109 protein-coding genes and 1 pseudogene (1 of these 110 running past the window's edge) are annotated in these 113114 nt (G+C 72.2%); 63 read left to right on the top strand and 47 right to left on the bottom strand.

Features of this window, described 5'->3' with window-relative positions; genetic code table 11:
- Both AB0M79_RS27070 and AB0M79_RS27065 read left to right on the top strand, forming a co-directional pair.
- Positions 1 to 6: the 3' portion of an ATP-dependent Clp protease ATP-binding subunit gene (locus AB0M79_RS27070; RefSeq protein WP_364218608.1), read on the top strand. It extends 2544 nt beyond the left edge of the window; the window shows 6 of its 2550 coding nt (coding positions 2545-2550); its start codon lies beyond the left edge, outside the window; it ends in the stop codon at positions 4 to 6.
- Positions 7 to 129: 123 nt separating this feature from the next.
- Positions 130 to 480, top strand: a complete 351-nt coding sequence (locus AB0M79_RS27065; RefSeq protein ID WP_364218606.1) for a DUF3140 domain-containing protein — start codon at positions 130 to 132, stop codon at positions 478 to 480.
- A 383-nt stretch (positions 481 to 863) separates the two neighbouring features.
- Here the strand turns inward: AB0M79_RS27065 and AB0M79_RS27060 are convergent, their stop codons facing one another.
- The 4 genes from AB0M79_RS27060 to AB0M79_RS27045 all read right to left on the bottom strand — a co-directional run bounded on the left by AB0M79_RS27060 (position 864) and on the right by AB0M79_RS27045 (position 5273).
- Positions 864 to 1106, bottom strand: a complete 243-nt coding sequence (locus AB0M79_RS27060) for a hypothetical protein (protein WP_357543597.1) — start codon at positions 1104 to 1106, stop codon at positions 864 to 866.
- A gap of 168 nt (positions 1107 to 1274) precedes the next feature.
- Positions 1275 to 2762, bottom strand: a complete 1488-nt coding sequence (locus AB0M79_RS27055; protein WP_364218603.1) for a S1 family peptidase — start codon at positions 2760 to 2762, stop codon at positions 1275 to 1277.
- Between the two features lie 559 nt (positions 2763 to 3321).
- Positions 3322 to 4290 (bottom strand): LysR family transcriptional regulator, encoded by a 969-nt coding sequence (locus AB0M79_RS27050; protein ID WP_357543601.1) that lies wholly within the window; start codon positions 4288 to 4290, stop codon positions 3322 to 3324.
- Positions 4291 to 4640: 350 nt separating this feature from the next.
- Positions 4641 to 5273: a hemerythrin domain-containing protein gene (locus tag AB0M79_RS27045; RefSeq protein WP_364218601.1), complete on the bottom strand. Its 633-nt coding sequence runs from the start codon at positions 5271 to 5273 to the stop codon at positions 4641 to 4643.
- Positions 5274 to 5485: 212 nt separating this feature from the next.
- On the opposite strand from AB0M79_RS27045, the gene AB0M79_RS27040 reads away from it, so the two are divergent.
- The gene (locus AB0M79_RS27040) at positions 5486 to 6802 is read left to right on the top strand and encodes a M20/M25/M40 family metallo-hydrolase (RefSeq protein WP_364218599.1); all 1317 of its coding nucleotides are present in this window, start codon (positions 5486 to 5488) and stop codon (positions 6800 to 6802) included.
- Between the two features lie 63 nt (positions 6803 to 6865).
- On the top strand, positions 6866 to 7558 hold the full coding sequence (locus tag AB0M79_RS27035) for a hypothetical protein (RefSeq protein ID WP_357543607.1): 693 nt from the start codon (positions 6866 to 6868) through the stop codon (positions 7556 to 7558).
- A gap of 23 nt (positions 7559 to 7581) precedes the next feature.
- On the opposite strand, the gene AB0M79_RS27030 is transcribed toward AB0M79_RS27035, so the two are convergent.
- A complete protein-coding gene (locus AB0M79_RS27030; protein ID WP_212819372.1) occupies positions 7582 to 7773 on the bottom strand; it encodes a DUF5703 family protein in 192 nt (63 codons plus the stop codon).
- 106 nt (positions 7774 to 7879) lie between these two features.
- Entirely contained in the window at positions 7880 to 8851 is a 972-nt protein-coding gene (locus AB0M79_RS27025) for an aldo/keto reductase (RefSeq protein ID WP_357543609.1), read from the bottom strand.
- Positions 8852 to 9050: 199 nt separating this feature from the next.
- Here AB0M79_RS27025 and AB0M79_RS27020 point away from each other — a divergent pair, with 199 nt between their 5' ends.
- The 6 genes from AB0M79_RS27020 (at position 9051) to mshC (ending at position 14839) form a co-directional block, all read left to right on the top strand.
- On the top strand, positions 9051 to 10103 hold the full coding sequence (locus AB0M79_RS27020; protein ID WP_364218596.1) for an LLM class F420-dependent oxidoreductase: 1053 nt from the start codon (positions 9051 to 9053) through the stop codon (positions 10101 to 10103).
- A 70-nt stretch (positions 10104 to 10173) separates the two neighbouring features.
- Entirely contained in the window at positions 10174 to 11007 is an 834-nt protein-coding gene (locus AB0M79_RS27015; RefSeq protein WP_364218593.1) for an undecaprenyl-diphosphate phosphatase, read from the top strand.
- A 108-nt stretch (positions 11008 to 11115) separates the two neighbouring features.
- Positions 11116 to 11853, top strand: a complete 738-nt coding sequence (locus AB0M79_RS27010) for a histidine phosphatase family protein (RefSeq protein ID WP_364218722.1) — start codon at positions 11116 to 11118, stop codon at positions 11851 to 11853.
- A 112-nt stretch (positions 11854 to 11965) separates the two neighbouring features.
- Positions 11966 to 12541: a DUF3090 domain-containing protein gene (locus AB0M79_RS27005; RefSeq protein WP_357543615.1), complete on the top strand. Its 576-nt coding sequence runs from the start codon at positions 11966 to 11968 to the stop codon at positions 12539 to 12541.
- Positions 12542 to 12550: 9 nt separating this feature from the next.
- Positions 12551 to 13534: an SCO1664 family protein gene (locus AB0M79_RS27000; RefSeq protein WP_364218590.1), complete on the top strand. Its 984-nt coding sequence runs from the start codon at positions 12551 to 12553 to the stop codon at positions 13532 to 13534.
- Positions 13535 to 13600: 66 nt separating this feature from the next.
- On the top strand, positions 13601 to 14839 hold the full coding sequence (mshC, locus tag AB0M79_RS26995; protein WP_364218588.1) for a cysteine--1-D-myo-inosityl 2-amino-2-deoxy-alpha-D-glucopyranoside ligase: 1239 nt from the start codon (positions 13601 to 13603) through the stop codon (positions 14837 to 14839).
- Positions 14840 to 14926: 87 nt separating this feature from the next.
- On the opposite strand, the gene AB0M79_RS26990 is transcribed toward mshC, so the two are convergent.
- The 3 genes from AB0M79_RS26990 to AB0M79_RS26980 all read right to left on the bottom strand — a co-directional run bounded on the left by AB0M79_RS26990 (position 14927) and on the right by AB0M79_RS26980 (position 18355).
- Positions 14927 to 15739: a GntR family transcriptional regulator gene (locus AB0M79_RS26990; protein WP_364218586.1), complete on the bottom strand. Its 813-nt coding sequence runs from the start codon at positions 15737 to 15739 to the stop codon at positions 14927 to 14929.
- A gap of 658 nt (positions 15740 to 16397) precedes the next feature.
- Positions 16398 to 17414 carry a methyltransferase gene (locus AB0M79_RS26985; RefSeq protein WP_364218584.1) on the bottom strand — a complete coding sequence of 339 codons (1017 nt, stop codon included), beginning with the start codon at positions 17412 to 17414 and terminating at the stop codon, positions 16398 to 16400.
- Positions 17415 to 17485: 71 nt separating this feature from the next.
- Complete coding sequence (locus tag AB0M79_RS26980; RefSeq protein WP_212819354.1) at positions 17486 to 18355, bottom strand: PAC2 family protein; 870 nt, start codon at positions 18353 to 18355, stop codon at positions 17486 to 17488.
- A gap of 352 nt (positions 18356 to 18707) precedes the next feature.
- Between AB0M79_RS26980 and AB0M79_RS26975 the strand changes: the two genes are divergently transcribed.
- Positions 18708 to 19385 (top strand): HAD family phosphatase, encoded by a 678-nt coding sequence (locus AB0M79_RS26975; RefSeq protein WP_364218582.1) that lies wholly within the window; start codon positions 18708 to 18710, stop codon positions 19383 to 19385.
- A 143-nt stretch (positions 19386 to 19528) separates the two neighbouring features.
- On the opposite strand, the gene AB0M79_RS26970 is transcribed toward AB0M79_RS26975, so the two are convergent.
- The 5 genes from AB0M79_RS26970 to AB0M79_RS26950 form a co-directional block, all read right to left on the bottom strand.
- The gene (locus AB0M79_RS26970; RefSeq protein ID WP_364218580.1) at positions 19529 to 22078 is read right to left on the bottom strand and encodes an FtsX-like permease family protein; all 2550 of its coding nucleotides are present in this window, start codon (positions 22076 to 22078) and stop codon (positions 19529 to 19531) included.
- Entirely contained in the window at positions 22078 to 22845 is a 768-nt protein-coding gene (locus tag AB0M79_RS26965) for an ABC transporter ATP-binding protein (protein ID WP_212819350.1), read from the bottom strand. Before AB0M79_RS26965 ends, AB0M79_RS26970 begins: the two co-directional genes overlap by 1 nt.
- 403 nt (positions 22846 to 23248) lie before the next feature.
- Complete coding sequence (locus AB0M79_RS26960) at positions 23249 to 23950, bottom strand: response regulator transcription factor (protein WP_357541454.1); 702 nt, start codon at positions 23948 to 23950, stop codon at positions 23249 to 23251.
- Positions 23951 to 24020: 70 nt separating this feature from the next.
- Positions 24021 to 25259 (bottom strand): sensor histidine kinase, encoded by a 1239-nt coding sequence (locus AB0M79_RS26955; protein WP_364218577.1) that lies wholly within the window; start codon positions 25257 to 25259, stop codon positions 24021 to 24023.
- Between the two features lie 78 nt (positions 25260 to 25337).
- Entirely contained in the window at positions 25338 to 26270 is a 933-nt protein-coding gene (locus AB0M79_RS26950; protein ID WP_364218574.1) for a RecB family exonuclease, read from the bottom strand.
- Between the two features lie 134 nt (positions 26271 to 26404).
- Between AB0M79_RS26950 and AB0M79_RS26945 the strand changes: the two genes are divergently transcribed.
- The 3 genes from AB0M79_RS26945 (at position 26405) to AB0M79_RS26935 (ending at position 29083) form a co-directional block, all read left to right on the top strand.
- A complete protein-coding gene (locus tag AB0M79_RS26945; protein WP_364218720.1) occupies positions 26405 to 27511 on the top strand; it encodes a site-2 protease family protein in 1107 nt (368 codons plus the stop codon).
- A gap of 71 nt (positions 27512 to 27582) precedes the next feature.
- On the top strand, positions 27583 to 28518 hold the full coding sequence (locus AB0M79_RS26940; protein ID WP_364218718.1) for a tRNA (adenine-N1)-methyltransferase: 936 nt from the start codon (positions 27583 to 27585) through the stop codon (positions 28516 to 28518).
- Positions 28511 to 29083 (top strand): hypothetical protein, encoded by a 573-nt coding sequence (locus AB0M79_RS26935; protein WP_357541460.1) that lies wholly within the window; start codon positions 28511 to 28513, stop codon positions 29081 to 29083. Before AB0M79_RS26940 ends, AB0M79_RS26935 begins: the two co-directional genes overlap by 8 nt.
- 92 nt (positions 29084 to 29175) lie before the next feature.
- On the opposite strand, the gene AB0M79_RS26930 is transcribed toward AB0M79_RS26935, so the two are convergent.
- The gene (locus tag AB0M79_RS26930) at positions 29176 to 29472 is read right to left on the bottom strand and encodes a ferredoxin (protein WP_357541462.1); all 297 of its coding nucleotides are present in this window, start codon (positions 29470 to 29472) and stop codon (positions 29176 to 29178) included.
- Between the two features lie 225 nt (positions 29473 to 29697).
- Here AB0M79_RS26930 and arc point away from each other — a divergent pair, with 225 nt between their 5' ends.
- Both arc and dop read left to right on the top strand, forming a co-directional pair.
- Complete coding sequence (gene arc, locus AB0M79_RS26925; protein WP_357541464.1) at positions 29698 to 31479, top strand: proteasome ATPase; 1782 nt, start codon at positions 29698 to 29700, stop codon at positions 31477 to 31479.
- A gap of 138 nt (positions 31480 to 31617) precedes the next feature.
- On the top strand, positions 31618 to 33132 hold the full coding sequence (dop, locus tag AB0M79_RS26920) for a depupylase/deamidase Dop (RefSeq protein ID WP_364218571.1): 1515 nt from the start codon (positions 31618 to 31620) through the stop codon (positions 33130 to 33132).
- A gap of 195 nt (positions 33133 to 33327) precedes the next feature.
- Here the strand turns inward: dop and AB0M79_RS26915 are convergent.
- A pseudogene (locus AB0M79_RS26915) lies at positions 33328 to 33627 on the bottom strand (ricin-type beta-trefoil lectin domain protein); the annotation flags it as partial.
- A 592-nt stretch (positions 33628 to 34219) separates the two neighbouring features.
- On the opposite strand from AB0M79_RS26915, the gene AB0M79_RS26910 reads away from it, so the two are divergent.
- The 3 genes from AB0M79_RS26910 (at position 34220) to prcA (ending at position 36390) form a co-directional block, all read left to right on the top strand.
- Positions 34220 to 34435: a ubiquitin-like protein Pup gene (locus AB0M79_RS26910; protein WP_212819336.1), complete on the top strand. Its 216-nt coding sequence runs from the start codon at positions 34220 to 34222 to the stop codon at positions 34433 to 34435.
- A gap of 220 nt (positions 34436 to 34655) precedes the next feature.
- Entirely contained in the window at positions 34656 to 35495 is an 840-nt protein-coding gene (gene prcB / locus AB0M79_RS26905) for a proteasome subunit beta (RefSeq protein WP_364218568.1), read from the top strand.
- 61 nt (positions 35496 to 35556) lie between these two features.
- The gene (gene prcA, locus AB0M79_RS26900; protein WP_364218566.1) at positions 35557 to 36390 is read left to right on the top strand and encodes a proteasome subunit alpha; all 834 of its coding nucleotides are present in this window, start codon (positions 35557 to 35559) and stop codon (positions 36388 to 36390) included.
- A 78-nt stretch (positions 36391 to 36468) separates the two neighbouring features.
- On the opposite strand, the gene AB0M79_RS26895 is transcribed toward prcA, so the two are convergent.
- Both AB0M79_RS26895 and rfbD read right to left on the bottom strand, forming a co-directional pair.
- A complete protein-coding gene (locus AB0M79_RS26895) occupies positions 36469 to 37503 on the bottom strand; it encodes a glycosyltransferase family 2 protein (RefSeq protein WP_357541482.1) in 1035 nt (344 codons plus the stop codon).
- 90 nt (positions 37504 to 37593) lie between these two features.
- Positions 37594 to 38508, bottom strand: coding sequence for a dTDP-4-dehydrorhamnose reductase (rfbD, locus tag AB0M79_RS26890; RefSeq protein WP_364218563.1), 915 nt, complete (start codon positions 38506 to 38508; stop codon positions 37594 to 37596).
- A gap of 95 nt (positions 38509 to 38603) precedes the next feature.
- Here rfbD and rfbA point away from each other — a divergent pair, with 95 nt between their 5' ends.
- The 3 genes from rfbA (at position 38604) to AB0M79_RS26875 (ending at position 41204) form a co-directional block, all read left to right on the top strand.
- Entirely contained in the window at positions 38604 to 39464 is an 861-nt protein-coding gene (rfbA, locus tag AB0M79_RS26885; protein ID WP_364218561.1) for a glucose-1-phosphate thymidylyltransferase RfbA, read from the top strand.
- 102 nt (positions 39465 to 39566) lie between these two features.
- Complete coding sequence (gene pafA / locus AB0M79_RS26880) at positions 39567 to 40925, top strand: Pup--protein ligase (RefSeq protein WP_357541488.1); 1359 nt, start codon at positions 39567 to 39569, stop codon at positions 40923 to 40925.
- An 81-nt stretch (positions 40926 to 41006) separates the two neighbouring features.
- On the top strand, positions 41007 to 41204 hold the full coding sequence (locus AB0M79_RS26875) for a hypothetical protein (protein ID WP_364218558.1): 198 nt from the start codon (positions 41007 to 41009) through the stop codon (positions 41202 to 41204).
- Positions 41205 to 41222: 18 nt separating this feature from the next.
- Here the strand turns inward: AB0M79_RS26875 and AB0M79_RS26870 are convergent, their stop codons facing one another.
- Positions 41223 to 42308, bottom strand: coding sequence for a DUF3866 family protein (locus AB0M79_RS26870; RefSeq protein ID WP_364218556.1), 1086 nt, complete (start codon positions 42306 to 42308; stop codon positions 41223 to 41225).
- Positions 42309 to 42391: 83 nt separating this feature from the next.
- Between AB0M79_RS26870 and AB0M79_RS26865 the strand changes: the two genes are divergently transcribed.
- The 6 genes from AB0M79_RS26865 (at position 42392) to AB0M79_RS26840 (ending at position 47152) form a co-directional block, all read left to right on the top strand.
- Positions 42392 to 43387, top strand: a complete 996-nt coding sequence (locus AB0M79_RS26865) for a WYL domain-containing protein (protein WP_357541494.1) — start codon at positions 42392 to 42394, stop codon at positions 43385 to 43387.
- Positions 43384 to 44442: a YafY family protein gene (locus AB0M79_RS26860; protein ID WP_364218554.1), complete on the top strand. Its 1059-nt coding sequence runs from the start codon at positions 43384 to 43386 to the stop codon at positions 44440 to 44442. The genes AB0M79_RS26865 and AB0M79_RS26860 overlap by 4 nt, the downstream gene beginning before the upstream one ends.
- Before the next feature lie 10 nt (positions 44443 to 44452).
- A complete protein-coding gene (locus AB0M79_RS26855) occupies positions 44453 to 44701 on the top strand; it encodes a hypothetical protein (RefSeq protein WP_364218552.1) in 249 nt (82 codons plus the stop codon).
- 229 nt (positions 44702 to 44930) lie between these two features.
- Entirely contained in the window at positions 44931 to 45212 is a 282-nt protein-coding gene (tatA, locus tag AB0M79_RS26850; RefSeq protein WP_357541500.1) for a Sec-independent protein translocase subunit TatA, read from the top strand.
- A 10-nt stretch (positions 45213 to 45222) separates the two neighbouring features.
- Positions 45223 to 46158, top strand: a complete 936-nt coding sequence (tatC, locus tag AB0M79_RS26845) for a twin-arginine translocase subunit TatC (RefSeq protein WP_364218549.1) — start codon at positions 45223 to 45225, stop codon at positions 46156 to 46158.
- 109 nt (positions 46159 to 46267) lie between these two features.
- On the top strand, positions 46268 to 47152 hold the full coding sequence (locus AB0M79_RS26840; protein ID WP_364218716.1) for a diacylglycerol kinase family protein: 885 nt from the start codon (positions 46268 to 46270) through the stop codon (positions 47150 to 47152).
- A 4-nt stretch (positions 47153 to 47156) separates the two neighbouring features.
- On the opposite strand, the gene AB0M79_RS26835 is transcribed toward AB0M79_RS26840, so the two are convergent.
- Together AB0M79_RS26835 and AB0M79_RS26830 are read right to left on the bottom strand one after the other, a co-directional pair.
- Positions 47157 to 49058: a glycoside hydrolase family 15 protein gene (locus AB0M79_RS26835; RefSeq protein WP_364218547.1), complete on the bottom strand. Its 1902-nt coding sequence runs from the start codon at positions 49056 to 49058 to the stop codon at positions 47157 to 47159.
- A gap of 67 nt (positions 49059 to 49125) precedes the next feature.
- Positions 49126 to 49926, bottom strand: a complete 801-nt coding sequence (locus tag AB0M79_RS26830; RefSeq protein ID WP_364218545.1) for an HAD family hydrolase — start codon at positions 49924 to 49926, stop codon at positions 49126 to 49128.
- A 60-nt stretch (positions 49927 to 49986) separates the two neighbouring features.
- Between AB0M79_RS26830 and AB0M79_RS26825 the strand changes: the two genes are divergently transcribed.
- Both AB0M79_RS26825 and AB0M79_RS26820 read left to right on the top strand, forming a co-directional pair.
- Positions 49987 to 52878 (top strand): DEAD/DEAH box helicase, encoded by a 2892-nt coding sequence (locus AB0M79_RS26825; RefSeq protein WP_364218543.1) that lies wholly within the window; start codon positions 49987 to 49989, stop codon positions 52876 to 52878.
- Between the two features lie 238 nt (positions 52879 to 53116).
- Complete coding sequence (locus AB0M79_RS26820; protein WP_364218541.1) at positions 53117 to 53905, top strand: MHYT domain-containing protein; 789 nt, start codon at positions 53117 to 53119, stop codon at positions 53903 to 53905.
- 113 nt (positions 53906 to 54018) lie between these two features.
- On the opposite strand, the gene AB0M79_RS26815 is transcribed toward AB0M79_RS26820, so the two are convergent.
- Together AB0M79_RS26815 and AB0M79_RS26810 are read right to left on the bottom strand one after the other, a co-directional pair.
- On the bottom strand, positions 54019 to 54936 hold the full coding sequence (locus AB0M79_RS26815; RefSeq protein ID WP_364218539.1) for a 5'-3' exonuclease: 918 nt from the start codon (positions 54934 to 54936) through the stop codon (positions 54019 to 54021).
- Positions 54937 to 55032: 96 nt separating this feature from the next.
- The gene (locus AB0M79_RS26810) at positions 55033 to 56010 is read right to left on the bottom strand and encodes an aldo/keto reductase (RefSeq protein ID WP_364218714.1); all 978 of its coding nucleotides are present in this window, start codon (positions 56008 to 56010) and stop codon (positions 55033 to 55035) included.
- 191 nt (positions 56011 to 56201) lie between these two features.
- On the opposite strand from AB0M79_RS26810, the gene AB0M79_RS26805 reads away from it, so the two are divergent.
- From AB0M79_RS26805 to AB0M79_RS26795, 3 genes are all read left to right on the top strand, one after another.
- Entirely contained in the window at positions 56202 to 57347 is a 1146-nt protein-coding gene (locus tag AB0M79_RS26805) for an acyl-CoA dehydrogenase family protein (protein WP_364218537.1), read from the top strand.
- 141 nt (positions 57348 to 57488) lie between these two features.
- A complete protein-coding gene (locus AB0M79_RS26800; RefSeq protein ID WP_364218535.1) occupies positions 57489 to 57887 on the top strand; it encodes a hypothetical protein in 399 nt (132 codons plus the stop codon).
- A complete protein-coding gene (locus AB0M79_RS26795; RefSeq protein WP_364218712.1) occupies positions 57887 to 58108 on the top strand; it encodes a helix-turn-helix transcriptional regulator in 222 nt (73 codons plus the stop codon). The genes AB0M79_RS26800 and AB0M79_RS26795 overlap by 1 nt, the downstream gene beginning before the upstream one ends.
- Before the next feature lie 112 nt (positions 58109 to 58220).
- Here AB0M79_RS26795 and AB0M79_RS26790 read toward each other — a convergent pair whose 3' ends face one another.
- The 5 genes from AB0M79_RS26790 to AB0M79_RS26770 all read right to left on the bottom strand — a co-directional run bounded on the left by AB0M79_RS26790 (position 58221) and on the right by AB0M79_RS26770 (position 64603).
- Complete coding sequence (locus AB0M79_RS26790; protein WP_364218533.1) at positions 58221 to 59345, bottom strand: ABC transporter ATP-binding protein; 1125 nt, start codon at positions 59343 to 59345, stop codon at positions 58221 to 58223.
- Between the two features lie 41 nt (positions 59346 to 59386).
- Positions 59387 to 60235 carry a carbohydrate ABC transporter permease gene (locus AB0M79_RS26785; RefSeq protein WP_364218531.1) on the bottom strand — a complete coding sequence of 283 codons (849 nt, stop codon included), beginning with the start codon at positions 60233 to 60235 and terminating at the stop codon, positions 59387 to 59389.
- A complete protein-coding gene (locus AB0M79_RS26780; protein WP_364218529.1) occupies positions 60232 to 61200 on the bottom strand; it encodes a sugar ABC transporter permease in 969 nt (322 codons plus the stop codon). Before AB0M79_RS26780 ends, AB0M79_RS26785 begins: the two co-directional genes overlap by 4 nt.
- Entirely contained in the window at positions 61185 to 62537 is a 1353-nt protein-coding gene (locus AB0M79_RS26775) for an ABC transporter substrate-binding protein (RefSeq protein WP_364218527.1), read from the bottom strand. The genes AB0M79_RS26780 and AB0M79_RS26775 overlap by 16 nt, the downstream gene beginning before the upstream one ends.
- Before the next feature lie 398 nt (positions 62538 to 62935).
- Positions 62936 to 64603 carry a DEAD/DEAH box helicase gene (locus tag AB0M79_RS26770; RefSeq protein WP_357541527.1) on the bottom strand — a complete coding sequence of 556 codons (1668 nt, stop codon included), beginning with the start codon at positions 64601 to 64603 and terminating at the stop codon, positions 62936 to 62938.
- A 181-nt stretch (positions 64604 to 64784) separates the two neighbouring features.
- Here AB0M79_RS26770 and AB0M79_RS26765 point away from each other — a divergent pair, with 181 nt between their 5' ends.
- A complete protein-coding gene (locus tag AB0M79_RS26765) occupies positions 64785 to 65051 on the top strand; it encodes a hypothetical protein (RefSeq protein WP_364218525.1) in 267 nt (88 codons plus the stop codon).
- Complete coding sequence (locus tag AB0M79_RS26760; RefSeq protein WP_357541531.1) at positions 65048 to 65365, top strand: type II toxin-antitoxin system PemK/MazF family toxin; 318 nt, start codon at positions 65048 to 65050, stop codon at positions 65363 to 65365. Before AB0M79_RS26765 ends, AB0M79_RS26760 begins: the two co-directional genes overlap by 4 nt.
- Positions 65366 to 65472: 107 nt before the next feature.
- Here the strand turns inward: AB0M79_RS26760 and AB0M79_RS26755 are convergent, their stop codons facing one another.
- Positions 65473 to 65847 (bottom strand): hypothetical protein, encoded by a 375-nt coding sequence (locus AB0M79_RS26755; protein WP_364218522.1) that lies wholly within the window; start codon positions 65845 to 65847, stop codon positions 65473 to 65475.
- Between the two features lie 146 nt (positions 65848 to 65993).
- On the opposite strand from AB0M79_RS26755, the gene AB0M79_RS26750 reads away from it, so the two are divergent.
- Positions 65994 to 67871, top strand: coding sequence for a transketolase (locus tag AB0M79_RS26750; protein ID WP_364218520.1), 1878 nt, complete (start codon positions 65994 to 65996; stop codon positions 67869 to 67871).
- Between the two features lie 61 nt (positions 67872 to 67932).
- On the opposite strand, the gene AB0M79_RS26745 is transcribed toward AB0M79_RS26750, so the two are convergent.
- Positions 67933 to 68163 carry a nucleoside monophosphate kinase gene (locus tag AB0M79_RS26745; RefSeq protein WP_364218518.1) on the bottom strand — a complete coding sequence of 77 codons (231 nt, stop codon included), beginning with the start codon at positions 68161 to 68163 and terminating at the stop codon, positions 67933 to 67935.
- A 404-nt stretch (positions 68164 to 68567) separates the two neighbouring features.
- Here AB0M79_RS26745 and AB0M79_RS26740 point away from each other — a divergent pair, with 404 nt between their 5' ends.
- Positions 68568 to 69851, top strand: coding sequence for a multidrug effflux MFS transporter (locus tag AB0M79_RS26740; protein ID WP_364218516.1), 1284 nt, complete (start codon positions 68568 to 68570; stop codon positions 69849 to 69851).
- Positions 69852 to 70053: 202 nt separating this feature from the next.
- On the opposite strand, the gene AB0M79_RS26735 is transcribed toward AB0M79_RS26740, so the two are convergent.
- Entirely contained in the window at positions 70054 to 70194 is a 141-nt protein-coding gene (locus AB0M79_RS26735) for a hypothetical protein (RefSeq protein WP_357541541.1), read from the bottom strand.
- Between the two features lie 328 nt (positions 70195 to 70522).
- On the opposite strand from AB0M79_RS26735, the gene AB0M79_RS26730 reads away from it, so the two are divergent.
- Entirely contained in the window at positions 70523 to 70996 is a 474-nt protein-coding gene (locus tag AB0M79_RS26730; RefSeq protein WP_364218513.1) for an anthrone oxygenase family protein, read from the top strand.
- A 15-nt stretch (positions 70997 to 71011) separates the two neighbouring features.
- On the opposite strand, the gene AB0M79_RS26725 is transcribed toward AB0M79_RS26730, so the two are convergent.
- Positions 71012 to 71764 carry a hypothetical protein gene (locus tag AB0M79_RS26725; protein WP_364218511.1) on the bottom strand — a complete coding sequence of 251 codons (753 nt, stop codon included), beginning with the start codon at positions 71762 to 71764 and terminating at the stop codon, positions 71012 to 71014.
- A 34-nt stretch (positions 71765 to 71798) separates the two neighbouring features.
- The gene (locus AB0M79_RS26720; protein ID WP_364218509.1) at positions 71799 to 72755 is read right to left on the bottom strand and encodes a YafY family protein; all 957 of its coding nucleotides are present in this window, start codon (positions 72753 to 72755) and stop codon (positions 71799 to 71801) included.
- Between the two features lie 74 nt (positions 72756 to 72829).
- Here AB0M79_RS26720 and AB0M79_RS26715 point away from each other — a divergent pair, with 74 nt between their 5' ends.
- Both AB0M79_RS26715 and AB0M79_RS26710 read left to right on the top strand, forming a co-directional pair.
- Entirely contained in the window at positions 72830 to 73858 is a 1029-nt protein-coding gene (locus tag AB0M79_RS26715; RefSeq protein WP_364218710.1) for an ATP-binding cassette domain-containing protein, read from the top strand.
- Positions 73855 to 74613: an ABC transporter permease gene (locus AB0M79_RS26710; protein ID WP_364218507.1), complete on the top strand. Its 759-nt coding sequence runs from the start codon at positions 73855 to 73857 to the stop codon at positions 74611 to 74613. Before AB0M79_RS26715 ends, AB0M79_RS26710 begins: the two co-directional genes overlap by 4 nt.
- Before the next feature lie 32 nt (positions 74614 to 74645).
- Here the strand turns inward: AB0M79_RS26710 and AB0M79_RS26705 are convergent, their stop codons facing one another.
- Positions 74646 to 75320 carry a CGNR zinc finger domain-containing protein gene (locus AB0M79_RS26705; protein WP_364218505.1) on the bottom strand — a complete coding sequence of 225 codons (675 nt, stop codon included), beginning with the start codon at positions 75318 to 75320 and terminating at the stop codon, positions 74646 to 74648.
- 84 nt (positions 75321 to 75404) lie between these two features.
- On the opposite strand from AB0M79_RS26705, the gene AB0M79_RS26700 reads away from it, so the two are divergent.
- Positions 75405 to 75986, top strand: a complete 582-nt coding sequence (locus AB0M79_RS26700) for a hypothetical protein (RefSeq protein ID WP_364218503.1) — start codon at positions 75405 to 75407, stop codon at positions 75984 to 75986.
- On the opposite strand, the gene AB0M79_RS26695 is transcribed toward AB0M79_RS26700, so the two are convergent.
- On the bottom strand, positions 75881 to 76741 hold the full coding sequence (locus AB0M79_RS26695; protein WP_364218501.1) for an SRPBCC domain-containing protein: 861 nt from the start codon (positions 76739 to 76741) through the stop codon (positions 75881 to 75883). The two genes, AB0M79_RS26700 and AB0M79_RS26695, sit on opposite strands and share 106 nt — an antisense overlap.
- Before the next feature lie 280 nt (positions 76742 to 77021).
- On the bottom strand, positions 77022 to 78047 hold the full coding sequence (locus tag AB0M79_RS26690; RefSeq protein ID WP_364218499.1) for a hypothetical protein: 1026 nt from the start codon (positions 78045 to 78047) through the stop codon (positions 77022 to 77024).
- Between the two features lie 517 nt (positions 78048 to 78564).
- Between AB0M79_RS26690 and AB0M79_RS26685 the strand changes: the two genes are divergently transcribed.
- Complete coding sequence (locus AB0M79_RS26685) at positions 78565 to 78873, top strand: hypothetical protein (protein ID WP_364218497.1); 309 nt, start codon at positions 78565 to 78567, stop codon at positions 78871 to 78873.
- Positions 78874 to 79146: 273 nt separating this feature from the next.
- Positions 79147 to 79659: a hypothetical protein gene (locus AB0M79_RS26680; protein ID WP_364218495.1), complete on the top strand. Its 513-nt coding sequence runs from the start codon at positions 79147 to 79149 to the stop codon at positions 79657 to 79659.
- A gap of 21 nt (positions 79660 to 79680) precedes the next feature.
- Here AB0M79_RS26680 and AB0M79_RS26675 read toward each other — a convergent pair whose 3' ends face one another.
- The gene (locus AB0M79_RS26675) at positions 79681 to 80022 is read right to left on the bottom strand and encodes a DUF6204 family protein (RefSeq protein ID WP_364218492.1); all 342 of its coding nucleotides are present in this window, start codon (positions 80020 to 80022) and stop codon (positions 79681 to 79683) included.
- Positions 80023 to 80273: 251 nt separating this feature from the next.
- Between AB0M79_RS26675 and AB0M79_RS26670 the strand changes: the two genes are divergently transcribed.
- Positions 80274 to 81173 carry an aminoglycoside phosphotransferase family protein gene (locus AB0M79_RS26670; protein ID WP_364218708.1) on the top strand — a complete coding sequence of 300 codons (900 nt, stop codon included), beginning with the start codon at positions 80274 to 80276 and terminating at the stop codon, positions 81171 to 81173.
- A gap of 42 nt (positions 81174 to 81215) precedes the next feature.
- Entirely contained in the window at positions 81216 to 82115 is a 900-nt protein-coding gene (locus AB0M79_RS26665; protein ID WP_364218490.1) for an ADP-ribosylglycohydrolase family protein, read from the top strand.
- Between the two features lie 59 nt (positions 82116 to 82174).
- Here the strand turns inward: AB0M79_RS26665 and AB0M79_RS26660 are convergent, their stop codons facing one another.
- Complete coding sequence (locus AB0M79_RS26660) at positions 82175 to 82642, bottom strand: MarR family winged helix-turn-helix transcriptional regulator (RefSeq protein WP_364218488.1); 468 nt, start codon at positions 82640 to 82642, stop codon at positions 82175 to 82177.
- A 136-nt stretch (positions 82643 to 82778) separates the two neighbouring features.
- Positions 82779 to 83192, bottom strand: a complete 414-nt coding sequence (locus AB0M79_RS26655; protein WP_364218486.1) for a nuclear transport factor 2 family protein — start codon at positions 83190 to 83192, stop codon at positions 82779 to 82781.
- A gap of 214 nt (positions 83193 to 83406) precedes the next feature.
- Between AB0M79_RS26655 and helR the strand changes: the two genes are divergently transcribed.
- The 5 genes from helR to AB0M79_RS26630 all read left to right on the top strand — a co-directional run bounded on the left by helR (position 83407) and on the right by AB0M79_RS26630 (position 89325).
- On the top strand, positions 83407 to 85563 hold the full coding sequence (gene helR, locus AB0M79_RS26650; protein WP_364218484.1) for an RNA polymerase recycling motor ATPase HelR: 2157 nt from the start codon (positions 83407 to 83409) through the stop codon (positions 85561 to 85563).
- A 185-nt stretch (positions 85564 to 85748) separates the two neighbouring features.
- Positions 85749 to 86801, top strand: coding sequence for an alcohol dehydrogenase catalytic domain-containing protein (locus AB0M79_RS26645; protein WP_364218482.1), 1053 nt, complete (start codon positions 85749 to 85751; stop codon positions 86799 to 86801).
- A gap of 102 nt (positions 86802 to 86903) precedes the next feature.
- Positions 86904 to 87662, top strand: coding sequence for a DeoR/GlpR family DNA-binding transcription regulator (locus AB0M79_RS26640; protein ID WP_364218480.1), 759 nt, complete (start codon positions 86904 to 86906; stop codon positions 87660 to 87662).
- Complete coding sequence (locus AB0M79_RS26635) at positions 87659 to 88897, top strand: MFS transporter (protein WP_364218478.1); 1239 nt, start codon at positions 87659 to 87661, stop codon at positions 88895 to 88897. Before AB0M79_RS26640 ends, AB0M79_RS26635 begins: the two co-directional genes overlap by 4 nt.
- Positions 88898 to 88962: 65 nt before the next feature.
- Positions 88963 to 89325, top strand: a complete 363-nt coding sequence (locus AB0M79_RS26630; protein WP_364218476.1) for a nuclear transport factor 2 family protein — start codon at positions 88963 to 88965, stop codon at positions 89323 to 89325.
- A gap of 33 nt (positions 89326 to 89358) precedes the next feature.
- Here the strand turns inward: AB0M79_RS26630 and AB0M79_RS26625 are convergent, their stop codons facing one another.
- Positions 89359 to 90393, bottom strand: a complete 1035-nt coding sequence (locus AB0M79_RS26625; RefSeq protein WP_357541585.1) for a LacI family DNA-binding transcriptional regulator — start codon at positions 90391 to 90393, stop codon at positions 89359 to 89361.
- A gap of 250 nt (positions 90394 to 90643) precedes the next feature.
- On the opposite strand from AB0M79_RS26625, the gene AB0M79_RS26620 reads away from it, so the two are divergent.
- Genes AB0M79_RS26620 through AB0M79_RS26595 form a run of 6 tightly spaced genes read left to right on the top strand, consistent with a single transcriptional unit; the run spans position 90644 to position 96430 of the window.
- Positions 90644 to 91750 (top strand): amino acid ABC transporter substrate-binding protein, encoded by a 1107-nt coding sequence (locus tag AB0M79_RS26620; RefSeq protein ID WP_364218474.1) that lies wholly within the window; start codon positions 90644 to 90646, stop codon positions 91748 to 91750.
- Between the two features lie 7 nt (positions 91751 to 91757).
- Positions 91758 to 92642 (top strand): branched-chain amino acid ABC transporter permease, encoded by an 885-nt coding sequence (locus tag AB0M79_RS26615; protein ID WP_364218472.1) that lies wholly within the window; start codon positions 91758 to 91760, stop codon positions 92640 to 92642.
- Positions 92626 to 93768, top strand: coding sequence for a branched-chain amino acid ABC transporter permease (locus tag AB0M79_RS26610; RefSeq protein WP_364218470.1), 1143 nt, complete (start codon positions 92626 to 92628; stop codon positions 93766 to 93768). The genes AB0M79_RS26615 and AB0M79_RS26610 overlap by 17 nt, the downstream gene beginning before the upstream one ends.
- Positions 93765 to 94520, top strand: a complete 756-nt coding sequence (locus AB0M79_RS26605; protein ID WP_364218468.1) for an ABC transporter ATP-binding protein — start codon at positions 93765 to 93767, stop codon at positions 94518 to 94520. Before AB0M79_RS26610 ends, AB0M79_RS26605 begins: the two co-directional genes overlap by 4 nt.
- Positions 94510 to 95292: an ABC transporter ATP-binding protein gene (locus AB0M79_RS26600; protein ID WP_364218466.1), complete on the top strand. Its 783-nt coding sequence runs from the start codon at positions 94510 to 94512 to the stop codon at positions 95290 to 95292. The genes AB0M79_RS26605 and AB0M79_RS26600 overlap by 11 nt, the downstream gene beginning before the upstream one ends.
- Positions 95285 to 96430, top strand: a complete 1146-nt coding sequence (locus AB0M79_RS26595) for a Gfo/Idh/MocA family oxidoreductase (protein WP_364218464.1) — start codon at positions 95285 to 95287, stop codon at positions 96428 to 96430. The genes AB0M79_RS26600 and AB0M79_RS26595 overlap by 8 nt, the downstream gene beginning before the upstream one ends.
- A 48-nt stretch (positions 96431 to 96478) precedes the next feature.
- On the opposite strand, the gene AB0M79_RS26590 is transcribed toward AB0M79_RS26595, so the two are convergent.
- Positions 96479 to 96706, bottom strand: coding sequence for a hypothetical protein (locus tag AB0M79_RS26590; RefSeq protein ID WP_364218462.1), 228 nt, complete (start codon positions 96704 to 96706; stop codon positions 96479 to 96481).
- 254 nt (positions 96707 to 96960) lie between these two features.
- Between AB0M79_RS26590 and AB0M79_RS26585 the strand changes: the two genes are divergently transcribed.
- Together AB0M79_RS26585 and AB0M79_RS26580 are read left to right on the top strand one after the other, a co-directional pair.
- Positions 96961 to 97626 (top strand): hypothetical protein, encoded by a 666-nt coding sequence (locus AB0M79_RS26585; RefSeq protein ID WP_364218460.1) that lies wholly within the window; start codon positions 96961 to 96963, stop codon positions 97624 to 97626.
- Positions 97627 to 97793: 167 nt separating this feature from the next.
- On the top strand, positions 97794 to 98990 hold the full coding sequence (locus AB0M79_RS26580; RefSeq protein ID WP_364218458.1) for a hypothetical protein: 1197 nt from the start codon (positions 97794 to 97796) through the stop codon (positions 98988 to 98990).
- A 72-nt stretch (positions 98991 to 99062) separates the two neighbouring features.
- Here AB0M79_RS26580 and AB0M79_RS26575 read toward each other — a convergent pair whose 3' ends face one another.
- Entirely contained in the window at positions 99063 to 101951 is a 2889-nt protein-coding gene (locus AB0M79_RS26575) for a tetratricopeptide repeat protein (RefSeq protein WP_364218456.1), read from the bottom strand.
- Positions 101952 to 102209: 258 nt separating this feature from the next.
- Between AB0M79_RS26575 and AB0M79_RS26570 the strand changes: the two genes are divergently transcribed.
- Positions 102210 to 102683, top strand: coding sequence for a hypothetical protein (locus AB0M79_RS26570; protein ID WP_364218454.1), 474 nt, complete (start codon positions 102210 to 102212; stop codon positions 102681 to 102683).
- A gap of 83 nt (positions 102684 to 102766) precedes the next feature.
- Here the strand turns inward: AB0M79_RS26570 and AB0M79_RS26565 are convergent, their stop codons facing one another.
- Both AB0M79_RS26565 and AB0M79_RS26560 read right to left on the bottom strand, forming a co-directional pair.
- On the bottom strand, positions 102767 to 103183 hold the full coding sequence (locus tag AB0M79_RS26565) for a DoxX family protein (protein WP_364218452.1): 417 nt from the start codon (positions 103181 to 103183) through the stop codon (positions 102767 to 102769).
- The gene (locus AB0M79_RS26560) at positions 103180 to 103698 is read right to left on the bottom strand and encodes a GNAT family N-acetyltransferase (RefSeq protein WP_364218450.1); all 519 of its coding nucleotides are present in this window, start codon (positions 103696 to 103698) and stop codon (positions 103180 to 103182) included. The genes AB0M79_RS26565 and AB0M79_RS26560 overlap by 4 nt, the downstream gene beginning before the upstream one ends.
- 167 nt (positions 103699 to 103865) lie before the next feature.
- Between AB0M79_RS26560 and AB0M79_RS26555 the strand changes: the two genes are divergently transcribed.
- Together AB0M79_RS26555 and AB0M79_RS26550 are read left to right on the top strand one after the other, a co-directional pair.
- Positions 103866 to 106271, top strand: a complete 2406-nt coding sequence (locus tag AB0M79_RS26555) for an esterase-like activity of phytase family protein (RefSeq protein WP_364218448.1) — start codon at positions 103866 to 103868, stop codon at positions 106269 to 106271.
- Between the two features lie 174 nt (positions 106272 to 106445).
- Entirely contained in the window at positions 106446 to 107222 is a 777-nt protein-coding gene (locus AB0M79_RS26550) for a M23 family metallopeptidase (RefSeq protein WP_364218446.1), read from the top strand.
- Positions 107223 to 107256: 34 nt separating this feature from the next.
- On the opposite strand, the gene AB0M79_RS26545 is transcribed toward AB0M79_RS26550, so the two are convergent.
- Positions 107257 to 109185, bottom strand: coding sequence for a hypothetical protein (locus AB0M79_RS26545; protein ID WP_364218444.1), 1929 nt, complete (start codon positions 109183 to 109185; stop codon positions 107257 to 107259).
- A 98-nt stretch (positions 109186 to 109283) separates the two neighbouring features.
- On the bottom strand, positions 109284 to 109667 hold the full coding sequence (locus AB0M79_RS26540; RefSeq protein WP_364218442.1) for a hypothetical protein: 384 nt from the start codon (positions 109665 to 109667) through the stop codon (positions 109284 to 109286).
- A 311-nt stretch (positions 109668 to 109978) separates the two neighbouring features.
- Between AB0M79_RS26540 and AB0M79_RS26535 the strand changes: the two genes are divergently transcribed.
- Positions 109979 to 110407 (top strand): Fur family transcriptional regulator, encoded by a 429-nt coding sequence (locus AB0M79_RS26535; RefSeq protein ID WP_357542351.1) that lies wholly within the window; start codon positions 109979 to 109981, stop codon positions 110405 to 110407.
- A gap of 22 nt (positions 110408 to 110429) precedes the next feature.
- Positions 110430 to 112706, top strand: coding sequence for a catalase/peroxidase HPI (gene katG, locus AB0M79_RS26530; protein ID WP_364218439.1), 2277 nt, complete (start codon positions 110430 to 110432; stop codon positions 112704 to 112706).
- Positions 112707 to 112875: 169 nt separating this feature from the next.
- On the opposite strand, the gene AB0M79_RS26525 is transcribed toward katG, so the two are convergent.
- A partial coding sequence (locus tag AB0M79_RS26525; protein WP_364218437.1) for a GNAT family N-acetyltransferase occupies positions 112876 to 113114 on the bottom strand: 239 nt, incomplete at its 5' end.

Below are 113114 nucleotides of genomic sequence, written 5' to 3'. Positions count from 1 at the left end.
CGCTGACCGCCGCCCCGTTCCCCGCTCCTCTCCTTTTCGGCGATCTTGCAGTTGTCTCCCCCTTCTGTTCCGGTTTGTCGGGCGACAAGCGCAAGATCGCGGGGGAGTGGGCCTGACGACAGGAGTGACATGCCCACACCGGACCGCACCGACCCGGAGGTCAACGAACTCTGGGACGAGTTCCACGCGTACGTCAACGTCGACTCCGGGCAGTTGCGGAACTGGCTGCTGGTCCGGGCCTCCGACGAGGACGGGTTCCCCGGCCCGCCCGAGCAGACGATGCCGCAGCCGGGCGGGGCGATCCTCGACATCCTCGGCCGGCGCAAGGTCGACCTGACCAACGGCGACCTCGACGTCATGCGGACGACCGTGGAGCAGATCCAGGACCTGCTCGCCGACCGGCCGGAGGAGGGCGCCGGCAACGACCAGTGGCGCCACGCCCTCCTGGACCTCGGCCACGACCCCCTACGCGCAACCTGACCCGCCCGCGCCCCGGCACGCCAAGCACACGCCGAGCGCGTCACGCCGAGCGGGCGTCGATCACGCCGAGCGCGCCGGTCACGCCGAGCGGGCGTCGATCACGCCGAGCGCGCCGGTCACGCCGAGCGGGCGTTGATCAAGGAGAAGTTGTGCGACAAATCCGTACGGGGCGGGCACGGTTCGTCCTCGATCGCGTCGCGAACGCCGAGTGGTCGACGGCGCGACCCCTGATCAAGGACAAGTTGGGCGACGAATCACCGCGAACCGGGCACGCCTTCTCCTTGATCGGCACCGCCGCCGGGGGATCGGCACCGCCGGGGGGACGCGTCGCCGCAGGACACAGGACACCCCGGACGGGGCGGCGGGGCGGGAGGTACGGAGGGTCAGGCGGATCCGAGGCTGGGCAGTTCCAGGCCGAGGGCGTCGGTGGCGGCCGTCCGTTCGGCACGGATCGCCTCTTCGCGGGCGACGAGGGTCGCGTACTCGGTGATGTGTGGCGGCTCCGGTACGGCCGGCAGCCGACGCAGGAACGCCTCCACGTCCCGGGCGGCGGCGGTGTGTGCGGCGGCCGCCCGGCGGGCGGTGGCCAGCGTGCCGGTGTCGTCGGGCGGCTCTGTCTGCGTCATGTCACGGGCCTACCCGGTCGGCGCCCGTTCGCACCCGCCGCCCCGGCTCCGTCCCGTCCAGGGCACGGCAAGATCCGCGTGATCAGGGGCCGCAGTGGTCGACACGCCGACGACACGAGCGACTTGATCCCTGATCACGCGGATCTTGGGGGTGGGGGGCGGGGGGCGTTACGGGTTGGTGAGGCCCAGGGTGTAGCTGCCGGAGCCGCTGTACGCGTGCACCCGGTAGCGGTAGTAGCCGGCGGTGCCGGAGTAGGTGACCGTCTCGTCCGGGCCGGTCGAGGTGCCGCTGGCCACGTTCAGCCAGCTGGCGCCGTTCCACTTCTGCAGGTACAGGTCGAAGTCGGTGCCGTTCGGCCCGTCCAGGCAGCCCCGGTGCTGGCCCGACGTCGACGAGTAGTAGTACGTGCCGCCCGGCTGGTAGGCGTTGCCGCCGCTGCTCAGCGAGCCGGTGTACGTGAACTCGTGGCCGCTGCACCCGGTCGGCGGGTTCGGGTTGCCGCCGGTCGACGTACGCAGGGTCAGGCCGTACGCCGACAGGATCTCGTTCAGCGGCTGGAAGTACGTCGTGCCGCCGACCGAGCAGTTGCCGGAACCGCCGGAGGTGACGCCCTGCGCCTGCTGGCCGGCGAGCCACGAGCCGCCGGAGTCGCCGGGCTCGGCGCACGCGGTGGTCCGGGTCAGGCCGCTGACCGTGCCCTCGGCGTAGTAGACGGTGGAGTTCTTGGCCTGGACGGTGCCGCACCGCCAGCCGGTCGTGGAGCCGGAGCGGCAGACCGACGCGCCGACGGCGGCCTCGGTGTTACCGGCGACGATCACGTTGCCGCCGGCGTAGTTGTTGACCCACGGCTGCGGGGTCCAGTTGGAGTTCGTCTGCACCCAGGCGTAGTCGTTGCCGGGGAACGACGAGCCACGGAACGTGCCCTGGGAGACGTTGTTGTAGCCCTGGGTGGGGGTGCCGACGGTGCCGCAGTGGCCGGCGGTGACGAAACCGCCGGTGACCGAGAAGCCGACCGAGCAGCGGCCGCCCATGTAGTAGGCGTCGCCGCCGCGTACGTCGTACAGCGTCTTCGGGGCCTCGGTCGAGGCGACGACCCGGACGGCGGCCGCGTCGACACCACTGGCCTTGACGAAGTCCGCCGCCGCGGCGGTGCCGCCGCGGGCGAGGACGACGACGGCGTTGGTGGCGACGTCGACGTACCAGCCGGCGACCGAGGTGGCGGAGGTCTTGGCGGCGCTGCCGTCCAGCTTCGCCTTGACCGCGTCGAGTTGGGCGATGCTGCGGCTGACGATCCGGGCCTCGGCGCCGGCGGCGCGGACCTTCGCGGCCTGCCTGGCGTCGGTGACGGCGACGACGAACGAGGAGGCGTCCGCGGTCAGCCAGGCGCCGCCGAACGTGCCGCCGAGCGTCTTGCGCAGGTCGGCTTCGGTACGGCTGGCCGTGGCGTCCCTGGCGAGCCGGGTGCGGGCCTGCTCGGCGGTGAGGCCGAGGTCGCGCTGCATCGCGGCGAACATCTCCGGCGAGGCGGCGTCGGCGGCCGCCGGTGCGGGGGCGGCGTCACGGTCGGGGGCGGCGGCGGCCGGCGTGCTCGTGGCGGCGAGCACGCCGACGGGCAGCAGGAGTACCGCTGCCGCCGCGGCGAGGTGTCGGTTCATCCGTTTTCTCCTTGACAGAGGAGGCGTGGGGATCCGGCGAGGCCGGGAACGCACCCGCCTCGGGGAGCGGGTATGGGGTAGGCCCGGTCGGGGTTTGCCGCGGCCCGGTCCGGCGGCCGTGGGGGTCGCGGTCGTCGCGTGTACGGCCGTCGGATGGACGGCCGTCGGGCTCGCGGCCGCCGGGCGGACGACCGCGGGGATACGGCCGTCCCGGGCGGACGGCCGTCGGGGTACGGCCGTCCCGGTGGGCGGCCGTGGGGGTGGACGGCCGCCCGGTCGATAGAATTCGATCTACGGGCACCGTCAACTTAACGGTGGTTAATCGGCGTGGGTATATATCACCTGGCTCATACCATCGCCGATCACGGAAGGGGTCCCGACCCGCGACAGGGGCGGCGCCCGGCGCCGGCGCGAGGTGGGCGAGGCGCGGCGGTGCGCCGCGAGGTGACGTGCGGCGAGACGACGTGCGGCGAGACGACGCGGACGGCGTCCGGCCGGGCCCGCGACCATGCCGGGGCGGCGCCCCCGGGCCGGGGCGCCGGTCGCCGGGCGGGACGGGTCAGGCGGCCGCCATCTGCTGTACGCCGAACGTCGGGTTCTGCCGCAACCACGTGCGGTAGAGGGTGTTGCGGTCCAGTGAATCGCTGTAGGCGTTCATGGCATGCCCGAACACCTGGTCGGCGATCCGGGCCGCGGGCGCGTCGGGGTGCCAGCCGAGCAGCAGCCGCCAGCGCAGCGGGGCGCCGGCCAGCGGCCGGACCACCAGGCCACTGACCGCCCGGTAGGTGGCCTGGCACAGGGCCACCGCCTCGCCGGCGTCGACGAGGTCGATGCAGGCCCGGATGTCGGTCTCGTAGATCTTGCGGGGGGTGAATCCGGCGCGGGCGCAGGCGGTGGCGAAGCACTCGCCGAAACAGCCGTCGCCGGGTGCGGCCACCCACTGCTCGTCGGCCAGGGCGTCGAGCGGGACCTCGGCGGCGGTGGCGAGCGGGTGGGCCTCGGGCAGCATGACGAAGATGGGGTCGATGGCGACCGCCCGCCAGGTCAGGGCGTACTCGGCGGACGGTGTCGCGTCGCCGCAGACGCCGGCCAGCACGTAGTCCAACCGTCCGCCGAGGACCATCTGCGCGAGTTCGTCGACGTACCAGGAGGCGTAGGTGCTGAGTTGGGCGTGCGGCTGGTCGGCGGCGAGCCGGTGTACGAGCCCGCCGAGGATCGGACTGTTGGCCCCGCCGAACCGGTAGCTCATGGCGGTGCCGGTGCCGGCGAGCCGGGCGGCCTCGTCCTGCAGTCCCTTCATGGCGGGCAGCAGTACCCGGGCGCGGGCGAGCACCAGTTCGCCGAGGGCGGTCGGGCGGGCGCCACGACGGTCGCGTTCGAACAGTGGCCCGCCGAGCGTCCGTTCGATGCGTTGCAGTTGTGCGGTGAGGGCCGGCTGCGCCAGCCCGAGCATGGAGGCGGCCTTCGTGACGCTGCCCGTCTCCGCGATGGCGCAGACCACCTTCAGGTGACGCAGCTCCAGGTTCATATCGTGACGGTAGGACCTTCATGGGATCGACGGGAAGACCTTCGGCCAATGAAAGATCCCCCGAACGAAAAGTGAAAAGTAACCGAACGGACACCATGGAGCATCGCAACGTGGGGTGTGGGCTACGTACGGTGATGGCCTCGCGGCGGGCCTGGTCGAAAACGTCCAGCCGGTATCGTGTGACAGTGATGAATATTTCGCGCCGGAGGGTGTAACACGGCAGCTTTTGTGGATACCGTCCGGCGCGGTCACCGCGCGTCAGTGGATCCTCCGGGGTGTCCGACGGCCACGAAAAAATTCTGTCGGATTGCCACCCGTTCGGGTGACATCCCGGCCCCCCGTGGAGCGGCCTAGGTCAGGTCCTCCGGGTACGTCGTCCGGCCACCCGCCGCGTCCCGCACCTTGTCCACCACCCCGAGCGCCGGCTCGACGACCTTGTTCCACGGCGGGGTGTGCGGGGCGCCCGGGTGCGGCCGGGTCGGCGCGGCCTCCTCGGCGATCTCGACCCGGTTGCCCAGCCTGATCAGGTCCTCCATCGTGGACACCTCGAACAGCCTGGGGAACAGCATGCTGTCGGCGGCGCGGACGTGCCGGTCGAGCCGGGCGGCCACGTCACCGGTCAGTTCCGCGAACCTCGGGTCGTCGTCGGCGGCGCCCTCCAGCGCCCGCAGCGCCTCCAGCAGTTCGACGTCGGCCGCGACCTCGCGCCCGGCGAGCTGGTCGCCGTCGCCGAACGCGGCCCGCAGCCTTGGATACAGGTACTGCTCCTCCGCCGACAGGTGCCGGCTCAGCGTGGCGGTCAGCACCTCGACCAGGTCACGCCGCCGGTGCGTCGCACCCGTGGACGACACCGTGCTGCCGGCGAGCTCGCGGCACAGCGCGGTGATCCGGTCGTGTTCCTCGGTGAGCACCTCGACGATGCTGCGGCCACCCGGGTCGTGCGCCGCGTCGTCGCCCGTGTGCGGCAGCGGCGGCAGGGTCATGCCCCCACCTCGCGTTGCTCGGTCATGCGTACCCTCCCGGGTTCGGTCGGCCGGCGGTGCCGGCCGATGACGGCCCCGCGATACCCCCGCCCGCGACCACCGAAACCCCGGCCCGGACAGCGCCCGGACCGGGGCCGGCGCGGGCGCCGACCCGACCCGCCCCCGTGATCCCGGCGGCGACGGCGGCACCCCCCGACTGGTAAGAAGAGCGCATGACCCTCCGCCATCCCGCACCGACCGACGAGGTCGTCGAGCTGTGCCGTGACCTGTTGCGCATCGACAGCACCAACACCGGCGACACCCGGACCAGCGCGGGGGAGCGGGCCGCCGCCGAGTACGTCGCCGGCAAGCTCGCCGAGGTCGGCGTCGAACCCACCATCCTGGAGACCGAACCCGGCCGGACCAACGTCGTCGCCCGGATCCCCGGCGCCGACCCCGGACGCGACGCCCTGCTCGTGCACGGCCACCTCGACGTGGTGCCGGCCGACCCCGACGAGTGGTCGGTGCACCCGTTCTCCGGCGAGGTCCACGACGGCTACGTGTGGGGTCGCGGCGCGATCGACATGAAGGACTTCGACGCGATGACGCTCGCGGTGGTCCGTGACTGGCAGCGCACCGGCGTACGCCCGCCCCGCGACATCGTGCTCGCGTTCACCGCCGACGAGGAGGCCGGCAGCGACCTCGGCGCGCACTTCCTCGTCGAGCGGCACCCGGAGCTGTTCGAGGGCTGCACCGAGGCGGTCGGCGAGGTCGGCGGCTTCTCCTACACCGTCAACGACAACCTGCGCCTCTATCTGGTCGAGACCGCCGAGAAGGGCATCGAGTGGCTGCGCCTGCACGCCCGCGGCCGGCCCGGCCACGGCTCGATGATCCACGACGACAACGCGGTGACCGCGCTGGCCGAGGCGGTGTCCCGGGTCGGCCGGCACCGTTTCCCGCTGGTGGTCACCCCGACCGTACGGGCCTTCCTGGAGGAGGTCTCGGCGGCGCTCGGCATCGAGCTGGACCCCGACGACCCGGAGACCGCGATCGCCAAGCTCGGCCCGATCGCCAACATCATCGGCGCGACGGTCCGGCACACCGCCAACCCGACCCGGCTCGAGGCCGGCTACAAGGACAACGTGATCCCCGGCCGGGCCACCGCCACCATCGACTGCCGCACCCTGCCCGGCGACGCCGACGAGTTCCTGGCCCAGTTGCGCGAGGTGATCGGCCCCGACCTGGAGATCGAGCACATCCAGCGGCAGCCGGCACTGGAGACCACGTTCGACGGTGCGCTGGTCGACGCCATGGCCGCCGCCCTGCGCGCCGAGGACCCGGGCGCGCGGGCGGTGCCGTACATGCTCTCCGGCGGCACCGACGCCAAGGCGTTCACCCGGCTCGGGATCCGTTGCTTCGGCTTCGCGCCGCTGCGCCTGCCGGCCGATCTGAACTTCTCGGCGCTCTTCCACGGCATCGACGAGCGGGTACCGGTCGACGGACTACAGTTCGGCGTGCGGGTGCTCGACCGGTTCCTGCGGGCAAGCTGATTCCGCCCACCCGCTCAAATTCCGCCCACCCGCGTAAACCCACTCGAAGGGACAGTCAACACCATGACCGACCAGTACGCGGAGCTCGACTCCGCCCTGGAACGGGTTGTCGAGGCCGCCCGGGGCCATCTCGCCGCCGTCAAGGCCGCCCAGGGGCGCATCGACGACGACAACGTCTGGCAGGCGTACGTCGCCCTCAACAACGCCTCCTACGCCTACGACGAGCTGCTGCTCGACGCGTTCGGCGAGGTGACGCCCTGGGACGTCGACCTGATCGACCCGGACGAGGTCGACGAGCGCTTCGCGGCCGGCGGGGCGGGCGGCGCCGAGGCGACCGACCCGCACCCCCGTGTCGTGTCGGTACGCCAGCGCCGCGACTACCGGGTGCCGAGCACCGCCGCCCTGCTGCGGGTCGCCGACGCGGCCCGCCGGGCCGGTACCCCCGACGACGTGGAGCCGGAGCCGGTGGAGAACGTCGGCGAGGCGGTGCTGGAGCTGCTGCAGAGCGGTGACGGTTCGCTCGCCGGGCTCGACGTGCCCGAGTTGGAGCCGCTCGACGGGGTCGTGCTGGTCAGCGAGATCGACGCGCCGCTGGACGTGGAGTCGTTCAGCGACGACGACAGCTCGCAGCTCTTCCAGGAGGGGCCCACCGACGTGCTGGTCGGCCGGCTCGACGAGCACCCGATGCTCTCCGACGAACTCGACCATGACCACGACCACCCGCACGACCACCCGGCGGCCCGGCCCGGCCGCTAGCCCGGCGCCCCGAACGGGGGATGTCAGTAGGACAGGCCCGGTTGCGACTTGTTGACCACGCGGCGACGCAGCACCACCTGCCGCGTGCCGTCCCGGAAGAGTCGCACCCGGGCCAGTTCCCAACCGGAATACTCGGCCTGGATCGCCAGCTGCGCCGCGGCGGTCACCCGGTCGACATTCGGCGGTAACCGCAGCGGCGCGTATTCGTAGTCCATGTGTTCCATCCTGCCGACCGCCGTTGCCGCTGACCAGTCCCGCGACTGTGGGCTCGGCGACGGAAAACGGCGGGCCCGCGCGCCAGCGCGGGCCCGGTCCGGACGGTCAGCCGTCGCGCTCGGGATAGCCGACCGGGACCGCCGACACGTCGTCGAGCGCCGCCGCGATCTCCACCGGCAGCGTCATCTGCTCCACCTGCAACGCGCCGAGCAGTTGGCCGACGGTCCGGGCGCCCAGGATCGGCGCCACCACCCCGGGCCGGTCGCGTACCCAGGCCAGCGCCACCTCGGCCGGCGAGACGCCGAGACCGCCGGCGGCGGTGGCCACCGCCTCGACGATGCTGGAGCAGCGCGGCTCCAGGTAGGTGGCGACGAACCGTTCCAGGTGTGCCGACGCGGCCCGCGAGTCGGCCGGCCGCCCGTGCCGGTACTTGCCGGTCAGCACCCCGCGCCCGAGCGGCGACCAGGGCAGCACGCCGAGCCCGAGTTCGGCGCAGGCGGGCAGCACCTCGCGCTCGATGCCGCGTTCGAGCAGCGAGTACTCCATCTGCGCGGCGACCACCGGCGCCCGGCCCGGGAACGCCGCCTGCCAGGTCGCGGCCCGCGCCGTCTGCCAGCCGGAGAAGTTCGACACCCCGACGTAGCGCACCCGGCCGCTGGCCACCGCGTGGTCCATCGCCGCGAGGGTCTCCTCCAGCGGCGTGTCCGGGTCGTAGCCGTGGATCTGCCACAGGTCGACGTGGTCGGTGCCGAGCCGGCGCAGCGACGCGTCGAGGGTACGCAGCAGGTGCCCCCGCGACCCGTCGCGCCGCCGCCCGGTGCCCGGCCGCAGGCCGGCCTTCGTGGCGATGAGCAGCTCGTCACGGGGCACCAGGGCGTCGAGCAGCGACCCGATCACCGACTCGGCGTCGCCGTCGCCGTAGACGTCGGCGGTGTCGACCAGATTGCCGCCAACCTCCAGATAACTCTTCAACTGGGCGGCCGCGTCGTCGGCGTCGGTGTCCCGACCCCAGGTCATGGTGCCGAGCGCGAGCCGCGAAACCGCCAGCCCGCTTCGGCCGAGCGGTCGCTGTTGCATGGTTGAACTTTATTCAGAACATCGCGTCACCAACATCCTTGCTTGCGTCGCATACCCGGCGGTACGCCACGCCCGGGACGGACCGGTGACCGGTGGGCGGTCGACCCGTCCCGGTTGCGTACTCTGATGCGACTTGTGCGCGCGGCCGGGCGTCCCGTCGGGGCGTCGCGTCGTACCGCCGCGAAACGGGGAGGATTGCGTGCGACTCGGGCTCAACCTCGGATACCAGACCGCGTGGAGCACACCCGCGCACCACCTGGCGCTGGCGCGCGAGGCCGACCGGCTCGGCTACTCGGTGGTGTGGGCGGCCGAGGCGTACGGCTCGGACTCGCCCAGCACGCTGGCCTGGCTGGCCGGGCAGACCGAACGCATCGGGCTCGGCTCGGCCGTGATGCAGATCCCGGCCCGGACCCCGGCGGCGACCGCGATGACCGCCACCACCCTCGACGCGATCTCCGGCGGCCGGTTCCACCTCGGGCTCGGCGTCTCCGGCCCGCAGGTCTCCGAGGGCTGGCACGGCGTACGGTTCGCCAAGCCGCTGGCCCGCACCCGCGAGTACGTCGACATCGTCAGGCTGGCGGTGGCCCGCAAGCAGGTCGAGTACGCCGGCGAGCACTACCGGCTGCCGCTGCCCGACGGCCCCGGCAAGGCGCTGCGGCTGGGCTTCCACCCGCCGCGCGAGCACATCCCGATCTACCTCGCCGCGGTCGGCCCGAAGAACCTCGAACTCGCCGGCGAGATCGCCGACGGCTGGCTCGCCGTCTTCTTCGCGCCCGAGTTCGCCGGCGAGCAGCTCGCCGCCGTACGCGCCGGACGGGCGACCGCCGGCACCGACCTGGCCGGGTTCGACGTGGTGCCGAGCGTGCCGCTGGTCGTCGGCGACGACGTCGACGCCTGCGCCGACCTGGTCCGCTGGTACGCCGCGCTGTACGTCGGCGGGATGGGCAGCCGGAAGCAGAACTTCTACAACGACCTCGCGGTCCGGATGGGCTACGGCGACGCGGCCCGCGAGGTGCAGGACCTCTACCTCGACCGGCGGCACCGGGACGCGGCGGCGGCCGTTCCCCGCGAGTTCATCGACCGGACGTCGCTGATCGGGCCGAAGGAGCGGATCGCCGACCGGATGCGCGAGTTCGCCGCGGCCGGGGTGACGACGCTGTCGGTGTCGCTGTTCGTCGCCGACCCGGAGGCCGGGGTCGCCACCCTGCGCACCGCCGCCGAGGCGCTGGAACTCGCCGGGGTGGGCGAATGAGCGTGCCGGTCGGGGGAATCGGTGGGCGTGGTCGCGGGTCCGTGGCCACCGAGCGGAGCGAGGGTGTGGCGTGAGCTGGCTTGAGGCGATCGTCCTGGGCATCGTCCAGGGCCTCACCGAGTTCCTGCCGGTGAGTTCGTCGGGACACCTGCGGATCACGTCGGCGATCTTCTTCGAGGAGGACGCCGGTGCCTCGTTCACCGCGGTGACCCAGCTCGGCACCGAGGCGGCGGTCCTGCTCTATTTCGCCAAGGACATCTGGCGGATCAGCCGTACCTGGGTCGTCGGCATCTGGGACAAGTCGGTACGGCCGAGCCTGGACTACCGGATGGGCTGGTACGTCATCGTCGGCTCGATCCCGATCGGCATCCTCGGGTTCCTGTTCAAGGACCAGATCCGCGGCGTGGCCCGCAACCTGTACGTGGTCGCGATCGTGCTCATCGCCTTCGCGTTCGTGCTCGCGTTCGCCGAGTACTGGGGCCGTAAGCACCGGACCCTGGAGCACTTCAAGATGCGCGACGGCGTGGTCATGGGCTTCGCCCAGGCGCTGGCGCTGATCCCGGGTGTCTCCCGGTCCGGGGCGACGCTGACCGCCGGCCTGTTCCTCAACCTGAGTCGGGAGGCGGCGGCCCGCTACTCGTTCCTGCTCGCCATCCCGGCGGTGGTGATGTCCGGGGTGTTCAGCCTGCCGGACGTCTTCGACACCAGCGGCGAGGGGCTGATCCCGTCCCCGGCGCAGATGGTGGTGGCCACCGTGCTCGCCTTCGCGGTCGGCTACGCCGCGATCGCCTGGCTGCTGCGTTTCGTCGCCCACCACACCCTGTACGTCTTCGTGCTCTACCGGGTGGCGCTGGGCAGCCTGGTGCTGGTGCTGCTGACCACCGGCACGATCTCCGCCACCTGACGGCCACCCGGGCCGGCGGCGCGCACCGGGTACGGCGATCGGCCGCACCCGGCCGCGGCACCGGCCCGGCGCCCGGCCGGCAGCGGGTCGGCCGGGCTTCTGGCTAGGCTGTCGATCGTGGCGACCCTCCTGCTCCTGCGGCACGGCCGCACCACCGCGAACGCCGACGGCGGGCTGGCCGGGCGGCTGCCGGTCGAACTCGACGAGACGGGCCGGGCCCAGGCGGTGGCGGTCGGTGAGCGGCTGCGCGGCCTGCCGTTCTCCGCCGTGGTGACCAGCCCGCTGATCCGCTGCCGGCAGACCCTCGACCTGGCGCTGCCCGGTGTGGCGGCGGTCACCGACGACGGGCTGACCGAGTGCGGCTACGGCGACTGGGAGGGGCAGCCGCTGAAGAAGCTGGCCAAGGATCCACTGTGGCCGGTCGTCCAGCAGCACCCGAGCGCGGCGGTCTTCCCCAACGGCGAGGCGATGGCGGCGATGGCGGCCCGCTCGGTCGCCGCCGTACGCGGGCTCGACGCCCGGGTCACCGCCGAGCACGGCCCGGAGGCGGTCTGGCTGGCCTGCAGCCACGGCGACGTGATCAAGTCCATCGTCGCGGACGCGCTCGGCATGCACCTCGACCTGTTCCAGCGGATCGTGGTCGATCCGGCGTCGGTGACCGTGATCCGTTACACCCCGACCCGGCCCTTCCTGCTCCGGCTCAACGACACCGGGGTGGGACTGGCCGGGCTGGTGCCGCCGAAGCGGCGCCGTGGGCGCCGGTCGCGGGCCGCCGAGTCGGACGCCGCGGTCGGCGGCGGCGCGGGCGCGGGCGGTGCCGTCACCGCCGCCGAAGGTACGTCGTGAGCTGGGCGATCACCCCCGGACCGGCCGGTCCGGACCGGGCCGGGGCGGCCCGCCGTCGCCGCCGGGCCGGTGCGCCGCGCGGCGCCCCACCGCGCCGGATAGGGTTTCAGGCATGACGCACCAGGTGCATGCCTTCGAGCCGCCGGAGCGGTTCGTCGCGGGGACCGTGGGCGAGCCGGGGGACCGCACGTTCTTCCTACAGGCTCGAGGCGGTGGCCGGCTGGTCAGCGTCGCGCTGGAGAAGGTGCAGGTTTCCCTGCTCGCCGAGAAGCTCGAAGAGCTGCTGACCGAGGCCCACCGCCGGTTCGGCGTCGAGTTGCCCGACGCCCCGGCCGGACCGTCGGACAACGAGCCGCTGGACAATCCGGTCGACGAGGAGTTCCGGGTCGGCACCCTCGGCCTGGCGTTCGACGTCGACAGCGCCACCGTGGTGATCGAGGCGATCGCCGCCGGTGAGTCGGAGGTCGGCCTCGACCTGCCCGACGACGCGGACGACGACGACATCGACGACGAACCCGACGACGACCTCGACCGGCTCCGGGTCCGGCTGAGCCCGCAGGCGGCCCGGGAGTTCATCGACCGGGCCCGGCGGGTGCTGTCGGCCGGCCGGCCGCCGTGCCCGCTGTGCGGGCAGCCGCTCGACCCGCAGGGCCACCTGTGCCCGCGGCACAACGGCTACCACCGCTGAGTTCCGGGCATGTCCGCCGAATCGACGGGTTCCGCCGAACCTGAGACCCGCGCCGCGCCGGGCGCCGAGCCGCCGGCGCTGTGCGAGCCCCGGCCGGCGGCCGACCCGGCGCCCGGTGGAACCGTCCCGTCCGGCGCCGGTGCGCAGTCCGGAGGTCCCGCGCCGGCCCGCGGCACCACCGGGGCCGGTGGCCCGGCGGTGCTCGCCGAGGCCGACGCGCTGCCGCTGCTGCGCGCCGGCGCGTTCGAGCTGGAGGGCCGGCTGGTCGACGCCTCCAACACCACCCTGCGCGGCTTCGTGACCCTCGACGGCGTCACCGCCCGGTGCGTCTACAAGCCGATCCGGGGCGAGCGGCCGCTGTGGGACTTCCCGGACGGCACCCTGGCCGGCCGCGAGGTCGCCGCCTACCTGGTCTCCCGGGCCACCGGCTGGGGCCTGGTGCCGCCGACGGTGCTGCGGGACGGCCCGCTCGGCCCGGGCGCCTGCCAGCTGTGGATCGACGAGCCGGCCGACGGCAGCCCGCCGGTCGGCTTCGTGCCCACCTTCGAGCTGCCGGCGGACTGGTTCCGGGTCGCCGCCGCCCGCGACGACGAGGGCAACGCCTACGCGCTGGCGCACGCCGACGACCCGCGGCTGGCCCGGCTCGCCGTGCTCGACGCGGTCATCAACAACGCCGACCGCAAGGGCGGGCACATCCTGGCCGGGCCGGACGGGCGGATCTACGGAGTCGACCACGGGATCTCGTTCCACGTCGAGGACAAGCTGCGTACGGTGCTGTGGGGGTGGAGCGGACGGCGGCTGCCGGCCGAGGCGGCCGAGATGCTCGACGGCCTCGCCACGGCCCTCGCCGGGCAGCTCGCCGACGACCTCGCCGAGCACCTGACAATCTCCGAGGTGGCCCGGTCGGCCGAGCGGGTACGCCGGCTGCGGGACACCGGACGGTTTCCGCCGCCGCCGCAGGACTGGCCGGCGGTGCCCTGGCCGCCGATGTGAGCATCCCGACGGCTTGATCATCCGCCCGGGAAACGGCGGGGTGTCGGGCTGGTTACGCTTGCGGTCATGGACTCTTGGACGGGGCACGAGGTGCCGCGGCTGCCGGGGCCGGCGCAGCCGCTCGCGTTGTTCGACTCGGCGCGCCGGGGGGTCTTCCCGACCCGCCCCACCGGCGCCGCCACCATGTACGTCTGCGGAATCACCCCGTACGACGCGACGCATCTCGGCCACGCCGCCACCATGATCACCTTTGACCTGGTGCAGCGGATGTGGCGCGACGCCGGCCACGAGGTCCGCTACGTGCAGAACGTCACCGACATCGACGACCCGCTGCTGGAACGCGCCACCCGCGACGGCGAGGACTGGATCGTGCTGGCGATGCGCGAGACCGCCCTGTTCCGCGAGGACATGGAGGCGCTGCGGATGATCCCGCCGGCCCACTACGTCGGCGCCGTCGAGTCGATCCCGAGGATCGTGGAGAAGGTCGCGGTCCTGCTCGCCGACGGGTCCGCCTACCGCCTCGAGGACGGCACCGGCGACATCTACTTCGACATCTCGGCCGCCCCCGAATTCGGCTACGAGTCCAACCTCTCCCGCGAGGAGATGCTCGAACTCTTCGCCGAGCGCGGCGGCGACCCCGACCGGGCCGGCAAGCGCAACCGGCTCGACCCGCTGCTGTGGCGCGGGGCCCGCCCCGACGAGCCGGCCTGGCCCGGCGACGGGCTCGGCCCCGGCCGGCCCGGATGGCACATCGAGTGCGCGGTGATCGCGCTGGGCCTGCTCGGCGACACCGTCGACGTCCAGGGCGGCGGCAACGACCTGATCTTCCCGCACCACGAGTGTTCGGCCGCGCACGCCGAGCGGCTCACCGGCCGGTCACCGTTCGCCGGCCACTACGTACACGCCGGCATGATCGGCCTGGACGGCGAGAAGATGTCGAAGTCGAAGGGCAACCTGGTCTTCGTGTCCCGGCTGCGGGCCGACCGGGTCGACCCGATGGCGCTGCGGCTGGGCCTGATCGCCGACCACTACCGCAGCGACCGGCAGTGGACCGACGACTCGCTCAAGGTCGCCGTCGAGCGGCTGGACCGGTGGCGGCGGGCCGCCGCGGCGCCGGCCGGGCCGTCCGGTGCCGAGCTGCTGGCCGCCGTACGCGCCCGGCTCGCCGACGACCTCGACACGCCGGGCGCGCTGGCCGTGGTCGACGCGTGGGCCGACGCGACGCTCGCCGGAACCGGCGCGGACCCGGCCGCCCCGGCACTGATGGCCACGACCGTGGACGCGCTGCTCGGCATCCGGCTCTGATCCACGCCCGGCCGGTGGGGCCACCCGGCCGGCCCGGGCGCGGGGAAGGCGCGGTGCGCGCCGGGTGGCGGTGCCGGCGCGGCCGGGTCAGCCGAGGACCAGGCCGGGGTCCGGATCCGGGTCGGCGGCCGGGCCGGGGATGGCGTACTGCTCGGTGAGGGTGGTCATCGGGCCCGGCCAGGTCGCCTGGGCCACCTCGATCGGCCGCCGGTTCGCGTCGTACGCGACGTGCAGCAGGTGCAGGACGGGTGTGTCGGGCCGGATCTGGAGGAGTTCGGCCTCCTCCCGGCTCGGCTGCCGGGCGGTGATCTGGTCGGTGGCCGAGGCGTACCGCCGGCCGATCTCCTCCTCGGCCTCCTGGTAGAGCGGGCGGCCGAACGCCTCCCTGCGCTCCAGTGAGGTGCCGTTGGCGTCGTCCGGCCGGAACCAGGACGCGCCGACCTCGACCGGCACGTCGTCGGTACGCACGATGTGCCGCCGGACGAGCAGTTCGGTGCCGTCGCCGACGCCGAACGCGTCGGCGACCTCGGGCGGGGCGGGGGCCCGGCCGACCTCGGTGAGCTGCTGCCGGTAGCGGGCCGCCAGGTCGGCGTGGTAGCCGCGGTGCCCGCCGTAGCGGCCCCGGGAGAGGCGGTTGAGCCGGCGCCGGGTGCCGCGGACGTACGTCCCCGAGCCGGGTTTGGTGATCAGGATGCCTTCGACCCGGAGCTGGTCGATGGCGCGCTGGACGGTCTGCTTGGCGACCCCGAACGTCTCGGCGATGGCCGGGATCGACGGTAGTCGCTCGCCGGGCGCCCAGTCGCCGCGCCTGATCTGGGCCCGCAGGTGGGCCGATATCTGCCGGTGGGGGAACTCGGCGGCGCCGGGATTGATCGACGCGGCACCCGGGTTGATCGACATGGCATCGTCCGTCCGGTCGGGAGGGGCAACTAGGTTCCTAGGATGCCCTACGGGGTGTGTGGCGTCCCACCCGACACGCCGAGCGGCGGTAGTACGTTCCTTGTCGCCCCGGTGGCGACAAACGTTCTACGTTCGCGGCCCGCACCCGGTCATTGCGCGCAGATGTGTAGGGGCATCGACGTCGGACCCCCGGCCTGTCCCAGGTGATCGTGGCAACGAGACCGATCATCGGCGGTTCTACCGGGACTGCGGCCAGCCGTTGTTGTTGATCTGGGCGGGAGAGACCTTACCCATCCCGGGTAAGGTCTCTCCCGCCCAGATCAACGTCTCCTTGTCGGGCGGGCGACCTGCGAGGGCGTACCGCGCACCGGCACGGCGGCGGGACGCCGGCGACCACCGGTCCGGGCCGACGGGACGATCCGCACCACGATGGTCCCGGGGGAGAGGCGGCCCCGGGAGGGCTGACGCTGAACTGTGGGCGGCAGACCGAAACCGGGTCGTCAATCGTGAATGCGACAGGTCAAGTATCGTCACCCGCGATTCGGCCACGGGCCGATCGTCGGCCCGGTGTGAAATGTTCGATTGACAAAATTCCAGCGTCCGGGCGGGCGCGGCCCGGCAGAGGTGCCCGCCTGGACCACCACGTGTACGGCCCCGGTCAGGGGCGCCGGCCGACGACGGCGCCGTTGGCGCCGGGGGCGTCGAAGGGGACGACGCGGATGTCGGTGAAGCCGGTCCGGGCCAGCCAGTCGCGGTATTCCGCGCCGGAGTAGTTCCGGCCGCCCTCGGTCTCCACCAGCATGTTCATGCCCATCAGGGCGGCGTCCGCCGGCCCGGTGCGGTCGTCGTTGAGCAGCAGTTCGCAAATCACCACGGCGCCGCCGGACGGCAGGGCGTCGAAGCAGCGGCCGAGGATGGCCAGGTTGGTGGCCTCGTCCCAGTCGTGCAGGATCATGCTCAGCAGGATCACGTCGTGTCCGGCGGGTAGCGGCGCGTCGGTGAGGAAGTCGCCGGCGACCGTGGTGATGTTGTCGGTCAGGCGCGCGTCGGCGATCTGGGCGTCGGCGAGGGTGCACACGTGCGGCAGGTCGAGGATGGTCGCGCGCAGCTTCGGGTGCCGGCCGCACAGTTCGATCGGGAAGGCGCCGGATCCGCCGCCGACGTCGAGCAGTGCCTGGTACGGGCTGAAGTCGTACGCCTCGGCCAGGGCCCGGGCGGTGAACCGGGACGTGGAGTACATGGCTTCCCAGAACAGTTCGAGCATGACCGGGTCGGCGGTGGTGAACAGCGACTCCTGTGCCTGCGGGTCCCAGGTGACCGGCTTGTTGTCCCGCAGTGCCTGGTCGACCCGGTGCCAGGGCAGGTAGGTCCGCTCGTTGCAGTAGCGGACCTGCCCGCCGAAGTAGTAGGGCCGCCCGACGACCAGGAACTCCTCGGCCAGTTGCGTGTTGCGGTAACCGTCGCCGGCACGTTCCAGCAGGTCGAGTGACGCGCAGGCGGTGAGCAGCAGGTCGGCGGGGCGTTCGGCGATGCCCAGCTCGTCGGCTATCTCCTGCACCGTGACGGTCCGGCCGTCCGCGAGCCGGGTGAACAGGTCGAGTTCGACCGCGGTCGCGAACGTCTTGAAACTCCAGAAACCGGTCACGAGCCGCATCAGGGGAGTCGGAGTGATCATACGGACATGTGAACACTTCGATGCGTATGGTGACGGGAACTGTCAGCTATCTGACAGTTACTCCCTGCGAATCACCACGATCCGGCCGTCGGACCGGCGGAACCACCCCGCCGACGCAGGTATTTCTCGAACTCCTGCGCGATCTCGTCGCCGGTCAGCGGCTGGATGCCCGCGTCACCGACCCGCTCCTCCAACTCGCGGACGTACTCGCCCAACTCGGCGTCCTGCTCGGCGGCGGTGCGGACCCGCTGCTCCCACTCGGCCGCCTCCTCCGCCAGGTCGGCCATCGGCACGGGCAGGTCGAGGACGTCCTCGACCCGGTGCAACAGCGCCAGCGTCGCCTTCGGGCACGGCGGGTTGTTGGCGTAGTGCGGCACGTGGACCCAGAACGTCATCGCGTCGACCTCGGCCCGGTTGCACGCGTCCTGGAGCACCCCGACGATCCCGGTCGGCCCGTCGTAGCGGGTCGGCACGAGTTGGAACCGCTCGGCCACGTCCTTGTCCGACGCGCTGCCACTGATCGGCAGTGGCCGGGTGTACGGCACGTCGGCCAGCAGCGCGCCGAGCAGCACCACCCGGTTGACCTCCAGGCTGTGGCAGACCTCGAGCACCTGCTCGCAGAACGTCCGCCAGCGCATGCTCGGCTCGATCCCGCGGATCAGCACCACGTCGCGGTCGGTGCCCTCCGGGCTGGCGACCATGAACCGGGTCGTCGGCCACTCCACGCGGGGATTCTCACCCTCGGGCCGTACGATCGTCGGGCGGCTGACCTGGAAGTCGTAGAAGTCCTCCGGGTCCAGTTCGGTCACCTGGCGCGCCTGCCACACCTGTTCGAGGTGCTCGACCGCCGCCGTCGAGGCGTCGGCGGCGTCGTTCCAGCCCTCGAAGGCCGCGATCGCCACGGGCGACCGCAGCACCGGCAGCCCATCGAACTCGCTCACGGCATCTCCTTGCTGCGTTCGATCGTCGGTCGGAGCCGGACGGTGGCCCGCTCCCGGTCCGTCACGTCCGGCCCGGTCACTGAGCGCACCTTTCGTCCCGCACAACCGTCAGCCTACGTCCCACACCGGCGCGCGGCCCGACGGCCGCGCCGTCCCGACCACCGGACCGCTGGTCCCGGCCCCTGGACGGTTGGCCGTGCCACCGGCGTCGACGCCCGGTCGGCGTCGCCCGCAGGCGTCCGACGGGCGTCGCGGCGCGGGTGAGGCCGGTCACGCCGGCCGGCGGGACCGGGCGGCCACCGGCCGGTACGGGCGACACTGGACCGCACCCGGCCCGGAGGAGAGACCCGTCGTGACCACGAAGAGCGTCGCCGCCGTCCTGTTCGACATGGACGGCACCCTCGTCGACAGCGAGAAGCTGTGGGACGCGGCGATGACCGAGCTGGCGACCGAGTACGGCGGGGTGCTGTCGCCGCAGGCCCGGATGGCGATGGTCGGCAGCGCGATGGCGACCTCGATGCGGATCCTGCACGACGACCTCGGCCAGCCCTGGCGCGACCCGGCCGAGGGGATCGCGTTCCTGCACCGGCGGGTCGCCGAACTGTTCGTCGGCGGGCTGGAGTGGCGGCCCGGCGCCCTGGCCCTCCTGCGGGCCGTACGCGCCGCCGGGATCCCGACCGCCCTGGTCACCTCCACCGCCCGGCAGTTGGTCGAGGTGGCGCTCGACACGCTGGGGCGGGACAGCTTCGACGTGGTGGTCTGCGGTGACGAGGTCGGCGCCGCCAAGCCCGACCCGGAGCCCTACGTGACCGCGGCGCGGATGCTCGGCGTGCCGGTGGACCGCTGTGTGGCGATCGAGGACTCGCCGAGCGGGGTGGCCAGCGCGCTCGCCGCCGGTGCGGCGGTGCTGGCCGTACGGGGCGAGGCGCCGCTGGACCCGGCGCTCGGCGTACGCCTGCTGGAGACGCTGACCGCGGCGGACCTGGACCTGCTGACCAGCCTGCTGACCCCGCTGGAACTGCCCAGCTGACCCCGCGCGGCCGGCCTCCGCGCGGCCGACCCCACACGGCCGGCCGCGTCGACCGGCGCCCGGCACGACGCGGGGCGGCGTCCCCCCGGAACGCCGCCCCGCCCTCCCGACCCCCGCCGTGCCTCGGGAGAGTCCGTGCCGGATCAGTCGTGGGCGATCGCGCCCAGCACGTTGATCCGGGCCGCCCGCAGGGCCGGCAGCGCGGCCGCGATCACGCCGATGACCGCTGCCAGGGCCAGGAACAGCGCCATCTGACCCCACGGCAGCACCAGGTCGGTGATGCCCTCGTCGCGCAGGGCGTACGTGACGGCCGAGCCCAGGCCGAGACCGACGACGACGCCGAGCAGCGCCCCGAAGACCGAGATGACGACGGCCTCGACGGTGACCATGCGGACCAGTTGCGGTCGGCGCAGGCCGATCGCCCGCAGCAGGCCCAGTTCCCGGGTACGTTCCAGCATGGACAGGGCGAGCGTGTTGACGATGCCGAGCACCGCGATCACGATGGCCAGCGCCAGCAGGATCTGGATCATCTGGAGGATGACGTCGAACTGGCTGGCCTGCTGCGCGATGAAGGAGCTGCGGTCGGCGACCGCCACCTCGGGGCTGTCGGCGACGAGGGCCTCCAGCGCCGGCTGGACCGATTCGACCGAGGTGCCCTCGTCGAGGCGTACGAACGCCATGATCGGCTGCGGGATCGCGAAGTCGGCCGCCGCCTCGCGGGGCAGCACGATCGAGCCGGGCAGCCGGTCCTGCGGGACGATCGCGGAGACGGTGTAGGTGTGCGGTTCGCCGCGCGACAGTTGCACGGTGATCTGGTCGCCGACCGACAGGCCGCGTTCGGTGGCGGTGGGAGTGCTGAGCACGACCTGGTCGGGGCGCAGCGTGTCCAGGGTGCCGGAGTCCGGCGTGGCGGTGTAGATGTCGCGCGCCACGGCCATGTCGGTGGCGGCGATGACCCAGGTCTGTTCGCCGTCGACCAGGGCGGCGTCGTTGTAGAGGCCCACGACGCCGGCGACCCCGGGCAGGGCGGCGGCCTGGTCGACGACCGCCGGGTCGAAGCTCGGCGGGCGGGGACCGGTCTGGATCCCCGACACGACCAGTTCGGCGTTGATGGTCTCCTCGGCCTGGGCGGAGAGGCTGGTCTTGGCCGAGTCGAGGATGACGGTGACGCCGGTGACGAGCGCGATGCCGATCATCAGGGCGGCGGCGGTGATGGCGGTCCGGCGCGGGTTGCGGCCGGAGTTGAGCCGGCCGAGCTTGCCCGGCACCGACCAGGCGAAGAGCCGGCCGAGCAGGGACACCACCGGCCGGCTGACGACCGGGGTCAGCAGGGCGACGCCGACGAACGAGGCGAGGACTCCGCCGAAGACGGCGGCCAGGGTGTTGCCGCCGGCGTTGCCGGTGAGGCCGAGCGCCAGCAGGGCGGCGCCGATGGCGGTGACGACGGCTCCGGCGACGGTGATCCGGGTCAGCGGCCGGTCCGGGGTGGCGACGTCCTGCATCGCGGCGATCGGTGGGATCCGGGCGGCCCGTAGCGCCGGGAGCAGGGCGGCGACGACGGTGATCAGGATGCCGACGGCGAAGGAGCTGATGACGGCGCTGGCCGGTACGGCGATGCTGGCCAGGGTGAGGCCGCCGATGAACTGGCCGGCGACGTACGCCAGCAGGGCGCCGACGCCGACGCCGGCGGCGAGGCCGAGGACCGACGCGATCAGACCGACGACCACGGCCTCGACCAGTACGGACCGGATGACCTGCCGGCCGCTGGCCCCGATGGCGCGCATCAGGGCGAGTTCCCGGGTCCGCTGCGCCACGATGATCGAGAAGGTGTTGAGGATCAGGAACGTGCCGACCAGCAGGGCGATGCCGGCGAAGCCGAGCAGGATCTGGTTGAAGAACGACAGACCCTCCTTGAGACCGGCGGCGCTGTCGGCGGAGAGCTGTTCGCCGGTCTTGACGTCGTAGTCGGCGCCGAGGGTGGCGGCGAGCCGGTCCCGCAGCTCCTGGGCGGTGACGCCGTCGGCGGTGGTGACGGTGATGCTGTTGTAGACGCCGGTCTCGCCGAGCATGAGCTGCTGGGCGACGGGTTCGGTGAAGAAGATCTCGTGCGCGCCGCCGATGCTGTTCCGGCCGCCGCTGTATTCGAAGACGCCGACGACGGTGAAGTCGCGGCGGGGTTCGAGGGTGAGTACGCCGACCCGGTCGCCGACGGCGACCTTGCCGGCCTCGGCGAGCCCGGCGTTGACGACGATCTCGTCGTCGGCCTGCGGGCCGCGCCCCTCGCGCAGTTTCACCAGGTCGTTCTCGCCGAGCCAGTTCTCGCCGAGCTGCGGCGGCCCGAACGAGGCGACGACCTTGCCGTTGGCGCCGATGAGGCGGGCGCCGTCGGCGGCGACGACGCCGGTGGCCCCGGCGACGCCGGATACGGCGCGGACCTGCTCGACGGTGGCGGCGGGCAGCGGCGGCGTGACGGCTTCGCCGCCGAACTCGCCGGCGGAGACCTTGGGCTTGCCGGCGACGTTGACGTCGACGCCGGCGTACGCGTCGGCGAACACCGAGTCGAATGAGCGGCCCAGGGTGTCGGTGAGCACGAACGCCCCCGACACGAACATCACGCCCAGCACCACGGCCAGGCCGGAGAGGACCAGCCGCACCTTGCGGGCGAGCAGGCTCTTCAGGGTCGCGCGCAGCATCAGCGGGCCGCCTCGACGAGCACGTCCAGGCGCTTCATGGTGTCGAGCACGGTTTCCGGGGTCGGGTCGAACAGTTCGGAGACGAGTTGTCCGTCGGCGAGGAAGACGACGCGGTCGGCGTGCGAGGCGGCGACCGGGTCGTGGGTGACCATGACGATCGTCTGGCCGTGTTCGCGTACGGAGTTGCGCAGGAAGTTGAGGACCTCCGCACCGGCGCGGGAGTCGAGGTTTCCGGTGGGTTCGTCGGCGAAGATGACCTCGGGCCGGGCGACGAGGGCGCGGGCGCAGGCGACCCGCTGCTGCTGCCCGCCGGAGAGCTGGGCGGGGCGGTGGCTGAGGCGGTCGCGCAGGCCGACGGTGTCGATCACGGTGTCGTACCAGGCCGGGTCGGGCTTGCGGCCGGCGATCGACAGCGGCAGCAGGATGTTCTCCTGGGCGCTGAGTGTCGGCAGCAGGTTGAACTGCTGGAAGATGAAGCCGATCTTGTCGCGGCGCAGCTTGGTGAGGCCGCTGTCGTTGAGGCCGGTGACCTTGGTGTCGCCGACGAAGACCTCGCCACGGGTGACGGTGTCGAGTCCGGCGAGGCAGTGCATCAGGGTCGACTTGCCTGATCCGGACGGGCCCATGATGGCGGTGAAGGCACCACGCTCGAACTCGGCGGTCACCCCGCGCAGCGCGACGACCTGGGCCTCACCGGTTCCGTACACCCTCCATACGTCGCTCGCCCGGGCTGCCACCTGGGGGCGGCGGGGGTCGGTCGGCGTCATTGCTCCTCCATCGTCACGTTCGTGTGGCGCGGCCGTCGAATGCTCTGGACCGGCCGGACCGTCGGTCCGGCCGGCAGCTTCCATCCTCGGGGCGGCCGGCGGCCGGTACGTCCGACCTGGGGCGGACCGGTCGCGGATTTCTCGGTGCGGGTCGGCCCCGAGCGGTGCTCAGGGTTGCCCCTGAGAGCCGTTGGAAACACGCTATTGCCCGCCGGCGGCGGTGCCGTCGTGCGCGCGAACGGTCCTGCGGTACGTCGGTCGTGGTGTCCGGCTACGACCCGCGGAGTACGGCGGGCGATGCCGGCTCCTCCTCGAGGTGTCCGCCGGTCGGGGTCGGGGAGGTGTCCGCCGGCCGGGGTCGGGTCGTCGTCCGCCGGCCCGGGCCAGGCCGCGCCGGACGGGGTCAGGCGCCGGGGCGGACCAGGCCCGTCTCGTACGCCATGACGACCGCCTGCACCCGGTCGCGCAGGCCGAGCTTGGTGAGTACGTGCCCGACATGTGTCTTGATCGTCGTCTCGCTGACCGTCAGCGCGCGGGCGATCTCCGCGTTGGACAGTCCGCGGGCCACGTGGATCAGGACCTCGCGTTCGCGTTCGGTCAGCACGTCAAGGCCCCGGGGCGGTGCCGCCGACGGGTCGGGCAGGGTGTCGGCGAACTGGTCGAGCAGGCGCTTGAGGATGCGGGGTGCGACGACGGCCTCGCCGGCGGCGACGGTGCGGATCGCGGTGACCAGGTCGTCGGCGGGCACGTCCTTGGCCAGGAAGCCGCTCGCCCCGGCCCGGAGGGCGCCGACGACGTACTCGTCGAGGTCGAAGGTGGTCAGGATGAGCACCCGTACGGGCAGGCGCGCGTCGACGATGGCGCGGGTCGCGGCGACGCCGTCCATCCTCGGCATCCGGATGTCCATCAGGACCACGTCGGGCAGCAGCCGGCGGGCCAGGTCGACGGCCTCGACGCCGTCGCCCGCCTCGCCGACGATGTCGAGGTCGTCCTCGGCTCCGAGCACCATCCGGAAGCCGGTACGCAGCAGCGGCTGGTCGTCGACGAGCAGGATCCGCACCGGCCGCTCGGCCGTACCGCCCGTTCCCTCGCTCCGCTCGGTCACGCGTCCACCCCGCTGCGCTCGGCGGTCGCGTGACTGCGACTGAGCCCGCCTGTTCCCTCGCTCCGCTCGGTCACGGTGCCCCCTCGCTGGTCGGTGCGCCCAGATGCTCCATCGGGATCTTCGCGTACACCCGGAAGCCGCCGCCGGGCCGGGGGCCGGTGCGTAGCGAGCCGCCGTACAGGGCGACCCGTTCGCGCATCCCGACCAGGCCGTGCCCGAGCCGGGCCGGGGTCAGCGACGGCCCGCGGCCGGTGTCGAAGACCTCGACGACGAGCCAGTCGATGCCGAAGCTCAGCCGGACCTGGGCGGTCGCGGCGCCGGCGTGCTTGAGCGTGTTGGTCAGCGCCTCCTGGACGATCCGGAAGATCGTCAACGCGACCCCGGGATCGAGCGGCGCCGGCGCCCCGTCGACCCGCAGCGCCACCGGCAGGCCGGCGTCGCGTACCTGTTCGAGCAGGGTCTCGATGCCGGCCAGGCCCGGCTGCGGGCTGAGGTCGGCGACCGGCTCGTCGGTACGCAGCACGTCGAGCAGGCGGCGCATCTCGCGCAGCGTCGTACGGCTGGTCTCCTCGATCGTGCCCAGCGCCTCGTCGGCGGTGTCCGGGTCGCGGCGCAGCATCCGTCGTGCCCCGGTGGCGAGCACGCCCATCACGCTGACGTGGTGGGCGACGACGTCGTGCAGTTCGCGGGCGATGCGCCGCCGTTCGTCGGTGACCGCCTGCTCGGCCAGTGACCGCTGGTTCTCCTCGGCGGCGCGGGCGCGTTCCTCCAGTGCCCGGTGCCGGGTCTGCCGGCCGTGCACGGTGCGGCCGACGAAGAACGCCACCAGCACGACGAGGACGTTGTTCAGTGTCAGGTAGACGCCGTTGACGTCGACCCGGTCGGGTGGCGTGACGACCAGGTTGGTCACCAGTACCGGCAGCCACAGCAGCAGGGCGGCGGCGATCGCGGGCCGCAGCCGGAACCGGGCCGCGCCGTGGTAGGTCAGCACGACCAGGCTGATGACGATGGTGAGGGCCTGGTATCCGATGGCGATCGTGGCGAGCATCGTGAGGGTGCACAGGATGATCGCCGGCCAGGCCGCGACGGTGCGCAGCGCGAGGGGTGCCGCCGACAGCACGCTCCAGGGCACCGCCAGCCACCAGCTCGTGGTGCGCAGCTCGGCCGGGCCGGTCAGCCGCAGCACCAGTTCGGCCGCGACGGCCGCGGCGGCGAACAGCAGGTCGTACGGCAGGGCCCGCCGGGCCGACCGGGATCGCCACCGGCGCGGCACCGGCGGGCCGGCGCTCGGTGCGGTGGCCGCGGTCATGACCGCGACGCTATCCGCTGGCGGGGCCGTCTCGATCGTCACCGCTGCCGAGCCGGGTCTCCTCCTCGCGGAGGATGCTCACTCGTCCGCGCCGGGCGGCAGGGCGGTGCCCGGATCGCCGGGCCGGCCGCCAACGGCGACCGGATGCTCGGGAAACGGCGGGGGAGTGCCGCCGAAGCTGGGGCAGTGCGCCTGGTGGCTGCACCAGTCGCAGAGCCGGCTCGGCTTGGGCCGGAAGTCGCGGGCGGCGGTCGCCTGCTCGATGGCCCGCCACAGGGCCAGCAGGGTCCGCTCGAAGCGGGCCAGCTCGTCGGCGTCGGGGGTGTAGTCGCAGACCTCGGTGTCCTTGAGGTAGATCAGGCGCAGCACCCGGGGCACGACCCCGCGGGTGCGCCACAGCACCAGGGCGTAGAACTTCAGCTGGAACAGCGCCCGCGCCTCGAACGCCTCGCGCGGCGCCCCGCCGGTCTTGTAGTCGACGACCCGCAGGTCGCCGGCGGGGGACACGTCGAGCCGGTCGACGTAGCCGCGGATCAGCAGCTGGTCGTCGACCACGGTCGAGATCAACGTCTCGCGTTCCGCCGGTTCCAGCCGGCGCGGGTCCTCGATCCGGAAGTAGCCGTCGAGCAGGCTGCGGGCCGAGGTCAGGAAGGCGGCCTGGCCGTCGGTGTCGTCGGGGTCGAACAGGCCGGCGAGGTCGGGTTGTTCGGCGACCAGCCGCTGCCACTGGGGTGCGACCAGGTCGCCGGCCGCCGCCGGGGTGCGCTCGTCGGCGGGCAGGTCGAACAGCCGCTCCAGGACGGCGTGCACCAGGGTGCCGCGGGCCTGGTCGGTGGTGGGGCGTTCGGGCAGCCGGTCGATGCTGCGGAACCGGAACAGCAGCGGGCAGGTCTTGAAGTCGGCCGCCCGTGACGGGGACAGTGACGGCTGCGCCGGCGGCACCGGGCCCGCCGTCGCGTCCACCGTCGTCGCTGTCGTCCCGGCCACCGCTGGCACCGTCTCCGTCGTCATGCACGAAAGGCTATTCGAGGGGTACGACGGTGGCGGGGGCCGTGTGCCGGTGTCCCCGTAGCATCGACCTGATGGAGGACAACTCGTCGCCGCAGCGGCCCGCCGAACGCCGTACCGGCCTCACGGTCGGCCGGGTGTTCGGGGTGCCGGTCCACCTCAACGCCTCCATGCTGCTGCTCGCCGTCCTGGTGACCGTGCTGTACGGCTCGTTCGTGCGGGAGCGGCTCGACCTGGCGCCGCTCGCCGGCTACGCGGTCGGGTTCGGGTTCGTCGTCTTCCTGCTGCTGTCGGTGCTGCTGCACGAGCTGGGCCACGCGCTGACCGCCCGCCGGTACGGCATCGGGGTGCGCGGGATCACCCTGGAACTGCTCGGCGGCTACACCGAGATGGAGCGTGACGCGCCCAGCCCGCGCGTCGACCTGTACGTGTCGCTGGCCGGCCCGGCGGTCTCGTTCGTGCTCGGGTTCGCCGCGGTCGGGCTCACCGTCGCCCTGCCGAACGGCACCCTGGTCCACCAGCTCGCGTTCCAGTTGGCGGTCAGCAACCTGCTGGTCGCGGTCTTCAACAGCCTGCCCGGGCTGCCGCTGGACGGCGGCCGGGCGTTGCGGGCCGCGGTGTGGGCGGCCAGCCGCGACCGGCACCTGGGCACCGAGGTCGCCGGTTGGGTCGGGCGGGCGGTCGCGCTGGCGACGGCGGCGGTCGTCGTCTGGCTGACGGCCGCCGGCGTGCTGACGACGTTCGGGCTGCTGTTCATGCTGCTGGTGGCGTTCACCCTGTGGCAGGGGGCCGGGCAGTCGATCCGGGTCGCCCGGATCAGCCGCCGGTTCGCCCTGGTCGACCTGGCCCGGCTGGCCCGGCCGGTGTTCGCCGTACCGACCGGGATGCCGCTGGCCGAGGCGCAGCGCCGGGCCGGCGAGAACGACGGGGCGGTCAAGGACGGCATGCCGGCGGCGCTCGGTGTCGCCGACTCGTCGGGGCGGCTGGTGGCGCTGGTCGACCCGGCCGCCGCCGACGCGGTGCCGGCCGAGCGTCGACCGTGGGTGTCGGTCGACACGGTGGCCCGCGGCCTGGACGGCGTACGCCGCATCCCGCTGGGGCTCGACGGGGAACGGGTCGTGCGGACCGTTCAGGCCCACCCGGCCGTGCAGTACCTCGTGACGTCAGGCGAAGATGTCGTCGGCGTACTGCACGTCGCCGATCTGGCGCGGCTCCTCGAACCGAAACGGAAGATTGTCACGTGACGCAGCACAACGCGGGCACCACCACCGAGCCTCGTGCCGTACCGGCCGCCGACGGCGGCGACGAGGCGCCGGTGCCCGCCCACCGCGGCCCGTTCCGCCCCGGCGACCGGGTGCAGCTCACCGACCCCAAGGGCCGCATGCACACGATCGTGCTGGAGCCGGGCCGGGCGTTCCACACCCACCGCGGGGCGCTGGACCACGACGCGCTGATCGGCCTGCCCGACGGCAGCGTGGTGACGTCGACCGGCGGCACCACCTACCTGGCGCTGCGGCCGCTGCTGTCGGACTACGTGCTGTCGATGCCGCGCGGCGCGCAGGTGATCTACCCCAAGGACGCCGCCCAGATCGTGGCGATGGGTGACGTCTTCCCCGGCGCCCGGGTGCTGGAGGCCGGCGCCGGTTCCGGTGCGCTGACCTGCTCGCTGCTGCGGGCGGTGGGCGCCACCGGCGAGGTCCACTCGTACGAGCTGCGCGACGACTTCGCCCAGATCGCCCGCCGCAACGTCGAGGCGTTCTTCGGCGGTCCGCATCCGGCGTGGCACCTGCACGTCGGTGACGTGGCCGGCTGCGACCAGGTCGGCTTCGACCGGATCATCCTGGACATGCTGACCCCGTGGGAGGCGCTCGACCTGGTCGAGCGGGCCCTGGTGCCCGGCGGGGTGTTCATCGGCTACGTGGCGACCACGCCGCAGATGTCGGAGCTGGTCGAGGCGTTGCGGGAGCGGGGCGGGTTCACCGAGCCGCGGGCGTGGGAGTCGCTGGTGCGCGACTGGCACGTCGACGGGCTCGCCGTCCGCCCCGACCACCGGATGATCGCGCACACCGCGTTCCTGGTCTCGTCGCGCCGGCTCGCCCCCGGGGTGACCGCGCCGCCGCGGCGGCGCAAGCCGAGCAAGGGCGCGGAGGCGTACGCGCTGCGCCGGGCCGCCGCCCGGGCCACCGCGGCGACCGAAACCGACATCGGGGAGGGAGCCCGCGACGTGAGCCGCAGCGGAACCGATGAGTAACCCGTCGTCCGGCGGCGGTGACCTGCCCGCCGTGTTTCCGGACTGGTCGCCCTACCAGGAGCTGGACTCGGCGGCGCGGGCCTACCTGCGTGACCCCGACGTGGCGATGGACGCGCTCGGCGGGGTGCTGCGGGGCGGCCGGGTGCTGTGCTTCACCCTCGAACGCTTCGTCAATGAGGTGAACGGGGTGTGGCAGGAGGTCGTGGTCTGCGACGGCAGCCGGCTGGTGCTGTGGCACGGCGAGGACGTGCCACCCGGCGACGGCCCGTCGGGGGCGATGACGTCGTCGCTGCGGGTCGTGCCGCTGTCGACGGTCACCGAGGTCGGTTGCCGGCGCCGGGTGACGCGTACCCCGGGCGGCAAGATCCAGGTCGACAGCATCGACGTGTATCTGCTGCTGCGGTCGCTGGACGAGGCGGGTGCGGGTGACGAGCACCACATCGGCCCGCGGCACGACGCGTTGCGGTTCGGCAAGACGCTCGACGACGGCGGGGCGGGGCAGATTGCCCGGCTGGAGGAGTTCGCCCGGCAGGTCGCCTCGATGGTCGGCCGGCCGCTGCTCTGAGGCGCGCCGTCGCCGGTCGCGGCCGGCCGCGGTCCTGACGGTCCCCGCGACGGCCGGCGGGCTGACGAACCCCGCGGCCCCGCCCGGCGGGGTCAGTCGGCGTCGGGGCCGGCGATCTCCACGTCGTCGCCGCGGCGCACGACGTGGATGCAGTCGCCGGGGCATTCCTTGGCCGCGTCGATGACGTCCAGGCGCAGGTGGTCCGGCACGTCGACCCGGCTGCCCGGGGCCAGCTTGAGGTCGCCGTCGCCGTCCTTGACGTAGGCCAGCCCGTCGACGTCGAACTCGAAGACCTCCGGCGCGTACTGCACGCACAGGCCGTCGCCGGTGCACAGGTCCTGGTCGACCCAGACCCGTAGCTCGTCGGTCTCCGTGCCGGTCTGCGTCACCACGTACCTCCCGCGATCCTCGGTCCGGCGGGCCCGGCCGCGGTGTCGCCGCGGATCCCGCCGGGCGGGCTCGCACGGGGCCGACGCTACCCGAACGGGCCGGCGACTCCCCACCGGACCACCCCCGGCGATCAAGCTTCAGTGACGAGGGCGTTGCGTGGGTTCGAATCGGCCGCAAACCGGTTAGGGTTATGGCAGAACGTTCGAGCCCCGGGGAGGTGGGACGTGGCACGCAGTGACGACGCGGACTCGCGCGCCGCACGGTGGGAGAAGGAGGCCAACGATCTCTCCACCCAGGTTGCGTTCCTCCAGGAGGAACTGGCCTTGGTGCGGCGTAAGTTGACCGAAAGCCCCCGACACGTCCGGCAGCTCGAGGAACGGCTCGCGGCAACGCAGGCGCAGCTGGCCCGGCTGACCGAGAACAACGAACGCCTCGTGACCACGCTCAAGGAAGCGCGGTCCCAGATCGTCACACTCAAGGAGGAGATCGACCGCCTGGCGCAGCCGCCGAGCGGTTACGGCGTCTTCCTGACCCGACATGAGGACGGCACGGTCGACGTGTTCACCGGCGGCCGCAAGCTGCGGGTGGCGGTGTCGCCGTCGCTGGAGGTCGACGAGCTGCGTCGCGGCCAGGAGGTCCTGCTCAACGACGCGCTCAACGTCGTCGACGCGTTCGGCTTCGAGCGGGTCGGTGAGGTCGTGATGCTCAAGGAGGTGTTGGACAACCCCAGCGGCGGACCGGGCGACCGGGCCCTGGTGATCTCCCACGCCGACGAGGAGCGGATCGTCCACCTCGCCGACACCCTGATCGGCTCGCCGCTGCGCGCCGGTGACTCGCTGATGGTCGAACCCCGTTCGGCGTACGCGTACGAGCGGATCCCGAAGAGCGAGGTCGAGGAGCTCGTCCTCGAGGAGGTTCCCGACGTCGACTACACCGACATCGGTGGCCTCCAGGCCCAGATCGAGCAGATCCGCGACGCGGTGGAGCTGCCGTTCCTGCACGCCGACCTGTTCCGCGAGCACCAGTTGCGACCGCCGAAGGGCATCCTGCTCTACGGCCCGCCCGGCTGCGGCAAGACGCTGATCGCCAAGGCGGTCGCCAACTCGCTGGCGAAGAAGATCGCCGAGCGGCGGGGCGAGGAGAAGCACACCAGCTTCTTCCTCAACATCAAGGGCCCCGAGCTGCTCAACAAGTACGTCGGCGAGACCGAGCGGCACATCCGGCTGATCTTCCAGCGGGCCCGGGAGAAGGCCGGCGAGGGCACCCCGGTCATCGTGTTCTTCGACGAGATGGACTCCGTCTTCCGCACCCGCGGTTCCGGTGTCTCCTCCGACGTGGAGAACACGATCGTCCCGCAGCTGCTCAGCGAGATCGACGGTGTCGAGGGCCTGGAGAACGTCATCGTCATCGGCGCCTCCAACCGGGAAGACATGATCGACCCGGCGATCCTGCGGCCCGGCCGGCTCGACGTGAAGATCAAGATCGAGCGTCCGGACGCCGAGGCGGCCAAGGACATCTTCTCGAAGTACATCCTCACCGGGCTGCCGCTGCACCCCGACGACCTGGCCGAGCACGGCCAGGACCCGCAGGCCACGGTCGGCGCGATGATCGAGTCGGTCGTGCTGCGGATGTACTCCGAGACCGAGGAGAACAAGTTCCTCGAGGTCACCTACGCCAACGGTGACAAGGAGGTCCTCTACTTCAAGGACTTCAACTCCGGCGCGATGATCCAGAACATCGTCGACCGGGGCAAGAAGATGGCGATCAAGGAGTTCCTCTCCTCGGGTCGCAAGGGGCTGCGCCTGCAGCACCTGCTCGACGCCTGCGTCGACGAGTTCCGCGAGAACGAGGACCTGCCCAACACGACCAACCCCGACGACTGGGCCCGGATCTCCGGCAAGAAGGGCGAGCGGATCGTCTACATCCGCACCCTGGTCTCCGGTGGCAAGGGCGCCGAGGCGGGCCGGTCGATCGAGACCGCCAGCAACACCGGCCAGTACCTGTAACGGAACGACGGTGACGGGGCGGCAGGGATGCCGCCCCGTCACCCGTATCCGGAGACCGCCGCGCCGCGACGTGGCCGGCGCGGTGGCACCGGCTCCGACTACGCTCGACAGTATGGGCGTGCAGAGCGGGGAGGCGGCGTGAGCGTACGGCGGATCATGGGCAGTGAGGTCGAGTACGGCATCTCGGTGCCCGGCCAGCCCGGAGCCAATCCGATGGTCACCTCGTCACAGGTGGTCAACGCCTATGGCGCGCGTCCCGAACTGAACCGGGGCGGCCGCGCGCGGTGGGACTACGAGGAGGAGTCGCCGCTGCGCGACGCCCGCGGCTTCACCTACTCCGGTTCGGCGTACGACCCGGCCGAGGCGCTCGCCGACGACGACCTGGGGCTGGCCAACGTCATCCTGACCAACGGCGCCCGGCTCTATGTCGACCACGCGCACCCGGAGTATTCGACCCCGGAGGTGACCAACCCGCTGGACCTGGTCCGGTGGGACAAGGCGGGGGAGCGGGTGATGGCCGAGGCGTCGCGGCGGGCGGCGACGATCCCGGGCACCCACCCGATCCACCTCTACAAGAACAACACCGACAACAAGGGCGCCAGCTACGGCGCCCACGAAAACTACCTGATGCGCCGGCAGACGCCGTTCGCCGACATCGTCGCCTACCTGACCCCGTTCTTCGTCACCCGACAGGTGGTCTGCGGTGCCGGCCGGGTCGGCATCGGCCAGGACGGCTCCCAGCCGGGCTTCCAGATCTCCCAGCGTGCCGACTTCTTCGAGGTCGAGGTCGGCTTGGAGACGACGTTGAAGCGGCCGATCATCAACACCCGCGACGAGCCGCACTCCGACGCCGACAAATACCGCCGGCTGCACGTGATCATCGGCGACGCCAACCTGTCGGAGATTTCGAGCTATCTGAAGTTCGGCACGACCGCGCTGGTGCTGACGATGATCGAGGAAAAGGCGATGACGCCGGACTTCGGCATCGCCGACCCGGTCAGCGAATTGCGGGCGGTCAGCCACGACCCGTCCCTGAAGCACCTGATGCGGCTGCGCGACGGCCGCCGGCTGACGGCGCTGGACCTCCAGTGGGCCTACTACGAGCGGGCCAGCGCGTTCGTCGAGGACCGCTACGGCACCGACGTCGACGAGGCGACCGCGGACGTACTGGCCCGGTGGGAGAGCGTGCTCGACCGGCTCGGCCGCGACGCGATGCTCTGCGCCGGCGAACTCGACTGGGTGGCCAAGCTGCGGCTGCTGGAGGGCTACCGGGAGCGGGAGAAACTCGCCTGGGCCTCGCACAAGCTGCAACTGGTCGACCTGCAGTATTCCGACGTACGGCCGGAGAAGGGGCTCTACCACCGGCTGGTGGCCCGCGGCTCGATGGCGACGCTGCTGTCCGACGAGGAGACCCGTTCGGCGATGGTGCAGCCGCCGGAGGACACCCGGGCCTACTTTCGGGGCCGCTGCCTGGCCCAGTACGCCTCCGAGGTGGTCGCCGCCAGCTGGGACTCGGTGATCTTCGACGTCGGCCGGGAGTCGCTGGTGCGGGTGCCGATGATGGAGCCGGAGCGGGGCACGAAGAAGCACGTCGGCGCGCTGTTTGACCGGTGCGTCAGCGCCAAGGACCTGCTCGAGGTCATCACCAACTGATCCGCCGGGCCGGCGTCGGTCCGGGCCACGCGTTACGACGGGAACTCCGGACAGTCCATGCCGACGGCAGGTCTCCCGCCGCCGGCATGGACGGGCGGCGCCGGTCGACGCGAAACTCCCGCCACACGGGTCGCCGTGTGGCGGGAGTTCGCTAGTCCTCAGGGTGCCCGCATATCTGCGGGAGTGGTGGTCGTACCACCAGTGCCACGACTGGGCAGCAGGGGAGCCGGAGGCGCAGGCCCAAACCGGTACCTTCGCGCCGTTTCCGCTCGTTGAGGTATCGGCATCCAGGCAACGGAATCCGGAGTTGCCGGTGTAGAGCTGGAGCGGGCCGTATGCGTACCAGTTCTGTGGCTCCGAGAAGGTCGGGCTGCAGCCCCAGAGCTGAACTTTCCCGCCGTTTCCGGTCGAGTTCACGTCCTGGTCCAGGCACCGTCCACTGTGTGCGTTCTGGATGACGAACCGCTGGTCCGTGTACTGGTAGACGTACCACATCTGTAGGCTGGCTCCGGGCTGACAGTTCCGTAGGGGACGGCGGTCTGCATCGGGGGTACGAGGTTGGCGGCGGCCCGCTCGGCCTCGGGAACGGGAACGAAACTCAGGCCGTTCGGCGTCGCCGCCTGGTTGATTCTGGTGGCCTCGTTCTGCGGAGCGGCCGTGGCCGGCGCCGCGATCGCTGTTGTGGCGGTGAGCACCGTCAGGATCAGTGCTGCCGTGGACCAGAATCTCCTGGGTCGAATCACGTGAAACTCATTCCGCAGAGGCAGCGATGCCAATCGATCACTGCGTCATGTGGTCATGCTATTGCGCAGCGTATTGGCAAGCGGGGGTGGTATCGCTTTGCGTCATTGTTGAATAACTGTGTGTTGGCTGCGTGCGGGTTGAATATTGGATCCTCCGGTTGATCGGCCCGCCGGCGCCGCCCCCGCCGTCCGGCCGTGGACCGTCCGGCCGCTTCGGTGGTGCCGCTGACCCCTTCGTGGCGGTCGGGTCCGGATCAGCGCAGCGCGAAACCTGGCGTGCGGTCGGGCGCCGCGGCGGCGCGGCGAGGTAGATTTTGACCAGGCGATGTTGAGGAGGCACGCACATGGCTACTCGTGACACCGGCGGTCAGTCGCAGTCCGGAAAGGCCCGTCGTGACGAAGAGGTCGACGAGGTAACGGCCGAGGCGAATCCCGAGGTCGCCGAGCGGCACGCCGAGATCACCGAAGACGTCGACGACCTGCTCGACGAGATCGACTCGGTGCTCGAGGAGAACGCCGAGGAGTTCGTCCGCGGTTACGTCCAGAAGGGCGGCCAGTAGCCGTCCGGTCCTGTTAGGACTGGTCTGTCCCGGTGGCCGGCGGTGGTACGCCGGCCGGTGGTCACCGGGACGGACGCGGCCGGCGTCGACACCGCCGGCGCGATGATCGCGTCGGCCGGACCGGCGAGATAGTCTGCTTCAACTGCACCGGCGGCCCGGGTCGTCCCGCCGACGACCGGACGGCCGTGGCCCAAAGGCGATCCAACCTGAGAGGAACCACGTGGCAGCGGGTTTTGATCCATCCGGGCGGCTTCCTGATGTGTTCACCAACGTGGGGACGTCCTCCTTCACACAGTTCCTGAGCCTGGCCGCACCCGAGCTGCTGCCGGGCCGCCGGCCGCTGCCGCCGGGCACGGCGGCCGACCTCGCCCCGCACGCGACGACGATCGTGGCCATCACCTGCGCCACCGGCGTGGTCATGGCCGGCGACCGGCGGGCCACGATGGGCCACCTGATCGCCCAGCGCGACATCGAGAAGGTCCACCCGGCCGACGCGTACTCGCTGGTCGGCATCGCCGGCACCGCCGGCATCGGCATCGAGCTGATGCGGCTGTTCCAGGTCGAGCTGGAGCACTACGAGAAGATCGAGGGCGCGATGCTGTCCCTCGACGGCAAGGCCAACCGGCTCGCCGCGATGATCCGGGGCAACCTGGGTGCCGCGATGCAGGGTCTGGCGGTGATCCCGCTCTTCGCCGGCTTCGACCTGTCGGCCGCCGACCCGGCCAAGGCCGGCCGCATCTTCAGCTTCGACGTCAGCGGTGGCCCCTACGAGGAGACCGGCTACGACGCGATCGGCTCCGGCTCGCTGTTCGCCCGCTCCGCGTTGAAGAAGCGGTTCCGGGCGGGGCTGCCCACCGGCGAGGCCGTACGGCTGGCCGTCGAAGCCCTCTACGACGCCGCCGACGACGACACCGCCACCGGTGGTCCCGACCTCACCCGGAAGATCTACCCGGTGGTGATGACCGCGACCGCCGAGGGCACCCACCGGCTCACCGACGCCGAGACGGCCACGGTCGCCGAGGCCGTCGTCGCCGGCCGGATGGAGAACCCGGGCGGCTGACGTCCGGCCGGACCGCCCGCCGTAACAACCCGTCGTCACCAGGTCGAAGGAGAGCCGCTTCGTGGCCATGCAGTTCTACGCCTCGCCCGAGCAGATCATGCGGGACCGCTCCGAGCTGGCCCGCAAGGGCATCGCCCGCGGGCGCAGCGCGGTGGTCCTCAGCTACTCCGGCGGGGTGCTCTTCGTCGCGGAGAACCTGTCCAGCGCGTTGCACAAGGTCAGTGAGATCTACGACCGGATCGGCTTCGCCGCCGTCGGCCGCTACAACGAGTTCGAGAACCTGCGCCGCGCCGGCGTGCGGATGGCCGACATCAACGGCCTCAGCTACGACCGCCGCGACGTCACCGGCCGGGCCCTGGCCAACTTCTACGCCCAGATCCTCGGCACCATCTTCACCGAGCAGTCCAAGCCGTTCGAGGTCGAACTCTGCGTCGCCGAGGTCGGGGCCACCCCGGACGACGACGAGATCTACCGGCTGACCTACGACGGGTCGGTCAACGACGAGCCGGGCCTGATGGCGATGGGTGGTCAGGCCGAGGCGATCGCGTCCGCGCTGCGCGCCGACCGGCAGGACGACATGTCGCTCGGCGACGCCGTCAAGCTCGCCGTCAAGGCGCTCGGCAGCGTCGGTGGCGAGGGCGGCGCGGTCCGGACGATCGCCGCCAACCAGCTCGAGGTGGCGGTCCTCGACCGGCGCCGCACCGGGCGTACGTTCCGGCGGATCACCGGTGCGGCGCTGACCGCGCTGCTCGACGGCGACGACGCCAAGGCGGGCGAGTCGACGGCCGACGACGGGCCGAAGCAGCCGGCGGCCGGCCCGGAGAAGCCGACCGTGTCGGCCGCGTCCGCCGATCTGGAGGGCAAGCCGGAGCCGGAACCCGACGCCGGCGAGTGACGCCGCCGTGAACCACACCGCCCGCCCGGGATCGATCCCGGGCGGGCGGTCACGTGTGGAGCGCCGGGGCGTACGGGGTCAGATCCAGCGCCGGACCAGCCGCCAGTAGGCGGACATCGCCGCGTTGAGCACCCCGACGCCGGGCGGGCTGATCAGCGGGGTGTCGAACCGGTCGGTCAGCACCCGCATCCACTCCCGGTCCGGGACGGTCCGCTCGGTCTGCAGCATCCGCCGCCGGGTCCGCAGGTGCCGGCGGTGCTGCCACAGCCAGCGGTAGCCCTTCAGCTTGTCGCGCAGCCAGCCCTCCTTGGTCGCCAGCAGGAGCATCACCAGCTCCAGGGCCAGGAACGGCCCGCCGAGCAGGAAGAGGGCGCGGCCGGACCACAGGGTGCTGACGAACATCAGCCGGTTGCGTTCCACCAGGTAGTACTTGAAGCTGTTGCGGCTGAACTCGTAGCGGTGCAGGGCGACCGCGTCCGGCACGTTGACGACCCGCAGCCCGACCCGCCAGGTGCGGATCGACAGGTCGGCGTCCTCGTGGTAGGCGAAGTAGTGGTGGTCGAAGCCGCCGAGGCGGTCCCAGTGCGCCCGGCTGGTGACCAGGCAGGCGCCCATCGCTCCGGCCGTCTCGGTCGGCTCGGACCGGGTCTCCCGCTGCCGGAAGCCGCCGATCCAGCTCACCCCGAGCACGTGCACCTCGTTGCCGCTGGAGTTGAGCAGCTCCGGCTCGTCGGCCAGCCGTACGGCGCCGGCGGCGATGCCCACGTCGGGCCGGGTGACCAGTTCCTCGACCAGCCGGGCCAGGGTGGTCGGTTCGACGATCGCGTCACCGTTGACCAGGGCGACGTAGTCGCCGGAGGAGGCCGAGACGCCGAGGTTGCAGCCGGCGGAGAAACCGAGGTTCTCGCCCTCGCCGACCACGACGACGCCGGGCAGTTCGGCCAGGACGGTCACGTCGTCGGTGGTGCAGCCGTTGTCGACCAGCACCACCTCGACGTCGACCTTGGCGGAGGCGAGCAGCGACTCGACCGACCGGCGCAGCAGCGGCTCGGCTTTCCAGGCCAGGACGATCGCACTGACCCGGGGCAGCCCGCCGGTGTCGGTGTCGGACATGTGCAGGTCTCCTGGGGGATTCGGGTGCGGAGGCCGGCGGCCGCCGGCCGGGGCGGGACCGGCGGCCGGGCCGCCGGGGTTCAACCGGATTCAGGTCGGCCAGTCGCCGGACAGCGCCTGCGTCAACTGGTCGTGCCAGTCTGGCATGGGGGACAGCCCGGCGAGTGCCCAGCGGGCGTGTCCGAGGACGCTGTACGCGGGGCGGGGCGCCGGCCGGCGGAAGTGTTCGCTGGTGGTGGGGCGGATCCGGTCCGGGTCCAGCCCGCGCAGCGCGTACGCGGCCCGGGCCAGTCCGTACCAGGTGGTCCGGCCGGACGCGGTGCCGTGGTAGACCCCGGCCGGGGCCCGGCCGGCGCGGGCGGCGTCGCCGAGCGCGACCAGGCGGCCGGCGAGCGCGTACGACCACGTCGGCTGGCCGTGCTGGTCGTCGACCACATCGAGGGTTTCCCGCTCGGCGGCCAGTCGCAGCATGGTGGCGACGAAGTTGCGCCCGTGCGCGCCGTAGAGCCACGCGGTGCGCACCACGTAGCCGGTGTCGGGAAGCAGTCGGGCGACCGCCTGCTCGCCGACGAGTTTGCCGCGCCCGTACGCGTTGACCGGCGCGGTCGGGTGGTCCTCCGGGTACGGCTCGCGGCCGTCGCCGGCGAAGACGTAGTCGGTGGACACGTGCAGCAGCCGGGCGCCGGTGGCGGCGCAGGCGGCGGCGAGGTTGGTGACGCCGGTGCCGTTGACCTCGGTCGCCTCGGCCTCCCGGGTCTCCGCGGCGTCGACGTCGGTCCACGCCGCGGCGTTGACGACCAGGTCGTGCCCGGCGACCGCGGACTTGACGGCGGCGGCGTCGGTGAGGTCGAGGTCGGCGCGGGTGGCGGCGGTGACCCGCGCGCCGGGGTGCCGGCCGAGGACGGCGAGGAGATCGTGCCCGAGCATGCCGCCCGCGCCGGTGACCAGCCAGCGGGCCGGGCCGGTGCCCGGCGTGGCGGGGCCGGCGGTGTCGAGGTCGCTCACGGGTTCGGCAGTCTACGCGACACCGGCCGGGCGGCGGTAAAGCGCGGGGGACCCGGGGGAGGGTGTCGCGGCCGTGCGGCCGGTAGGCTCCGCCGGTGCGTGGAATCCTTCTGGCCGGCGGGACCGGCTCCCGCCTGTGGCCGATCACCCGGGCCGTGTCCAAGCAGCTCATGCCGGTGTTCGACAAGCCGATGATCTACTACCCGCTGTCCACACTGATCATGGCGGGGGTCAGCGAGATCCTGGTCATCACCACTCCCGACGACCAGTCGCAGTTCCGGCGGCTGCTCGGTGACGGCAGCCAGTGGGGGTTGCGGCTGGAGTACGTCGCCCAGCCGCGACCGGAGGGCATCGCGCAGGCGTTCGTCCTCGGCGCGGACTTCATCGGCGACCGGTCGGTCGCGCTGATCCTGGGCGACAACATCTTCCACGGCGTCGGGCTCGGCCGGCAGCTCGCCGACCCGGGGGAACTCGTCGGCGGCCGGGTCTTCGCCTACCAGGTGGCCAACCCCGAGGCGTACGGCGTGGTCGACTTCGACAGCGACGGCCGGGTGCTGTCGATCGAGGAGAAGCCGGCGAAGCCGAAGTCCCGGTACGCGGTGCCCGGCCTGTACTTCTACGACAACCGGGTGGTCGAGATCGCGCGCGGCCTGACCCCGAGCGCCCGCGGCGAGCTGGAGATCACCACGGTCAACGAGACCTACCGCGAGGCCGGCGAGCTGTCGGTGACGGTCCTGGACCGGGGCACCGCCTGGCTCGACACCGGCACCTTCACCTCGCTGGTGCAGGCGGCCGAGTTCGTCCGGGTGATCGAGGAGCGTCAGGGGCTGAAGATCGGCTGCGTCGAGGAGGCCGCCTGGCGGGCCGGACTTATCGACGACGATCGTTTGCGTGAACTGGCCGAGCCGTTGACCAAGAGTGGATACGGCGACTACCTGCTGGAACTGCTGGCCTGATCGGCGGGGGCGGGACGTACCCGGGATTTTTGCCGGCGGGTCGGCGCGGCGTGCCGGTCGCGACAGTGACCATCGGCGGCTCCGGCCGGCTAATGTCTGTTCATGGAACGGCGAATCTTCGGTATCGAGACCGAGTACGGCGTCACCTGTACCTACCGCGGCCAACGGCGACTCTCCCCCGACGAGGTGGCCCGCTACCTCTTTCGCCGGGTGGTCTCCTGGGGCCGGTCGAGCAACGTCTTCCTCCGCAACGGCGCCCGCCTCTACCTCGACGTCGGCTCCCACCCCGAATACGCCACCCCGGAATGCGATTCGATCGTCGACCTGGTCGCCCACGACCGGGCCGGCGAGCGGATCCTCGAAGGGCTGCTCGTCGACGCCGAGAAGCGGCTGCACGACGAGGGCATCGCCGGCGAGATCTACCTGTTCAAGAACAACACCGACTCGGCCGGCAACTCCTACGGCTGCCACGAGAACTACCTGGTGTCGCGGCACGGGGAGTTCGGCCGGCTCGCCGACGTGCTGATTCCGTTCCTGGTCACCCGGCAGTTGATCTGCGGCGCCGGCAAGGTGCTCCAGACCCCGCGCGGCGCGGTCTACTGCCTGTCGCAGCGGGCCGAGCACATCTGGGAGGGCGTCTCGTCGGCGACCACCCGGTCCCGGCCGATCATCAACACCCGCGACGAGCCGCACGCCGACGCCGAACGCTACCGGCGGCTGCACGTGATCGTCGGCGACTCGAACATGAACGAGGTCACCACGCTGCTGAAGTTCGGCAGCGCCGACATCGTGCTCAAGATGATCGAGGCCGGTGTCGTCATGCGCGACATGTCGCTGGAGAACCCCATCCGGGCGATCCGCGAGGTGTCGCACGACATCACCGGGCGGCGCAAGGTCCGGCTGGCCTCCAACAAGGAGATCAGCGCCCTGGAGATCCAGCAGGAATACCTGGCCAAGGCGACCGAGTTCGTCGAGCGGCGCGGCGGCGACGAGACCGCCAAGCGGGTCGTCGAACTGTGGGGCCGGGTGCTGCGCGCGGTCGAGACCGGCGACCTGGACCCGGTCGCCCGCGAGATCGACTGGGTCACCAAGCTGAAGCTGCTGGAGCGCTACCAGAACAAGCACGACCTGCCGCTGTCCCATCCGCGGATCGCCCAGATGGACCTGGCCTACCACGACATCCGACGCGGGCGCGGGCTGCACGGCCTGCTGGAGCGCCGGGGTCAGGTCGACCGGGTCGTCAGCGACCTCGACGTCTTCCAGGCCAAGGAGACGCCGCCACAGACCACCCGGGCCCGGCTGCGCGGGGAGTTCATCCGGCACGCGCAGGAGAAGCGCCGCGACTTCACCGTCGACTGGGTGCACCTGAAGCTCAACGACCAGGCCCAGCGCACCGTGCTGTGCAAGGACCCGTTCCGGGCGTACGACGAGCGGGTCGAGCGGCTGATCGCCAGCATGTGACACCGGCCGGGGCCGTCCGCCCACCTTCGCGGGCGGCCCGGACCGGGCGGGTTCCGGCCGGCACGGTAGGCTCTGCTGCCTATGGCCGAGCCGGACGAGGAACGCCTTGAGGACAGCCCCGAGCGGGTTCGTCAGGGCTGGGTCAACCGTCGGCGGGAGAAGATCGCCGCCGAGATCGAGCGCAACCGGCGCGGCGACTACAAGGTGCCGACGTGGGTGCTCGCCACCATTCTCCTGCTGGTCATCGCCGCCTGGGCGGCCCTGGTCATCCTGAGCTGACCGCCCGTTCGCGGCCGCTCATCCGAGCAGCGCCGCCGCGTGCCGGCCGGCCGCCGCCGCCGCGAGGAAGTAGCCGTGGTCGGCGTCCAGGCCGCGGCCCATCGTCGACAGGCCGACCGGGCTCGCCCGCAGCGCCGCGTCCAGCCCGGCCGGATCGACCCGGACGATCCGGTGCCGGTCCCGCAGCGGTGCCAGGGCCGCCTCGACCTCACCGGCCAGATCGGCGTCGAGCCCGCCGGGCAGCACCAGGTCGGCCGGCGCCAGCGCGACCCGGCCGTACGCGGTCACGCTGTGGTGCGACAGGCCCCGGTGGCGGGGGCGCGGGTCGGCGGCCGAGATCCGCAGCGACCCGACCGGCCGCCCGCCGAGCGCGGCGACGGCGTTGACCGCCTCACCGACCGCGACGCCGGAGAAGCCCCAGCGGGTGCCGGTGCCGAGGTTGCCCGGCCCCTGCGCGACGACCGCGACGTCGGCGCGCAGCGCGTGCCGGGCGGCGAGCAGCCCGCTGTGCACGTTGGTCGCCTCCAGGTCGCCACCGAACGCCTGACCGACGGTGACGGTGCCGGCCAGCGTGCCGCGCAGCCCGTCCAGGGTGCGGGAGAACCACGCCGGTAGCGCACCGCCGTCGGTCATCACGTACGCCACCCGGACGTCGGGCCGGTCGGCGCGGATGCCGGCGACGACGGCCGGCAGCGCCGAGTGCAGGTCGGCGGTGACGACCGGCATCCCGGCCACGTCGTGGGCGTCGGCGAGGACCGCCCGGTGCGGCGACGCCTCCTCGTCGGCGCCGAGCAGGATCGGCTGCAACGGGGTGTAGCGGGCCTTGACCAGGTGGCCGGCGTCGCGGGTGGTGCCGTCCTGCGGCGGGTCGGTGGGCAACCGGTCCGGCAGCGCGACGACCAGCGCGTACCCGCCGGTGCCGAGCCCCATCACCAGGGCGCCGACGTTGAGCAGCACCCGGTCGCCGGGCGCCGGGTCGCCGACCAGTTCGGGGTAGGCGAGGGCACGCAGGGTCGCCCCGTCGGGCAGGGCGACGTCGAGTTCGGCCGCCCCGTGCCATCGCCGCCGTACGGCCACCACCGTCGCCGACCGCCACCGCACCATGCGTGCACGCTATCCGTACGGCGCGGTGGGACGCCCCGGCGGGGTGTACGCACACGCGTACGGACACTGCTAGCGTCTGGGGCGTGTCCCGGACCCGCACCGAACGCCTGGTCAACCTGGTCATCTGCCTGCTGTCGACGCGCCGGTTCCTGACCGCCGCCCAGATCGCCGCCACCGTGCCCGGCTACGAGCACGACCCCGAGGACGCCCGCGACCACGAGGCGTTCCAGCGCAAGTTCGAACGGGACAAGGCCGAACTGCGTGATCTCGGTGTGCCGCTGGAGACCGGCACCGCCAGCGCCTTCGACACCGAGCCCGGCTACCGGATCGCGCAGCGCGAGTACGCCCTGCCGGAGATCCCGCTCGAACCCGACGAGGCCGCCGCCGTCGGCATCGCCGCCCGGCTGTGGCAGCACGCCGGGCTGGCCGCCGCGGCGTCGTCCGGGCTGGCGAAGCTGCGGGCCGCCGGCATCGACGTCGACCCGCAGGCCACGCTCGGTGTCGAGCCGGTCGTCACCGTCGACCCGACGTTCGCCCCGCTGACCGCCGCCGCCCGCGACCGGCGCACGGTCACCTTCGACTACCGGATCCCGGAGAACGACGCGGCCAGCACCCGCAAGCTGCAGCCGTGGGGCGTGGTCTGCTGGCGGGGCCGGTGGTACGTGGTCGGCCACGACGTCGACCGCGACGCCACCCGTTGCTTCCGGCTGTCGCGCATCGTCGGCGCGGTCAAGGCCACCGGCCGGCCGGGCGCGTTCACGCCGCCGGCCGGGGTCGACCTGATCAGCCACGTGGCCCGCTGGTCCGGGCCGGTGGAGCGGACCGGGCGGGCCCGCGTGCTGGTGCGGCCGGGCCGGGCCGCCGGGCTGCGCCGCTGGGCACAGGAGACGGAGACCGGTCCGGCCGGCGACGTGCTCGTGCTGCCGTACGCCGACCCGGAGCGGCTTGCCGGCGCGCTGGTCGGCTACGGTGCCGACGTACGGGTCCTGGAACCGCCCGAGGTACGCGAGGCCGTTGTGCAACGACTCAAGGAGATCGCCGCCCGGCACGAGGCGGCGACGGCGGGAGCGCTTCGATGACCACCTCCTCCCCGGCCCGCCCCTCCGGGCCCCGGCCGTCGGCCGACCGGCTGGCCCGGCTGCTCAACCTGGTGCCCTACCTGCTGGCCCGGCCCGGCATCGAGGTCGCCGAGGCGGCCGCCGACCTCGGCGTCACCGAGCGGCAGCTCCGGGAGGACCTGGAACTGCTGTGGGTGTGCGGGCTGCCCGGCTACGGACCCGGCGACCTGATCGACATGGCGTTCGACGGCGACACGGTCACCATCACCTACGACGCCGGCATCGACCGCCCGCTGCGGCTCACCCCCGACGAGGCGCTGGCACTGGTGGTGGCGCTGCGGATGCTCGCCGAGACTCCTGGGATGGCCAACCGTGACGCGATCGAGCGCGCCCTGGCCAAGATCGAGAGCGCGGCCGGCGACCTCGGCGGCGCCCCGGTGGCCGTACGCATGCCCGGCGACGGCGACCGGGCCGACACGCTGCGCGGCGCGGTCGAGCGGGGCCGGGCGCTGCGGATCACCTACTACACGGCGACCCGCGACGAGACGTCCGAGCGGGTCGTCGACCCGATGCGGATGCTGATGGTCGGCGGCCACGCCTACCTCGAGGCGTGGTGCCGGCGGGCCGAGGCGGTCCGGCTGTTCCGCGCCGACCGGATCGACGCGCTGACCGAACTCGACGAACCGGCGGTGGCGCCGCCGCAGGCGCAGCCGCACGACCTCACCGCCGGGGTGTTCCAGCCGACCCCGGAACTGCCGCTGGTGACCGTACGCGTCGGTCGGGCCGGCCGGTGGATCACCGAGTACTACCCGTGCGAGCAGGTCCGGCCCGGCGACGGCGACGAGTGGCTGGTGTCGCTGCGGGTCAGCGACCTGGACTGGGCCCGCCGGTTCGTGCTCGGGCTCGGCCCGGAGGCGACCGTGGTCAGCCCGCCGGAACTGGTCGCCCAGGTCCGTGACGTGGCCCAGTCGGCGCTGGACGCCTACGCGGTGCCGTACGAGAGCGGGCCCGGGTTCGTGGTGGACGCCGCGCCGCCGGCCGTGCCGCGCCCGGCGAAGGCGGTCGCGACCCACTAGGCTGACCGGCGTGGTGAAGTGGATCGTGCTCGGGGTGGTGCTGTTCGCACTGCTCGTCCTGTTCCTGGCCGTACGGCCGCTGCTCGGCCGGCTGCCGGGGTTGCAGCGGGCGGCGCTGACGTTGCAGAGCCGGCAGGCCGAGGTCGCGTCGCTGCAGCACACCGCGGTCGACCTGCAGGACCGGATCGAGAAACTTCAGGAGAAGCTCGAGGTCACCCAGCGTCGCATGGAGGTCATCCAGGCCCGGCGCGGCAAGTGATTCCAGGCCCTCGTCGGCCCGCTCCGGGCAGCCTGCTCACTGTCCGTGCGCGACGGGACGGCCCGGCGCGCACGGTTAAGCTCGTCGACGGGTTGACGCGGCCCGAGTAGTTGGTCGAAACTTCACCGACCAGGCAGAACCGTAATAGACCTGGCGGGTGGCGACTGCCGTCTACGGACGTACGATGGGGCTCGACCAGCCGAGACCGACAGAACCAACTGGAGTTTCCATGGGCGCCCTCAAGCCGTGGCATATCGCTGTACTCGTGGTGGTGCTGATCCTGCTCTTCGGCGCCAAGCGTCTTCCCGACGCGGCCCGTTCGCTCGGTCGGTCTCTGCGGATCATGAAGGCCGAGACGAAGCAGCTCGCCGACGACGACAAGGACCTCGCCGAGAAGGCCGACGCGCAGGCCGCCCGCCAGCCGCTGCCGCCGAACGCGGCCCAGCAGCCGCCGGCCGCGCAGCAGGGACAGGTCGTGGACCCGGTGCAGCGGCACCGCGACACCATCTAGCCCCACCGCCGTGCGCCTAGCACTGCCTCGCCGCCGCGGTCCCAGCAAGTTCCAGCAGGCCGCGGACGGCTCGATGACGCTCGTCGACCACATCCGCGAGTTGCGGGACCGGCTGTTCCGCGCCTCGATCGCCATCGTGCTCGGCTTCATCGTCGGCTTCTGGCTCGCCGACCCGGTGTTCGACCTGCTCAAGGAGCCCTACTGCAACCTGCCGGGGATCACCAAGGCCGACGGCAGTTGCCCGATGACGCAGCTCGGCCCGGCCGACGGGTTCCTGCTCAAGCTGAAGATCGCGCTGTGGGTCGGCCTGATCGTGGCCGCCCCGGTGTGGCTCTACCAGTTGTGGGCGTTCATCGCGCCCGGCCTGCACCGCAACGAGCGCCGCTACGCGTACGCGTTCGCGGCGATCGCGGCGCCGCTGTTCGCGGCCGGCGCCGGACTGGCGTACTTCGTCGTCGACAAGGGCCTGGCGTTCCTGCTCGAGTCCGGTGTCACCGGGCTCGACACCCAGCTCGAGGTCACCCGCTACATCGCGTTCGTCACCAACATGATCCTGATCTTCGGGGTGGCGTTCGAGTTCCCGCTGCTGGTCCTGATGCTCAACTTCGTCGGGGTCGCCAGCGCCAAGCGGCTGCTGAGCTGGTGGCGGGTCGCGGTGTTCGTGTTCTTCCTGTTCTCCGCGATCGTCACGCCGACCCCCGACCCGTTCGGCATGACCGCCCTGGCGATCTGCCTGTGCGCGCTGTACTTCATGGCGGTCGGGGTGGCGTTCCTCAACGACAAGCGCAAGGGCCGCGGCAAGGAGATCTACGCCGGGATCGCCGACGACGAGGTGTCGCCGCTGAGCCACGACCCGGAGCCGGTCGAGGCGGGCAGCCGGGCCGAGACGGTGACCCCGGTCGAGGCGCCCAAGCCGATCCAGAGCCGCTACGACGACATGACCTGACGGACCCGCCGCCGGAGGGCGGGGCGGTACGGTGCTCGCCGTGACCGCTGACGATCAACCCTCCGGCGCCGGGCCCGCCGGTCCGCCACCGTCCGAACCCGACCGGCCGCTGGCGGTCCTGGTCAACCCCACCGCCGGACGGTCCCGGCACAGCGGGCTGCTGCCCGACATACTCGACCGGCTGGCCGCCGCCGGCCGGCCGCTGGCGGTGCTCGACGCCCGTACCCCCGAACAGGCCCTGGCCCGGTGCCACGCCGCGGTCGCCGACGGCGTCGCCGGGCTCGTCGCCGTCGGCGGCGACGGCACCGTCCACCAGGCGCTCCAGGCGGTCGCCGGCACCGGCGTGCCGTTCGGGCCGGTGCCGGCCGGCACCGGCAACGACTTCGCCGCCGACACCGGCTTTCCCACCGAGCCGCTCGCCGCCGCCGGCGCCATCGCCGCCGCCTTGCGCGCCGGCCGCGGCAGCCCTGTCGACCTGGCCCGGATGACGACCGCCGACGGCACGGTCCGCTGGTTCGGCGCGGTGCTCGCCGCCGGCTTCGACGCCGTCGTCAACGAGCGCGCCAACCGGATGCGCTGGCCGCGCGGCCCGCTGCGCTACGACATCGCGATCCTGGTCGAGCTGGCCCGGCTGCGGGCCAGGCGCTACCGGCTGGTGCTCGACGGCGCCGAACGGCACGTCGACGCGGTCCTGGTGGCGGTCGGCAACTGCGCCAGCTACGGCGGCGGGATGCGGATGTGCCCAGGCGCCGACCCGACCGACGGGCTGCTCGACGTCGTCGTGGTCGGCCCGGTTAGCCGGACCACGCTGGTCCGCGTCAAACCCCGGCTCTACAGCGGCACCCACGTCACCCACCCGATGGTGCGCACGTACCGGGCGGCGACCGTCGAACTGGCCGCCGACGGCATCGTCGGCTACGCCGACGGGGAGCGGGCCGGCCGCCTGCCGGTCACGGTGACCGCGGTCCCGGCCGCCGTACGGCTGCTGCGGTGAGGTCTCAGCCGCGCCGCCCGCCGCGTTCGGCCCAGGCGTGCAGGGCGTCGCGCTCCTGCGCGGCGTCCAGGTTGACGGCCGCCTCGATCAACGCCAGGTGGGTGAACGCCTGCGGGTAGTTGCCGAGCGCGGTGCCGTCGGCGGCGAGTTGTTCGGCGTACAGGCCGAGCGGGCCGGCGGCCCCGGCGAGCCGTTCGAAGATCTCGCGGGCGGCGTCGTGCCGGTGCGCCAGCACCAGCGCCGAGACCAGTTCGAAACAGCAGAGCAGGAACGCGCCCTCCTCGCCGGGCAGCCCGTCGTCGGCGGTGTAGCGCCGGACCAGTCCCGGGCCGATGGCCAGCCGTTCCTGGATCCGGTCGATCGTGGACAGCATCCGCGGGTCGTCGCCGGGCAGGAAGCCGACCAGCGGGATACGCAGCAGCGCGGCGTCCAGTTCGGTCGACCCGTACGCCAGGACGAAGCCGCCGACCTGCGGATCGTAGCCGCGGTCGAGGACCTGCGCGTGCAGGTCCGCGGCCTCGCGCCGCCACGCGTCGACCGGTGCCGTCGCGTCGCCGAGCAGGCCGGCGAGCCGGATGCCGCGGTCCAGGCAGACCCACGACATCACCTTGGAGTAGACGTACTGCTGGCGCGGTGCCCGGATCTCCCAGACGCCGTGGTCGGGTTCGCGCCACCGCCGGGCGATCGTCTCCACGTGCCGGCGCAGCGAACCCCACTGGTCGGCGGCGAGGTCACCGGTCAGCTCGTGGAAGGCCAGCGCCGCGTCCAGCACGTGCCCGTACGTGTCGAACTGCACCTGTTCGGCGGCGCCGTTGCCGACGCGGACCGGCCGGGAGCCGGCGTAGCCGCCGAGGTGGGTCAGGATCCGCTCGTCGTCGCTGGTCGTCTCGCCGCCGATGCCGACCAGCGGGTGCAGGGTCCCGGCCGGCGCCTGGCAGACGTCGATCAGGAAGCGCAGGTAGCGCCCGCCCTCCTCGTGGTGGCCGAGCCGGAAGAGGGCGAGCAGCAGCAGCGCGGCGTCGCGGTGCCAGGTGTAGCGGTAGTCCCAGTTGCGTACGCCGCCGATCTCCTCCGGCAGCGAGGTGGTCGGGGCGGCCAGCAGCGCCCCGGTCCGGTCGAACGACAGCCCCCGCAGCACCAGGGCGCTGTGCCGGACCAGGTCGGCGCCGTACCCGGCGTAGTCGCTGCGGGCCGACCAGTCCCGCCAGGTGCCGACGGTCTCGTCGAGCAGGCTGGCGGCATCGGCCGGGGCGGGCGGTTCGCCGTAGCCGAGCAGCAGGGTGGCCCCGTCGCCGGCGGTCAGTTCCAGGTCGGCGGTGAGGGTGGTGCCGTCGGTCCGCAGCGGCAGGTCGGTGGACAGCCACAGCGGTGTGCCCGCCGCCCGCCACCGGTCGCCGTGGCGCTGCCAGCCCGCCGGCCGGGCGCCGTGGTCGGCCCGTACGTCGAGCCGGACCCGCAACCGCACCGTGCCGCTTTCCACGCTGACGTGACGGACCAGGACGTGCCGGGCGCGGACCGGGCGGTCGGGGTGGCCGGTCGTGGCGGCGAGGAAGTCGTGTCCGACGGCGACCCCGTCCGGCGCCGTGTGCCGGGTCTGGAGCACCAGTGTGTCCGGCAGGTAGCGGCGGTCGGGGGCGTCGGCGCCGTCGACCCGCAACTCGAAGGCGCCGCCGGCCCGGCGGTCGAGCAGCCGGGCGAAGACGGCGTCGCCGTCGAACCGCGGCACGCAGAACCACTCGACCGCGCCGTCCGGCGCGACCAGCGCCGCGGTGTGGGTGTCGGACAGGAAGGCGTACGAGTCGATCGGCGGGAACGCGTCGCTCACGTCGCCTCCGGGCGTGTGGCGGGCGGCCGCCCGGTCCTCCCGTCGCGCCGGATCGCCGGCCTGTGCCGCATTATCGTCCACCGCCCCTCCTGATCTCCCGGGAAGGGGCTACCCCGGCCCGCGGCGGCGAAAACTCCTCGGGGGCGGGTCAGCGGTCGGTGACCGCCAGGTCCAGGACGGCGGCCAGGCCGTTGGCCCGTCCGGGGTCGGCGGCCGGCAGCACCAGCACCGCGCAGCCGGCCCGGACCGCCCCGGCGTCGGCCGGGGTGTCGCCGACCATGAGGACCCGCTCCGGATCGACCCGCAGCATCCCGCACGCCCGGTGGAAGATCGCCGGATCGGGTTTGCAGCGCCCGACCTCGTACGACAGCACGAAGGCGTCGACCAGGTCGGCCAGCCCCCACGCCTCGAACAGCGGCCGGACGTCGAAGCCGATGTTGCTGACCAGTGCCACCGGCACCGACGCGTCGCGCAGCGCCCGCAGGGTCGCGGCGGTGTCGGAGTACAGCAGCCAGCCGTCGGGACGCAGCAGCCGGTCGTAGAGGGCCTCGGCGAGCCCGTCCACGCCCGAGTCGACGGTGGCGGCCAGCCCGGTGTAGGCGGACCGGTGGGCGTGCTCGTAGAGGTCGCGGTCGGCCCACACCTCGGCCAGGTGGGGCGGCACCCGGTGCGGCAGCGGGCCGCCGGCCCGGCCGGCCGTCACCAGCCGGTCGGCGAGCACGGTGGCGCGGCCCCGGTCGAGTTCGACGCCGCATTCCCGCGCGCCGGCGCGTACCCAGGCGACCGGGTCCTCGACCTGGGCGAGCGTTCCGTGGAAGTCGAACAGGACGGCTTCGACCGGTCGGCGCGGGGGTGTCGCCGGGGCGGCCGTCGCGGGTCCGCTGGCGTGGCGAGGACTGGGCGGTTGGGGATGGTCCGGCACGCCGTGCACCTTACCGAGCGCGCTCACACCGGCCGTGGTCGGCGGCCCACCGCGAGTGTCGGGGCATGACGCACTAATCTTGGTGGTATGTCGAGCCCAGCCGAGCGGTATGCCGCGGCGCGCCGCCGGGCCGCACAGGCCCGCGCATATCCGGCCCTGGACGAGTTCGTTCCGGAACTCGGCTTCGACCTGGACGAGTTCCAGCGTGAGGCGTGCGAGGCGCTGGAGCGCGGCAGCGGCGTGCTGGTGTGCGCGCCGACCGGCGCCGGAAAGACCGTGGTCGGCGAGTTCGCGGTGCACCTGGCGCTGCGGGCCGGCACTGCGCGGCCGTCGGCCGTCGGCCCGGCCGGGCCGGTCGTGCCGCCGTCGGCGGTCGGGAATCTGACCGCCGGAGAGGGCGCCTCGGGCGCCGCGCCCGCCGGGCAGGCCCCACCGGGGCGGTCGGTGCCGCGCAAGTGCTTCTACACCACGCCGATCAAGGCGCTGTCGAACCAGAAGTACCACGACCTGGTCGACCGGTACGGTGCCGAGCGGGTCGGCCTGCTGACCGGCGACAACGCGATCAACGGCGACGCGCCGGTGGTGGTGATGACCACCGAGGTGCTGCGCAACATGCTCTACGCCGGCTCCAGCACGCTGGAGGGGCTGGCCTACGTGGTCATGGACGAGGTGCACTACCTCGCCGACCGGTTCCGGGGCGCGGTCTGGGAAGAGGTGATCATCCACCTGCCGGACTCGGTGACGCTGGTGTCGCTGTCGGCCACCGTCTCCAACGCCGAGGAGTTCGCCGACTGGCTGGTCACCGTACGCGGTGAGACCGAGGTCGTGGTCAGCGAGCACCGGCCGGTCCCGCTGTGGCAGCACATGCTGGTCGGGCGCCGGATGTTCGACCTGTTCCACGACGCCGACGCGGCCCGCAAGCACGACGTGCACCCGGAACTGCTGCGCTACAGCCGGGAGCAGATGCGCCGGCTGGAACTGGGCGACGGGCGTACCCACGGCCCCGGCTGGGGCCGCTCCGGGGGGCGCGGGCCGCGCTGGCGTGGCCCGCTGCGTTCCGAGGTCGTCGAGCGGCTCGACCGCGAGGGGCTGCTGCCGGCCATCCTGTTCATCTTCAGCCGGGCCGGCTGCGACGCCGCCGTGCAGCAGTGCCTGGCCGCCGGGCTGCGGCTGACCAGCCCCGACGAGCGGGCCGAGATCCGCCAGGTGGTCGAGGAGAAGATCACCGCCATCCCCGGCGAGGACCTGTCGGTGCTCGGCTACTGGGAGTGGCTCGACGGGCTGGAGCGCGGACTGGCCGCCCACCACGCCGGGATGCTGCCGGCGTTCAAGGAGGTCGTCGAGGAGCTGTTCGTCCGGGGGCTGGTCAAGGCGGTCTTCGCCACCGAGACGCTGGCCCTGGGCATCAACATGCCGGCCCGGTGCGTGGTGCTGGAACGGCTGGTCAAGTTCAACGGCGAGGCGCACGTCGAGCTGACGCCGGGGGAGTACACCCAGCTCACCGGGCGGGCCGGCCGGCGCGGCATCGACGTCGAGGGGCACGCCGTCGTCGTCTGGTCGCCGGAGGTCGACCCCCGGCACGTCGCGGGGCTGGCGTCGACGCGTACGTATCCGCTGCGGTCCAGCTTCCGGCCGTCGTACAACATGGCGGTGAACCTGGTCGGCTCGGTCGGCGCGGCGCCGGCCCGGACGCTGCTGGAGTCGTCGTTCGCGCAGTTCCAGGCCGACCGCTCGGTGGTCGGCCTGGCCCGGCAGGTGCAGCGCAACGTCGAGACGATGGAGGCGTACGGCGTCGAGACGCAGTGCGAGCACGGCGACTTCGACGAGTACTTCGCGCTGCGGGTGGCGATCGGCGACCGGGAACGGGCCCTGGCCCGGCAGGGGCAGACGCAGCGTAAGGCGGCGGCGGTCGCGTCGCTGGAGCGGTTGCGGGTCGGCGACGTGATCCGGATCCCGTCGGGGCGGCGGGCCGGGCTGGCCGTCGTGCTCGAACCGGGCACCGGTGGTTTCGGCGAGCCCCGGCCGCTGGTCCTGACGCAGGACCGGTGGGCCGGACGGGTCACCGTCGGCGACTTCACCGCCCCGGCCGAGGTGCTGACCCGGCTGCGGGTGCCCAAGCACTTCAACCACCGGTCGCCGGCCGCCCGCCGGGACCTGGCGGCGGCGATCAGCGGTACCGGCCTGGACCGGCACGCCGGACGGCGTGGCGGGCGGTCGCGGGCCAGCGGCGAGGACCACCAGCTCACCCAGTTGCGGGCGCAGTTGCGGCGGCACCCGTGCCACGCCTGCGAGGAGCGCGAGGAGCACGCCCGGTGGGCGGAGCGGCGCCGGCGGCTGGAACGCGACACCGACGAGCTGCGGCAGCGGGTGGCCGGCCGGACCGGCTCGCTGGCGCGTACGTTCGACCGGGTGGTCGGCATGCTGACCGCGCGCGGCTACCTGACCGCCGAGGGGGAGATGACCGACGCCGGCCGGATGCTGGCCCGGATCTGGACCGAGGCGGATCTGCTGGTCGCCGAGTGCCTGCGGCGCGGGGTGTGGGACGGGCTCGACCCGGCCGAGCTGGCCGCCGCGGTGTCGGTCGTGGTCTACGAGTCCCGCCGTGACTCCGACGAGCGGGCGTCGCTGCCCCGCGGGGCGGTCACCGACGCGGTCGACGCGACCCTGAAGATGTGGGCCGAACTGGAGGCCGACGAGGCGGCCCGGGGCCTGGAGGCGACCCGAGACCCGGATCTGGGGTTCGCGTGGCCCATCTACCGGTGGGCCCGGGGTGAGGCGCTGGCGAAGGTGCTGGCCAGCGGCACCAACCTGGACGGCGAGATGCCGGCCGGCGACTTCGTCCGGTGGGCGCGTCAGGTCGTCGATCTGCTCGGCCAGCTGTCGACGGCCGGCGGTGCCTCGGCCCGGGTGCGGGCCACGGCCAGGCAGTCCATTACGGCGATCAACCGCGGCATTCTCGGCTATCTGCCGACTGCCTGAACACCTCTCACATCACGCGGAGTAGCCGCCTCGGCCTCGGCCGGGGCGGCATGCCGGCTCCACCGTCCGGGGTGAAAACCGCCCTGTCGTCTCATTGTGAGGACCGCTCGTATTCCGGATTATCCCTTCTGAACTGCGGATAGTCCCGTCCGTGGGACCAAGGGGGCGAGTGGTGGGGGAAATAGATCATTTCGGGTACGGGTGGGTGACACCCGTTCTCAGCTATGTACTGTCGGTGATGGGAGCGATGCTCGGGCTGGTCTGCACGGTCCGGCTGCGGGACGCGCCCACAACCGGCCGCCGGACCTGGTGGCTGGTCCTGGCCGCCTGGGGGATCGGCGGTACGTCCATCTGGACGATGCACTTCATGGCGATGCTGGGCTTCCGGGTCTCCGGCACCCAGATCCGCTACGACATCGGGCTGACCGTGGCGAGCGCGGTCCTCGCGATCGTCTTCGTCGCGATCGGCCTGTTCATCGTCGGACTCGGCCGTCCCACGGCCGTCAAGATCGTGACCGGAGGTGTGCTGACCGGGCTGGGGGTGGCCGCGATGCACTACACCGGGATGGCGGCGATGCGGCTCAACGGCCGCATCGAATACGACCCGCTCCTCGTCGGGGTCTCGGTCGGGATCGCGATCGCCGCGGCCACGGTGGCGCTGTGGATGGCCGTACGGGTCCGCCGGCCGGCGGTGATCGTGGTGTCCGCGCTGGTCATGGGCCTGGCGGTGAACGGGATGCACTTCACCGGAATGTTCTCGATGTCGGCCCACCTGCACGGCACGCCCAGCCGGCTGGGCGGGGTGACCGCCGCGACGCTGATCGTGCCGATCGTCTTCGCCGTGATCGTGGTGGCCGTCGGGCTGGCGTACGCGCTGGTCGCCGCGTCGACCGACGAGGACCGGGCCGGCCTGGCCTTTCTCGAGGCGCAGATCGCCGACCGCGAAACGGCGGCCGCACCGGCGCCGACACCGGCGAGGACGGGGCTGCGGGTCACCGACGCCGGCCGCTTCAACCGCCCGCGCTGACCCCGGCGGCCGGCGCGGTACTCCCGGGCCGGCCGCCGTACGGTGCGGCCCCACCGACCGCCACCGGGCCGGCCGGCCATCGGCCCGAGACCGGGTGACCGGCCCGGTGGCGGTCAGCGTTCGGCGATCGCGTCGACCAGGCGCCGGCACGGGCCGGCGAGGTTCCACCGCTGCGCCGTCGCCAGCAGCCGGTCCGGGTCGACCGGCCCGCGAGGCAGGTCGGTGACCAGGTCCGGCAACGGCACGTCGAGGGCCACCCGGACCACCTTCGGTGCCACCGCCAGGTAGTCACGGGCGGCGAGCAGCTTGCCGCGCAGCCCCGGCGCGAAACCCGACGCCGGGTCGTCCAGCGCGGCGAGGATGCCGTCCAGGTCGCCGTACCGCTCGACCAGGCGGGCGGCGGTCTTCTCGCCGACGCCGGCCACCCCCGGCAGGCCGTCGCTCGGGTCGCCGCGCAGCGCGGCGAAGTCGGCGTACCCGGCCGCCGGCACGCCGTACCTGGCGCGTACGGCCGCGTCGTCGAGATCCTCCAGCTTCGCCACGCCCCGGCCGCAGTAGAGCACCCGTACGCCCCGGGCGTCGTCGACGAGCTGGATCATGTCGCGGTCGCCGGAGGCCACCTCGACCGGCCCCGGCTGGCCGGTGGCGAGCGTGCCGAGCACGTCGTCGGCCTCGTAGCCGTCGGCGCCGACGGCGGGGATGCCGATCGCCGCCAGGATGTCGAGGATCAGCGGCACCTGGGGGACCAGGGTGTCGGGGACGACCTCGCCACCGGCCGGCGCCACCCGGTGCGCCTTGTACGTCGGCAGCAGCGCCACCCGCCACGCCGGCCGCCAGTCGTGGTCGAGCGCGCACACCACCCGGTCAGGTCGCCGGGTGCGGATCAGGGTCGCCAGCATGTCCAGGAAGCCCCGGACGGCGTTGACCGGGGTGCCGTCGGCGGCCTTGGCGGCGGATTCGGGGATGCCGAAGTAGGCGCGGAAGTACAGGCTCGGCGAGTCGACCAGCAGCAGGGGGCGGGCGTCGTTCACCCGGACAGCCTGGCACAGCCGGCCCGGCCGGTCCCGCCCCGACCCGCCGCCGGCCCGCACCCCGACCCGCGACGGCGACCGGTGGCCGGCGGTGCCTCAGTGGCCGAGGACCGGGTGCGGCACGTACGGTGCCTCCAACTCCGCGCACTCCTCGTCGGTCAGGTCCACGCCGACGGCCGCCACCGCGTCGTCGATCTGGCCCGGCTTGGTCACCCCGACGATCGGCGCGGTGACCGCCGGCCGGCGCAGCAGCCAGGCCAGCGCGACCTGTGCCGGCGGCAGCCCGCGCCGGGCGGCGACCGCGGTCAGCGCGTCGACGACGGCGAAGTCGGCCTCGGCGTACAGGGCGTCGGCGAGGGTGTCGCTGCGGGCCCGGGTGGTGTGCCGGGCACCGCCCCGGGCCCGGGTGCCGGCCAGCACGCCGCGCGCCAGCGGGCTCCACGGGATGACCCCGACGCCCTGGTCGAGGCAGAGCGGCAGCATCTCCCGCTCCTCCTCCCGGTAGACCAGGTTGTAGTGCGGCTGCATCGACACGAACGGGGTCCAGCCGTGCTCGCGGGCGACCTGCTGGGCCTTGGCGAACTGCCAGGCGTACATGCTCGACGCGCCCAGGTAGCGGGCCTTGCCGGCGCGTACGACGTCGTGCAGCGCCGACATCGTCTCCTCGATCGGGGTGTCGGGGTCCCAGCGGTGGATCTGGTAGAGGTCGACGTGGTCGGTGCCGAGCCGGCGTAGCGAGTCGTCGATCGAGGCCATGATGTGCTTGCGGGACAGGCCGCGGTCGTTGGGGCCGTCACCCATCGGGTGGTAGACCTTGGTCGCCAGGACGTAGTCCTCGCGGCGGGCGAACAGGGCCCGCAGCAGCCGGCCGGTGACCTCCTCGCTCGCGCCGAGCGAGTACATGTCGGCGGTGTCGAAGAACGTCACGCCCAGCTCGACCGCCCGGCGGACCAGGGGCAGCGCGGCGTCGTACTCCAGTACCCAGTCCCGCCACGCGGACGATCCGTAGCTCATCATGCCGAGGCAGATTCGGGACACCTTCAGGCCGGTCCCGCCGAGCCGTACATAATCCATACCCACCCGGCAGAGCCTATGCGGCGGCCGGTCGGGGTCCGGGCCGGTCCCGGTGCCGGGTGGTCGTCACCAGGCCGGTATGTGACGTACCTCCCCAGCTACCCGAACGAGCGTTAAGCTTGCGGGAAGTCGGCGCCGTCCACACCCTGGACGCCGCCGGAAGCCCGACACCCCACGGAGCCTGCCGCACCATGACAGTCGACCGGATTCTGCCCACCCCCGAGGCGTACGACCTGATCGAACTCGCCACCGAACTCGCCGACCGCGAACTCGCCGGCCGCGCCGACGACTTCGAGAACCGGGGCGAGTTCCCCCGCGAGGTCCTGCGCACCCTGGGCCGCTCCGGGCTGCTCGGCCTGCCCTACCCCGAGGAGTACGGCGGCGCCGGCCAGCCGTACGAGGTCTACCTCCAGGTGCTGGAGGTGCTCGCCAGCCGCTGGGTGACGGTCGCCGAGGCGATCAGCGTGCACACCCTGTCCTGCTACCCGGTCGCCGCGTACGGCAGTGAGGAACTGCGCAAGTCGCTGCTGCCCGACATGCTCGGCGGGGAACTGCTCGGCGCGTACTGCCTGTCGGAGCCGCAGGGTGGGTCGGACGCCGCCGCGCTGACCACCCGCGCCAAGCGCGACGGAGACGACTGGGTCGTCGACGGCACCAAGGCGTGGATCACCCACGCCCACTCCGCCGACTTCTACAACATCTTCTGCCGCACCGGCGGCCCCGGCGCCGCCGGCATCTCCTGCCTGCTCGCCGACCGGGGCACCGCCGGTATCGAGCCGCTGGCGGCCGAGCGCACGATGGGCATGCGCGGCTCGCCGGTCGCGCAGATCGCCTTCGACGGCGTCCGGGTGCCCGGTGACCGGCTGGTCGGTGCCGAGGGCGGCGGCTTCACCATCGCGATGACCGCGCTGGACTCCGGGCGCCTCGGCATCGCCGCCTGCGCCGTCGGGCTGGCCCAGTCGGCCCTGGACTTCGCCACCTCGTACGCCAAGGAGCGGACCCAGTTCGGCAAGCCGATCATCGACTTCCAGGGGCTGGGCTTCATGCTCGCCGACATGGCGACCCAGGTGTCGGCGGCCCGCGCGCTGACCCTGGCCGCCGCCCGGCTGCGCGACGCCGGCCGGCCGTACTCGATCGAGGCGGCCAAGGCCAAGCTCTTCGCCACCGACATGGCGATGCGGGTCACCACCGACGCGGTCCAGGTCCTCGGCGGCTACGGCTACGTCGCCGACTACCCGGTCGAGCGCTACATGCGCGAGGCCAAGGTGCTGCAGATCGTCGAGGGCACCAACCAGATCCAGCGGGTCGTCATCTCCCGCGCCCTCGCCCGGGCCTGACCGGCCGGCACGGCGGCGGGGGCACGCCGGGTGCTCCCGCCGCCGCGTTCCACAGGCATACCTCGGGCCGGGTGTCATGACGTCGCCGTCAAGTGATAAGTGCGCTTGTCATATAGTCAAGCTGGCTGTACTTTCTCGGGTATGACGAGTCTGAGCGTGCGTGAGCGGGTCGCGGTGGTCGCCGGGACGGTGATGTTCTTCGCTGGCGCGGTGGTGGCGGGCGTGTTGCACGCGCTCGACGCGCTGCCGCCGTGGGCGGGATGGGCGCTGGTGGTCGCCGCGAACCTCGGTCTGGTGCTGCTGGTCGCGGCGACGGTGAAGGCGCTGCTGCGTGGTGACACCGAGGGCGTGGAACGTCAGGATGCCACGCGGGCGTCGATGGTCACGGTGCTGGTGATCGTGGTCGCCGGGTTCGGGTATGCGCTACTGGAGGCGTTCGTCGGGGCTCCGCGGGTGACAGCCGCGGTGCCGGCTGCGGCCGCCGCCCTGGTGTGGACCATCGCGTTCGCGTGGGGCCGGCTGGCCGGTGAGGAGGAGTGATCACGAACCGGCTTCCGGTGTTGCGCGCGGAGCGCCGCTGGAGTCAGGCCGAGCTGGCGGACCGGATCAACGTGTCGCGTCAGACGGTCGTATCACTGGAGAACGGCCGGTACGAGCCCACGTTGAAGATCGCGATGCGCTTGTCGGCGGTGTTCGGCGTTTCCATCGAGGCGATTTTCACCCCTGACCCACAGGACCTCGGGCTCGTCCGGGTCGAGTAGCGAGGTTCGCGCGGCGAGATGACGCCGTCTGTCTGACCTCCGGACCGGCACGGCCGCCGTGCTCCGGCGGGCGTGTCCGGTCGTGTCCGGCCGGGCTCCGAACCCGGAAAGGTCAGCCGGCGTCGCGGGGCGCCGGGACGGTCGCCGCGCCGGCCGGACGCAGCGCCGCGCCGGTCGCCGGGTCGTAGAAGTGCATCCGGTTCGGGTCGACGGCCAGCCAGACGGTGTCGCCGGCACCGACCCGCTGCGTCGGCGGGGTCTGCACCTTCACCTGCCGGCCGGCGAGGTCGACGGTGAGCAGGACCGCCGCACCGGTCGGCTCGACCACCTCCACCCGCGCCGCCACCCGGTCCGCCGCCGCCCCGCCCGCGACCGCCACGTTCTCGGCGCGTACGCCGACGGTGACCTCGGTGCCGGCGTGCCCGCGCAGCGTGTCCGGACCGGGCAGGCGCTGGTCGCCGAGGACCAGTTCGACCCGGTCGCCGTCGTGGTCGACGCGGGCCGGCAGGAAGTTCATCGGCGGCGCGCCGAGGAAGCCGCCGACGAACTCGTCGGCGGGCGCGTCGTAGACCTCCAGCGGCGGCCCGATCTGCGCGATCCGGCCGTCGCGCATGACGGCGACCCGGTCGCCGAGCGACAGCGCCTCGGCCTGGTCGTGGGTGACGTAGACGGTGGTGGTGCCGAGTTTGGCGACGATCCGCTTCAGTTCGGTGCGGAACTGCATGCGCAGCAGGGCGTCGAGGTTGGACAGCGGCTCGTCCATCAGCAGTACGCCGGTGTCGACGACGATGGCGCGGGCCACCGCGACCCGCTGCCGCTGCCCGCCGGACAGTTGCGCCGGGTAGCGGTCGAGGTAGTCGGTCAGGTGCAGCATCTCGGCGGCCTCGGCGACCCGCCGCTCCACCTCGGCCTTCGGGGTCTTGCGCATGGTCAGCCCGAAGGCGATGTTCTGCCGCACCCGCATGTGCGGGAAGACCGCGTACGACTGGAAGACCATCGACAGGTCGCGCTGGCGGGCGGGCAGGTCGGTGACGTCGCGCCCGCCGATGTGCACCGAGCCGGCGTCCGGGTTCTCCAGGCCGGCGATCATACGGAGCAGGGTGGTCTTGCCGCAGCCGCTCGGGCCGACCAGGACCAGGAACTCGCCGTCGCCGACGCGCAGGCTGATGTCGTCGGTCGCCCGGTTCTTCGTACCGGGGTAGGTCTTGACCAGGTTGGTCATCACGATCTCGGCCAACGCCCGTCCTCTCTAGCCTCGGCGCGGCGCCCGCGCGCCGGTCACCGGATGGTGGTGCCCCACATGTTCAGCAGGTAGCGCCGCATGAAGGCGATGAAGATCAGCGCCGGTACGACGAGCGCGAACCCGCCCGCGAACCGGAACGCCAGCGGCGAGTCGGGCAGGGTGGACAGCACCTGGGCCGGCAGCGTGCGCCGGTTGAGGGTGAGGATCGCCGCGCCGAGCACCTCGTTCCAGCTCGTGACGAAGGTGAAGATGGCGGCGGCGGCGATGCCGGGCAGCGCCTGGGGGAGGACGACGCGGGTGAAGGCCCGGGCCGGGGTGGCGCCGAAGACCATCGCCGCCTCCTCGTGTTCGGCCGGTACGGCCACGAAGATCGCCGAGGTGATCAGCACGGTGGTCGGCAGCGCCAGCGCGGTGTGCAGCAGGGCGACCCCGTACGTCGTGTCGTACAGGCCGGTGCCGAGGAAGACCCGGGCCAGCGGTACGGACAGCACCACGATCGGCAGCGCCCGGGTGAGCAGCAGGAACAGCTGGTACGGCTCCCGGCCGCGGAACGCGTAGCGGGCGACGGCGTATCCGGCGGGTACGCCGAGCGCCAGGGACAGGGCGAGGCTGATCACCCCGACCTCCATCGAGTTGACGAAGGCGCCGGTGACCCCGGTCGAGGTCAGGAACACCCGCATCGTCTCGAACGACGGGTCGGTGGGCAGCAGCGCGAGCGGGAACTCGTTGAGCGCCTCGCGGCTGGACAGGGCGGCCAGCGCCACGAGGTAGATCGGCACGCCCATGAAGAGGGTGATGGCGATGCAGGCGGCCTGCACGAGCACGGTGTCGCGACGGGCCCGCCGCCGCCGGGCGGTCACCGCCGTCCTGCCGGTGCCGGTCATCGCCGCCCCTGGATGCTCGGGTCGCGCAGCACGCGCAGGTACACCATCGCGGTGCCGATCGACACGGCGAGGATGACCAGCGCGATCGCCGCGGCGACGCGCTCGTTCTGCAGCACGACGTACCACTGGTAGGTCTCGCCGACCAGAAGCGGGAAGTTGCGGCCGGTGAGGGCCTGGGCGACGGCGAACGTCTGCAGGCCGAGGATGGTCCGCAGGATCAGCGCGACCTGGAGGCTGGGCCGCAGCTGGGGCAGGATGACGTGCCACAGCCGCTGCCAGTAGCCGGCGCCGAACACGGCGGCGGCCTCGTCGTAGTCGCGGGGGATGTTCTGCAGCCCGGCGACGACGATGACCAGCACCAGCGAGGTGGCCCGCCACAGTTCGGCGAGCAGGACCGCGACGAACATCGTGGTCGGGTTCTGGTAGGACAGCCAGGCGAAGCCGTCGCCGAGGCCGAGGTGGGCCAGCACCGAGTTGAGGTAGCCCCGGTCGGTGAGGATCGACAGCCAGATCAGGCCGGCGGCCAGGTCGCTGACCGCCAGCGGCACGCACCAGACGTAGAAGTAGAACGACGACAGCCGGGGCCGGCTGCGCAGCAGCAGCGCCATGGCCAGCGCGAACGCGAACTGCAGCGGGATCAGCACGACGATGAGCAGCGCGGTGTTGCGTACGGCCGGCCAGAAGTACGGGTCGTCGACCATCCGGCGCAGGTGGGCCAGGGTGGCGCCGTCGGTGCCGGTGAACGCCTGGCTGACGCCGACGACCACCGGCCACAGGAACAGCGCGGCCAGGAAGACCACCGACGGGGCGATGAGCAGCACCGGCACCGGGAGCCGGGGCCGACGCCGGGCGGCCCGGGCCGGGCGGTCCGGCCCGGCGGGCTTACGGTCGGGTGGTCGGGGCACCGTCGCCGGTGCGGCGCCCCCGGCGGCGCCGCCCGGGTCGCCGGTCACGCCACCCGGCACGTCTGCTCCGCGCCGACCGGGTCGGGCCGCCAGCACGGCACCTTGACCTCGTCGAGGATCGTGTTGAGCTGGGTCGCCTGCGCGTCGAGCACCTGCTGCACGCCCCGCCCGTCGAGGCAGATCTCCTTGAAGGTGTTGAGGAAGATCTGCGACACCTCGCCGTCGCGGGCGCCGATCCCGACCGGGGGCAGCGCGACGATGGTGCCCTCGGCGTCCTGCTGGCGGCGTACGGCCTCGGCCTCGAGGGCGACCGCGGGCGGCAGGTCGGCGGCGGGCGGCGCCTCGACGACCGGGAAGAAGGCGTTGCGGCGCAGCACCTCGGTCTGGACGTCGGGGGTGGTCAGCGCCTCGATGACCGACTTGGCGAGGTCCATCTCGGGTGCTCCGCGCGGGATTCCGAGGCCGGCGACGATCAGCATGTAGCCCAGGCCCTTCGGGCCGCGCGGCGCGGGCGCCATCACCCAGTCGTCGGGGCTCGCCGCCGGGGCGTTGACCAGCCGGGCCACGTGGTCCCAGGCGACCAGGACCTCGCCGCGGGCGAGCGGCTCCTGCATGTACTCGAAGTTCGTCGAGGCCGGTGCGGTCACCGACCACAGTTCCTTCATGTACTGCCAGGCGGTCACCGCGTCCGGGTTGCGGAAGGTGGTGATCTGTCCGCCGGTGAAGCTCGGCAGCAGGTAGCCCTGGTAGAAGCGGTGGGAAAGGCCCTTGGGGCCGCAGGGCAGGCCGAGTACCGGCTTGCCGCCGTTGCCCCGTCGCGCGTCGCGCATCCAGGTCAGGAACTGGTCGTACGTCAGGTTCTGCACGTCGGCGCCGGCCGGCAGCCACTCCAGCGCCCGCTTGTGTACGGCGAGCACGTACGACGCCTGCATCCACGGGATGTACATGGTGCCGGCGCCGCCGATCCGGCCGAGTTCGGCGATCTCCTCCGGGAACCGCCGGTCGGCGAGCTTGTTGGCCAGGTCGTCGAGGTTTTCCAGCCGCTGGGCGTGCGGGGCGAGGTTGCCGTGTACGCCGCCGACGAGGCTGATCTGCATGTTGCCGCTGTCGGCCTGGGTGGTCAGGGTCGAGGCGAAGACGCCGGGGTTGACCGGGTTGAACGCCACCGGGGCAGCCTTGACCCGTTCGCTGAGGATCGTCTCGAACCGCTGGCGTTCCTCGACCGGGGTGAATTCGGTGGACAGGAAGTTGACCGCGCCCTCGCCGCCGTCGGCGCCGCTGGTGGAGGCGCCGCCGCAGGCGGTCAGCAGCGGCGCGGCACCGGCGGCGAGGCCGAGTCCGAGCAGGGTACGTCGGGCGAGTCGGGCGTCGGCGAACGATCCAGGTAGAGCTGCCATCGTGCCTCCCCGTATGGGTGGCCGGCGTCGGCGCGGGTCACGCCGGGGCCGACCAGAAACGGTCGGGTTCCCTTGGTGTCACAAGTGGACATATTTGTTGGCCTATGTGTCAAGCGGAGGAAACATTTCCTCGCCGTGTCGACTGTCGGGTTACCGTCAGTAGGCGCGCGGGTACGGGTGCACACTGGCTTGTGACGACGGTCACATGATCGCTGTCGGTGCCGCACCCGTCGGGTGAACCACTTGCCACGGCCCGCCCGGCCGGGTCACCACCGGCTTCCGGCACCGCCGGAAACCGGACCGACCGGATCCCAACCGACCGCAGGCGGGCGAGGGGGCCACACCTTCGGCGGTCGGGTCCGGTTCGGCGACACCACGAGGCGGTCCGCCGCCGCCCGTCAGTGACCGGCGTCGGCGCGCTCCCGCCGTATCGTGACCTTCTTGCCCTTGACGGTCGTGCCGCGCAGCGCCGCGATCACGTCCCGCGCCGCCGACTCCGGCACCTCGACCAGCGAGAACCGGTCGGCGATCTCGATCGCGCCGATCTCGCGGCCGGACAGCCGCGACTCCCCGGCGATCGCACCTACCAGGTCCTGCGGCCGGATGCCCGCGCTGCGCCCGGCACTGACGAACAACCGGGTCATGCCCTCGGCGGGAGCCCGCCCCCGCCGGTCCTCCCGGCCACCGGGTCGGGACCGACCCCGACCCGCCGGCCGGGCCTGGACCGCGACCTCCGGAATCTCCTCCTCGTCGGCCGCCGCACCGCTGGCCTCGTGCGCCAGCTTCACCGCCGCGAGCGCCACGTCCATCACGTCGAACTCGTCGGTCAGCGACTCCACGACGACCCGGAACCGGGTCAGGTCGTCCTCCAGGATGCTCTCGTGCAGCGCCGCCCGGGTCAGCTCCAACCGCCGGGCCCGCAGGTCCGCGGTCGTCGGCACCTTCTCCATCGCGATCCGCTGCCGGGTCACCCGTTCGATGGTCCGCAGCATCCCGTGCTCGCGCGGCTCCGCCAGGGTGATCGCCACCCCCTCACGACCGGCCCGACCCACCCGGCCGATCCGGTGCACGTACGACTCCGGCGCCGACGGGACGTCGTAGTTGACCACATGGGTGAGCTGCTCGATGTCCAGGCCGCGGGCCGCGACGTCGGTGGCGACCAGCAGGTCGGCGGTGCCGTTGCGCAGCCGGGTCATCACCCGGTCGCGCTGTTCCTGGCTCATCCCGCCGTGCAGGGCCTCGGCCCGGTAGCCGCGCCCGTTGAGCGTCTCGGTCAGCTCGTCGACCTCGTCCCGCCGCCGGCAGAACACGATCGCCGCGGTCGGCGCCTCGACGTCGAGGACCCGGCCCAGCGCGGCCGGCTTGTGGGCCCGCGCCACCAGGTAGGCCGCCTGCCGCACGCGCGGCGTCTCCCCGGCCGGCGCCGGCTCGCGCCCGATCTGGATACGGACCTCGTCCCGCAGATGGCTGCGGGCCAGCGCGTCGATCCGTGGCGGCATGGTGGCCGAGAAGAGCACCGTCTGCCGCCGCTCCGGCACCTCCTGCAGGATCGCCTCGATGTCCTCGGCGAATCCCATGTCGAGCATCTCGTCGGCCTCGTCGAGCACCACCGTCCGGATGTCGGACAGGTCGAGCGTGCCGCGCCCGATGTGGTCCAGCGCCCGCCCCGGCGTGGCGACGACCACGTCCACCCCGCGTTCGAGGGCCCGCAACTGCCGTACGATCGGCTGCCCGCCGTAGATCGGCAGCACCCGCGCACCCAGCTCGCGGCCGTAGCGGTGCACCGCCTCGCAGACCTGGATGGCCAGCTCCCGGGTCGGCACCAGGACCAGCGCGTCCGGGTTGGGGCCACCGCCCTCGGCCCGCATCCGGTGCAGCAGCGGCAGCGCGAACGCCGCCGTCTTGCCGGTGCCGGTCGCCGCCTGACCCAGCAGGTCACGGCCGTCGACCAGCGGCGGGATCGCCTCCCGCTGGATCGGGGTGGGTTCCTCGTAACCGAGACCGGAGATCGCGCGCAACAGTTCCGGCCGCAGTCCCAGTTCGGCGAAGCCGGTCGCGTCGTCCATGTGTTCCCTTCCCCATTTTTGCTTTGTGGCGCGGCCACCGCACCACCGGCGGCGCCCTCCACATCCTCCCCTGCCGGCCGGCCCGCCGCTGCGGCACCCGTCGACCGCCGCCGTCGACGCCACCGCGCGTCGGCCCGGAGACCGTACCGTGCCTGGTACCACCGGGCGTACCATCGCTGGTATGGCAGAGAAGGTCACGCTCAGCCTCAACGCCGATACCCTGGCCCGCGCCCGAGTCGCCGCCCGGCACGCCGGGCTCAGCCTGTCCGCCTGGATGGACCGGGCGGCCCGGCGGGAGGCACTACGCGACGCCGCCCGCCGGCAGGACGACTGGATGGCCGCCAACCCCGGCATCCGCGAGGAACTCGACGGATTCGACCGGCTCGCCGACCGGATCGAGGCCGACCGGACCGGATCCGGCTGGACCGACCTGTCCGAGGCGGCGTGAACCGCGGCGAGATCTGGACGATCGGCAGCGGTCGCGGAGATATGCGGTACCGGGTCGTCGTACTGTCCGGAGACGCGCACAACGACCGGCCGAGCGCGGCGCCGTACTGCGCGCCGATCGTCCGCCAGCGCGGCGCGACCGAACTTCCCCCGTTCGTGGTGCCGCTCGCCGAGAGCGACCCGCTGTCCGGGGTCGTCGTCGTCAACCGCATGCGCCGGATGCCGATCGTCGCCGGCGCCGAACGGCTCGGCATGGTGACCGGCGCGAGCATGGTCCGGCTGGGCGAGGCGATGCGCGACCTGTTCGAGCTGTGAGCGGCGCACCCCGTCGGTGACAGCGCGGGGGAGCGGCGCGGGCCGGTCGTCGTGGTGGCGCCGGGATCAGCGGGCCGGCCCGCGCGGGCGCGCCCGGCGCGGCCGGATCACGGCGGGGGCGGCGTGGGCGCGGTGATCGTGCTGATGCACAGTCCCACCGGAACCCTGCTGACGGCTGTTCCGTGGCTGGTCCCGAACAATCCGGAGTAGGACAGGGTCCAGGGCGTCTGCGTGTAGCGGACGGTGAGGTTGAGAACGGTGCGCGCCGGGATCGCCAGGCTGATCTGCTCGCTGAGGGAGACGGTCTGCTCGTTGGTGTAGCTGATCTCGGATTCGACCACCCCCACGCCGCCGCTGATCGAGGCGCTGATCGTCACCTTCGAGGTCGTGGTCGTCGTCGTCCGGGTGTACTGGACCGGAGCCTGGGTGCTGTTGGCGTACGACGACACGTCGGCGCTGCTCGCCGCTGCCGAGGTCCGCAATTGATCGACGGTCGCGAGTTTATCGGTGGGCGGTCCGCCGCCACCAGACAGCCGTGTCGGGTAGTGGCGGCCCCGCCTTCCGGGTTTGTCGGCCGGCGCGGTGGGGAGTCCCGGTACTCGGCGACCGCCGGCGGTTGGAGGCGTGCATGACCACCGAAACGACCCGGATCCTGCCCGACAGCGAACTCGTCGCCCTGCGCGACCTCGCCGCCCAGCTCAGGGTCGACTCGATCCGCAGCAGCGGTGCGGCCGGCTCCGGCCACCCGACGTCCAGCCTGTCGGCGGCCGACCTGCTCGCCGTCCTGCTCGCCCGGCACCTCCGCTACGACTGGTCCGCCCCGAAGGCCCCCACCAACGATCACCTGATCTTCTCCAAGGGGCACGCCTCCCCGCTGCTGTACTCCGTCTTCAAAGCCGCCGGCGTGATCAGCGACGACGAACTCGTCGGGACGTACCGCAAGTTCGGGTCGCGGCTGCAGGGCCATCCGACCCCGGCACTGCCGTGGGTCGACGTCGCCACCGGCTCGCTGGGCCAGGGCCTGCCGGCCGGCGTCGGCATCGCGCTCGCCGGCCTGCGCCTCGACAAGCTGCCGTACCACGTCTGGGTGCTCTGCGGCGACAGCGAGACCGCCGAGGGCTCGATCTGGGAGGCGCTCGACAAGGCCGGCCACTACGGGCTGCGCAACCTGACCGCGATCGTCGACGTCAACCGGTACGGCCAGCGGGGGACCACCGAACTCGAATGGGACCTCGACACCTACCGCCGGCGCGCCGAGGCGTTCGGCTGCCGTGCGATGGTCGTCGACGGTCACGACCTGAACTCGATCGACGACGCCCTGCGCACCGCCCGTACGGCCACCGGCCCGACCGTGCTACTCGCCCGCACGATCAAGGGCCGGGGCGTACCCGACGTCGAGGACAAGCCCGGCTGGCACGGCAAGGCCCTCCCGGCCGACATCGCCGACCGCGCCGTCACCGCCCTCGGCGGCGTACGCTCGATCACCGTCGCCGCGCCGATGCCGGCCCCCGGCCAGCCCGCCGTGACCACCCCCGCCCGCGGCCCCGCCCCCGACCTGCCCCGCTACGAGCGCGGCGCCAAGGTTGCCACCCGCAAGGCGTACGGGGAGGCGCTACTGGCACTGGCCGCCCGCCCCGACGTCGTCGTCCTCGACGGCGAGGTCAGCGACTCCACCCGCACCGAGGCGTTCGCCGACGCCTTCCCGGACCGGTTCTTCGAGATCTACATCGCCGAGCAGCAACTGGTCGGCGCCGCCGTCGGCCTGCAGGTACGCGGCTACCGGCCGTTCGCCGCCACCTTCGCCGCGTTCCTGTCCCGGGCGTACGACTTCATCCGGATGGCCGGCATCTCCGGCGCCGAGATCAAGCTCGCCGGCTCCCACGCCGGCGTCGAGATCGGCGCCGACGGCCCGTCGCAGATGGCGCTGGAGGACATCGCCGCGCTGCGGGCCGTGTACGGCTCGACCGTGCTCTACCCCAGCGACGCGGTCTCCTGCGCGGCGCTCGTCGCGCAGACCGTGGACCTGCCCGGCGTCAGCTACGTGCGCACCACCCGCGGCTCCTACCCGGTCCTGTACGACAACGGCGACACCTTCCCGATCGGCGGCAGCAAGCAGCTGCGCGGCGGCCCCGGCGACCAGGTCGCGCTCATCGGTGCCGGCGTCACCGTGCACAACTGCCTGGCCGCCGCCGACCGGCTGGCCGCCGACGGCATCGCCGCCCGCGTCATCGACCTCTACTCCGTCAAGCCCATCGACCGGGACGCCCTGGTCGAGGCGGTACGGATCACCGGCGGCCGGCTCGTCGTGGTCGAGGACCACTACCCGCAGGGCGGCATCGGCGCCGCCATCCTGGAGGCGCTCGCCGACCTCGGCGAGCCGATCCGGATGAGTCACCTCGCGGTCCGCGGCCTGCCCACCTCGGGCACGACGGCCCAGCTCATGGACGCCGCCGGCATCGGCGTCGACGCAGTGACGGGAGCCGCCCGTACCCTCGCCGCCCGCTGATCCCGCGCCCGGCGCCCGTCGGGCCCGGGAGGGAACGGCGGGACCGGGCGGGCGAAACCGATCAGGCGAGCACCCTGGCCGCGATCTCCGTCGGGGCCAGCCCCAACCGTTTCGGTACGAGACGGCCGGTCCTCATCAGGCGCATGGCCTCGACCGCAGCGGGGGTGTTCGCCCGGACCCCGCTCTGAAAGGTGTCTCTGGCGGTGATCGTCGGGACACCCATATCCGCGGCGAGGACTTCGGCGACAGTTTCCCGGCCGGAGCCGGGTGGCCCGAGGATGATCAGGCGCATCGAAGCAGCCTAGCTGTCCGCGTCCCGTGCGTCCGCGCCCTCGCGATCGAGGAGAAGTCGTGCCGGAATGTCCTGACGGGGGCTCGGGTCCCAGGATTGCCCGGGGCACGTTCCATCGAGGGCACGTACTGCTGTCCGCCCCCACAGCGAAAACGGCGTATCGACAGCGAATTTGCTGTTGCCCGCGACAGCGGCACCGGCAATTGCCGGTCCGTCGAGCGTCGACCCGCTCCGCCGGCCACCTTGCCAGCCGGCACCGCCGCCCGGACGGGCGGCTGCCGTCCGTCGTCGGGATGTGAGCCGGCCCACCGTTGCGCCGGGCGGGAATGATCCACCGGGAGCCGGTCTTGGTGGACGGTGGGACGTGTTCCCACCCATTGCCGCCACCCGGACGGAAGACAGCCATGACCTCGGTCGACAGCCGTGAATCGGCGCCCCCCGCACCGGCGATGCCGGGCGACCTGATGACGCCGTGGCAGCGGGTGAAGACGGTGCTGGTGCTCGGCTCGCTGATCGCGGTGGGCCCGCTCACCATCGACATGTACCTGCCGGCGCTGCCCGCGATCACCGAAGACCTGCTCACCAACGCCGCCGCGGTCCAGCTCACCCTCACCGGCACGCTCGCCGGTGTCGCACTCGGCCAGTTGCTCATCGGCCCGCTCTCCGACGCCGTCGGCCGCCGCCGCCCGCTGCTCGCCGGCGCGGTCGTGCACGTACTCGCGTCCCTGCTCTGCGCGGTTGCGCCGAACGTCGCGGTCCTCGGCGCGCTGCGGGTGGTCCAGGGGTTGGCCGTGTCGGCCGCCGCCGTCGTCGCCATGGCCGTCGTACGGGACCTGTTCAGCGGCCTGGGGGTGGCCCGGGTGCTGTCCCGCCTGATGCTCGTCATGGGGGTCGCCCCGGTCCTCGCCCCGACCCTCGGCGGCGAGGTGCTGCGGTGGACCGACTGGCGGGGCGTGTTCGTCGCCCTGGCCGGCATCAGCGTCATCCTGCTCGCGGTGACCGCGTTCGGGCTGCCGGAGACGCTGCCGCCCGAGCGTCGCCGCCGTGGCGGGATCGCCGGCACCGCCCGGGCGTACCGCTCGTTGCTGCGCGACCGGGTCTTCGTCGGCCTGGTCCTGGTCACCGGCCTGGCGATGGCGGCCGTGTTCGCGTACGTCTCCGGGTCGTCGTTCGTCTTCCAGGAGCAGTACGGGATGAGCGAACAGGGCTTCGCCGTCGTCTTCGGCCTCGGCGCGATCGGGCTGGTCGCCGCCAGCCAGGTCAACGTGGTGCTGCTGCGCTACTTCCGGCCGGCACGGATCCTGGCCGCCTCCGTGGTGGCCGGGGCGCTGTGCGCCCTGTTCCTGCTGCTGTTCGCGGTCACCGGATTCGGTGGCCTGCCCGCCATCCTGGTGCCGCTGTGGGGTGTGCTGGCCACCGTCGCGCTGATCAACCCCAACGCGGCGGCCCTGGCGATGAGCCGGCACGGCGAGGCGGCCGGCACCGCCGCCGCGCTGCTCGGTTCCGCCCAGTTCGGTGTCGGTGCGGTCGCCGCGCCCATGGTCGGCGCGATCGGCACCGGTGGCGGCGCCATGGCGGCCGTGGTCGCCGCCAGCATGGTGCTGGCGCTGGCCGCCCTGCTGCTGATCGTCCGCCCCGCCCGCCTGGTCACCGAAGTCCCGGCCGTGGCACCGGTGGCCGCCCACTGACCGACCCGGCGGCGCTTGCCGACGGCCGCGCGACCGGCGCACCGAGCGCGGCGGTGACCGACGCCGCGAGCCGACCGAGCGCCGCCGCACAGTCTGGAGCCCGAGGACATGCGGCGAAGCCGTCATGCCCGCAGGGCGAAGACGGTGCACTTAGGCGGCGCGAAGCGGAGCGAGCCGCCCGAGCGAAGCGAGGGCCAGAAATTCAGCGCCGCTTGAAGCGGCTGGCGAGGTTGCGCAGCTTCTGCTGGTTTTCCGGCTTGGAGAGCTGCTGCTGGGCCTGGGAGGTCAGCTTCCGCCCCTGCGGGCTGGACAGGAACGTGCGGATCTTCTGGACGATCGACATCTGCTGCTCCGGTGGTCAGGTGGCCGGTCGTTAGGTGGCCATCCGTCGCAATGATGACAGTCGAAGCTGGCAGTTTGCTGCGAGTACGCGTCGCCTCACGCTCGGCCGCACCCCGGCGGGCACTCGGCCGTGCGGGACGGTGCCAGCATCACCGGCGACGGTGTGACGTGGCGGGCACGCCTGGCCCTTCCGCAATGAACGGTGTCCCGGTGTGACGGAGTTGATCTGGGCGGAAACCACCGAACGGGCGGCGGATAGGGTGGCTGGCGCCCAGATCAACGACGACAGCTTGCGGTGACACCGGCCGGGCCGGAACGGGGGAGAGGCGATGGGGGCACTGGGTACGGCCGTACTCGTGGCGGCGACCGGCACGGCCGGCCTGCTCGGCGGGCTGTTCTACGCGTACGCCTGCTCGGTCATGCCGGGGCTGCGCCGCACCGACGACCGCACCTTCGTCGAGGCCATGCGGAACATCAACGTGGCGATCCTAAACGGCTGGTTCGCGCTCAGCTTCGGCGGCGCGCCGCTGCTGGCGATCGTCGCCGTCGTCCTGTTCTGGGGCACCGGCGGGCCGACCCTGTGGTGGATCGTGGCGGCGGTCGCCTGCCACGCGGTGACGCTCGGGGTCACCGGTGCGGTCAACGTGCCGCTGAACAACCAGCTCGACGCGGTCGGCGAGCCGGCCGATCCCGGCCCGGTCCGGGCCGCGTTCGAGGCGCGGTGGGTCCGCTGGAACCTGGTGCGTACGGTCGCGTCGGTCGCCGCCTTCGGCTGCCTGCTCGGCGCGCTCCTACACGGGTAGCGCGGGCGGCGGGGCTCACCCCGGCGTCAGGAGCCAGTGGCCGTACGGGTTGTAGAAGAAGTCGTCGTCGGCGTACCGGTGGCAGGCGCGTCTGGTCAGGATCCAGCGTGGTGCGTCGGGGGCGAGCCGGAAGCCCTCGCCGCTGCGGATGTCCGGGGTCCTGACCTCGGTCAGCAGGTAGACGGCCAGGCCGTCGATCAACTCGACCCAGTCGTCGAGCCGCTCCGGATCGGCGAGCCCGTCCGCCTCGATCTCGACGTCCGGTTCGCCGAGCAGGTGCATCCCGCAGGTGTACATGCGGTCGTCGTCCGACAGCGGCCGTTTCACCCAGGCGTAGTAGAGGATCTTGGTCAGGTCGGCGAGCGACGGGGCGTCGGCGGCGAGGTCGGCCAGTTCCAGCCAGCGGTCCCGACCGTGGGTCAGGCCGCTGCTCTCGCATTTCACGGCGGTGGCGCCGGCCCGCAGCAGCGCCGCGGTGAGGGCCAGCATCCGGGCCGCGACGTGGAACGACATGTCCTTGTCGCCCATCGGTGGCGACAGGATGTAGGCGACGGAGTCGTGACCGGACACCGCCTGCCGGTCGGCGGCGGTGAAGGTGGCGTTGGTCAGGCAGGACTCGAACGACTGGAGCATCCGGGGGTCGGGCGTCGTCATGGCGAACTCCCGGTCCAGGCTGAAGCCCGGTCCGCCGACCTCGGCGACCAGTTTCTCGACCAGGTCGAGGTCCAGTCCGGTCCCGAGTACGCAGATGACCTGCCGGGGTTTCACCGCATGATTCTCGACGAACACGGCGCAACCGTAGCTAAGCCCTGCCAGCGGCCCCGATGAAGAGCCGACCGATCCGGCCCAGGTGCTCGCGGAACTCGGCCGGTTCGAGCACCTCGAATTCGGCGCCGATCGCGGCGAGCAGCAGCACCGGCCAGTCGAACTCGTCGACGTGCATGGTCAGCACGCAGCCCTCGCCGTCGGCCTCGACCTCGGCCCAGCGGCCGACGACCCGGGCCACGTGGTCGGTGCCGGCCTCGACGCGGATCCGTACCCGGTGGCGGGTCGGGATCGACGACAGGCCGGCGCGGACGAACTCGGCGGCGTCGGCCGCCGGCAGGTCGCGGGGGCGGAACCGGGCGCCGGTGGTCCGGGCCGCCGACAGGCGGTCGACCCGGAACGTACGCCAGTCGTGGCGTTCGACGTCGAACGCGACCAGGTACCAGCGCCGGCCGTACGACACGAGCCGGTGCGGCTCGACGAGCCGGGTGGTCGGGGCGCCGTCGCGGCTGGTGTAGTCGAACGCCAACCGCTCGTCGTCGCGGCACGCCTGCGCGATCAGGGTCAGGGTGGTCGCGTCGACGGTCGGACCACCGCCGGTCAGGGCCGGTTCGGTGTACGTGTGCAGTGCGTCGACCCGGCGCCGCAGCCGGGGTGGCATCACCTGCACCACCTTGGCGAGGGCCCGTACCGAGGTTTCGGCGATGCCGGCGACGGCGCCGCCGGCGGCGGTGCGCAGCCCGACCGCGATGGCGACCGCCTCCTCGTCGTCGAGAAGCAGCGGCGGCAGCGCGGCGCCGGCCTGTAGCTGGTAGCCGCCGGCGACGCCCCGGGCGGCGTCGACGGGATAGCCGAGTTCACGCAGCCGGTCGACGTCGCGGCGCAGGGTGCGTTCGCTGACCGCGAGCCGGCCGGCGAGTTCGCTGCCGGGCCAGTAGCGGTGGGTCTGCAACAGCGACAGCAGTTGCAGCATCCGGGTGCTGGTGTTCGCCATGAATCGAGGTTCCCGCGCATTGAGGTCAGGTTCTGGCCGGAATCGATTCTAGCGTGGTGGACATGACCACGAAGATGATCGAGGCGAAGGGCCTGACCAGGCACTTCACCGTGAGGAAGACGACCGTCGAAGCCGTACGCGGCATCGACCTGACGGTCGGTACCGGCGAACTGGTGGCGCTGCTCGGCCCCAACGGCGCCGGCAAGTCCACCACCCTGCGGATGCTCACCACCCTGATCCCGCCGACGTCCGGCACGGCAAGGGTCGCCGGCCACGACATCACGACCGACCCGCGCGGGGTCCGCCGCCGGATCGGGTACGTCGGCCAGGGCAACGGCGCCGGCCACAGCCAGCGCGGCCGGGACGAGCTGATCAACCAGGGCCGCTGCTACGGGCTGAGCCGGACCGACGCCCGCACCCGTGCCGCCGATCTGATCACCACCCTCGACCTGGCCGGCGTCGCCGACCGGGTCGTCTCGTCGCTGTCCGGCGGCCAGCGCCGCCGGCTGGACATCGCGATGGGGCTGATCCACGCTCCCGAGCTGCTCTTCCTCGACGAGCCGTCGACCGGGCTCGACCCGCAGAACCGGGCCAACCTCCAGGACCACATCCGCAAGCTGCGCGCCGACCACGGCACGACGGTGGTGCTGACGACGCACTACCTCGACGAGGCCGACTCGATGGCCGAACGCGTCATCGTGGTCGACAACGGCCGGGTGATCGCCGACGACACCCCGGCCCGGCTCAAGGCCGACCTGGCCGGGGACCGGGTCACCCTGGTCTGCGCCGACCCGGACGCCGCTCGGCGGGCCGCCGTACGCGCCCGCGAGGTCGCCGCCCGCGCCGGCGGTCCGGCCGGCCGGGCCGCCCTGGCCGGACCGGCGGGTGCCGCGGTCGAGCAGATCGGCGACACGGCGACGGTCCGGGTGCCGGACGGCCCCGGCCTCCTGCCCGGCCTGCTGCGGGCGCTCGCCGACGACGGCGTCGACGTGGTCCGCGCCGACGTCGCCCGGCCCACCCTCGACGACGTATTCCTCAACCTCACCGGCCGCAGCCTGCGTGAAGGCGGCATCGCCGGCACCGAACAGGAGAGCAACCGATGAACGGCAGCCTGGTCACCGACACCGTCACCGTCTTCAGCCGGGAACTGCGCCCGGTGCTGCGCAACCCGTTCTCGGCGATCTTCGGCATGGTCCAGCCGCTCGTTTTCCTCGGCCTGTTCGCCCCGCTGCTGCCGGACGCCGTCGGCGCCGGTCAGGGCTCGGCGTTGCAGTGGTTCGTGCCCGGCATCGTCGTCATGTGCTGCCTGTTCGGCACCTCGATGACCGGCTCCAACCTGCTCTTCGAGATCCAGACCGGCTCGCACGAGCGGATGCTCGTCGCGCCGCTGCGCCGGCCGGCGCTGCTCATCGGCCGGGCCCTGAAGGAGATCGTGCCGGTGCTCGTCCAGGCGCTGATCATTGTCGCGGTGACCGTGCCGTTCGGGTTCGAACTGCACCCGGCCGGCGCGCTGCTCGGCCTGCTGATCCTCGCGCTGTTCTGCGTCGGGCTCGGCGCGCTGTCGTACACGCTGGCGCTGGCGTCGAAGAACCAGGAGTGGTTGTTCTGGACGGTGCAGCAGACGCTGCTGTTTCCGTTGCTGCTGCTGGCCGGGATGCTGCTGCCGGTCGACTCCGGGCCGGGCTGGCTGGCGACGCTGTCCCGGTTCAACCCGCTGACGTACGTGGTGGACGCCGAGCGGGTCCTGTTCGCCGGTGAGATCGCCTCGGTGACGGTGCTGTGGGGCGTGCTCGCGGCGGTCGCGGTCGCCGGGCTCGGGCTGGCCGTCGGCACCCGCGCCATGCGTCGCGCCGTCTGACACTCCCGTCCGCCGGCCGGTGCCGTTCCGGGTCAGCCCGGCCGGTGCCGGCTGGCGTACGCGCGTACCTTGGCCCGGTTGCCGCAGGCGGCCATGCTGCACCAGCGGCGCCGGCCGCGCGGGTCGAGGAACAGCCAGCCGCACATCTCGCCGGGGCAGGCCCGCACCCTGGTCCGGTCCGGCGTGGACAGCAGGTCGGCACCGGCGCGGGCGGCGGCGAGGACCGGCAGGGCGGGGCCGGTGTCGGCGGGCAGCGTCCAGCGGGCGACGCCGTCCGGCCCGTTCTCCAGCACCGCGTGGCCGGCGGCCCGCCGGGCCTGCGCCGCGACGTGCCGGAACGCCGCCTCGTCGGTCGGGTCGAGCAGTACGTCGTGCAGCGCGGACCGCAGCCGCCGGGCGTCGTCGACGGCTTGACGGGCGCCGGCGGGGTCGAGATTTCCGGCGTCGCGCAGCCGGCGCACGGTGTCGGGGGAGAGGAGCCCGGCGTGGCCGGCCCACACCGCGAGCCGGTCGAAGTCGCCGAGCCAATCCTGGTCCGGCCGCTCGGGCGTCGGGGGAGCGTCGGGCGTCGGGGACTGGCCGGGTGTCGGGGGGCGGTCGGGCGTCGGGGGTGTGTCCCAGCCGGCCCAGGTGTTGCAGAAGTCCAGGGCCGGGTGCCCGCCGAGCAGGACGGGCATCGGGTAACCGTCGACCTCGACCCAGTGCACGCCGTCATTATGCCTTGACGCGCGTCGGTTAACCAGTAATCTGCCAAACACCGGTTAATTCGCATCTACTGGTTAGGCGATCGTATGGTTCTCGAACGTCGGGCCCTCGTCGGGGCTCTCGTCGTTTCCACCCTTGCCCTGGTCCCCGCCGCTCCGGCCGCCGCCGCCCCCGCGTCCGCGTCCGTCCCCGCCGTCACGGCCGCCGCGCAGGCCGCCGGCTGGACCGGCCACCGGCCCGAACCCTGGCGGCCGTGGATCCAGGAGGAGTGGACCGCGCCCGCCGGCCGGTACTGCTCCTTCCCGCTGGAGGTGCGCGTGGTCTCCCAGGACATCCGGGTCCGGGTGCTCGCCCGCCACCCCGACGGTGCCGTCAAGCGGGAGGAGTTCGCCGGGCCGCTGACGGTCGACTTCGTCAACGCCGACACCGGAGCGTCGGTACGCCGTGATGCCGGCGGCTCCGGGGCGGCCGAGTACCGGCCCGACGGCAGCTACGCGTGGTACACGATCGTCGGCCCGGCCGGCTTCGGTTTCCGGGCCGGCGACGGCCTGCCGAAGGGCTACTACATCCTTGACGGCCTGCACGTCATCTCGTTCGACGCCGACGGCACCCGCCGGCTCGCGGTCGGCATCGGCGACCGCGAGAACGTCTGCGACCCCCCCGCCTGACTCCGTAGCCGTCTTTCCCCATGTATCCCCGCGATCTTGCGCTTGTCTCCTCCCTTCGCGGCTTTTGCCCGGCGACAAGTGCAAGATCGCGGGGGAGGTGGGGGTGGGGCGGGGTGGGGCGGGGGTCGGGAGACGGCTTGGTTCAGCCAGGCCCGCCAGGCATTCTCGGCTCCCGCAGGCGGGGCGAAGAGGTGGTGGCCGGCCCGTACCGTCTCGGGGTGGGCGTGGAAGCGGTAGAGGGCGTCGGTCGTACGGATCCCGAGCATGTTGGGCGTCGCGTAGTCGGCGACGCCGTCGATCGGCGGTAGCCCGGCCGGGGCGACACGCACCGGGTCGCCCGTCGCCACGGTGTCGGGTACGCCGAGCGCCCGCCGCACCACCGCCAGCGGGCCGGCCGGGTCCGACGTCTTCGGGCTCTCTCCGTAGACGAACGTCGCGGTGCGGCCGGTGAAGTGGGTCAGGTACTGGACCAGGGTGTGCAGGTACATGTCCCAGCCGGCCGCCGACTGCGCCTCGAACTCGTCGCCCCAGTCGGGGCTGGCCAGTCCACTGTGTACGAAACGCGGCACGGTGGCGCCGCCGTCGCGGCTCTCGATGAGAAACTCCATCGCCTCGACCGAGCCGTCCTCGGCCGCCGGCCCCCGGAACGCGAAGCGGTACGGCGGCTCCCACACGGTCACCGTCGAGTCCTCGCGCTCGCCGCCGAGTTCCACCGTGACCCGGCCGCCCGCACGGGGCTCGACCTCGTACGGCATCAGCCACGAGGTGATGCCCGGACCGGGTCGCGACCGCCTCCCACACCTGCTCCGGTGTCGCGTCGAGGGGTATGTCCTGGCGGATCTCGAACTCGCGGATCATCGCGGTGCGCTCCTCGCTGGTCAGGGGTGCCGGTCGGCTCGACCTCCGCACCGACAAGAAGAGTTGTCAAGGAAGCGGACGGCAAGCCGCTCACACCGATGTCGAAGCCGCAGGAGGACGAGTTCGGGTGTCTCGTGTTCGCCTGACTGTTATGCGGGCGGGGATCGTGCTGCGGGGTCAGTGGCGAAAGAGTCGTAGTCCGGTGCGGGTCACAGTGATGCCGTGCTGGTGTGCTGCTGCGGCCACCGCGTCCGAGCGGGTCGAGCCGCCCGGCTCGGCGATGTGTCGTACGCCGAACCGGGCGGCTTCGGTGATGTTGTCCTCGAACGGCAGTGCCCCGTCGGAGGCCAGGCTTACCCGCTGCAGCGGTACCGGCGGGTCGATCGCCTCGGCCAGCCGAAGCTGCGCGTTGACACGCTGCTGGATCGACCCGATGCCGGAAAGATCGTCGGGCGGGACGAACCGGCGCTGATGCCACAGACGCGCCTTGGTCCCGGCGAGCCGGATGCAGTCCACCCGCGACTGCTGCCCGGCACCGACACCGAGCGTCGCCCCGTCTCGGACCAGGACGACCGAGTTCGACTGCGTGTAGCGCACCGTGGTCAGCGCGAGCCGCAGGTCGGCGGAGAGCCCGTCCGGAAGCGGGGCGTCGTCGCGACGCTGGACGAACCGCAGTCCGTACAGTTCGCGCACCTCCTCGTCCGGCGGCTCGAACGTCGCTTCCGCCTCCAGGATCAGATACGTGCCGTTCTTCTTCGCCGACAGCACCGCGACCGCACCCGGCTCGTACCCGGGTGCGACGATCCCGTCGCTGACCACCCGCCGCAGCAGGTCGGCGAGCCCAGTGGTGACCGGCGCCGACACCGCGACCAGATCACCGTACGAACTCTTCGGATCGCTGTCCCGCGCGCGGACGTACGCGCGAGTCGCCGCGTCGGCCCGCGGGGCCACTCCGAACAGGCCCGCGGTCACCGGATCGACCGCTCCGGCCAGCGCTGCCCCGGCCGGCGACACGTGTTTGAACGACGCCGCCGCGACAAGCCCGGATCCGGCGGACGCTTCCCGGACAAGCTGCCACGCGCCGATCGCATCGAGCAGATTCAGATAGGACGGACGCCCGCGCACGACCGTGAACGGGGCCGCGCCGATCGGCTCAACCGATGCCGGACCCTGATGAGGATTCATGCCATAACGCAACTGCACCACGACCTCCGGACGCGAACTACTGATTGCGTCGCGGATGCCCAGGCGGTCGGCGCCGACGTCCAGCGGCCGATCCCCGGTGGTGCTCCACCCTCGCCAGTCACTGCCGCGCCCACAGCGTACCCACCGCCGCCGCCAAGCAGCCGCCGTGCACAACCGGCGACCGTTGCCAAACTGCCGATGGGCAGCCGGTCGTGCAGGTGTTTGACGGAGAGATCATTGTCGAGAAGGGACGCGAGCACCTAGTGCTCCCGGACGGCCGGCGACCGTCAGGTTGGGGACGTGGAACCGTCGGCCGCGACGGGATGCTGTGGCTGCACGTGGACGGGGACCCACGGCGTTGGTACCGGTATGAAGTCGATGCCTAGAGGGCAGACCTCACAGGATCCCGGGGCCGCGAGAGTGTCCGATATCCGCAGCACACACAGGGGTAGGTTAGGAAGCGACGGGCGGTCCCGGTTGCCCTCGCACGCATTCGGCCCAGCGGGCAGGCACCCCAACCTGCATACTCTTTGCCGTGGTGTCTGTAGATGGCTGGATGTGGGAGGGGAACACGGTCCGGTTCCTTCGGCATCTCAGTGCATATGTCGGCTACCGGTACGACGACGCCGACGAGGATGCACTTACCGGTGCACTCGACGTGACGGACGACGAAACGGCTGATGCCTGGTTCGAGCACCCCCTGGTCGGTGCCCCGCTGTTGCGCGTGTTCCTCGCTCGGGCGGTGAGCAGTGCGGTCATCAGCGTGCGGGTCGAGGGCGACATCGACGCTATCCTGGCGGCACGCATCGAAACCATGCTCCACCTTCTGTCGGATGATGCCTAACAACGCCGTCCGTATCGGCTTCTCCACCGCAGATCCAGCGGCACGGTCAGAGACGCAGAGGCGGCGCGCGGCATTCGCTTATGTCGATCGGCTTGTCCGCTCCGTGAGTGGCGGAACGCGTGAGGAGCGCAGATTCTTCTCCCTGCCACGCCCCGCCCGGCCCGATGCCGGCAGGTGCTGGTCCCCGCACCTGAATAACGATGATCAACAGGTGTCGTGTGGTGCGCCTGGATTCGCGTGGACGGTTCGGTTCGAGGTGGATACCGTCGCGCGGTGGAGAGCACCGGGCGGTACCGCTACGTCGGCCCCGCCGAGTTGCGCGATCAGGCGATCGCGGCGGACGCCGTAGCCGTCGATACACCCACCGTGCTTGCCCGCTGGCTCGCCGCGCGGAGGCGGGGTGAACTCGCCGAACCCGTCACGTTCGTCGTGGCGCTCGACGGCGGGCTCAGGCTGGCGCCTCGTCGCACCGAACACGTGGCCCTCGCCGGCGGGCGGGACGTTCTCGCCGCCGGGGAAATGATGTTCGCCCCGACCGCCTCGGGTTGGGGCGTGGTCGAGGTGACCAACCAGTCGACCGGGTACTGCCCTGATCCGGATTCCTGGCCGGCAGTCGGCAGCGCGCTCGACCGTATCGGCGTCGAACATCCCGGCGACTTCACCGACAAGGTCATTTTCCGGTGCTGCCCGGCTTGCGGCGAACGCAACGTCGTGCGGGACAACGACTTCACCTGCGCCCTGTGTGACAGCGCGTTGCCCACTCGGTGGAACTTCACGTCGAACTGATCGACAGTGATCGGCCAACCGCTACCAGTGTCGGTGTTTCCGCCGGCGGATCTTGATGTCGTCGAGGTCGGTCGACACCGACCTTAGGTCGCGGTAGCCGGCACCGAGTTTCGAGACGGCGGCCGCGGCGAGCGCTTCTGCCTTGCCGATCACGACCGCTTCGGTGTCCTCTTCGGCGGCCGGGACCACGCAGCGGAAGGTGAACGCGAGCAGGGACCGCTCGTACGTGACGGTGCCTTCCTCGGTGAACCTCGCCCGGAACACGTCGTGTTCGTCAGCCCGGGCGAGCAGCGCGGTCCGCTGCTCGCCATCGAGTGGCGCGAACCTGCCGCGCACGATGACCTGATAGGTCTTGTGGGCCATTGCTGGAGGTCTCCGGATCCGGCTGAGCATCACGACATCGGTCGGCGGGCTGGAGCGACGGGCAGATCACCGTCGCCCTGCCGCTGCCCGAGCAGTACGGCGCTGGCGACCCTACCGGGATAGAAGGCCGGAACGCATGGGCGTTTTCGCAGCGGTTGACCGGCCTGTCCCGCCGAGCGTCTCGCGGATGGAACCCTGGCGAAACCGGGTTGCGGCTGTCGGCGAGGGCTACCAGGCTGCCAGTCGTGCGGATGCACGAGGACCAGATCAGCGTCGCCGACGAGACGGTGCGTCAGTTGGTCGACGCCCAGTTTCCCCGGTGGCGACGCCTGCCGATCAGGCGTGTGGCCGCGCAGGGAACGGTCAACGCCATCTTCCGGCTCGGGGAACGGCTCACGGTCCGGTTCCCGCTCCAGCCCCGTGAGGTCGGGTCGGCGCGGCGCTGGCTGGAACGGGAAGCGGAAGCGGCCCGGGAACTGTTGGGGCGTACCCGGTTTCCCACTCCGGAGCCGGTCGCGATCGGTGCACCCGGCGCCGGTTATCCGCTTCCCTGGTCGGTGCAGACGTGGCTGCCCGGGGTGGTGGCCACCGACCGCGATCCGGGTGACTCGTTCGCGTTCGCCCGCGATTTGGCCGAGTTCATCGAGGGCGTACGGGCCATCGACACCGGGGGACGCACCTTCGAGGGCCAGGGGCGCGGGGGCGAGTTGTGGGTGCACGACGAGTGGATGGAGACCTGCCTGCGGCACAGCGAGGCACTGCTGGACGTCCCGCCGCTGCGCCGGTTCTGGGCGACGATGCGGGAGTTGCCCCGGGGCGGGTCCGCGGACCGGACGAATCACGGTGATCTCATACCGGGGAACGTCCTGGTCGCCGACGGACGGCTGGCCGGGGTCCTCGACGTGGGCGGCCTCGGGCCGGCCGATCCCGCCCTCGATCTCGTCGGTGCCTGGCACCTGCTCGAGCCCGGGCCACGCCAGACGCTGCGGCGGCAGCTCGGCTGCGACGCTCTCGAATGGGAACGCGGCAGGGCGTGGGCTTTCGTGCAGGCGATGGGAGCGGTCTGGTACTACGACCGGACCAATCCGGCGATGAGCCGGATGGGCCGGCGTACCGTCGCGCGCATCGTCGCCGACCCGCCGGCCGGGTGAGCCGGGCCGGCGTGGTGGGCCGTCTGGCAGGATGAGCCGTACATGACCATGCTGGACCTTTGTTACGACAGCCTGGACGGACTGTCGGTGGGCGACGCGCTGGGCGCCCAGTTCCTCCTTTCCGGCGGCGTTTCCGTACAGAGCGACTGGGACCTGCCGGAGCCGCCGTGGCGGTGGACCGACGACACCGAGATGGCCTGCTCGATCGTCGACGAGTTACGGGAACACGCCGGTATCGACCAGGATCGACTGGCCGTACGATTCGCCGGACGCTTCGATCCCTACCGTGGCTACGGCGGAGGTACGGCCGTTCTGCTGCGCCAACTCCAGGAAGGTGTGACCTGGCAGGCGGCGGCCGGCGCCGCGTTCGGCGGCCGGGGATCGATGGGCAACGGAGCGGCCATGCGGGTGGCGCCGCTCGGTGCCTTCCACGCCGGGGACAGCCGTACCGCCGCACTGCAGGCCATGCGTTCGGCGCAGGTCACCCACACCCACCCCGAGGCCGTCCTCGGTGCGGTCGCGGTGGCGGTCGCCGCCGCCGAGGCCGGATGGGCCCGGCTGACCCGGCACCGGCCCGATCCCCACGAACTGTTCGAGGTGGTGCTGGCCCACCTCATCGACAGCCGGGTCCGGACCGGGATCGTCCGGGCCGGGCGACTGCGGGGCGTGGGTCTGGCCGAGGCCGCCTACGAACTCGGCAACGGCTCGAAGATCCTGGCCTTCGACACGGTGCCGTTCGCGTTGTGGGTCGCCGCCACCCGGATCGACGACTATCCGGCGGCGATCCGGGCGTGTGTCGAGGCCGGTGGCGACGTCGACACCACCGCGGCGATCGTGGGCGGCATCGTCGGGTCGTACACGGGGGTCGGGCCGGGCGGGATTCCGGCCGGATGGCTGGAACACCGCGAGCCGCTACCGGGTGTTCTGCCGCCGGCGACATGACGCCGTGCCACGAGGGTCTTTGGCTTCGTCACCAGTGCGGACGACGTGTGGTCGGGCGATCAGGCCGTGGGGCCGCCGGTGTTCCGGATCATCTGCCGGAGCACCTTCAGGGCCGTGACGTAGTCGGAATCGTCGATTCCCTGGTGGATCTGGTCGCGGATGGCCGGGGCGTGCTTCTTGAGGTCGGTACGGGCCTCGTCTCCGACCTCGGTGATCCACAAGCGGTTCGCGTCGTCCCGGGTGAGCCAGCCGCGTTCCAGTAGGACTTCCGCCTCGGCCACCAGGTCGTCCCCGGGCCGAAGGTAGGTGCTCATCGCGTGTTCGAGTTCGGGGACCGTCATGCCGTGGCCGTCGGGCGAGATGTCGTTCTTCGACAGGTTGCGCAGCAGCCAGAACTGGGGCTGGGTGAAGCCGAGCTCGGCCTGTCGGGCACGGGTGAAGGCGATGAGGGCCTCGTATGCCACGCCGGTCCAGTATGCGGCCGGTTGAGCGGCGAGTCCGGCGTCGGAAACGTGCTGCGTCGTCATGTCCGCTGCCTCCGGTGACAGATGGCTGGTGAGACGAACGTAGAAGCTCAAGTTCGGTCGAGGTCAAGAGCCGGGACCGATACGGCGACGTTCATCCATGGCCTGGTCAGCGGAAGACACCGGCGGTGGTGGGGCATTACCACCGCTCCACGAGGTGTTCCCGGCCCGGTGGCGGTTCGTACGGTTCGGGCCAGTGGTCGACGACCCGGCTGATCAGGCCGTGCTCGGACACATCGAGCCAGACGCACGCGTCCTGCTGGTCGGCGCCGACCCGGAAATCGAGCCACAGGGCGGCGACCCGGCCGTCGGCGGCCAACTGCCGTATCCGTAGGTGCCAGTCGCCGGGATACTCGATGTTGAACCGCACGAACGCGTCCCTGCCACGGAGTCGCTCCCGGGTCTGTGGCATCTCGTAGACGACGTCGTCGGTGAGCATGGCGGCCAATCCGGGCCAGTCGCGGTTTTCCAGACGATCGACGTAGTCGAGCGCGGCCTGCCGGGTCGTCGAGGTCTCATCCACGGCGTGGACCCTAGCGTCCACCGATGACATTTCCTGGCTGGGAACCGGTGTCTGAGGGCAACCGGAAAGGAGTGCGACGACTCCCTGCCACTCTCAACGTATAGCGCACCGGGGGGCTTGCGGCAAGACCCGGGTTGTGCCGCAGAATCGCCGGCCGAGGCCAGAACACCAGGCCGGAACATGAGCAAGCGGGGCGTGAAGGTGCGTCTGTCGATGCCGACGGCCCGCGATCGGAGCTGATGACATGAACCCGCCGACCACCAGCGCGTTCGATCTTCCCGACCACCTCTCCGCCAAGGCCGACCCGGGGCTGGTCGCCGCCGACGAGCGGCATTTCGCGGCGATCGCGGAGAGCCTCGAGCGGTCGGTCGCCGACCTGTCCGACCGCCTGGCCGCCGCCCGCAGGGCGCCCGGCGGCCTGGGCCAGTCGGCGCTGGACCGGGACCAGGAGGTTCACCGGCTGACCGCACGCCTGCGCACCCTGCGTCGCTTCGGCCTGGACCTGTGCCTCGGGCACATGGTCCTGGCGGACGACCCGGAGCCCGTGTACGTCGGACGGCTCGGCCTCACCGACAGCGCGGGCCGCCGGCTGCTGGTCGACTGGCGGTCACCCGCGGCGGAGCCGTTCTTCGGCGCGACCCACGCCAACCCGATGGGTCTGACGAGCCGCCGCCGGTACCGCTGGACCCGTGACCGGATCACCGACTACTGGGACGAGGTGTTCGTGCCCGACGAGTTCACCGGGCATGCCGCCGCGCTCGACGACCAGTCCGCCTTCATCGCCAGCCTGAGCGGCAGCCGGTCGGCCCGGATGCGGGACGTGCTCGGCACCATCCAGGCCGACCAGGACGCCATCATCCGGGCCGGATCCAGCGGCGCTCTGGTCGTCGACGGCGGCCCGGGCACGGGAAAGACCGTCGTCGCCCTGCACCGCACCGCATACCTGCTGTACTCCGACCCGCGCCTGGGGCACCGCCGCGGCGGCGTGCTGTTCGTCGGGCCGCACCAGCCCTACCTGGCCTACGTCGCCGACGTCCTGCCCAGCCTCGGCGAGGAGGACGTACAGACCTGCACGCTGCGGGACCTGGTCGCCGAGGGAGCCGCCGCGGCGGTCGAGACCGACCCGGACGTGGCCCGCCTGAAGTCGTCCGCGGACCTGGTCGAGGCGATCGAGGCGGCGGTCCGGTTCTACGAGGAGCCGCCGACCGGCGGGATGAGGATCGCGACCGACGAGTCCGACATCCGGCTGACCGCCGACGACTGGGCCGAGGCGTTCGAGGCGCCGGCACCGGGGACCCCGCACAACGAGGCGCGCGACGAGATCTGGGAGGAACTGCTCACGATCCTGGTGGACAGGTACGACGGCGACGAATCGCCCGACCTGGTCCGCGGGTCGCTGCTGCGGAACAGCGAACTGCGTACGGCGTTCAACCGCGCGTGGCCGCTGCTCGAAGCCGCCGACCTGGTCGGCGACCTGTGGTCGGTACCCGCCTACCTGCGCCGGTGCGCCCCCTGGCTCGACGCCGACGACGTCCGGCGGCTGCAACGCCAGGACGCCCAGGCGTGGACCGTGTCCGACCTGCCGTTTCTCGACGCGGCGCGGCAGCGGCTCGGCGACCCGGAGGTGTCCCGACGCCGACGTCGGCACAGCGCCGCCGTCGCCGCCGAGCGTGAGCGCATGACCAGGGTCGTCGACGACCTGATCGAGTCCGTCGACGACGAATACGGTGTGGGCCTGGTGACGATGCTTCGTGGCGAGGACTTCCAGGACGCCCTGGTCGACGAGACCACGTTGCCCGCCGGCGCGCCGGACCGGCTCGCCGGCCCGTTCGCGCACATCGTCGTGGACGAGGCGCAGGAGTTGACCGACGCGCAGTGGCAGATGTTGCTCCTGCGGTGCCCGTCGCGGAGCTTCACCATCGTCGGGGACCGGGCCCAGGCCAGGCACGGGTTCACGGAGTCGTGGCGGGAACGGCTCGAGCGGATCGGACTCGACCGGATCAACCTGGCCTCGCTGACCATCAACTACCGCACGCCGAAAGAGGTCATGGCACAGGCCGAGCCGGTCATCCGGGCCGTGCTGCCGGACGCCAACGTACCGACCTCGATCCGCGACGGTGACGTCCCCGTCGTACACGGGTCTGCTTCGGATCTGGGCTCGATCCTCGACACCTGGCTCGCCGCGCACGCCGAAGGGATCGCCTGTGTCATCGGGGATCCGACGTTCCGGGCCACCTCCCGGGTCCGGTCGTTGACCCCGGAACTGTCGAAGGGGCTCGAGTTCGACCTGGTCGTCCTCGTCGATCCGCAGTCGTTCGGCGAGGGCATCGAGGGAGCGGTGGACCGCTACGTGGCGATGACCCGGGCGACCCGGCAGCTCGTCATTCTCACGAGTTCCTGACCTCGGCCGGGACAACGTGAGCCGCGTGGCTGAACAGCGCGATTCCCGGCTGGTCGTGGCATCGGCCAGGGACAGGCGGTCGTGACGACAGGCGGGCGGACTGTGCTCGAGGAGGGGCCGGCGCCAGGACCGGGCTGGAAAGTGGCTACGGTAGTCGGCCCGGCGGGACCCGGTAGGGTCGCGGCGTGCGTGCGGTGGTGTTCGACGAGTTCGGCGTACGACCCGAGGTGCGGACGGTCGCCGACCCGGTGCCGCCGCCGGGCGGCGCGGTGGTCCGGGTGCTGGCCACCGGCCTGTGCCGCAGTGACTGGCACGGCTGGCGCGGGCATGATCCCGACATCCGCCTGCCGCACGTGCCCGGTCACGAGTTCGCCGGTGTCGTCGAGGCGGTCGGGGCGGGGGTGACCGGTTGGCGGCCCGGCGCGCGGGTCACCGCCCCGTTCGTCTGTGCCTGCGGCCGCTGTCCGGCCTGTCTCGCCGGCGACCAGCAGGTCTGCGAGCGGCAGACCCAGCCCGGCTTCACCCACTGGGGTTCGTTCGCCGAGTACGTCGTGGTCCGGGACGCCGACGTCAACCTCGTCGGGTTGCCCGACGGGATCGACTTCCCCGCGGCGGCGGCGCTCGGCTGCCGGTTCGCCACCTCGTTCCGGGCGGTCGTGCAGCAGGGCCGGGTCGCGGCGGGGGAATGGGTGGCGGTGCTGGGGTGCGGCGGGGTGGGCCTGTCCGCCGTCATGATCGCGGCGGCGGCCGGTGCCCGGGTCGTCGCCGTCGACGTCGCCCCGGCCGCCCTGGACCTGGCCCGGCGGTTGGGTGCGGCGGAGGTCGTGGCCGCCGCCGGGCTTGCCGGGCCGGACGAGGTGGCGGCGGCCGTACGGGACCGTACCGGCGGTGGGGCACACCTGTCCCTGGACGCGCTGGGCAGCGTCGACACCTGCGTGGCGTCGATCGCCGGGCTGCGCCGGCGTGGCCGGCACGTGCAGGTCGGCCTGCTGCCGCCCGCGCTCGGCCGGCCGGCGGTGCCGATGGAGCTGGTCATCGCGTACGAGCTGGAGGTGCTGGGCAGCCACGGCATGGCGGCGCACGCCTATCCGGGGCTGCTCGGCCTGATCGGCGCCGGGCGGCTGCGTCCGGCTGACCTGGTCACCGGCACGCTGGGCCTGGCCGACGCGCCGGCCGCGCTCGCCGCGATGGACGGTCCGACCCCGGCCGGCGTACGGCTGGTCGACCCGGCCGCCTGACCCGAGACCCGGCCCGGTGCGGGGTCCCCGCACGGCCGAACCAGTTGTTCATATGAACAGTGTTCTTGCGTGTTCGTACAGTGATGCGTATCTTTTTCCGTCATGGACGTGCAGGAGCGGCAGCGCCGGATCGAGCAGACCGTCGCGACCGAGGAGGCGGTCACCGTCGCCGACCTCGCCGCCCGGCTCGCCACGTCGGAGGCGACGATCCGCCGCGACCTGATCGAACTCGACCACAAGGGCGTGCTGCGGCGGGTGCACGGCGGCGCCCGGCGGCTCGCGCTGCGCGGCGCCGAGCTGTCGTACGCCAGCCGGGCCACGGCCAACGTCGACGCCAAGGCCCGCATCGCCGCGGCCGTCGCCGACCGGCTCGGCACCGATGAGGCGGTGCTGCTCGACAGCGGCACCACCTGCGTCGAGATCGCCCGTGCGGTCGGCGACCGGCCGCTGCGGGTCATGCCGCTGTCACTGACCGCCGCGAACGTGCTCGCCGGCCGGCGCGACGTCCGGCTGATCTGCCCCGGCGGCGAGGTGCGGGCCGGCGAGCTGGCCTTCGTCGGGCCGCTCGCCGAGGCGGGCATCCGCCGGCTGCGGTTCGACACCGCGGTCGTCTCCGGCTGCGGGGCGTCGGTCGCGGGCGGGGTCACCGCGTACGACCTCGGCGACGCGGCGGTCAAGATGGCCGCCATCGACTGCGCCGAGCGGGTGATCCTGGTCTTCGACCGCTCCAAGTGGGAGAAGTCCACGTTCGCGTGGGTCGCCGACCTGAAGACGTTCGACCTGGTGGTCACCGACCACCGGTTCACCGCGGCCGAGTCGGCCTTCTTCGAGCGCAACGGTGTGGAGGTGGTCGCGGTATGACGACCGTGAAGAGCCCGGCCGGTGATCCGGCCCGGCTGCGGCGGGCCCGGGTGTCGGTGTTCGGCACCTTCGGCGTCGGCGGGCTGCTGCTGGCGATGTGGGTGGTCAACATTCCCGCCGTGCAGCAGCGGACCGGGGTGTCGCACGCGACGCTGGGCCTGCTGCTGCTTCTCATCGGCGCCGGTGCCTTCGCCGGGATGCAGGTCAGCGGCCCGCTCGCCGACCGGATCGGCTCGCGGACCACGACCGTCGCCGGTGCCGCGCTGCTGTGCGTGACGGTCAACCTGCCCGGTCTGGCGTACGACGCGGTGACGCTCGGGCTGGCGCTGTTCTTCTTCGGGTTCGCCAACGGGGCGCTGGACGTTGCGATGAACGCCCAGGCCGTCGTCGTCGAACGCGCCTACCGGCGGCCGATCATGTCGGCGTTCCACGCGCTGTTCTCGATCGGCGGGGCGGCCGGTGCGGTGCTGGGTGCCGGGCTGATCGCGGCCGGCTGGTCGGTGTCGGCGATCCTGCTGGCGTCGGCGCTGGCCGGCGTCGTGGTCATGGCGGCCTGCGTACCCGGCCTGCTGCCCCGGGCCGACGAGAACGCTCCGACCGCGCAGGCCGCGTCCGGGGTCCGTCGGCGGGCCGGCATCCCGCGTACGGTGTGGCTGCTGGGCGCCACCGCGTTCCTGCTGATGCTCGCCGAGGGCGTCGCCAACGACTGGAGTGCCCTGCAGATCACCGAGCATCTCGGCGAGGCGGAGTCGGTGGCCGCGCTCGGTTACGGCGCGTTCGCGGTGACGATGACCCTGGGCCGGCTGGTGACCGACCGGATCGTGATGCGGGTCGGTCCGGTCGCCGTCGTCCGGTACGGCTCGCTGATCGGTGCCGCCGGTCTGGTCCTGGTCACCACGTCGGACTGGCTCTGGCTGACGCTGGCCGGCTGGGCGGTGCTCGGCCTGGGGCTGTCCGGCAGCGTTCCGCAGCTCTTCACCGCGGCCGGCAACCTGCGCGAGGGCACGCAGGGCGTGAACATGTCGCGGGTGGTCGGCATGGGCTATCTCGGCCTGCTGGCCGGCCCGGCCCTGGTGGGCTGGATCGCCGAGTTCACCTCGCTGAACGTGGCGCTGTTCGCGCCGCTGCTGTTCTGCCTGGTGGCCGCCGTCCTGGCCGTGAGCCTGCGGCCGACGTCCGCCGAGCCGGCGGCCGGTTCCGCCGTGGGTCCGGCCGTGGACGCGCCCGTGCGCTGAGGCGCGGACCGTCCGGTGCCGGGTTACCGTCGGCGGACATCCGGATCAAGGCGAGGGAGCGGCCGGTGGCGTACGACGAACTGTTCGAGTTGGAGGAGCAGGGCTGGCGGGCGCTGTCGTCCACCCCGGGGGAGGCGGCCGCGTTCTACGGCCGGGTCCTCGACGACGAGGTGGTCATGCTGCTGCCCGGCGGGCTGGTGATCGATGACCGGGCGGCGGCGATCGAGGCGATGTCGGGGCAGCCGTGGTCGTCGTACCGGCTGGAGGAGGTGCGGGTCCGGCGGCCCACCCCGGACACGGCACTGGTCGCGTACGGGGTGGTGGCGGTGCGGGTGGGCGCGGCGGAGTATTCGGCGCTGGTCGGCAGCGGCTACGCGCGCCGGGAGGCCGGCTGGCGGCTGACCTTCCACCAGCAGACGCCCCGCTGACCCGGGCTCCGCCAACCGGGGCGGGTCCGGGGTTCAGCCGGAGGGGACCGGGCCGGTCGAGTCGCGTACGACGAGCTGGTGGCCGGTCGACTTGCGCCGGGGGCGTTGCGACTGCGGCTTGAGCGCCATGGCCAGGGCGAGTTCGCCCATGGCGGCCATCGGCAGCCGTACGGTGGTCAGGCTCGGGGCGAGGTCGGCGGCGACGGAGACGTCGTCGAGGCCGACCACCGAGATCCGGTCGGGCACCGCGATTCCGTGTGCCCGCAGCGCGGACAGCACGCCGATGGCCATCGCGTCGGTGAGCGCGATGATCGCGGTGGTCTCGGGATGGTCACGCAGGATCTGTTCGGTCGCCTGGAGTCCACTGTCCCGCGTAAAACTGGTGGGTATGACCGGGATGTCCGACCAGGTCAGTCCGCCCCGCTGGATGGCCCCCGCGATGCCGGCCAGCCGGTCCTCGACCGTGGTCAGGCTGTCGGGTCCGGACACCACGGCGATGCGGCGGTGGCCGAGGGAGAGCAGGTGTTCGGCGGCCGAGCGGCCGGCGGCCTCGTTGTCGGGCAGCACGGCGTCGGCGGTGAGGTGGTGGCGGCCGATCACCGAGACCCGGCCGCCGCTGGCCTGGAACGCCGTCAGGGCGGCCTTCGAACGGGCCTGTGCCCGTGGGTCGCAGTAGCCGGAGCCGGCGACGATGATGATCCCGGCCCGGTGCGCGATGATCGTCTGGATCTGCCGGAACTCCTTCTCCGGGTCCCGGCCGGAGTGGCAGATCTGGACCATGAGGTCCCGCTCGCCGGCGACCCGGATGACGCCGCTGGCGATCTCGGAGAAGTACGGGTCGCCGATCTCGTGGACGATCAGCCCGACGGTGGAGGTCGAGCCGCCGGCGAGGGTGCGGGCGTGCATGTTGGCCACGTACCCGAGCTGGTTCGCGACCTGGCGGACATGCTCGGCGACCTTGTCGCTGACGCCGTCGCGACCGGCTAGCGCGCGCGAGGCCGTGGCCAGCGAAACGCCGGCCAGCTCGGCTACATCGGCGAGCCGCAAGGCTGATCGAGATCTAGGCATGTTGACGCCCCTTCACGCCGGTGACTCGGGACCGAAATCTCCTTGTGACGCTTGCCACCCCATGGGTGCCGTAGTTATGTTACGGAAGCGCTTTACGAAAGCGCTTCCGTAACACGGATGCGAGGAGTTACTCATGAAGGCAACGGCTCGAGCCCGGCGGGGTGTGATCGCTGGAGCCGCGGTCGCGGCACTGGCCCTCTCCGGCTGCTCCGCCGCGGGCGGCTCCGGCGATTCAGCAGACGATCCTATCGTGATCGGCATATCCCTCCCGTTGACCGGCGACTTCTCCGAGCCCGGCAAGGGTGTCCAGCGTGGCTACGAGGCCTGGGCGAAGGTTGTGAACGACAAGGGCGGCCTGCTCGGCCGCCAGGTCGAGTTGAAGATCCTCGACGACCAGTCCAGCGCCGACCGGGTCGTCGCCGACTACGAGCAGTTGATCGGCCGTGACAACGTCGACCTGGTCTTCGGCCCGTTCTCCACCCGGCTCGTGGTGCCCTCGGCCCGGGTGGCCGAGGAGTACGGCATGCTCTACGTCGAGCCGGCCGGCGCCGCCCCGGAGGTCTTCGAGCAGGGCTTCAAGAACCTGTTCTACGCCGCCCCCGCGGTCGCCAACGACCACTACAACTACCTGGCCGAGTACATCCTCGCGCTGCCGGCCGACCAGCGTCCGCAGACCGCGGCGTACGCGGCCATGGACGACCCGTTCGCCCAGGGCACCGCGTACGGCCTGAAGGAGAAGCTCGAGGCCGGCGGTGTGCGGACCGTGGTCGACGAGGTCTACCCGCCGAACACCACCGACTTCAACAGCATCGCCGCGAAGATCGCCTCGTCCCGGGCGGACATCGTCGTCGGCGGCACCCAGTACCAGGACGCGGTCAACCTGATCGTCGCCCTCCAGCAGCTCAACTACCAGCCGAAGCTGGCCGCGTTCTCGACCGCGCCGACCAACCCCGAGTTCAGCAAGGCGATCGGGGCCAAGACCGAGGGCATCCTCGCCCCGACCGGCTACACCACCAAGGCCACCTACCCCAGCAACACCGAGTTCGTGCAGGCGTACACCGCGCAGTTCGGCACCCCGCCCGGTGAGGACGAGGCCAACGCGTACACCACCGGCCAGGTCGTCGCCGCCGCCGTCGAGGCGGTCGGCTGCGCCGAGCAGGGCGACTGCCAGCAGAAGCTGGTCGACTGGCTGCGCGGCAACACCGTCGACACCGTCGTCGGCCCGCTCTCCTGGGACGCCCAGGGCCGCCCGCAGGGCGCCCACATGATCCAGCAGTACGTCGACGGCCAGATCCAGATCGTGCTGCCCGGCGAGACCAAGGAAGCCGACATCATCTACCCCAAGCCGAGCTGGTGATCATTTCGTGTCCGGCACCCTGATCTTCCAGAGCATCGTCCTGGGCATCCTGCTGGGCGGCCTGTACGCCCTGCTCGCCGCGGGCCTGACGCTCTACTTCGGCGTCATGCGGGTGGTGATGATCGCGCACTCGGCGTTCCTCATCCTCGCGGCCTACCTCGCCTGGTACTTCCACCAGCAGACCGGGCTCGACCCGCTGCTGTCGCTGTTCGTGACCGTCCCACTGTTCTTCCTCGTCGGCGTGGTGATGCAGCGACTGCTCATCACCCGGCTGCGGCCGGCCACCCTGACCATGATGTCCGTGCTGCTCACCTTCGCGATCGCCCTGATCATCGAAGGCATGCTCGGGTACGTCTTCACCGGCACCCAGCGCCGGATCAACCTGAGCTACAGCGGTTCGAGCCTGGACCTGTTCGGGGCCCGGGTCGCGGTGGTCAAGCTGATCGCGTTCGGCCTGGCGGCCGTCTCGCTGCTCGCCCTCTACCTGCTGCTGAAGAAGAGCCGGTTCGGGTGGGCGCTGCGGGCCACCATCCAGCACAAGGAGGCCGCCCAGCTCACCGGCATCGACACCGACCGCATCGCCGGGTTCGGCTTCGGGCTCGGCCTGGCGTCGGCCGCGATCGGCGGCACCGCGCTGTCGCTGGACTCGACCATCTACCCCTCGCTGCACTGGCACTGGATCGGCCCGCTGATGGCGATCATCGTGGTCGGCGGGCTCGGCAGCGTACCCGGCGCCGCGATCGCCGCCATGGTGCTCGGCCTCGGCCAGAGCCTGCTGCAACTGCCGCTCGGCACGACCTGGGCGCAAACCGTCTTCTACGTCGCGCTGTTCGGCACGTTGGCCTTCCGGCCGCAGGGATTCTTCGGAGGTCGCCTTGCCCAGAGGTTCTGAAACGACCGCGCCGGCGGGCGGCCTGCTGCCCGCCCGGCTCGGCACACCCGTACGGCTGATCGCCCTCGTCGTCGGTGCGGCGCTGGTGCTGTCGTTCCCGCTGGTGGCGCCGAACCCGTACATCCTGTCGGCCGGCGTCGTCGTGCTGAACTACGCGATCCTGTCGACCGCGTGGAACTTCGTCGGCGGCTTCACCGGCTACATCTCGCTCGGGCACGCCGCGTACTCCGGCCTCGGCGGGTACGCGACCGGGCTGCTGATCACCAAGGCCGGCGTACCGAGCTTCGTCGCGCTGATCCTGGCCGGTCTGATCGTCGCCGCGCTGGCGGTGCCGATCGGCATCGCCGCGCTGCGGGTCCGCGGCGCGTCGTTCGTGATCGTGTCGATCGCGCTGGTGCTGATCCTGCTGCTGGTCTTCCAGAGCTGGGCGGCGTTCACCGGCGGCTCGAACGGCCTGGTCGTACCCCGGCCGTTCCCGGACCTGCTGCGGCCCGAACACCACATGGTGTTCTTCTACCTGTACGCCGGCCTGATCGCGATCGCGCTGCTGGCCTGGTGGGCGATCGACCGGTCCCGGTTCGGCATGGGCCTGAAGGCGATCCGCGAGGACGAGGACAAGGCCCAGTCGCTGGGTACGCCGACGTTCACGTTCAAGCTCATCGCGTACGTCGTCTCGGCGCTGTTCACCGCGCTCGGCGGCGGCCTGTACGCGCTGTGGTTCGGCGACCTCGACCCGATCTTCCAGTTCTCCATCCTGACCGGCTCCTACATGGTGCTGATGGCGCTGCTCGGCGGCATCCGGCACCTGTTCGGTCCGCTGCTCGGCGCGTTCATCGTCGGCACCGCGCTGGAGATCTTCAAGCTGGAGTTCGGCAGCACCCAGCTCCACCTGGTCGCGGCCGGCCTGCTGTTGGGCATCGTGGTGCTGTTCATGCCGGACGGCATCATCCCGGCGGTCGGCAACCTGGTCAGACGGTTCCGGCCGACGGAGAGTTCGATCCGGGAGGTCACCGCGGCCGAACTGCTGGAGCAGAACAAGGCCCGGGCGGCGGCCGCCGGCAAGCCGGCGGCGCCGGCCGCCGACGCCGACGCGGCGTCCGAGACGAAGGCGGAGGTCAAGCGATGACGGCCCCGACGAAGAGCGGGATCCGCAGCCTGGAGACCGTCGAGCTGACCAAGTCGTTCGGTGGCGTCACCGCCGTCAACAAGGCCACGGTCACGTTCCACCACGGCAAGGTCAACGCCCTCATCGGCCCCAACGGCTCGGGCAAGACCACGTTCTTCAACTGCGTCACCGGCATGATCAAGCCCGACTCCGGCCAGGCCACCTACCGGGGGCAGGACATCACCGGCAAGGCGCCGCACAGGATCGCCCGGGCCGGCATCGGGCGCAGCTTCCAGCTGTGCCGGGTCTTCCCCCGGATGACGGTGCTGGAGAACATGCTGGTCGCGGTCCGCAACACCAGCCTGCGGGCGCAGCTCGCCAGTTCCCGGCACTCCGGCGACATCGAGCGGGCCCGCGGGCTGCTCAACCGGGTCGGCATCGACCACCTGGAGCACGCCGAGGCCCGCAACCTGTCGTACGGGCAGCAGAAGCTGCTCGAGCTGGCCGGCGTGCTGATGGGCGACCCGGAAACGATCATGCTGGACGAGCCGGCCGGTGGCGTCAACCCGGCGCTGATCGGCCGGATCGGCACCCTCGTGCAGGAACTCAACGCCGAGGGCAAGACGTTCCTCATCGTCGAACACAACATGGACATGGTCATGAGCCTCAGCGACCACGTCGTGGTGTTCGACCGTGGCCGGCCCATCGCCGACGGCCCGCCGTCGGTGATCAAGACCGACCCCCGAGTGCTGGAGGCCTACCTTGGCGTCTGAGTTTCTCCTCGAGCTGAACGACATCGAGGCGGGCTACGGCCGGGCCGCCCTCGTGCTGCGCGGGCTGACCGTCAAGGTGCCGCCGGGCACCGTGGTCTGCCTCGTCGGCCCGAACGGCGCGGGCAAGTCCACCGTGCTCAAGGTCGCCAGCGGGCTGCTCAAGCCCCGCTCCGGAACGATCAAGGTCGACGGCAAGGACGTCACCGGCCAGGGACCGCAGCAGATGCTGCGCTCCGGGCTGGCACACGTCCTGCAGGGACACAGCGTGTTCCGCGAGATGACGGTGGCCGAGAACGTCAACCTCGGCGCGTACACGCTGCGCGACAAGGCGGTCATCAACGAGCGGATCGAGTTCGTCAAGGAACTCTTCCCGGTCGTCGCCGACCGCTGGAAGTCGCTCGCCGGCCTGCTCTCCGGCGGCCAGCAGAAGCAGGTCGAGTTCGCCCGGTCGCTGATGGTCAGCCCGAAGGTCGTGCTCCTCGACGAGCCGTCGATGGGGCTGGACCCGAAGACCACCAGCACCGTGTTCGAGCAGGTGGTCCGGATGCGTGAGGCCGGCGTCGCCGTACTGCTGGTGGAGCAGAACGCCCGGCGGGCGCTGGAGACCGCCGACATCGGCTGCGTGCTCGACCTGGGGCGGGTGCACATCACCGGCCCGGCGCCGGAACTGCTCGCCGACCCCAAGCTCGGCGAGTTGTACCTCGGCGGCCGGCCGGCCGACTCGACCGCGGGCAAGGCGCCGGCCGGCAAGGGGGTGACCGTCGATGGCTGAGCGGCTGATCCGGGTGGTGATGAACGGCGTCACCGGCCGGATGGGGTACCGGCAGCACCTGCTGCGCTCGGTACTGGCCATCCGCGCCGACGGCGGCGTGGTCACCCCCGACGGCGACCGGGTCCAGGTCGAGCCGGTCCTGGTCGGCCGCAACCGCGACAAGCTGGCCCGCATCGCCGCCGACCACGACGTGGCCGAGTACACCACCGACCTGGACGGAGCCCTGGCCGACGACACCGCCACGGTCTACTTCGACACCCAGACCACCAGCGGGCGCAAGAAGGCCATCCTCAAGGCGATCGCCGCCGGCAAGCACGTCTACACCGAGAAGCCGGTGGGGGAGACCGTCGCCGACGCGCGCGAACTCGTCGAGGCGGCCGCCACCGCCGGCATCATCAACGGTGTCGTGCACGACAAGCTCTACCTGCCGGGGCTGCTGAAACTCAAGCGGCTCGTCGACGCCGGCTTCTTCGGCCGGATCCTGTCGGTACGCGGCGAGTTCGGCTACTGGGTCTTCGAGGGCGACCTCCAGCCGGCCCAGCGGCCGAGCTGGAACTACCGCGCCGAGGACGGCGGCGGCATCGTCCTGGACATGTACTGCCACTGGAACTACGTGCTGGAGAACCTGTTCGGCAAGGTCCGGGCGGTGACCGCCAGGGCGGTCACGCACATTCCGGAGCGCTGGGACGAGCAGGGCAACCGGTACGACGCCACCGCCGACGACGCCGCGTACGGCATCCTCGAACTCGAGGGTGACATCCTGGCGCAGATCAACTCGTCGTGGGCGGTCCGCGTCGACCGGGGCGAACTGGTCGAGTTCCAGGTCGACGGCACCCACGGCTCGGCGGTCGCCGGCCTGTTCGGCTGCAAGATCCAGCCCCGGGTCCGGACCCCGAAGCCGGTCTGGAACCCGGATCTGCCGACCGACCAGGACTTCCGCGCCCAGTGGGAGCAGATCCCGGACAACCAGGAGTTCGTCAACGGGTTCCGGGCCCAGTGGGAGCAGTTCCTGCTCGACGTCGACGCCGGGCGTCCGCACCGGTACGACTTCGCCGCCGGCGTACGCGGTCTCCAGTTGGTCGACGCGGCGCTGCGGTCGTCGAACGAGGGGCGCCGGGTCGAGTTGCCCGGCCTCTGACGGCGTGACCGGTGCCCGCGGTGGTGACGCCGCCCGGGCACCGGTCTTTCACCAGTGCAGGCGTTTGGCGTTAAGGTCGACGCCGCGGTATTCGCGCCCCGGGTCGGTCGGCCGCCACCAGACGAGATACGCCACCAGCATCGCCCCGGCCTGTAGCGCCCACAGGGCGATCTGCCAGTTCGTCGCATCCGGGTCGAGGACGAACGCGCGAATCGTGGCGAGGACCAGGAAGGCGCCGGTCGCGGCCCCCGCGACGGCCCTCCGCCCACTGCTCATCAGCCGCCACCGTCGCATGACGAGAACCTACCGGCCGCCACCGCACGGGCACATCCGGTGATCGGCGGATGTCGACCCGCCGGCCCGCGAACCGGTCGGCGGCCCGCGACGCCTGATTTGACCGCACCTGGCGTCATCTGACATATGCCGGCACTGGACCGTGGTATTTCCCTCCCCTTGACCGGCTCCTGAATCCATGACCGCACCGGCGTGGAGCCCCACGCCGGTGCCCCCGTAGACGGGAGACAACTGTCATGGCGATTTCGGGTAGCCGACTTCGACGCGCGGCGACGGCCCTGCTCGCCGGCGTGGCCCTGGCCGGCCTGCTGGGTGCCACCGCGACCGCCGCACCGCCGGAGGCCACACCGGACCGGCTCATGACCGTCACCGACGTCTGGATGAGGGACGTCGCCGGCGACGTCGGACTGCAACCGCACTCGGGCTACGTGATCTGGGCCAGCCCGGACCTGAAGATCTGCCCGACCGCGGCGGGGTGCTCCAGCAGCGTCCCCCCGGTCGTCGGCGGGACCAACCACATCGTCACCACGTTGCGGAACCCCGGACCGTACGGCGAAGGCGCCGACAGCGGAACGCTGGCGTTCTACCGCTCGTCCCCGAGCGGCAGCCTGGTCTGGCCGACCGCCTGGACATTCGTGACCTCGGTGATCGTCACCGTCCCGCCCGGTGTCACCACGGTGAGCGTCCCCTGGATCAGCGTGCCCGGCCCCGGTCACTTCTCCCTGATCGCCGTGTGGCAGTCACCGACCGACCCCCTGGTGCTGGTGACCCCCGACATCCTCACCAACGTCCGGCACAACAACAACATCGTCTGGCGGGACCTCGACTCCGTCGCCCTCCTCGCCAGCGGTGGCCTCGGAGCGAAGCATCCGCCGGCGGTGCGCACGACGTCGGTGGGCTAGCCGGGCGCCCGGGGTTCGTGCCAGTTCGTGGGCGGCGGCACGAACCCCGAGTGCGGTCCGTCCAGGCGATGGCCAGAGACCGTCCAGCGCCCGTCGATACGTTGCGGCCAGCCGGCGGTCCGAGGGTTCTGCGACAGGTGGCCGCCACCGACCTCGGAGGAGGACACATGCCCCATTCCCACGTACGAAGGCGCCTGCTCGCCCTGGCCACGGCCGCGATGTGCGTCGTGGCCCTGCTGCCGGGGCAGTCGGCGGTGGCGGCGCCCGCCGATCCCGCCGCGCTCCCGCTGTCGCAACGCGCGCTGCCCGAGTCGTGCGCGCCGCGGCTGGCGGAGGCGTCCCGCGAGGCCGCCGGTGAGGGCGGCACCGGGACCTGTGTCGAGATGGGCAAGCTGAGTCGCGCCACCGCCCCCGCCGACGCGGCTTCGGGCGGTGCCGGTACCACGGCCGTCACCTGTGGTAACGGAGCCTGGGCGATGGCCCGGTTCGGAGCCTGTGCCACCGCACCGGTCAGGCTCTACGTCTACCTCGTCCCGTCCGGGGCTCTGGTCGGCATCATCGACATGACGGCCACCTTCATGGCCGACCTGGGATCGATCGACGGCCGGCCCCGGTACAACGTCACGGTGCGGGCCACCGCCCTCGCGGGCCAGGTCCTCGGGACCCTGATCACCCACGAGGGCTACTGCGAGTACGGCTGCAACGGCTTCACCGGCGGCAGCGCCTACCGCTTCGACTACGTCGGGGCACAGGCGAACTTCCTCCTCAACGCCGCGCCCGGCGCCACCGCGCCCGGTGCCGTCCACACCGCCCAGATGATGCTGTACTTCTGGTTCGTCAACGCCGCCTGGAGCCCGCCGGCGTCCAACGCCGTCGGCGCGTCAAGTCCGCAGTTCCGCTGCGACAACGCCGTACCCGGGTTGAACCAGCCGGGCTGCGTCTATCCGTCGATCCGGCCGGTCTACACGCCGAGCCCGGCCAACAACAGCTACCGGCAGCACATCCAGATGGCACTCGCCCACAACCTGCCCCGGACCCTGACCCGGACCACCGACTCCTTCAACCAGACCCAGAACCACAACCGGGCCTGCCCCGGCATGCACACCGCCCCGGCCGGATACAGTTGCGACGAGTACCCGTTCCAGTCCACCCTGCAGGGCGCCTTCACCGGCGGGCACGCCTACGGGCGTACCTTCTCGGGCTGTCAGATCAGCTGGGTCGACATCCGGCAACCCGGTGACAGCGGCGGGTGGAACGTCTGCTACATCCCAGCGTTCGAGAACAGCAGCGGTGGCAACGAGCTGAACCGCTTCTACGTGAACAACCGCGTGATCAACAACGACTCGTTCGACGTCGTGGTCTGAGCCGTCGGCCGGGCGGCCGCCTTCGGGCCGCCCGGCCGACGCGCGCGACCGTCGACCAGGTCGCCGGGAGCGTCAGTGTGCGAGCCGGTCCTGCCCGATGCGTTGAAGCGCCTGCGCGGCACGGTCCCGCTCGTCGTGGTCGCCGGTGTCGGTGGCGATGGCCAGCGCCAGCCGATGCCGCTCACGGGCCTCGTTGTCGCGGTGCATGGCGTGCAACGCCTCGCCCATCGCGTTCAGGACGCTCGCCTCGCCGTAGCGGTGCCGCAGCCCGCGGAAGATCTCCAACGCCTCCTCGAAGTGGGCGATCGATTCCCGGTGTCGGCCCTGCCGGCTCAACGCGGTGCCGAGGTTGCTCAACGCCGTCGCTTCGCCGTCGCGGTGTTCGATCTCCCGGAAGAGCCGCAGGGCCGCACGCAGGTGCCCGGCGGCGACGGCACCCTCGCCGAGCATGTTGTGGATCTCGCCGAGATTCGTCAGCGCGATCGCCTGACCGGCGCGTTCGCCCAGTGTGGCGAAGAGGTCGTGAGCCGCCCGGAACCGTTGTGCCGCCGGCCCGTGCCGGCCGATGGAGGATTCGAGGTTGCCGAGGTTGGTCAGGGCCGACGCCTGCCCGAATAGATCGTCGATCTCCTGGTAGAGCGCGATGGCCTCGCCGTGACGGGCGATCGAGGAGGCGAAGTCGCCGAGCCGTTCCTCGATGATGCCGAGATTGGACAGTGCCCGGGCCCGGCCGTGCCGGTTGTCGGTACGGCCGTACAGCGCCAGCGCCTGCCGGAGTTGCGCGGTCGCGGCGGGGTAGCGGCCGAGCAGGCGTTGGACGACTCCGGCGTTGGTGCGAAGGTGCGCCTCGGCGACGACGTCGCCCATCGCCCGGGCGGCCTGGACGGCGTGGTCGTGGATCGGCACCGCTTCGACGCCGTGGCCCGCCTCGAGGTAGCGGTAGAGGGCCGCGGCGAGGTGGACGGCATGTTCCGGCCGCCCGTTGCGCAGGGCGATCTGGCACACCGTGGCGAACGACGGCAGTTCGGCGTCCAGCCACGACAGTGCCGTGGCCGGTGACATCGGTGCGCCGTCGGGTTTGAGGGCGAGCCCGGCGTGCCGCCAGCTCGCGCTCCACCCCGGATACAGGACGTCGCTGGCGGCGATGGCGGTCGCGACGTAGTGCCCCAGCAGCCGGTCGACGGCGGCGGCCCGCTCGGCCCCGCCGTCGACCGCCAGGCTCAGCTCGCCGGCATAGGCGCGCAGCAGATCGTGCGGCGCGTATCGCCCGAGCGGGTCGCAGCGCAGCAGGTGCGCGCTGGTCAGCCGGTGCAGCAGCCGCGCCGCGGCGATCTCGTCGACGTCGCCGAGCGCGGCGGCGCAGGCGAGGGTGGCGGCGGCGGGGGTCAGGCTCAGCAGGCGGAACAGGCGTTGCGTCTCGGCGTCCAGCCGCTGGTAGGAGCAGCCGAAGACCTGCCGGATCGCGGTGCCGCCGCCCGGATCCAGCAGGTCCAGGGGGCCGGCCCGGTGCAACTGCGACACGATTCCGGACAGCGGCAGGTGCGCCTGCGCGCCGGCGTACTCGGCGGCCAGGCGCAGGGCGAGGGGGAGCCGGGCGCAGACGGCGGCCAGCGAGTCGACGCTGTCCGGTTCGGTGCTTGCCCGCTGACCCACCAGTCTGGCGAGCAGGTCGACGGCGTCCGCCGGCGGGAGCAGGTCGAGCGCGATGCGGCGGGCGCCGTGCAGGGCGACCAGCGCCGCCAGGCTGTCCCGGCTGGTGATCATCACGAGGGTGTCGTGGTTGCCGGGCAGTAGCGGGCCGACCTGCTCGGCGGAGGCCGCGTTGTCCAGCAGGACGAGCAGCCGGCGGCCGTCGGTCTCGGTACGCCAGCGGGCGGCGCGCGACTGCGGGTCGGCCGGGATCTCCTGGTCGGGTACCGCGACGGCGGTGAGCAGGCGGCCCAGCGCCTCGTGGGGCGGCGTGGCCTGTTCCGGGTCGTCGCCGCGCAGGTCGAGGTAGATCTGGCCGTCGGGGAAACGGTCCCGGTGGAGGTGCCCCCAGTGCACGGCGAGCGCGGTCTTTCCCACCCCGGCCGTGCCGCAGACCATGACGATTCCGCAGCTGCGGGTGCCGTACGCGGCATCGAGCAGGACGAGTTCGTCGGCCCGGCCGACGAAGTCGGGAACCGGTGCCGGAAGCTGACGCGGGGTTCTCGACCCGGGGAGGGGCACCGTCTCCTCGACCAGATCGCGGTGGGCCCGGGACAGGTCCGGCCCCGGGTCCACGCCCAGCTCGTCGGCGAGGGTACGTCGGGTCGTCTCGTAGCGTTCGAACGCGAGCGTTCGTTGTCCGGTGGCCTGGTAAGCCCTGATCAGGGTGGCCTGCACCGTCTCGTCGAGCGGCTGGGCGGCACCTTCCAGTGTCAGCGCGGCGACGATCTCCGCGGCGTTGCCGGTGCGCAGCATCAGGTGCCAGTAGGACAGTTGGACCCGGCGCCGCTCCGCCTTGAGGGCCGAGACCTCCGGGTGGCTCTCCAGCGCCGGTACGTCGCAGAGCGGATCGTCCTCCCACAGCCGCAACGCCTCGCGCAGCAGCGCCATCGCGCCGGCCGTGTCGCCGTCGCTCTCGGCCGCCCGGGCGGCGTACGCCAACCGGCGGAAGCGGCGCAGGTCCAGGGCGTCTTCGGGTAGCCGCAGCAGGTATCCGTCGCCTACGGTCGCCAGCACACCGTCCTGGCCGCGTGGGCTGCGCTTCGGGTCCAGCAGCCGGCGCAGGTGCTTGGCGTGGGTGTGCAGGACGTTGACGGCGCTCGGCGGCGGTCGCTCGCCCCACAGCGATTCGATCAGCTCGCGCCGGGTGGTCAGCCGTCCGGCGTTGAGTGCGAGGACGCCGAGCACGAGGCGGCGCGCGGGCGGGCCGGTGTCCACTTCGCGATCACCGTGCCACACGCGTAGGCGGCCGAGTACCTGGATCGCCAACACCGCCGACAGTGTAGTGGTGAGCGTCGATTCCTGGATAGCGGTTGCCCGCGCTTGGCGCCCCTGAATCCAGTGGGAGGACGCGCCTTTGCGGTAAGGGCTTGAATTCGGTACCCGGGTACAGCCTTACCGTCGAACGCGAAGGACGGAAGTGACTGTTGGAGGTCAAGGATGAATCGGGTCACGCGTGACGATCCCCGCCGCGGCGCGTGCGGTGGGCAGGGCAGGTCGAGGGAGGGTGCGGGCCGCCGGGTGACGGTCGTGGGCAGTGCCCTGCTGCTGGCCGGGCTGCTTGCCGTCGGGCAGCCGCCGCAGGCGTCGGCTGGCGAGCACGGGACCGCGAACACCGCCGGCACGGACCTCCAGGTCGGCTTCGACGGGGCGGACCGGACCGCGCCCGGCCAACAGTTCGGCTACGCGCTGCACCTGATCAACCTCGGGCCGGAAGCCGCGGTCGCCAGAGCCACCGTACGGCTGCCCGGGGGAACCACGTTCGTCCGCGTCGCCACCAGGGGCATGACCTGCGACGCCCCCACGCCCGCAGCCCCACGGGTGCTGACCTGCGGCACCAGCGGCAGCCTCCGGCCCCGCAGCCTCGCCGGTCCGACGCTCATCACCGTCACCACCGACGCACCCGCCGGGTCGAGCCTCACGGCCACGGCCGTCGTCTCCTCCGACCAGCCCGATGTGAACCCCGCCGACAACAGCCGACAGGTCGTCACCAACGTCATGTGACGCCGGCACGGCAGGCGCTGCCGGTGTGCCCGCATGGCGCACCTTCGGGGCGCCGGTGCCGATTCTCGCCAGCGGCCGTCGGATCAGCGGAGGTGGAGGACGACCACCGCGATCGAGGCCAAGCCGAAGACGGCCGCTGGCAACATCCTGGCCGCGGGATCACCGGCACGGAGGTGAACGATGACCGCTCCGGCCATCATGAGCGTGAATCCGATCGCCGCGGCCACGCCGATGGGTTTCCAGATCAGGCCGAGGCCGAGGGCCGCCGCGCCGAGGATCTGCAGAACTCCCAGCGCCCGGTAGTTCCGGGCGGAGAAGCCGAGGTGTTTGCCGTGCTCGATGGCGCTCGGCTGCCCGGTGGCCTTGGGCAGGCCGGTGAACAGGAACGACACCGCGAGGATGATGGCGAGGGTGTTGGCCATGTCTTTCCAGATCGCCTTTCGGATGCGTGTCGGGCCCTCTTGCGGGGCGGCGACAGGTGGGAGATCGGTCGCCGTCACCCGTCCAGGGTGATCCGGTAGCGTCGTACCGGGACGTTCCCGGTGTCGCGGATGCCCTCCAGTACGCCGCCGTTGCGTTCGATCGTGCGGGCCGAGCCCGCGTTGTCCGCGAGGCAGACCACGAGGACGGCGTCCATGCCCAGGGCGTGGGCCTCGCCGAGCATCTCGCCCAGCGCCCAGGTCGCCAGGCCACGGCGGCGTGCGGACGGGCGTACGCCGTAGCCGATGTGCCCGGTGTCGTCATCGAACCTGTGCCGCAGGGCGATGGCCCCGAGTACCTCGCCGTCCTCGACGATCCAGCGGGGCGAACCGTGTGGTTCGTCGGGGCAGGGATCGCCGGCCGGGTGGGTCAGCCGGACCCGTCGGTGCACCCAGGTGGCGAAGCCGGCGGGTGAGTCGACATCGTCGTCCGTGCCCAGGCCGAAGCCGTCCTCGTGGACGCCGGGACCCCAGTCGGCGCGGCACCGTAGGAAGGCGGCGTGCAGGCGGGTGGTGGGCAGGACCAGTTCGGGCATGTGGTGATCCTGCCGTGGCGGTCGGGGCGCGGCCAGTGTCGCCCGGGGACGGGTCCGGCAATCGTGGGTGGCCGGACACCGGATGTTGGCCTCGCCGTCCACCGCAGGTCAACGAACGTGCGTAGGCAGAGCAGGCCAGAACTGCCCATACCCTCGACGGAGCATTGATGCCTCTCCCCACATCGGCCGCCCGGCGTACCCGGGCGGCCGCTGCCGCCGCCGCCCTCGGGCTCGTCGCGCTGCCGGCGCTGGTCGCGCTGGCGCCGGCCGCCCAGGCGGTGCCGCCGCTCGGTGCCGCCCGCGCCACCGACGCCCCGGCCTTCCAGCGCCTCGCCACCGTGCCGGCCTACCTCAACAGTTCGATCGACGACGAGGCCGTCGCCGAGATCAGCGCCGTGAGCGCCGACGGCAACACCGTCATCTCCACCGACAGCGCCGGCCGGCGGGTCGGCTTCATGGACATCAGCGACCCGGCCAACCCCCGGCCCGGTGGCGTATTCGACCTGCCGGGCGAGCCGACCTCGGTCGGCGTACACAAGGGGTTCGTCCTCGTCGCGGTGAACACCGGCGAGAGTTTCACCGACCCGTCCGGGGTGCTGGTCGTGCTCGACCTCGCCTCCCGCGAGGTGGTACGGGAGATCGACCTCGGCGGCCAGCCGGACTCCGTCGCGGTGGCGCCGAGCGGCGGGTACGCCGCGATCGCCATCGAGAACGAGCGTGACGAGGACCTGAACGACGGCGAGATCCCGCAGTTGCCGGCCGGGTGGCTGACGGTCGTCGACCTGTCCGACGACGTCGACGCGTGGGAGCTGTCGAAGGTCGAGCTGACCGGCCTCGCCGGGGTCGCGCCCGGCGACCCGGAACCCGAGTACGTGTCGATCAACGGGCGGGACGAGGCCGTCGTCACCCTCCAGGAGAACAACCACCTGGTGGTCGTCGACCTGGCCGGCAAGGAGGTCGTGCGGGACGTCTCCGCCGGATCCGTCGAGCTGTCCGGTGTGGACACCGTCGAGGACGGCAGCATCGTCTTCGACGACGCCGTCACCGTGCCCCGCGAGCCCGACGGGGTCGCCTGGATCAGCGACACCATGTTCGCCACCGCCAACGAGGGCGACTACCGGGGCGGTTCGCGCGGCTTCACGATCTGGGGCGCCGACGGCCGGGTCGTCTACGACGCCGGCAACTCGTTCGACCGGCTCGCCGCCGCGCACGGCCTCTACCCGGAGGGCCGCTCCGACGCCAAGGGCAGCGAGCCCGAGGGGATCGCCTTCGGCCGCTTCGACGGCCGGCCGTACCTGTTCGTCGCCTCGGAGCGGGGCAACTTCGTCGCCGTGTACGACGTCACCGACCCGGCCGCACCGGCGTTCGTGCAGATCCTGCCGACCACCAACGGTCCGGAGGGGGTGACCACCGTCGCGTCGCGCGGGCTGCTCGTCGTGTCCAGCGAGGAGGACCTGCCCGACGACGGTATCCGCGCCTCGGTGCAGATCTACCGGATCGGGCAGGCCGGTGCGTTCCCCTCGATCCGGTCGGCGTACGAGCCCGGCCAGCAGGCGGCCCCGATCACCTGGGGTGCCCTGTCCGGCCTCAGCGCCGTGCCGGGCCAGCCCGACAAGCTGGTCGCCGTCAACGACAACGTCTACACCCCGACCCGGCTGCTGACCATCGACGTCGCCCGGACCCCGGCCTTGATCGAGAAGGAACTGACCGTCACCAGGGACGGCGCCCCGGTCGGCTACGACGCCGAAGGGGTCGCGGCCCGGGCCGGCGGCGGCTACTGGATCGCCGTCGAGGGTGCCCCGGCGTCGGACGACGACCCGGCCACCCCGAACCTGCTCGTCCGCCTCGACGACGCCGGCGCGGTGCGGGACGAGGTGCCGCTGCCCGCCGACGTCGCCGCCGCCGTCGGCGGCAACGGGCTGGAGGGTGTCGCGGTGACCGGTGCCGAGGGCGCCGAGCAGGTCTGGGTCGCCGTACAACGGGAACTGAAGGGCGACCCGGCCGGCACCGTGCGGATCGGCCGGTACTCGGTGGCCGACGGGAGCTGGGCGTGGCTGTCGTACCAGCTCGACGCGGCGCCGGCCGGCGGCTGGGTCGGCCTGTCGGAGCTGGTGGCCGTCGACGACGACACGTTCGCGGTCGTGGAGCGGGACAACCGTCGCGGCCCTGCCGCGACGGTCAAGAAGGTGTACGCCTTCGACGTGCCGGACGGGTTCGGTGCCGGCGACGACATGCCGGCGGTGACCAAGCGGCCCGCCGTCGACCTGCTGCCGCTGCTGCGGGCCGACAACGGCTGGGTGCAGGACAAGGTCGAGGGGATGGCGATCGCCGGCAACGGCCAGGTGTACGCGGTGACCGACAACGACGGCCTCGACGACGCCACCGGTGAGACGGTGTTCCTGCGGCTGGGCAAGGCCACCGACGTCTTCGGTGCCGACGGCGGTGGCGGCGGTGGCCTGCCGGTGACCGGTGCGCCGGCCGTCGCGCTCGCCGGTGCCGGCGTACTCATCGCGGCCGGCGGGATCCTCGCGGTGGTGCGGGCCCGGCGTAACCACATCCGTTTCACCGCCTGACCGGTGCGGCCGTCGCCCCCGCCGAAGCGGCGGGGGCGACGGCCGGCCACGCCGAGGACTCTTGACATCGGGGGAGTCCGATGCCCTACGATCCATGATCCTGAAGGCCATTGAAGGCCGTCGTTCGATCGTCGGAGGGCGACCGACCGCATGCGATCAGCCGATGAAACACCGTTGGAAGAAGACGGAACGGGCCTCGACCGCCGACACCTGCTCGGCCTGGTCACCGCGGCGCTCGCCGCCGGCATCATCCCCGAGGCCTGGCTCGCGGAAGCGGCGTACGGCGCCACCCCGAGATGGAACCGACCGTTCGACCGGTGGGTGCCGATCACCTCGACGTTCGGGCCCCGCCGAGACCCGATAACCGGCGAGACGAGGCAGCACAACGGCACCGACTACAGCTTCTCCGGAATCCTCGGCTACCCGATCCGTTCGATCGCGGCCGGCACCGTGAGCGGCGTCAGCTACAACGCCAGCGGACTCGGCCACAACGTCACCATCACCCACGCCGACGGCTGGCGGAGCGTCTACGGACACATGCGGGCGGCTCCCGTGGTCGGGACGGGCACCCAGGTCGCCGCCGGCCAGCACGTCGGCAACGTCGGCTCGACCGGCCGTTCGACGGGCCCGCACCTGCACCTCGAGGTCGTCCACCCCAACGGCGGGAGAGTCGATCCCGAGTCGGTTCTCGCCGGAGCCCCGTACGCCGGGGCACCCGGAACTCCCCCTGAAATCCTCACCAAGGACGGACTCATGTACCTCATCTGGAGCACCGGCGGCACCGGCTACCTGGTCACCCCGAACCGTGTCATCGGGCTGCGGTCGATGGCGCACTACAACCTGTTCAAGCGGATCATCAACTCCAACCAGGCCGCCGACCAGCCGGAGGTCTTCAACGCGCTGGAGATCGACCAGATCAAGGCGTACCTCGCCGGGACGGTGCCCGCCTGACACCACCCCGGCCCCCGAGCCGCCGCCGGCGGGCCTACCGGCCGGGCGCGGGCACCTCGTGCAGCGCGCCGTTGTCGGAGCCGGCGAGCAGGGACCGGCCGTCGGGAAACCACCACACCCGGTGGACCAGTGGTGGGGTCGGCAGTTCGTGGACCGTCTTGCCGGCGTCGAGGTCCCACAGGCGGATCGCGTCGAGGTGCGGGGCCGCGAACACACCCTCGGCGGACAGGTCGCCGTACCCGGTGAACTCCGGCGTCTCGACGCGGTCGTGCCGGACGGTGCCGTCGGACAGGTCGGTCACGGCGAGCCAGTGCCGGCACGACGGGTCACGCCTGTCCGGGTACGAACACATCTCGACCAGCATCGACCGGCGCGGGTAGAGGTGGTGGCTGCGGGCGTACGGCCGGCCGCTGTACGTCCTCCACCCGCCGAGACGGTGCGCGACGGTGTCGTACTCGACGGCGCCGAGGTCGCCGCGCAGCAGCAGGCGGTGCTCGTCGAGCGGGTCGGCGGCGTGGACGGTCCACTCCAGCGCCGACCGCTCCACGACGGACAGGGTGGTGGCGTCGAGCAGGCACAGCGCGCCGGAGCCCCGCTGGGCCGCGCGTACCGCCGCCAGCACCAGGTCGCTGCCGCTGCCGGGAAGCCGTCGGATCAGCGTCACGTCGTACCGTAACGGGGCGCTCTGCGCCGCGGTCGTCGCCGGATCGTCCAGCGACCACCGTTGGACGCAGCCGCCGAAGCCGGTGTAGAGGTCGTCGCCGGCGAGGTGGACCGCCTCACCCGGCCGGTCGTGGCGGGCGCCGTCGATGACGGCGGCCGGGTCGGCCCGACCGCGTGACCACACGTACGCCCAGCGGTCACCGGCGACCGTGGCGAACCGGTCGCCGTCGAAGGAGACGTCCCGCACCGGGCTCTCGTGGCCGGCCGGCGGCCGGGGGGCGTCGCCGTGTGCGCGGAGCAGCCCGACCCGCGCGTCCCAGCCGAACGCCACGAGTCGCGGCGTGACCGCGTGGACGAGCACCGGCCCCCGTACGGGCCAGGTCCGGCGGACCGTACCGGCTTCCGGGTCCCGGTCCTCGACCTCCGTGTACCCGGCCCAGATCAGCCGGTCGCCGGCGAGGGCGACCCGCGACGCCCAGCTCATCTTCTCCGACCACACCACCTGTCCCGTCGCCGGGGCGACGGCGGCGACCAGATGGCCGTCGTGGGCGAGAACGAGCCCGCCGGGTGTGACGCCGAGAACCGTGGCCCGGTGCTTCTCGAAGGTGTGGAGCACGATCGCCTTCGGCACGGCCGTCGAACGCCGGGTGCCGGTCGCCGACGCGGCCGCGGGCGGCAGGGGCCAGGCGAGGAGCCGGTTGCCGGCGGCCGCGACCACGAGATCGCCGCGTACCGCCACCGACCCCACCGCCGCGCGCGGGCCGCTCAGGGCGTACCGGACGGTGCCGGTCACGGCGTCGGCGACCAGCACCCTGCCGGTCCGGCCCTGGGCGGTGCCGACGACGACGATGGCGCCGTCGTCGGAGACCGCCGCGCACAACGGTGTTCCCGCAACGTCGACGTGCCGAGCCTGCCAGGTGCCGGTGTCGAGCACGACGAGCTTGGCGGACCTGCGGCACGGCATCGCCACCGTGTCGCCGGCGGCGGCTAGCCGGTCGTCTTCGACGGCGGGCACACCGACGGGCACGGTACGCACCCGAGCCAGGTCGCGGATCCGGTACATGCCGAGCGTCGACGGGTCGTCGGCGGGCGTGGCCACGACGAGGTCGCCGACCGGCACGAAATCGAGGACCGCGTCACCGGCCACGATCGCGCCCGTGTCGGTGTCCATGGCCTGCAGGAGTGTGCCGGGGGCGGGCGCGTATCCGTTGTGGAGCAGCAGGGTGCGGCCGTCGGCGGCGAACATCGCCCGGAACGAGCGGGACAGCGGGCGGAACGCGTCCGAGCCGTAGCGGTGCATCCCGCCGACGGTAGCAACGGCGCGCCTGTCCGCTGTGGACGGAAGCTGACCGGTCCGGCTAACTGTTCGGATGCCTGACTGCCGGGTTCAAGTGGCAACTATGCGATGGGCATGCGAACCGCTTCGTCGACGAGTGCCTGGAGCCGGTCCCGGCAGCGCAGCAGAAGGCCAGTGATCTCGTCGATGGTCACCGCGTCCACCCGGCTGCGCTCCGACCACATAGCTCGAACGGCTCGCTGGCTCTGCGTCAGATACAGTTCTGCGGAGTCGAGCAACCTGCTGAACTCGTTGTGGTGGTCCGCGGAAGCGAACCGGACCGAGCCGCGTGCGGCCAGCAGGGACGCCCCGGGTGCGGCGAAGAGAGTGGCAGGATCGTCGCCTGCCTGATCGGCGGCAATCCGCGCGAGGACATATTCAAGTTCGGCTGCGGCCAACGTCAGCCTGCCGACCGCCAGGACCGTCTCCTCGGTGAGCCGCTGCATCGGCTCACCGTATCGGAGCGTCGGTCCATGCGTCCTTGCGGCCAAGGTGCCTCTGCGTCACGTTGGCCGGTTCCTCACCGGCTGGCGAGGTGTGTCCGGTTCGAGTTCGCCGTACGCCGACGTCGCCGAGGTCGACCGCTTGGCGAGCGCGTCGCGCGCGGTTGTGAGAGGTTGGAGTGGCCCGGTGAGGCCGCAGCTGCCCGAGGCACCCCGGTCAGCCGTGATCCGGGCGTCCGGACCGGCGCCGGAGAGTCTGAGCCGAGCCCGGGCAAAACTTGATTGATTCCAGAAGAGTGGGCTATGTTTGCCGCATGACGTCCGACTTCGAGGCTCAGCTGCGGGCGGTCTCGTTGCGCGTGACTCGGCCCCGGTTGGCGGTGCTCGCGGCGCTGCGCGACCACCCGCACGTCGACACCGACACGGTGATCGCCCTGGTCCGTGCGGAGCAGCCCACGGTCTCCCACCAGACGGTGTACGACGTGCTGCGGGCGCTCACCGACGCCGGTCTGGTACGGCGGATCCAGCCCGCCGGCGCGGTCGCCCGGTACGAGTCCCGGGTGGGGGACAACCACCACCACGTCGTGTGTCGTTCCTGCGGCGTGATCGCCGACGTCGACTGCGCTGTCGGCCACGCCCCCTGTCTCACCGCCTCCGACGACCAAGGCTTCGCGGTCGACGAGGCGGAGGTCGTCTACTGGGGCATCTGCCCCGACTGTGCGACCGAACCTACCTCCCAGTGATCGGCCAGTCGGAAGGAAACAGATGAGCGACACCCATGAAAACACGCCTGCGAGCGCCCAGGGTGTGGACCAGAAGGCAGCCGCAGGCTGCCCGGTCGCGCACGACTCGGTGACCGCGCACGGCAGCGAGAGCGAGAACCCGGCGATCGACTCGCCGACCCCGAAGACCGGCGGGCGTCCGCGTACCAACCGGGACTGGTGGCCCAACCAGCTCGACCTCTCGGTGCTGCACGCCCAGTCGGCCAAGGGCAACCCGCTGGGAGAGAACTTCAGCTACGCCAGGGAGTTCGCCAAGCTCGACGTCGAGGCCCTCAAGCAGGACATCGTCGAGGTGCTCACCACCTCGCAGGACTGGTGGCCGGCCGACTTCGGTCACTACGGCGGCCTGATGATCCGGATGAGCTGGCACGCCGCGGGCACCTACCGCATCCACGACGGTCGCGGCGGCGCCGGCGACGGCGGCCAGCGGTTCGCCCCGCTCAACAGCTGGCCGGACAACGCCAACCTGGACAAGGCCCGCCGGCTGCTCTGGCCGGTCAAGCAGAAGTACGGCCAGAAGATCTCCTGGGCCGACCTGCTCGTGCTCGCCGGCAACGTCGCCCTGGAGTCGATGGGCTTCAAGACCTTCGGCTTCGGCTTCGGTCGCGAGGACGTGTGGGAGCCCGAGGAGATCTTCTGGGGTCCGGAGGACGCCTGGCTCGGCGACGAGCGCTACGTCTCCGAGAAGGAGATGTCGACCGGCGTCGGGGCGACCGAGATGGGTCTCATCTACGTCAACCCGGAGGGCCCGCGCGGTAACGCGGACCCGGCCGCCGCGGCGCACTTCATCCGCGAGACCTTCGCCCGGATGGCGATGAACGACGAGGAGACCGTCGCCCTCATCGCCGGCGGCCACACCTTCGGCAAGACCCACGGCGCCGGCGTCGCCGACGACCACGTGGGTGCCGAGCCGGAGGGCGCCCCGCTGGAGGCGCAGGGCCTGGGCTGGCTGAGCACCAACGGCAGCGGCAAGGGCGCGGACACGATCACCAGCGGCCTCGAGGTGACGTGGACCGACCTGCCGACGCAGTGGAGCAACCGCTTCTTCGAGATCCTCTTCGGCTACGAGTGGGAGCTCACCACGAGCCCCGGTGGCGCCAAGCAGTGGGTCGCCAAGGACGCCGAGGCGATCATCCCGGACGCCCACGACCCGTCGAAGAAGCACAAGCCGACGATGCTCACGACCGACCTGTCGCTGCGCGTCGACCCGGCGTACGAGAAGATCTCGCGCCGCTTCCTGGAGAACCCGGACGAGTTCGCGCTGGCGTTCGCCAAGGCCTGGTACAAGCTGCTGCACCGCGACATGGGCCCGGTCAGCCGCTTCCTCGGCCCGTGGGTCCCGGAGACCCAGCTGTGGCAGGACCCGGTGCCGGCCGTCGACCACGAACTGGTGGGTGACGCCGACGTCGCCGCCCTCAAGGCGAAGGTCCTGGAGTCCGGCCTCACGACCGCCCAGCTCGTCTCCACCGCCTGGGCCTCGGCCGCCAGCTTCCGCTCCACGGACAAGCGCGGCGGCGCCAACGGCGCGCGGATCCGTCTCGAGCCGCAGCGCGGCTGGGAGGTCAACCAGCCCGAGCAGCTCGCGACGGTACTGAGCGCCCTCGAGGGCATCCAGCGCGAGTTCAACGAGGCCGGCGGCGCGAAGATCTCGCTCGCCGACCTGATCGTGCTCGCCGGCTCGGCCGCCGTCGAGAAGGCGGCGCGGGACGCCGGCGTCGAGGTGACCGTGCCGTTCCGCCCAGGGCGCACCGACGCCACCGCGGAGCAGACGGACGTCGAGTCCTTCCGGGTCCTCGAACCGCGCGCCGACGGGTTCCGCAACTACCTGCGTGCCGGGGAGAAGACCCAGCCGGAGGTGCTGCTCCTCGACCGTGCGTACATGCTCGACCTGACCGCGCCCGAGATGACCGTCCTCATCGGCGGCCTGCGCACCCTCGGGGCCAACCACGGCGGTACGGCGCACGGCGTCCTCACCGACCGGCCCGGTGTGCTCACCAACGACTTCTTCACCAACCTGCTCTCTCCGGGCACGCGGTGGAAGGCGTCGGGCTCCGACGAGCACGTGTACGAGATCCGGGATCTGGCCACCGACGAGGTGAAGTGGACCGCGACCGTGGTCGACCTCATCTTCGGCTCCAACTCCCAGCTGCGGGCCCTCGCGGAGGTCTACGCCAGCGAGGACGCGCGCGACAAGTTCGTGGCGGACTTCGTCGCGGCCTGGACCAAGGTCATGGAACTCGACCGGTTCGACCTCGCCTGATCCGACCGCACCCGACGAGCCCCGGTCGATCCGCCAAGGATCGACCGGGGCTCGCCCGGGCATGGGTTCGCTGAATCGCCAGGGGCGACGCCGGCCTGGCGAGGTCGCGGGAGCTACGCCGGCGCGGTTTCGCAGGAGGAAGCGCCCCGGCCGGGGCCGGTGGTGGCGGTCAGGCGCGGCGGTGCAGGTAGCGGGCGCGCCGTCCGGCGTCGTGGAAGCCGAGCCGTCGATAGAGGGCGGCGGCCGGGTTGTCGTCGTTGACGCAGAGCCACGCCTCCCGGGCGCCGTCGGCGGCCAGCGACCGCAGCGCGATCGCCACCAGGTGGGCCCCGACCCGCCGGCCCCGCCAGGCGGGAACCACGCCCACCTGGTCGATCCAGTTGTCGATGACGTTGAGGAAGCCGACCG

This window comes from Polymorphospora sp. NPDC051019 (assembly GCF_040683055.1).
Taxonomy (GTDB): domain Bacteria; phylum Actinomycetota; class Actinomycetes; order Mycobacteriales; family Micromonosporaceae; genus Polymorphospora; species Polymorphospora lycopeni.
Note: the sequence above shows the minus strand (reverse complement) of the source record. Positions and strands in the feature narration are given on the sequence as shown.

Bases quoted from the DNA above. Each gene is read 5' to 3' on its own strand.
- AB0M79_RS27065 (WP_364218606.1), top strand. From the start codon at position 130: ATGCCCACACCGGACCGCACCGACCCGGAGGTCAACGAACTCTGGGAC.
- AB0M79_RS27060 (WP_357543597.1), bottom strand. From the start codon at position 1,106: ATGACGCAGACAGAGCCGCCCGACGACACCGGCACGCTGGCCACCGCC.
- AB0M79_RS27055 (WP_364218603.1), bottom strand. From the start codon at position 2,762: ATGAACCGACACCTCGCCGCGGCGGCAGCGGTACTCCTGCTGCCCGTC.
- AB0M79_RS27050 (WP_357543601.1), bottom strand. From the start codon at position 4,290: ATGAACCTGGAGCTGCGTCACCTGAAGGTGGTCTGCGCCATCGCGGAG.
- AB0M79_RS27045 (WP_364218601.1), bottom strand. From the start codon at position 5,273: ATGACCCTGCCGCCGCTGCCGCACACGGGCGACGACGCGGCGCACGAC.
- AB0M79_RS27040 (WP_364218599.1), top strand. From the start codon at position 5,486: ATGACCCTCCGCCATCCCGCACCGACCGACGAGGTCGTCGAGCTGTGC.
- AB0M79_RS27035 (WP_357543607.1), top strand. From the start codon at position 6,866: ATGACCGACCAGTACGCGGAGCTCGACTCCGCCCTGGAACGGGTTGTC.
- AB0M79_RS27030 (WP_212819372.1), bottom strand. From the start codon at position 7,773: ATGGACTACGAATACGCGCCGCTGCGGTTACCGCCGAATGTCGACCGG.
- AB0M79_RS27025 (WP_357543609.1), bottom strand. From the start codon at position 8,851: ATGCAACAGCGACCGCTCGGCCGAAGCGGGCTGGCGGTTTCGCGGCTC.
- AB0M79_RS27005 (WP_357543615.1), top strand. From the start codon at position 11,966: ATGACGCACCAGGTGCATGCCTTCGAGCCGCCGGAGCGGTTCGTCGCG.
- AB0M79_RS27000 (WP_364218590.1), top strand. From the start codon at position 12,551: ATGTCCGCCGAATCGACGGGTTCCGCCGAACCTGAGACCCGCGCCGCG.
- mshC (WP_364218588.1), top strand. From the start codon at position 13,601: ATGGACTCTTGGACGGGGCACGAGGTGCCGCGGCTGCCGGGGCCGGCG.
- AB0M79_RS26990 (WP_364218586.1), bottom strand. From the start codon at position 15,739: ATGTCGATCAACCCGGGTGCCGCGTCGATCAATCCCGGCGCCGCCGAG.
- AB0M79_RS26985 (WP_364218584.1), bottom strand. From the start codon at position 17,414: ATGATCACTCCGACTCCCCTGATGCGGCTCGTGACCGGTTTCTGGAGT.
- AB0M79_RS26970 (WP_364218580.1), bottom strand. From the start codon at position 22,078: ATGCTGCGCGCGACCCTGAAGAGCCTGCTCGCCCGCAAGGTGCGGCTG.
- AB0M79_RS26965 (WP_212819350.1), bottom strand. From the start codon at position 22,845: ATGACGCCGACCGACCCCCGCCGCCCCCAGGTGGCAGCCCGGGCGAGC.
- AB0M79_RS26955 (WP_364218577.1), bottom strand. From the start codon at position 25,259: ATGACCGCGGCCACCGCACCGAGCGCCGGCCCGCCGGTGCCGCGCCGG.
- AB0M79_RS26950 (WP_364218574.1), bottom strand. From the start codon at position 26,270: ATGACGACGGAGACGGTGCCAGCGGTGGCCGGGACGACAGCGACGACG.
- AB0M79_RS26935 (WP_357541460.1), top strand. From the start codon at position 28,511: ATGAGTAACCCGTCGTCCGGCGGCGGTGACCTGCCCGCCGTGTTTCCG.
- AB0M79_RS26910 (WP_212819336.1), top strand. From the start codon at position 34,220: ATGGCTACTCGTGACACCGGCGGTCAGTCGCAGTCCGGAAAGGCCCGT.
- AB0M79_RS26895 (WP_357541482.1), bottom strand. From the start codon at position 37,503: ATGTCCGACACCGACACCGGCGGGCTGCCCCGGGTCAGTGCGATCGTC.
- pafA (WP_357541488.1), top strand. From the start codon at position 39,567: ATGGAACGGCGAATCTTCGGTATCGAGACCGAGTACGGCGTCACCTGT.
- AB0M79_RS26875 (WP_364218558.1), top strand. From the start codon at position 41,007: ATGGCCGAGCCGGACGAGGAACGCCTTGAGGACAGCCCCGAGCGGGTT.
- AB0M79_RS26870 (WP_364218556.1), bottom strand. From the start codon at position 42,308: ATGGTGCGGTGGCGGTCGGCGACGGTGGTGGCCGTACGGCGGCGATGG.
- AB0M79_RS26860 (WP_364218554.1), top strand. From the start codon at position 43,384: ATGACCACCTCCTCCCCGGCCCGCCCCTCCGGGCCCCGGCCGTCGGCC.
- tatA (WP_357541500.1), top strand. From the start codon at position 44,931: ATGGGCGCCCTCAAGCCGTGGCATATCGCTGTACTCGTGGTGGTGCTG.
- AB0M79_RS26825 (WP_364218543.1), top strand. From the start codon at position 49,987: ATGTCGAGCCCAGCCGAGCGGTATGCCGCGGCGCGCCGCCGGGCCGCA.
- AB0M79_RS26820 (WP_364218541.1), top strand. From the start codon at position 53,117: ATGGGAGCGATGCTCGGGCTGGTCTGCACGGTCCGGCTGCGGGACGCG.
- AB0M79_RS26810 (WP_364218714.1), bottom strand. From the start codon at position 56,010: ATGGATTATGTACGGCTCGGCGGGACCGGCCTGAAGGTGTCCCGAATC.
- AB0M79_RS26805 (WP_364218537.1), top strand. From the start codon at position 56,202: ATGACAGTCGACCGGATTCTGCCCACCCCCGAGGCGTACGACCTGATC.
- AB0M79_RS26800 (WP_364218535.1), top strand. From the start codon at position 57,489: ATGACGAGTCTGAGCGTGCGTGAGCGGGTCGCGGTGGTCGCCGGGACG.
- AB0M79_RS26785 (WP_364218531.1), bottom strand. From the start codon at position 60,235: ATGACCGGCACCGGCAGGACGGCGGTGACCGCCCGGCGGCGGCGGGCC.
- AB0M79_RS26775 (WP_364218527.1), bottom strand. From the start codon at position 62,537: ATGGCAGCTCTACCTGGATCGTTCGCCGACGCCCGACTCGCCCGACGT.
- AB0M79_RS26770 (WP_357541527.1), bottom strand. From the start codon at position 64,603: ATGGACGACGCGACCGGCTTCGCCGAACTGGGACTGCGGCCGGAACTG.
- AB0M79_RS26765 (WP_364218525.1), top strand. From the start codon at position 64,785: ATGGCAGAGAAGGTCACGCTCAGCCTCAACGCCGATACCCTGGCCCGC.
- AB0M79_RS26750 (WP_364218520.1), top strand. From the start codon at position 65,994: ATGACCACCGAAACGACCCGGATCCTGCCCGACAGCGAACTCGTCGCC.
- AB0M79_RS26745 (WP_364218518.1), bottom strand. From the start codon at position 68,163: ATGCGCCTGATCATCCTCGGGCCACCCGGCTCCGGCCGGGAAACTGTC.
- AB0M79_RS26740 (WP_364218516.1), top strand. From the start codon at position 68,568: ATGACCTCGGTCGACAGCCGTGAATCGGCGCCCCCCGCACCGGCGATG.
- AB0M79_RS26735 (WP_357541541.1), bottom strand. From the start codon at position 70,194: ATGTCGATCGTCCAGAAGATCCGCACGTTCCTGTCCAGCCCGCAGGGG.
- AB0M79_RS26730 (WP_364218513.1), top strand. From the start codon at position 70,523: ATGGGGGCACTGGGTACGGCCGTACTCGTGGCGGCGACCGGCACGGCC.
- AB0M79_RS26720 (WP_364218509.1), bottom strand. From the start codon at position 72,755: ATGGCGAACACCAGCACCCGGATGCTGCAACTGCTGTCGCTGTTGCAG.
- AB0M79_RS26715 (WP_364218710.1), top strand. From the start codon at position 72,830: ATGATCGAGGCGAAGGGCCTGACCAGGCACTTCACCGTGAGGAAGACG.
- AB0M79_RS26710 (WP_364218507.1), top strand. From the start codon at position 73,855: ATGAACGGCAGCCTGGTCACCGACACCGTCACCGTCTTCAGCCGGGAA.
- AB0M79_RS26700 (WP_364218503.1), top strand. From the start codon at position 75,405: ATGGTTCTCGAACGTCGGGCCCTCGTCGGGGCTCTCGTCGTTTCCACC.
- AB0M79_RS26695 (WP_364218501.1), bottom strand. From the start codon at position 76,741: ATGCCGTACGAGGTCGAGCCCCGTGCGGGCGGCCGGGTCACGGTGGAA.
- AB0M79_RS26675 (WP_364218492.1), bottom strand. From the start codon at position 80,022: ATGGCCCACAAGACCTATCAGGTCATCGTGCGCGGCAGGTTCGCGCCA.
- AB0M79_RS26670 (WP_364218708.1), top strand. From the start codon at position 80,274: ATGCACGAGGACCAGATCAGCGTCGCCGACGAGACGGTGCGTCAGTTG.
- AB0M79_RS26665 (WP_364218490.1), top strand. From the start codon at position 81,216: ATGACCATGCTGGACCTTTGTTACGACAGCCTGGACGGACTGTCGGTG.
- AB0M79_RS26660 (WP_364218488.1), bottom strand. From the start codon at position 82,642: ATGACGACGCAGCACGTTTCCGACGCCGGACTCGCCGCTCAACCGGCC.
- AB0M79_RS26655 (WP_364218486.1), bottom strand. From the start codon at position 83,192: ATGTCATCGGTGGACGCTAGGGTCCACGCCGTGGATGAGACCTCGACG.
- helR (WP_364218484.1), top strand. From the start codon at position 83,407: ATGAACCCGCCGACCACCAGCGCGTTCGATCTTCCCGACCACCTCTCC.
- AB0M79_RS26640 (WP_364218480.1), top strand. From the start codon at position 86,904: ATGGACGTGCAGGAGCGGCAGCGCCGGATCGAGCAGACCGTCGCGACC.
- AB0M79_RS26635 (WP_364218478.1), top strand. From the start codon at position 87,659: ATGACGACCGTGAAGAGCCCGGCCGGTGATCCGGCCCGGCTGCGGCGG.
- AB0M79_RS26625 (WP_357541585.1), bottom strand. From the start codon at position 90,393: ATGCCTAGATCTCGATCAGCCTTGCGGCTCGCCGATGTAGCCGAGCTG.
- AB0M79_RS26605 (WP_364218468.1), top strand. From the start codon at position 93,765: ATGACGGCCCCGACGAAGAGCGGGATCCGCAGCCTGGAGACCGTCGAG.
- AB0M79_RS26595 (WP_364218464.1), top strand. From the start codon at position 95,285: ATGGCTGAGCGGCTGATCCGGGTGGTGATGAACGGCGTCACCGGCCGG.
- AB0M79_RS26590 (WP_364218462.1), bottom strand. From the start codon at position 96,706: ATGAGCAGTGGGCGGAGGGCCGTCGCGGGGGCCGCGACCGGCGCCTTC.
- AB0M79_RS26585 (WP_364218460.1), top strand. From the start codon at position 96,961: ATGGCGATTTCGGGTAGCCGACTTCGACGCGCGGCGACGGCCCTGCTC.
- AB0M79_RS26580 (WP_364218458.1), top strand. From the start codon at position 97,794: ATGCCCCATTCCCACGTACGAAGGCGCCTGCTCGCCCTGGCCACGGCC.
- AB0M79_RS26560 (WP_364218450.1), bottom strand. From the start codon at position 103,698: ATGCCCGAACTGGTCCTGCCCACCACCCGCCTGCACGCCGCCTTCCTA.
- AB0M79_RS26555 (WP_364218448.1), top strand. From the start codon at position 103,866: ATGCCTCTCCCCACATCGGCCGCCCGGCGTACCCGGGCGGCCGCTGCC.
- AB0M79_RS26545 (WP_364218444.1), bottom strand. From the start codon at position 109,185: ATGCACCGCTACGGCTCGGACGCGTTCCGCCCGCTGTCCCGCTCGTTC.
- AB0M79_RS26540 (WP_364218442.1), bottom strand. From the start codon at position 109,667: ATGCAGCGGCTCACCGAGGAGACGGTCCTGGCGGTCGGCAGGCTGACG.
- AB0M79_RS26535 (WP_357542351.1), top strand. From the start codon at position 109,979: ATGACGTCCGACTTCGAGGCTCAGCTGCGGGCGGTCTCGTTGCGCGTG.
- katG (WP_364218439.1), top strand. From the start codon at position 110,430: ATGAGCGACACCCATGAAAACACGCCTGCGAGCGCCCAGGGTGTGGAC.